This window comes from Variovorax sp. GW821-FHT10B04, from assembly GCF_059415645.1.
In genome coordinates, this window is the sequence record NZ_JBWKNQ010000006.1 from 111,694 (window position 1) to 223,481 (window position 111,788).

At 67.2% G+C, this 111,788-nt stretch carries 106 protein-coding genes and 1 pseudogene (2 of these 107 only partly in view); 43 read left to right on the top strand and 64 right to left on the bottom strand.

The genetic code is table 11. The annotated features are described in order from the left end of the window. The 18 genes from AC07PZ_RS16725 to AC07PZ_RS16810 all read right to left on the bottom strand — a co-directional run. Positions 1 to 39, bottom strand: the start of a protein-coding gene (locus AC07PZ_RS16725; protein ID WP_495296241.1) for a hypothetical protein. The gene continues 510 nt to the left of window position 1, outside the view; the window shows 39 of its 549 coding nt (coding positions 1–39); it begins with the start codon at positions 37 to 39; its stop codon lies off the left edge, out of view. After that, a complete protein-coding gene (sctN, locus tag AC07PZ_RS16730) occupies positions 36 to 1,340 on the bottom strand; it encodes a type III secretion system ATPase SctN (protein WP_495296242.1) in 1,305 nt (434 codons plus the stop codon). Before sctN ends, AC07PZ_RS16725 begins: the two co-directional genes overlap by 4 nt. After that, the gene (locus tag AC07PZ_RS16735) at positions 1,319 to 2,047 is read right to left on the bottom strand and encodes a FliH/SctL family protein (RefSeq protein WP_495296243.1); all 729 of its coding nucleotides are present in this window, start codon (positions 2,045 to 2,047) and stop codon (positions 1,319 to 1,321) included. Before AC07PZ_RS16735 ends, sctN begins: the two co-directional genes overlap by 22 nt. Continuing rightward, a complete protein-coding gene (locus AC07PZ_RS16740) occupies positions 2,002 to 2,742 on the bottom strand; it encodes a type III secretion protein HrpB4 (protein ID WP_495296244.1) in 741 nt (246 codons plus the stop codon). Before AC07PZ_RS16740 ends, AC07PZ_RS16735 begins: the two co-directional genes overlap by 46 nt. Beyond that, entirely contained in the window at positions 2,739 to 3,590 is an 852-nt protein-coding gene (sctJ, locus tag AC07PZ_RS16745; RefSeq protein WP_495296245.1) for a type III secretion system inner membrane ring lipoprotein SctJ, read from the bottom strand. Before sctJ ends, AC07PZ_RS16740 begins: the two co-directional genes overlap by 4 nt. Then, the gene (locus AC07PZ_RS16750) at positions 3,587 to 3,976 is read right to left on the bottom strand and encodes a hypothetical protein (RefSeq protein WP_495296246.1); all 390 of its coding nucleotides are present in this window, start codon (positions 3,974 to 3,976) and stop codon (positions 3,587 to 3,589) included. The genes sctJ and AC07PZ_RS16750 overlap by 4 nt, the downstream gene beginning before the upstream one ends. Continuing rightward, the gene (locus AC07PZ_RS16755; RefSeq protein ID WP_495296247.1) at positions 3,973 to 4,461 is read right to left on the bottom strand and encodes an HrpB1 family type III secretion system apparatus protein; all 489 of its coding nucleotides are present in this window, start codon (positions 4,459 to 4,461) and stop codon (positions 3,973 to 3,975) included. Before AC07PZ_RS16755 ends, AC07PZ_RS16750 begins: the two co-directional genes overlap by 4 nt. Continuing rightward, a complete protein-coding gene (locus AC07PZ_RS16760; protein ID WP_495296248.1) occupies positions 4,458 to 4,898 on the bottom strand; it encodes a CesT family type III secretion system chaperone in 441 nt (146 codons plus the stop codon). The genes AC07PZ_RS16755 and AC07PZ_RS16760 overlap by 4 nt, the downstream gene beginning before the upstream one ends. A gap of 44 nt (positions 4,899 to 4,942) precedes the next feature. Beyond that, a complete protein-coding gene (locus AC07PZ_RS16765) occupies positions 4,943 to 5,173 on the bottom strand; it encodes a hypothetical protein (protein WP_495296249.1) in 231 nt (76 codons plus the stop codon). Between the two features lie 72 nt (positions 5,174 to 5,245). Continuing rightward, positions 5,246 to 5,494: a hypothetical protein gene (locus AC07PZ_RS16770; protein ID WP_495296250.1), complete on the bottom strand. Its 249-nt coding sequence runs from the start codon at positions 5,492 to 5,494 to the stop codon at positions 5,246 to 5,248. An 18-nt stretch (positions 5,495 to 5,512) separates the two neighbouring features. After that, on the bottom strand, positions 5,513 to 6,502 hold the full coding sequence (locus AC07PZ_RS16775; protein ID WP_495296251.1) for a hypothetical protein: 990 nt from the start codon (positions 6,500 to 6,502) through the stop codon (positions 5,513 to 5,515). After that, entirely contained in the window at positions 6,499 to 7,284 is a 786-nt protein-coding gene (locus AC07PZ_RS16780) for a hypothetical protein (protein WP_495296252.1), read from the bottom strand. Before AC07PZ_RS16780 ends, AC07PZ_RS16775 begins: the two co-directional genes overlap by 4 nt. Continuing rightward, entirely contained in the window at positions 7,281 to 7,544 is a 264-nt protein-coding gene (gene sctS, locus AC07PZ_RS16785) for a type III secretion system export apparatus subunit SctS (protein ID WP_495296253.1), read from the bottom strand. Before sctS ends, AC07PZ_RS16780 begins: the two co-directional genes overlap by 4 nt. Positions 7,545 to 7,553: 9 nt before the next feature. Then, a complete protein-coding gene (gene sctR / locus AC07PZ_RS16790) occupies positions 7,554 to 8,201 on the bottom strand; it encodes a type III secretion system export apparatus subunit SctR (RefSeq protein WP_495296254.1) in 648 nt (215 codons plus the stop codon). After that, complete coding sequence (locus AC07PZ_RS16795) at positions 8,189 to 9,268, bottom strand: FliM/FliN family flagellar motor switch protein (protein ID WP_495296255.1); 1,080 nt, start codon at positions 9,266 to 9,268, stop codon at positions 8,189 to 8,191. The genes sctR and AC07PZ_RS16795 overlap by 13 nt, the downstream gene beginning before the upstream one ends. A gap of 696 nt (positions 9,269 to 9,964) precedes the next feature. Further along, positions 9,965 to 11,923 (bottom strand): hypothetical protein, encoded by a 1,959-nt coding sequence (locus AC07PZ_RS16800; protein WP_495296256.1) that lies wholly within the window; start codon positions 11,921 to 11,923, stop codon positions 9,965 to 9,967. Positions 11,924 to 11,937: 14 nt separating this feature from the next. After that, entirely contained in the window at positions 11,938 to 15,051 is a 3,114-nt protein-coding gene (locus tag AC07PZ_RS16805) for a hypothetical protein (protein WP_495296257.1), read from the bottom strand. Positions 15,052 to 15,221: 170 nt separating this feature from the next. Then, positions 15,222 to 16,139: a LysR family transcriptional regulator gene (locus AC07PZ_RS16810; RefSeq protein ID WP_495296258.1), complete on the bottom strand. Its 918-nt coding sequence runs from the start codon at positions 16,137 to 16,139 to the stop codon at positions 15,222 to 15,224. A 158-nt stretch (positions 16,140 to 16,297) separates the two neighbouring features. On the opposite strand from AC07PZ_RS16810, the gene AC07PZ_RS16815 reads away from it, so the two are divergent. The 8 genes from AC07PZ_RS16815 to AC07PZ_RS16850 all read left to right on the top strand — a co-directional run bounded on the left by AC07PZ_RS16815 (position 16,298) and on the right by AC07PZ_RS16850 (position 23,343). Further along, positions 16,298 to 17,017: a pirin family protein gene (locus AC07PZ_RS16815; protein WP_495296259.1), complete on the top strand. Its 720-nt coding sequence runs from the start codon at positions 16,298 to 16,300 to the stop codon at positions 17,015 to 17,017. A 143-nt stretch (positions 17,018 to 17,160) separates the two neighbouring features. Then, the gene (locus AC07PZ_RS16820) at positions 17,161 to 17,814 is read left to right on the top strand and encodes a hydrolase (protein ID WP_495296260.1); all 654 of its coding nucleotides are present in this window, start codon (positions 17,161 to 17,163) and stop codon (positions 17,812 to 17,814) included. 17 nt (positions 17,815 to 17,831) lie between these two features. Next, positions 17,832 to 18,134: a DUF1427 family protein gene (locus AC07PZ_RS16825; RefSeq protein WP_495296261.1), complete on the top strand. Its 303-nt coding sequence runs from the start codon at positions 17,832 to 17,834 to the stop codon at positions 18,132 to 18,134. Positions 18,135 to 18,238: 104 nt separating this feature from the next. Then, positions 18,239 to 20,128 carry an amidohydrolase gene (locus tag AC07PZ_RS16830; RefSeq protein WP_495296464.1) on the top strand — a complete coding sequence of 630 codons (1,890 nt, stop codon included), beginning with the start codon at positions 18,239 to 18,241 and terminating at the stop codon, positions 20,126 to 20,128. Beyond that, positions 20,128 to 20,535 carry a DoxX family protein gene (locus tag AC07PZ_RS16835; RefSeq protein ID WP_495296262.1) on the top strand — a complete coding sequence of 136 codons (408 nt, stop codon included), beginning with the start codon at positions 20,128 to 20,130 and terminating at the stop codon, positions 20,533 to 20,535. Before AC07PZ_RS16830 ends, AC07PZ_RS16835 begins: the two co-directional genes overlap by 1 nt. After that, the gene (locus tag AC07PZ_RS16840; protein ID WP_495296263.1) at positions 20,528 to 22,117 is read left to right on the top strand and encodes an MFS transporter; all 1,590 of its coding nucleotides are present in this window, start codon (positions 20,528 to 20,530) and stop codon (positions 22,115 to 22,117) included. The genes AC07PZ_RS16835 and AC07PZ_RS16840 overlap by 8 nt, the downstream gene beginning before the upstream one ends. A gap of 65 nt (positions 22,118 to 22,182) precedes the next feature. Beyond that, complete coding sequence (locus AC07PZ_RS16845) at positions 22,183 to 23,004, top strand: alpha/beta fold hydrolase (RefSeq protein WP_495296264.1); 822 nt, start codon at positions 22,183 to 22,185, stop codon at positions 23,002 to 23,004. A gap of 24 nt (positions 23,005 to 23,028) precedes the next feature. Beyond that, the gene (locus AC07PZ_RS16850; protein ID WP_495296265.1) at positions 23,029 to 23,343 is read left to right on the top strand and encodes a GNAT family N-acetyltransferase; all 315 of its coding nucleotides are present in this window, start codon (positions 23,029 to 23,031) and stop codon (positions 23,341 to 23,343) included. Positions 23,344 to 23,386: 43 nt separating this feature from the next. Here AC07PZ_RS16850 and AC07PZ_RS16855 read toward each other — a convergent pair whose 3' ends face one another. Beyond that, positions 23,387 to 24,322, bottom strand: a complete 936-nt coding sequence (locus AC07PZ_RS16855; protein ID WP_495296266.1) for an AraC family transcriptional regulator — start codon at positions 24,320 to 24,322, stop codon at positions 23,387 to 23,389. Positions 24,323 to 24,413: 91 nt separating this feature from the next. Continuing rightward, entirely contained in the window at positions 24,414 to 24,773 is a 360-nt protein-coding gene (locus tag AC07PZ_RS16860) for a copper-binding protein (RefSeq protein WP_495296267.1), read from the bottom strand. Positions 24,774 to 25,044: 271 nt separating this feature from the next. On the opposite strand from AC07PZ_RS16860, the gene AC07PZ_RS16865 reads away from it, so the two are divergent. Further along, complete coding sequence (locus AC07PZ_RS16865; RefSeq protein ID WP_495296268.1) at positions 25,045 to 28,755, top strand: hypothetical protein; 3,711 nt, start codon at positions 25,045 to 25,047, stop codon at positions 28,753 to 28,755. A 46-nt stretch (positions 28,756 to 28,801) separates the two neighbouring features. Here AC07PZ_RS16865 and AC07PZ_RS16870 read toward each other — a convergent pair whose 3' ends face one another. The 6 genes from AC07PZ_RS16870 to AC07PZ_RS16895 all read right to left on the bottom strand — a co-directional run bounded on the left by AC07PZ_RS16870 (position 28,802) and on the right by AC07PZ_RS16895 (position 35,563). Then, positions 28,802 to 29,233, bottom strand: a complete 432-nt coding sequence (locus AC07PZ_RS16870; protein WP_495296269.1) for a hotdog fold thioesterase — start codon at positions 29,231 to 29,233, stop codon at positions 28,802 to 28,804. Positions 29,234 to 29,320: 87 nt separating this feature from the next. Further along, a complete protein-coding gene (locus AC07PZ_RS16875) occupies positions 29,321 to 29,773 on the bottom strand; it encodes a MaoC family dehydratase (protein WP_495296270.1) in 453 nt (150 codons plus the stop codon). 78 nt (positions 29,774 to 29,851) lie between these two features. Then, positions 29,852 to 31,132: a benzoyl-CoA 2,3-epoxidase subunit BoxA gene (gene boxA, locus AC07PZ_RS16880; protein WP_495296271.1), complete on the bottom strand. Its 1,281-nt coding sequence runs from the start codon at positions 31,130 to 31,132 to the stop codon at positions 29,852 to 29,854. 150 nt (positions 31,133 to 31,282) lie between these two features. Further along, positions 31,283 to 32,710, bottom strand: a complete 1,428-nt coding sequence (boxB, locus tag AC07PZ_RS16885) for a benzoyl-CoA 2,3-epoxidase subunit BoxB (RefSeq protein WP_495296272.1) — start codon at positions 32,708 to 32,710, stop codon at positions 31,283 to 31,285. A gap of 141 nt (positions 32,711 to 32,851) precedes the next feature. Then, positions 32,852 to 34,522, bottom strand: coding sequence for a 2,3-epoxybenzoyl-CoA dihydrolase (boxC, locus tag AC07PZ_RS16890; protein ID WP_495296273.1), 1,671 nt, complete (start codon positions 34,520 to 34,522; stop codon positions 32,852 to 32,854). 129 nt (positions 34,523 to 34,651) lie between these two features. After that, positions 34,652 to 35,563: a helix-turn-helix transcriptional regulator gene (locus tag AC07PZ_RS16895; protein WP_495296274.1), complete on the bottom strand. Its 912-nt coding sequence runs from the start codon at positions 35,561 to 35,563 to the stop codon at positions 34,652 to 34,654. 197 nt (positions 35,564 to 35,760) lie between these two features. Between AC07PZ_RS16895 and AC07PZ_RS16900 the strand changes: the two genes are divergently transcribed. From AC07PZ_RS16900 to AC07PZ_RS16945, 10 genes are all read left to right on the top strand, one after another. Next, positions 35,761 to 36,228, top strand: a complete 468-nt coding sequence (locus AC07PZ_RS16900; RefSeq protein WP_495296275.1) for a 4-hydroxylaminobenzoate lyase — start codon at positions 35,761 to 35,763, stop codon at positions 36,226 to 36,228. A 34-nt stretch (positions 36,229 to 36,262) separates the two neighbouring features. Further along, positions 36,263 to 37,831, top strand: coding sequence for a 3,4-dehydroadipyl-CoA semialdehyde dehydrogenase (locus AC07PZ_RS16905; RefSeq protein ID WP_495296276.1), 1,569 nt, complete (start codon positions 36,263 to 36,265; stop codon positions 37,829 to 37,831). A 72-nt stretch (positions 37,832 to 37,903) separates the two neighbouring features. Next, positions 37,904 to 39,478 carry a benzoate-CoA ligase family protein gene (locus tag AC07PZ_RS16910; RefSeq protein WP_495296277.1) on the top strand — a complete coding sequence of 525 codons (1,575 nt, stop codon included), beginning with the start codon at positions 37,904 to 37,906 and terminating at the stop codon, positions 39,476 to 39,478. Next, on the top strand, positions 39,475 to 40,278 hold the full coding sequence (locus tag AC07PZ_RS16915) for an alpha/beta fold hydrolase (RefSeq protein ID WP_495296278.1): 804 nt from the start codon (positions 39,475 to 39,477) through the stop codon (positions 40,276 to 40,278). Before AC07PZ_RS16910 ends, AC07PZ_RS16915 begins: the two co-directional genes overlap by 4 nt. Beyond that, positions 40,275 to 41,453 carry an ABC transporter substrate-binding protein gene (locus AC07PZ_RS16920; RefSeq protein ID WP_495296279.1) on the top strand — a complete coding sequence of 393 codons (1,179 nt, stop codon included), beginning with the start codon at positions 40,275 to 40,277 and terminating at the stop codon, positions 41,451 to 41,453. Before AC07PZ_RS16915 ends, AC07PZ_RS16920 begins: the two co-directional genes overlap by 4 nt. Before the next feature lie 225 nt (positions 41,454 to 41,678). After that, entirely contained in the window at positions 41,679 to 42,551 is an 873-nt protein-coding gene (locus AC07PZ_RS16925; protein WP_495296280.1) for a branched-chain amino acid ABC transporter permease, read from the top strand. Beyond that, positions 42,551 to 43,594 (top strand): branched-chain amino acid ABC transporter permease, encoded by a 1,044-nt coding sequence (locus tag AC07PZ_RS16930; RefSeq protein WP_495296281.1) that lies wholly within the window; start codon positions 42,551 to 42,553, stop codon positions 43,592 to 43,594. The genes AC07PZ_RS16925 and AC07PZ_RS16930 overlap by 1 nt, the downstream gene beginning before the upstream one ends. Beyond that, complete coding sequence (locus AC07PZ_RS16935; RefSeq protein WP_495296282.1) at positions 43,591 to 44,337, top strand: ABC transporter ATP-binding protein; 747 nt, start codon at positions 43,591 to 43,593, stop codon at positions 44,335 to 44,337. Before AC07PZ_RS16930 ends, AC07PZ_RS16935 begins: the two co-directional genes overlap by 4 nt. Beyond that, positions 44,337 to 45,038: an ABC transporter ATP-binding protein gene (locus tag AC07PZ_RS16940; RefSeq protein WP_495296283.1), complete on the top strand. Its 702-nt coding sequence runs from the start codon at positions 44,337 to 44,339 to the stop codon at positions 45,036 to 45,038. The genes AC07PZ_RS16935 and AC07PZ_RS16940 overlap by 1 nt, the downstream gene beginning before the upstream one ends. A gap of 117 nt (positions 45,039 to 45,155) precedes the next feature. Next, positions 45,156 to 46,922, top strand: coding sequence for an EAL domain-containing protein (locus AC07PZ_RS16945; RefSeq protein WP_495296284.1), 1,767 nt, complete (start codon positions 45,156 to 45,158; stop codon positions 46,920 to 46,922). Here the strand turns inward: AC07PZ_RS16945 and AC07PZ_RS16950 are convergent. Genes AC07PZ_RS16950 through AC07PZ_RS16965 form a run of 4 tightly spaced genes read right to left on the bottom strand, consistent with a single transcriptional unit; the run spans position 46,916 to position 50,171 of the window. Next, the gene (locus AC07PZ_RS16950; RefSeq protein ID WP_495296285.1) at positions 46,916 to 48,193 is read right to left on the bottom strand and encodes a TRAP transporter large permease subunit; all 1,278 of its coding nucleotides are present in this window, start codon (positions 48,191 to 48,193) and stop codon (positions 46,916 to 46,918) included. The genes AC07PZ_RS16945 and AC07PZ_RS16950 overlap by 7 nt on opposite strands. Next, on the bottom strand, positions 48,190 to 48,702 hold the full coding sequence (locus tag AC07PZ_RS16955) for a TRAP transporter small permease (protein WP_495296286.1): 513 nt from the start codon (positions 48,700 to 48,702) through the stop codon (positions 48,190 to 48,192). The genes AC07PZ_RS16950 and AC07PZ_RS16955 overlap by 4 nt, the downstream gene beginning before the upstream one ends. After that, the gene (locus tag AC07PZ_RS16960) at positions 48,703 to 49,149 is read right to left on the bottom strand and encodes a type II 3-dehydroquinate dehydratase (RefSeq protein WP_495296287.1); all 447 of its coding nucleotides are present in this window, start codon (positions 49,147 to 49,149) and stop codon (positions 48,703 to 48,705) included. 5 nt (positions 49,150 to 49,154) lie between these two features. After that, a complete protein-coding gene (locus AC07PZ_RS16965) occupies positions 49,155 to 50,171 on the bottom strand; it encodes a TRAP transporter substrate-binding protein (RefSeq protein WP_495296288.1) in 1,017 nt (338 codons plus the stop codon). Between the two features lie 124 nt (positions 50,172 to 50,295). Here AC07PZ_RS16965 and AC07PZ_RS16970 point away from each other — a divergent pair, with 124 nt between their 5' ends. From AC07PZ_RS16970 to AC07PZ_RS16990, 5 genes are all read left to right on the top strand, one after another. Next, complete coding sequence (locus AC07PZ_RS16970) at positions 50,296 to 51,075, top strand: IclR family transcriptional regulator (protein ID WP_495296289.1); 780 nt, start codon at positions 50,296 to 50,298, stop codon at positions 51,073 to 51,075. 136 nt (positions 51,076 to 51,211) lie between these two features. Continuing rightward, positions 51,212 to 51,862 carry a hypothetical protein gene (locus AC07PZ_RS16975; RefSeq protein ID WP_495296290.1) on the top strand — a complete coding sequence of 217 codons (651 nt, stop codon included), beginning with the start codon at positions 51,212 to 51,214 and terminating at the stop codon, positions 51,860 to 51,862. A gap of 79 nt (positions 51,863 to 51,941) precedes the next feature. After that, complete coding sequence (locus AC07PZ_RS16980; RefSeq protein ID WP_495296291.1) at positions 51,942 to 52,190, top strand: hypothetical protein; 249 nt, start codon at positions 51,942 to 51,944, stop codon at positions 52,188 to 52,190. Between the two features lie 120 nt (positions 52,191 to 52,310). Beyond that, complete coding sequence (locus tag AC07PZ_RS16985; protein WP_495296292.1) at positions 52,311 to 54,377, top strand: alpha/beta hydrolase family protein; 2,067 nt, start codon at positions 52,311 to 52,313, stop codon at positions 54,375 to 54,377. A 295-nt stretch (positions 54,378 to 54,672) separates the two neighbouring features. Next, the gene (locus AC07PZ_RS16990; RefSeq protein WP_495296293.1) at positions 54,673 to 55,851 is read left to right on the top strand and encodes a putative Ig domain-containing protein; all 1,179 of its coding nucleotides are present in this window, start codon (positions 54,673 to 54,675) and stop codon (positions 55,849 to 55,851) included. 79 nt (positions 55,852 to 55,930) lie between these two features. Here the strand turns inward: AC07PZ_RS16990 and msrB are convergent, their stop codons facing one another. Continuing rightward, positions 55,931 to 56,434, bottom strand: coding sequence for a peptide-methionine (R)-S-oxide reductase MsrB (msrB, locus tag AC07PZ_RS16995; protein WP_495296465.1), 504 nt, complete (start codon positions 56,432 to 56,434; stop codon positions 55,931 to 55,933). Between the two features lie 238 nt (positions 56,435 to 56,672). Here msrB and AC07PZ_RS17000 point away from each other — a divergent pair, with 238 nt between their 5' ends. Then, on the top strand, positions 56,673 to 58,004 hold the full coding sequence (locus AC07PZ_RS17000; RefSeq protein WP_495296294.1) for a DUF2325 domain-containing protein: 1,332 nt from the start codon (positions 56,673 to 56,675) through the stop codon (positions 58,002 to 58,004). Here AC07PZ_RS17000 and AC07PZ_RS17005 read toward each other — a convergent pair whose 3' ends face one another. Beyond that, positions 58,005 to 58,352, bottom strand: coding sequence for a winged helix-turn-helix domain-containing protein (locus AC07PZ_RS17005; RefSeq protein WP_495296295.1), 348 nt, complete (start codon positions 58,350 to 58,352; stop codon positions 58,005 to 58,007). A gap of 18 nt (positions 58,353 to 58,370) precedes the next feature. After that, on the bottom strand, positions 58,371 to 58,913 hold the full coding sequence (locus AC07PZ_RS17010) for a molybdopterin-dependent oxidoreductase (protein WP_495296296.1): 543 nt from the start codon (positions 58,911 to 58,913) through the stop codon (positions 58,371 to 58,373). Positions 58,914 to 59,022: 109 nt separating this feature from the next. Between AC07PZ_RS17010 and AC07PZ_RS17015 the strand changes: the two genes are divergently transcribed. After that, complete coding sequence (locus AC07PZ_RS17015) at positions 59,023 to 60,567, top strand: CapA family protein (RefSeq protein ID WP_495296297.1); 1,545 nt, start codon at positions 59,023 to 59,025, stop codon at positions 60,565 to 60,567. 9 nt (positions 60,568 to 60,576) lie between these two features. Here the strand turns inward: AC07PZ_RS17015 and AC07PZ_RS17020 are convergent, their stop codons facing one another. The 17 genes from AC07PZ_RS17020 to AC07PZ_RS17100 all read right to left on the bottom strand — a co-directional run bounded on the left by AC07PZ_RS17020 (position 60,577) and on the right by AC07PZ_RS17100 (position 75,431). Beyond that, positions 60,577 to 61,446 carry an ABC transporter permease gene (locus tag AC07PZ_RS17020; protein WP_495296298.1) on the bottom strand — a complete coding sequence of 290 codons (870 nt, stop codon included), beginning with the start codon at positions 61,444 to 61,446 and terminating at the stop codon, positions 60,577 to 60,579. A 40-nt stretch (positions 61,447 to 61,486) separates the two neighbouring features. Then, a complete protein-coding gene (locus AC07PZ_RS17025) occupies positions 61,487 to 62,251 on the bottom strand; it encodes an ABC transporter ATP-binding protein (RefSeq protein WP_495296299.1) in 765 nt (254 codons plus the stop codon). Between the two features lie 158 nt (positions 62,252 to 62,409). After that, positions 62,410 to 63,414: an ABC transporter substrate-binding protein gene (locus AC07PZ_RS17030; protein ID WP_495296300.1), complete on the bottom strand. Its 1,005-nt coding sequence runs from the start codon at positions 63,412 to 63,414 to the stop codon at positions 62,410 to 62,412. Between the two features lies 1 nt (position 63,415). After that, positions 63,416 to 64,426 (bottom strand): ABC transporter substrate-binding protein, encoded by a 1,011-nt coding sequence (locus AC07PZ_RS17035; protein ID WP_495296301.1) that lies wholly within the window; start codon positions 64,424 to 64,426, stop codon positions 63,416 to 63,418. A 48-nt stretch (positions 64,427 to 64,474) separates the two neighbouring features. Further along, positions 64,475 to 65,374, bottom strand: coding sequence for a TauD/TfdA dioxygenase family protein (locus AC07PZ_RS17040; protein WP_495296302.1), 900 nt, complete (start codon positions 65,372 to 65,374; stop codon positions 64,475 to 64,477). Between the two features lie 171 nt (positions 65,375 to 65,545). After that, complete coding sequence (locus AC07PZ_RS17045) at positions 65,546 to 65,986, bottom strand: acyl-CoA thioesterase (protein WP_495296303.1); 441 nt, start codon at positions 65,984 to 65,986, stop codon at positions 65,546 to 65,548. 8 nt (positions 65,987 to 65,994) lie between these two features. After that, positions 65,995 to 67,524 (bottom strand): acyl-CoA carboxylase subunit beta, encoded by a 1,530-nt coding sequence (locus AC07PZ_RS17050; protein ID WP_495296304.1) that lies wholly within the window; start codon positions 67,522 to 67,524, stop codon positions 65,995 to 65,997. A gap of 27 nt (positions 67,525 to 67,551) precedes the next feature. Further along, a complete protein-coding gene (locus tag AC07PZ_RS17055; protein ID WP_495296305.1) occupies positions 67,552 to 67,773 on the bottom strand; it encodes an acyl-CoA carboxylase biotin carboxyl carrier protein subunit in 222 nt (73 codons plus the stop codon). Positions 67,774 to 67,819: 46 nt separating this feature from the next. After that, positions 67,820 to 68,542, bottom strand: coding sequence for an amino acid ABC transporter ATP-binding protein (locus AC07PZ_RS17060; RefSeq protein ID WP_495296466.1), 723 nt, complete (start codon positions 68,540 to 68,542; stop codon positions 67,820 to 67,822). Between the two features lie 39 nt (positions 68,543 to 68,581). After that, the gene (locus AC07PZ_RS17065; RefSeq protein ID WP_495296306.1) at positions 68,582 to 69,415 is read right to left on the bottom strand and encodes an amino acid ABC transporter permease; all 834 of its coding nucleotides are present in this window, start codon (positions 69,413 to 69,415) and stop codon (positions 68,582 to 68,584) included. 19 nt (positions 69,416 to 69,434) lie between these two features. Then, on the bottom strand, positions 69,435 to 70,187 hold the full coding sequence (locus AC07PZ_RS17070; RefSeq protein WP_495296307.1) for an amino acid ABC transporter permease: 753 nt from the start codon (positions 70,185 to 70,187) through the stop codon (positions 69,435 to 69,437). Between the two features lie 85 nt (positions 70,188 to 70,272). Then, positions 70,273 to 71,094: a transporter substrate-binding domain-containing protein gene (locus AC07PZ_RS17075; protein ID WP_495296308.1), complete on the bottom strand. Its 822-nt coding sequence runs from the start codon at positions 71,092 to 71,094 to the stop codon at positions 70,273 to 70,275. Between the two features lie 46 nt (positions 71,095 to 71,140). Next, complete coding sequence (locus AC07PZ_RS17080) at positions 71,141 to 72,052, bottom strand: HpcH/HpaI aldolase/citrate lyase family protein (protein ID WP_495296309.1); 912 nt, start codon at positions 72,050 to 72,052, stop codon at positions 71,141 to 71,143. Beyond that, entirely contained in the window at positions 72,049 to 73,314 is a 1,266-nt protein-coding gene (locus tag AC07PZ_RS17085; RefSeq protein ID WP_495296310.1) for a CaiB/BaiF CoA transferase family protein, read from the bottom strand. Before AC07PZ_RS17085 ends, AC07PZ_RS17080 begins: the two co-directional genes overlap by 4 nt. Then, entirely contained in the window at positions 73,311 to 73,790 is a 480-nt protein-coding gene (locus tag AC07PZ_RS17090; RefSeq protein ID WP_495296311.1) for a MaoC family dehydratase, read from the bottom strand. Before AC07PZ_RS17090 ends, AC07PZ_RS17085 begins: the two co-directional genes overlap by 4 nt. A gap of 1 nt (position 73,791) precedes the next feature. Further along, positions 73,792 to 74,946: an acyl-CoA dehydrogenase family protein gene (locus AC07PZ_RS17095; RefSeq protein ID WP_495296312.1), complete on the bottom strand. Its 1,155-nt coding sequence runs from the start codon at positions 74,944 to 74,946 to the stop codon at positions 73,792 to 73,794. Continuing rightward, positions 74,943 to 75,431, bottom strand: a complete 489-nt coding sequence (locus AC07PZ_RS17100) for a MaoC family dehydratase (protein ID WP_495296313.1) — start codon at positions 75,429 to 75,431, stop codon at positions 74,943 to 74,945. Before AC07PZ_RS17100 ends, AC07PZ_RS17095 begins: the two co-directional genes overlap by 4 nt. A 275-nt stretch (positions 75,432 to 75,706) precedes the next feature. On the opposite strand from AC07PZ_RS17100, the gene AC07PZ_RS17105 reads away from it, so the two are divergent. The 4 genes from AC07PZ_RS17105 (at position 75,707) to AC07PZ_RS17120 (ending at position 79,774) form a co-directional block, all read left to right on the top strand. Beyond that, entirely contained in the window at positions 75,707 to 76,438 is a 732-nt protein-coding gene (locus tag AC07PZ_RS17105) for a helix-turn-helix domain-containing protein (RefSeq protein WP_495296314.1), read from the top strand. 61 nt (positions 76,439 to 76,499) lie between these two features. Further along, complete coding sequence (locus AC07PZ_RS17110) at positions 76,500 to 77,855, top strand: acetyl-CoA carboxylase biotin carboxylase subunit (protein WP_495296315.1); 1,356 nt, start codon at positions 76,500 to 76,502, stop codon at positions 77,853 to 77,855. Between the two features lie 103 nt (positions 77,856 to 77,958). After that, on the top strand, positions 77,959 to 78,309 hold the full coding sequence (locus AC07PZ_RS17115; RefSeq protein ID WP_495296316.1) for a RidA family protein: 351 nt from the start codon (positions 77,959 to 77,961) through the stop codon (positions 78,307 to 78,309). Between the two features lie 19 nt (positions 78,310 to 78,328). Next, positions 78,329 to 79,774 (top strand): aldehyde dehydrogenase family protein, encoded by a 1,446-nt coding sequence (locus tag AC07PZ_RS17120; RefSeq protein WP_495296317.1) that lies wholly within the window; start codon positions 78,329 to 78,331, stop codon positions 79,772 to 79,774. A 14-nt stretch (positions 79,775 to 79,788) separates the two neighbouring features. Here AC07PZ_RS17120 and AC07PZ_RS17125 read toward each other — a convergent pair whose 3' ends face one another. The 3 genes from AC07PZ_RS17125 to AC07PZ_RS17135 form a co-directional block, all read right to left on the bottom strand. After that, positions 79,789 to 81,771 (bottom strand): site-specific integrase, encoded by a 1,983-nt coding sequence (locus tag AC07PZ_RS17125; RefSeq protein ID WP_495296318.1) that lies wholly within the window; start codon positions 81,769 to 81,771, stop codon positions 79,789 to 79,791. Positions 81,772 to 82,785: 1,014 nt separating this feature from the next. Next, positions 82,786 to 83,838 carry a ParB/RepB/Spo0J family partition protein gene (locus tag AC07PZ_RS17130; RefSeq protein ID WP_495296319.1) on the bottom strand — a complete coding sequence of 351 codons (1,053 nt, stop codon included), beginning with the start codon at positions 83,836 to 83,838 and terminating at the stop codon, positions 82,786 to 82,788. A 1-nt stretch (position 83,839) separates the two neighbouring features. Beyond that, a complete protein-coding gene (locus tag AC07PZ_RS17135; RefSeq protein ID WP_495296320.1) occupies positions 83,840 to 85,036 on the bottom strand; it encodes a ParA family protein in 1,197 nt (398 codons plus the stop codon). 577 nt (positions 85,037 to 85,613) lie between these two features. Between AC07PZ_RS17135 and AC07PZ_RS17140 the strand changes: the two genes are divergently transcribed. The 8 genes from AC07PZ_RS17140 (at position 85,614) to AC07PZ_RS17175 (ending at position 95,537) form a co-directional block, all read left to right on the top strand. After that, positions 85,614 to 86,999: a replication initiation protein gene (locus AC07PZ_RS17140; protein WP_495296321.1), complete on the top strand. Its 1,386-nt coding sequence runs from the start codon at positions 85,614 to 85,616 to the stop codon at positions 86,997 to 86,999. A 172-nt stretch (positions 87,000 to 87,171) separates the two neighbouring features. Continuing rightward, entirely contained in the window at positions 87,172 to 88,020 is an 849-nt protein-coding gene (locus AC07PZ_RS17145; RefSeq protein WP_495296322.1) for a crotonase/enoyl-CoA hydratase family protein, read from the top strand. A 75-nt stretch (positions 88,021 to 88,095) separates the two neighbouring features. After that, the gene (locus AC07PZ_RS17150; RefSeq protein WP_495296323.1) at positions 88,096 to 88,938 is read left to right on the top strand and encodes an amidohydrolase family protein; all 843 of its coding nucleotides are present in this window, start codon (positions 88,096 to 88,098) and stop codon (positions 88,936 to 88,938) included. Positions 88,939 to 89,199: 261 nt separating this feature from the next. Continuing rightward, on the top strand, positions 89,200 to 90,081 hold the full coding sequence (locus tag AC07PZ_RS17155; RefSeq protein WP_495296324.1) for an H-NS family nucleoid-associated regulatory protein: 882 nt from the start codon (positions 89,200 to 89,202) through the stop codon (positions 90,079 to 90,081). Between the two features lie 483 nt (positions 90,082 to 90,564). Continuing rightward, on the top strand, positions 90,565 to 91,233 hold the full coding sequence (paoA, locus tag AC07PZ_RS17160) for an aldehyde dehydrogenase iron-sulfur subunit PaoA (RefSeq protein WP_495296325.1): 669 nt from the start codon (positions 90,565 to 90,567) through the stop codon (positions 91,231 to 91,233). Continuing rightward, positions 91,230 to 92,174, top strand: a complete 945-nt coding sequence (locus AC07PZ_RS17165; protein WP_495296326.1) for an FAD binding domain-containing protein — start codon at positions 91,230 to 91,232, stop codon at positions 92,172 to 92,174. The genes paoA and AC07PZ_RS17165 overlap by 4 nt, the downstream gene beginning before the upstream one ends. Before the next feature lie 4 nt (positions 92,175 to 92,178). Further along, positions 92,179 to 94,365, top strand: coding sequence for an aldehyde oxidoreductase molybdenum-binding subunit PaoC (gene paoC / locus AC07PZ_RS17170; protein WP_495296327.1), 2,187 nt, complete (start codon positions 92,179 to 92,181; stop codon positions 94,363 to 94,365). A gap of 83 nt (positions 94,366 to 94,448) precedes the next feature. Further along, positions 94,449 to 95,537, top strand: a complete 1,089-nt coding sequence (locus tag AC07PZ_RS17175; RefSeq protein ID WP_495296467.1) for a MerR family transcriptional regulator — start codon at positions 94,449 to 94,451, stop codon at positions 95,535 to 95,537. On the opposite strand, the gene AC07PZ_RS17180 is transcribed toward AC07PZ_RS17175, so the two are convergent. The 9 genes and pseudogenes from AC07PZ_RS17180 to atpD all read right to left on the bottom strand — a co-directional run bounded on the left by AC07PZ_RS17180 (position 95,491) and on the right by atpD (position 102,200). Further along, positions 95,491 to 96,360 (bottom strand): F0F1 ATP synthase subunit gamma, encoded by an 870-nt coding sequence (locus AC07PZ_RS17180; protein WP_495296328.1) that lies wholly within the window; start codon positions 96,358 to 96,360, stop codon positions 95,491 to 95,493. The two genes, AC07PZ_RS17175 and AC07PZ_RS17180, sit on opposite strands and share 47 nt — an antisense overlap. Before the next feature lie 5 nt (positions 96,361 to 96,365). Beyond that, positions 96,366 to 97,925: pseudogene (locus AC07PZ_RS17185) on the bottom strand (F0F1 ATP synthase subunit alpha); the annotation flags it as partial. After that, positions 97,912 to 98,652, bottom strand: a complete 741-nt coding sequence (locus AC07PZ_RS17190; protein ID WP_495296329.1) for a F0F1 ATP synthase subunit delta — start codon at positions 98,650 to 98,652, stop codon at positions 97,912 to 97,914. The pseudogene AC07PZ_RS17185 and the gene AC07PZ_RS17190, both read right to left, overlap by 14 nt. A 121-nt stretch (positions 98,653 to 98,773) precedes the next feature. After that, positions 98,774 to 99,019 carry a F0F1 ATP synthase subunit C gene (locus AC07PZ_RS17195; RefSeq protein ID WP_012494624.1) on the bottom strand — a complete coding sequence of 82 codons (246 nt, stop codon included), beginning with the start codon at positions 99,017 to 99,019 and terminating at the stop codon, positions 98,774 to 98,776. Next, on the bottom strand, positions 99,016 to 99,729 hold the full coding sequence (locus AC07PZ_RS17200; RefSeq protein WP_495296330.1) for a F0F1 ATP synthase subunit A: 714 nt from the start codon (positions 99,727 to 99,729) through the stop codon (positions 99,016 to 99,018). The genes AC07PZ_RS17195 and AC07PZ_RS17200 overlap by 4 nt, the downstream gene beginning before the upstream one ends. Continuing rightward, entirely contained in the window at positions 99,726 to 100,058 is a 333-nt protein-coding gene (locus AC07PZ_RS17205; protein WP_495296331.1) for an N-ATPase subunit AtpR, read from the bottom strand. Before AC07PZ_RS17205 ends, AC07PZ_RS17200 begins: the two co-directional genes overlap by 4 nt. Further along, a complete protein-coding gene (locus tag AC07PZ_RS17210) occupies positions 100,055 to 100,339 on the bottom strand; it encodes an AtpZ/AtpI family protein (protein WP_495296332.1) in 285 nt (94 codons plus the stop codon). The genes AC07PZ_RS17205 and AC07PZ_RS17210 overlap by 4 nt, the downstream gene beginning before the upstream one ends. Continuing rightward, positions 100,336 to 100,758 (bottom strand): F0F1 ATP synthase subunit epsilon, encoded by a 423-nt coding sequence (locus AC07PZ_RS17215; RefSeq protein WP_495296333.1) that lies wholly within the window; start codon positions 100,756 to 100,758, stop codon positions 100,336 to 100,338. The genes AC07PZ_RS17210 and AC07PZ_RS17215 overlap by 4 nt, the downstream gene beginning before the upstream one ends. Beyond that, on the bottom strand, positions 100,755 to 102,200 hold the full coding sequence (atpD, locus tag AC07PZ_RS17220) for a F0F1 ATP synthase subunit beta (RefSeq protein WP_495296334.1): 1,446 nt from the start codon (positions 102,198 to 102,200) through the stop codon (positions 100,755 to 100,757). The genes AC07PZ_RS17215 and atpD overlap by 4 nt, the downstream gene beginning before the upstream one ends. A 121-nt stretch (positions 102,201 to 102,321) precedes the next feature. On the opposite strand from atpD, the gene AC07PZ_RS17225 reads away from it, so the two are divergent. Next, positions 102,322 to 103,911, top strand: coding sequence for an oleate hydratase (locus AC07PZ_RS17225; RefSeq protein WP_495296335.1), 1,590 nt, complete (start codon positions 102,322 to 102,324; stop codon positions 103,909 to 103,911). 98 nt (positions 103,912 to 104,009) lie between these two features. Then, entirely contained in the window at positions 104,010 to 106,397 is a 2,388-nt protein-coding gene (locus AC07PZ_RS17230) for a phosphoketolase family protein (protein WP_495296336.1), read from the top strand. Positions 106,398 to 106,429: 32 nt separating this feature from the next. Here AC07PZ_RS17230 and AC07PZ_RS17235 read toward each other — a convergent pair whose 3' ends face one another. Beyond that, positions 106,430 to 107,395 (bottom strand): LysR family transcriptional regulator, encoded by a 966-nt coding sequence (locus AC07PZ_RS17235; RefSeq protein WP_495296337.1) that lies wholly within the window; start codon positions 107,393 to 107,395, stop codon positions 106,430 to 106,432. An 87-nt stretch (positions 107,396 to 107,482) separates the two neighbouring features. Here AC07PZ_RS17235 and AC07PZ_RS17240 point away from each other — a divergent pair, with 87 nt between their 5' ends. Next, entirely contained in the window at positions 107,483 to 108,970 is a 1,488-nt protein-coding gene (locus AC07PZ_RS17240; protein WP_495296338.1) for an MFS transporter, read from the top strand. Positions 108,971 to 109,016: 46 nt separating this feature from the next. Here AC07PZ_RS17240 and AC07PZ_RS17245 read toward each other — a convergent pair whose 3' ends face one another. Then, positions 109,017 to 109,961, bottom strand: a complete 945-nt coding sequence (locus AC07PZ_RS17245) for a helix-turn-helix domain-containing protein (protein WP_495296339.1) — start codon at positions 109,959 to 109,961, stop codon at positions 109,017 to 109,019. 129 nt (positions 109,962 to 110,090) lie between these two features. On the opposite strand from AC07PZ_RS17245, the gene AC07PZ_RS17250 reads away from it, so the two are divergent. Together AC07PZ_RS17250 and AC07PZ_RS17255 are read left to right on the top strand one after the other, a co-directional pair. Beyond that, positions 110,091 to 111,083 (top strand): Bug family tripartite tricarboxylate transporter substrate binding protein, encoded by a 993-nt coding sequence (locus AC07PZ_RS17250; protein WP_495296340.1) that lies wholly within the window; start codon positions 110,091 to 110,093, stop codon positions 111,081 to 111,083. A gap of 4 nt (positions 111,084 to 111,087) precedes the next feature. Beyond that, positions 111,088 to 111,788, top strand: the start of a protein-coding gene (locus AC07PZ_RS17255) for a thiamine pyrophosphate-binding protein (protein WP_495296341.1). The gene runs 1,051 nt beyond the window's last position; the window shows 701 of its 1,752 coding nt (coding positions 1–701); its start codon is at positions 111,088 to 111,090; its stop codon lies off the right edge, out of view.

A 111,788-nucleotide genomic window follows, 5' to 3' on the forward strand; every position in this document is an offset into this window, starting at 1 on the left:
GCCATAGGTCCGGGCCTGAACCTTGGGCTTGGCGCTCATCGCACCAGCGCCTCGAGCGCGTCCAGTGTGTCGTCGTAGTCTTCCACCGTGCCGATTTCCTGCCCCAGGAAAGCGTTGATCGCATCGTTCTTGGCGATCGCCTCGTCGGCCAGCGGGTCGGAGCCCTGCTTGTATTCGCCGATGCGCAGCAGCGTCTCGACCTCCTGGTAGCGTGACATCAGCCGACGCAGCCGGCCCGCGTCGCCGATATGGTCCTTTTCCACGATGTCGTTCATCACCCGCGACAGGCTGCCGAGCACATCGATGGCCGGATAGCGATTGCTGGCGGCCACGGTGCGCGACAGGATCAGGTGGCCGTCCAGAATGCTTCGCACCTCTTCGGCAATCGGGTCGGCATTGGTCTCGTCTTCGGCCAGGATGGTGTAGAGCCCGGTGATGGAGCCGTGCGGCGACTTGCCCGCACGTTCCAACAGGCGTGGCAACTCTGCAAACACCGACGGCGGAAAGCCGCGCCGGGTCGGCGGTTCTCCGGCGGCCAGGCCGATCTCGCGCTGCGCCCGGGCAAAGCGGGTGAGCGAATCCATCATGAGCAACACACGGTTGCCGCGGTCGCGAAAGTACTCCGCGATGGCGGTGCCCACATGGGCCGCCTTGGCACGCTCCACCGCGGAGCGGTCGGACGTCGCGCACACGACGACGCTCTTGGCCATGCCTTCGGGCCCGAGCACGCGCTCGATGAACTCGCGCACCTCGCGGCCACGTTCGCCGATCAGCGTGATGACGTTGACGTCGCAGCTGGCGCCACGCGCGAACATCGACAGCAGCGTGCTTTTGCCCGTGCCGGCCGGCGCGAACACGCCCATGCGCTGGCCCTCGCCCAATGTCATGAGCGCATCCACGCAGCGCACGCCGGTCGGCAGCGGCACATCGATCAGCGGCCGGTCCATCGGCTCGGGCGGCATGCGCATGATGTCGATGGTTTCCTCGAAGTCCACCGGCCCCTTTCCGTCCACCGGCTCGCCCAAGACGTTGACCACACGGCCCAGCAGGCCCGGTCCCACGCGTACCTGCAACGGCCTGCCCGTGCCCACGACCAGGGTGGCGCGCGAGAGGCCTGCCGTGCCGGACAGCGGCACCAGCACCGCCTGGTCGCGCGAGAAGCCCACGACCTCGGCGTACTGCAACAGCGTGCCGTCGCGGGCGCGCAGCTCGCACAGCTCGCCGCAGAGCGCCTCCAGCCCGCTCGCGCGCACCAGCGTGCCAACCACTTCCGTGACCTTGCCAGCCTGGAAGTGGAGCACCCTCGGCTCGACCCGGCTCAATATCGCGGTGTCGCGCATGGCGCCTCCGAAGCGTCGGGGTCGAAGAAGGTCCGGTCCTCCCGCAGGCAGCGCGCCAGGGCCGCCAGCTGCGTGTCGAGCCCCGCATCGACGTAGCCCATGTCGCTCTCCACCCGGCAGCTGCGGCGCGTGGATTGCGGGTCGACCTCGACGCGTGCGGACGCGCCTGCGGGCCATCGGGCACGGTGCGCCTGCAAGGCGGCTTCGGCGTGCGCCTGGTCGTCCGGATGCACGTGGAACACCATGCGGCCGGCGTCCTCGGCCTCCTTGTCCAGCAAGGTCAGGGCGGCGGCGTAGAAGTCCTGCGGTGCCTGGGACAGCACGAGCCCGCGCACGGTGGCAACCACCACATCGATCATCCGTTCTCGCTGCCGGGCGACCATCGACGCCATGTCGCGTTGCGCGTCGAACGACTGGTCGTGCCAATCGGCCACGGCTTGCCGGTGACCCTGCCAGTAGCCCAGCTTCGCGGACGCGCGCCGCTGGGTCTCGCCGGCGGCCACCAGGCGCTCCGCCTCGGCGTGCGCATCGGCGAGGACACGCTCGGCCTCCTCGTGCGCCGCGTCTTGGCGGGCCCGCGCCGCAGCCAGGAGGTCTACGGCCGCCTGGTCGATCGAGACCAGGCGCGCGAGCTCTTCGCGAGCGACGACGCCGTCGGCGCTCAGGCCCAGTTCAGCGCCCAGTTCGGTCCAGCGCAGGTACACCATGAAGGCGGCTCCCTTAGGTCGGCGGTCAGGCGGCGCAGCACCCATTGCTGCGCCTCGGAATCGGATCGTCCGGCAGCGGCGGGCGCGCTCGCTTTCGGCTGCTCAGGCACCTCGGGCACGTTGAGCACCTCCGGCATCAGCGGCGAAATCTGGAGCGGCGACTGCGGCGGCAACTGCGGCGGCAACTGCAGGCGCCACAGGCGGGCCAGGGCGCCTTCGGGCGGCCAATGCGGTGCGGCAGCAAATGCATGCCAGCCTTCCAAGGCCAGCGCTTCCGCGTCCGGCAAGGCGGCTCCTGCGTCTGCGGACCGCTCCGACGCGGCGCCATCCATCTCGAGCGTCAACGCCCGCCAGGCCGGGTGCCCAACTTCCGCGATCAGTGCCGCGCGCGTGACCGGTTCGATGCAACGGCGCACCTGCGCACTGCGTGCCCACAGCCCGCGCAGCAGCAACGCGCGCCGTGCCTGCGCCGGTGGCAACAGCGCGAGCCGCAGCACCGCATCGCCCAGCTCCGCCAACGTGACCGGGCCGAGCCCGAGGAATGCGGCCCAGTCCTGCCAGCGCCCGGCATGCGGCAGCGAGCCCAGCGGTGCCAGCCAGCCCGGGTGAACGGTCTCCGGCAACGCACGAAGCCGCGCACCCCAGGCCGCCAGCAACTCGGCCCAGAGCGATGGACCGGCGGTGATCCGGATCATGGCGAAACGCCGTTTCGCGCCGCGTCGGTATCGGCGTCGGTCGCACCGCCGGCCGGCGCATCTGCGGCCTCCCCCGACGGCTTGCGCGCGGCCATGAGCCAGCGGCCCAGGCGGCTGTTGCGCAGTCCGGCCGATTGTCGCCAACCCAGCCAGGCGCCCAGGCCCGCCAGCGCCGCCACGATGGCGGCCCACAGGAGCGGCAGGCGCCAGGCCGGCGGCGCCGGGGGCGGCGGCAGCGGCGGTGGCTCCGCCTCGACGAAAACCACGCTGACGGCGTCGTACGACAGGCCTTCGACGCTGTGCGCCACGAGATTCTTCACCGGCGCGGTGTAAGCGGCGGGCGACATCCCCGGCCGGTGCTTGATGAACACCGACGCGCTGGCCGGCTTGGGCACGGTGGCGAGCGGGTCGGACTGCGGCATCACGATATGCACCCGCGCCGCGACCACGCCATCCATGCGCTGCAGCGTTTCCGACAGCTCCTGCGATACGCCGTAGACGAAGCGCACCCGCTCCTCCACCGGCGTGGACACCAGGCCGTCCTTCTTGAACATCTCCCCCAGATTGGCATAGCGAAGGCGCGGCAGGCCATTGGCACGAAGCAGCTCGAGCGACTGCACCACGCTGTCCTGCGGCACCTGGATGGTCCAGGTCTTGCCGGCGTCAGGCGTTTCCTTGCTGGCCTGCACGCCGGCACGCAGCAGCACGGCGAGTACTTCGTTGCTGTCGCGTTCGGTGAGGCTGGCGAGAAGCTGGGTGTCGCATCCGGCCAGTGCGGCAGCGATGGCAACCGATGCCAACAGCCGCAATGCGCGGATGAGTCGCGAAGGAATGGATGTCGAGATCATTTGCTGTTCATCACCGTGTCAACGGACTGCCTGGCGCTTTTCAACGCACCCCAGCTCAGATCCATCAGCGTCTTGGCATAACTGAGATCGATCTGATGCTGCGTCATATACGCGATGGCCTGCACGGCAGACATGCCGTGTATGGCATTGAAATCCAGGGACGAGACCGCATGCGCGAATATTTCGGAAGAGCGTTGAGCCATTCCTGAAAGCACCGATGGCTCTCCCGCAGCGACCGGTGCGGGCAAGACGTCGTCCGCAAAATCCAGGGCGGCGTCATCCCAGGCGGCCTCGAAGTCCGACACCCTGGCAGCAGGCGGAGCAGGGGCTGGCGATGACGCCGAACTGTCCGTGAGTTCGACCGCGATCTGCGTCTGCGCAGTCATGCGCGCATCCTTGAAAGCGTGAGCAGAGGCAGCATCTCATCGCGCTGCCTGGAAGCATCATCGATCGCATCCATCTCGGGGACCGGACGGTCGGCCATGGAAAACAACGAGCGTACGAACTCACTCGCGCGTGCGGAGTCGTTGCGCAGCAAGACTTCCCTGGCAGCCTGCTCCCACGACAGTTCGCCCGACCAGTACATGCAATGCGCGCGTACCGCGACACTCACGGTGTCACTGCGACCGGCAACTGAACACAGTGCATCGAAATGCCGACCGGCCGCGATGAGGACGAAGGGCTCCAGCGACTGGAGAAAGTCCCAGTCGGGCCAGAGTCGCCGTGCCGCGGCACATAACATCTCCGCTTCCTCGAAGCGTCTTTTCCAGAGGGCATAGGAAACCATCGATCCGAGCGAGAGCGCCAGAAGTTTTTCTGGATTCGTCGGATCGGTCGACTCAATTGCGGTTGGATGCGCAGGATCTTTCATACTCTGATCCATTGGTATTCGCGTGATGCGACGCCATTGAACTGTTCATCAGGACAGTCGAGGATGTTGTTTCGCCAATACATCCCGTGCTCGCCGTAGTGGGCCAACGTATCGGCAAGCCATTGACCCGTGGTCTGCGGCCCGAATGCAGCCCGCAGCATGAGCACCGATTCACCCGTGTCCGGATCCAGGGCGAAGCGACCGTTGTCCTTGGCATAGACAAGGAGGTTGGCCTCCAGCATGAGCCGGAGCACGCGCAGCACGCGCCCGGCCATGATGGCGCCGAACCTGAAGTACATCTGGAAATGGCCCGTGTCGCCTTCAAGCGTTTCGAATGTCACATCCATGCCTTTGACGTAGACCATCCGCCGCGCCACGACAGAGAGTGCATCCGGCAGGCCGACGGTCCGGCAGAAATCCGTGAGGAGATCGCGCAAGTCATCCGTTTCCATTGCCCGCCCATCGGTTGCCACTCAAAGACTCATTGCGCCATCTTGTTGGTAATTTTCTCGACCTCGTCCGGCCCCATGGTCGAGGCTTTGCATCCTGCTTTGAAGGTCTCTACCTTGTTCTGGATGGCTGTCTGGTATGCGGTACTCTGCATGGTTTGCTCTGCCATGTGCGACTGCACGATCATTCCGTCCTGGGTGTTCTTCGTGGCCTGCGCCATGATGGCTGCATTGGTTGCAGCCGAGTTGTCTACTGTTGTCATGCCTGACTCCTCATCTTGATTCCTCGTACTGCGAGGCCAGTCGTGTTGCCTTCAACACAGATCGATGGATTGCTAAGAAACTTGGACTTCGCGCTCCAGTAGTTGGAGCAATTGGGAGATGCCAACGTAGATGCAATGAAGATCCGCCTTTCGAGAACTGAGGCTCGTGAGCCCGATCTCTTTCACGGTCTCGGCAAGACATGTCTCCAGCGCAACCATTGCGCCGGTCGTATCGACGAACAACGTGTCCGGCATCGCCTCATGGGATCGTGAAAATGTCGCGATGCTCTCCGCCATCTGTACGGTGAGTCGTTCATACATGGACTTGTCCTTCGCGGCTCATGGGCCGAAAGTCTTCGTGCCGTCCGGCTGGATCGCGTACCGCGTTTCACCAGCTTCCAGGCGGGTTGCAGGGCGCGACCGCGTCGCGGGCGGCGTCACGTCGACCTGTACCGATCGAACGCCCGGTGCCAGGTCCTGCGCCAGCCGCGCGGCCATGTCGCGAACGAGGGCTGGACGCGTCGTCGTGCCTTCGACGACGTAATGGCCATCTCCCGCATAGCGCACGACCACACCTTGCCCGTGCAGCGCGCTGCGGAGTGTGTCGAGCAGCTCGGGCATCAGCTGCCAGTCGGAGGCCACCGCGTTCCTGAAGGGCAGCAGCGCAATCCGCGCACGTGCGTCGTCCTGCGGGCTGTCGAGCATGCCGGTGACTTTGACCTGGAAGCCGTCGATCGCCACGTCCAGGCCGGTGACATGTGCCGCGGCCAGAGCCATCCGCACGCGGTCCGCCGTGTGCGACGCCAGAATGCCCGCGGACGTAGCGATGGGCAGTCGTTCCGACGGCGCGTCGTGCGGTATCTGCGACGGACTGGCAATGACCAGCGCAAGGGTGCCGGCTGAAGCCAGCGCCACGGCCGCACCGCGCCAACGCCAGCCGCGACGGCCCACAATCGTGCGCATCGAAGACGGCGACGCCGATGCAGGAACCATCTGCGGCACGGGCTCGGCATACCGGACCAGCGGCGCGAGCAGCAACATGTCCGCCGGCCATTCGACATCGTCGCCGCCAACGCACAGCACGACGTCACCGAAGCGCTGCGCGGTGAGATCGGGCCACATGACCCACTGGCCTGACGAGTCCTGTACGTGCACGGCCCCGGCGGCCAGACGCAGCAGTACGGGTGTACCTTGCCAGTCCTCCAGCGTGATGGCGGAAGCGACTTGCGCAGGCGCATCGGCAACCGGTGCAGCGATGCACCAATCGCCGTCGGCGAGCGCGAGTCGAGCGCCAGCGTGCGAGCCGGTAAGTACGCGCAGAAGCTTCATGCGCTGACCCTCGCGTTCTGCCCGGCACTGAAGAGCCGCCCGTAGTCCGCCGGCTCGACGGGGCGCATCTTCACGGCGACGGACAGCTCATTGGCATCCGGTGTCAGCAAGGCCGGGATGACCAGCATCGAGGTACCTGTCGACGCACCTCCGATGGACCGCCCCATCCCTCCACCCGCGGCCTTGACCAACGATGCCATCTCCATCAGGCTGGTGGGCAATTCGACCCCGATCCCGGTGAGCGTTCGCTTGATCTGCGACACGGTTCCCGAGAATTCGCCGCGGGGCACGAGACCCGCATCCACGTCCGCCACGAAGTGCAGCACGCATCGAATTCCCTTGAGGGATATCTCATAGGGATCGGCGCCTCTGCTCCTGCATGCCTCCAGGAACTCGGCCTGTGCTTGCCGGCTCGCCGAAGACGCGAGCGCGGCTGCAGCTTGCTTGTCGCTCCCTCCGCGCCCCGAATCGTCGGAGTTGCCCTGCTCGCCCATCTGCCGCACGGCGACGGCACCAGGTGCGGCGAAATCGAACTGACTCCCTTCCTCCTTTTCAGAGGCTGAAGTCTTCTCCGTGTGACGCTCCAGAAGGGCGTGATGCCCCGCACCGCTGCTGGTCAATCGCTTGCCGCCGCCGTCCGACGAAGGGGGAGGAGGTGCTCGGTAGGGGCTGTTGTTGTCGCCGACAGGCGCCGCCGACCTGCCCGCGGGCGCGCCTCCGACGGGCGACTGATGTACCGCCGGGCTCGGAGCCGTGCTGGTGGTGGGCGCCGAGATGTTCATGCGAAGAACGCGGCCGCAACCAGCGCCTGTGCAAACGTCAGCACCTGGGTGCCGGCCCAGCCGGCCGTCAACACCAGCACCACGGACACGCCGAGCAGTTTGATACCGTACGCGATGCTCTGGTCCTGCAGCGACATGACCGACTGGATGAAGGCCACCACCAGGCCGATGAGCGCCGACGCAGCTACCGTCGGCAGCGACACCAGCAGGCACACCAGGAGTGCCTGGGACGTGAAGCGGACGAGATCGTCGGCGTTCATTCGACTACCTCACTTGTAGGTGGCCACGAGGCCGTTGAGAAGGATCGACCAGCCGTCCAGGACCACGAACAGCAGCAGCTTGAACGGGATCGCGATGTTGGTGGGCGACGCCTGTTGCAGGCCCAGCGCGACCAAGACGTTGGCGACGATCAGGTCGACGATCACGAAGGCCAGATACAGCAGGAAGCCGATGCGGAATGCTTCGGTGAGCTCGCTCACGACGAAGGCTGGCGCCAACACGAGAAGATCGTCGCTCTTGAGCTTCTCGGCTTGTTCCTTCGGCCATAGCGTCGCGGCGGACTGCATGAAGAACTTGCGCTCGCGCTGATGTGCGTGTTTTGCCAGGAAGCTGCGGAATGGTTCGCGGCCTGCATCGATGGCAGCGGTCATTCGGTCGGTGAAATTATCGGCCCGGCGTGCGTTCACCGCGTCCGACACGACAACGCCCAGTGGTGCGAGGATGTAGATCGTGAGCACCAGCGCGAGTCCGTTGATGACCATGGTGGAAGGCACTTGTTGCACGCCCAGTGCATTGCGGACCAGCGTGAGCACGACGACGATCTTCGTGAAGGAAGTGAGCGTCATCAGCGCGATCGGAGCGAGTCCGAGCGCGCTGATGAGAAGCATCGTCCCGACGACGTCGTTCAAGCCGACCATGTGCTCTCCCCGGCTTCGGTGATTCGCACGCCGAGCTGCCCGCCGATGTTCACGAGCTCTCCCTGTGCGATGGTCCGGCCCTGGCAGCGCAGATGCACGACGGCACCGTCGGTCGGAACAGGCAAGGTCAGTACATCGCCGGCCATCAGTTCCGCGGCTTGTGCAACCGTGAGATCCGGCCCGTCGATCTCGTAGCGGATGTCCATCGGAAGCCTCGACAGCGAAGACAGCGCATGCAGGCTGTCATGTCCTTCCAGCGCGGATTGGGTGCGGGCATGCTCCCGATGGTCATCCATCGCCTGCGCGCCCGCCGCTTCGAACGTGTAATCGGCCTCTTCGCCGAAGGGCTCGGTGATCATGATCTTTTCCTGGTTTTCGATGCGTGCACTTGCCGCCCATGCGCGGCCTCCGGCCGAGGCGATGCGCAGGTGCAGATGGCCGTTCAACCCGCCAAACACCGCATCACCTGGCCGAAGTGCGGCCAGGCGCGCCGCCGGCAACCGGCGGGCACCAAGGACGACACAGGTTCGCAGCGGCCAGCGCATCAGGCGCTCCGACGCAACGGGCAGGCGCGATGCCTGTGCAATTTCCAATGTGCGTGCGAGCGGCTCCGACGCCTGCGTGGGAAGCAGATCGACGTTGAATTCCCCCAAGCGAATCGACACCTGCCTGCAAGCCCGGAGCGGGTTTCCCGCTTCATCTGGCCGGATATCCAGCGGGCCTTCGACGCGGTCTGGCATCCAGCCCGTCGCCCGCAGGTCGGCCAGCATGCCCGCGAGCAGCAGACCCGAAGCGGCATAGCGCCGAACGGCATCGGAGAGTGACTGCAATGGAGAGATGGCCGGCCATTGCGCCGCATCGAGTGCAATGGCCAGTGCGCCTTGCCTGCCATGCAATACAAAGTTCAGGGGCCGGGCGATGGGCGTATCGACGCGCAAGTCCAATCCGCCAGCCACATGTGCCAAGGTGCACCAACCGCGGACGATCTTCAGCCAGCGCAACTGAACGGAGTCCAATGACTCCAGCAGCGGCGAGAGTGCCAAGGTCGAATGCATGGTGATGTCCATGCCCCCACTCTAGGCAGCCGCTCGGTGCATTGCGCCGGATAGGCGAAGACGCGTTCTCGGCTCCGAAGCAATGGACGTCATTGAAGTAACCGACTTGCAATCCACGAATGAATCATCGGAGCTTCGGCAGGGCGGGACTTTCTTCGCATTGCAGGCTGAGGCGCAATGCATCGACACCTACGATTCAGCCATCGTGGTAGGAGAGCCTTGATTGTTCTGCGAAAGCAGGCGTTCGTCGTCAAGGCTCTTGAAAAGCCGAAGTGAATGGATGGAAGACGCCGGTTCGATTCCGGCCAGCTCCACCAACAGGGCCTTGGAAAAGCAGGGCCCTGTTGGTGGGGCTGAAAAGGTTATCGATTCCGTCAGCTGGCCGAGGTTACTGCGCGTCAAATGCCAACATGACGTCAAACATGAGGCAAACAAAGTAACTGCCAACGAGCCGTTCCTTACGATGGTGGCCTAAATCCACCATCGGGGCCCAACCTCCTCACCCGCAGCCGCAAGGCGCCTGGCAACAGAAGCGGGAGAGGTCTTATTTCCCCGCATGCAATCTCGATCTCCGGGTCCGTTCCAAGGGACCGGGATCTCGGACACCTCCCACTTCCATCTCCTCATCGCCAAAGAAAAGCCGCCTGGCAGGTCATGCGAAGCGGCTTTTCAACAGGGATACAGCCGGCCTGCGTGCCGGCTTGGGACTCAAGAGGCGCTGACCCGTCTCTTCTTTGCCATGTCCTCGCCGCCCTCGATCGCAGCCTGGGTGGATTCTTGGTCGCCGGGTGCACTTCGCTTCAAACGACTTCCGGTCGTTGCAGGCATCGGCGTCGATTCATCGACGTGCTTGGTCGTGGTCGTCGCCACTGCGGTCGTCGCGGCATTGGCACCGCTGCTTGCGTTGCCAGGCATTGCTGGCCAATTGTTGGGCACCCGGCGCTTTGGATGACTGTCGATATGCGCCTGGAATGCCTCCAGGTCCTTGTCCATCACATGGCGCTCGTAATAGTCCCCGTCCGCCTTGGCCTTTTTCATGAGTGCTTCGAAATTCTTGTACTCGATCATGTCGAGAACATCAGACGAAAGGCGATCGAAAAGTCCGGCCCTTTTTCCGCTTCGCCCACCTTCTTCTTCAGTCTTCTCCACTGGATCGTTCCCCCAGTTCCGCAAGATTGCATACGTCTCGAGAATCGAATCCCTGGAGCGTGATCCGAGCGTATCGCTACCTACATAGAATCTATCTGGATAGTCCATCATCAAGGCCGCCATCTTGTTGATGTGAACTTCACGATTGGCTATGTCTTCTTGCATGTCGTACGACTCGGCGCCCGGATCGCCCGGCTTGGGAATCAGAGGATTCGGCGAATATTGGCGGGCGGCGACAGTCCATGATGTGTCGAGGCCAAAATTCTTGCGTCTCTCGAGCATGCCGCGAAGCTTGTCTTCATGATCGGGACCAAAGATGGAGAATTTCCCCAGCCCTCCCAAATGCGCCCAAATGAACATCGTTTCGGGGCAGAGTTCGAAGATGAGCTCGATCGCACTGAAATATTCGCCTCCCCCCGGCGAGTTGTTGAGAAGGCAGTTCCGGACGTTGCTCGAATCGCAATGAAAGACGGTGGGTACCCCGGCCCTGCCCATATATTTGAAGATCTTGACGATCGCAGATTCTTCGAACTTCTTCACGCGCGCGGCCAGTTCGTCTCCTGTCAGCGAATCGATCGGCGGACCTGAGAAAAGCTCGTCAAGCATCGCCTGCAGTATCGCGTTCTGCAATTCGACGATTTCCTTCATCCCCGTTAACTCTCCGGCGATATAGAACATTCCTGGAAATGCCTTCTTCAGTTTGATGAACTGAAAGATTGAATTTTCATCGCTCAAGACCAACCCCGTGATGGAAGGCCAGATCCTCGCAGCGAGCTCCGGATCCGTTTGCCGAAGCTCGAGCATTGCAAAGCCCAATTCCCAATCGACGCCTGTGTCCGGATACTGCGCGGTCTTTCCCAGTTCGTCGTAGTCCGCCAATGTCATGGGTCTGAGCCCATCTCGAAGATCGTCGGGCACGTAGTACGTCTTGCCAAGAGGCAACCCCGTGTTGCCGCAGCACAGGATCATCATGGGATCGGGCCGATGTTTATCCTCATCCTCACGCCTCTTGCCACCAATCACCTTCGTCGGAATACCCATCAGTACGAAAGGACCGATGCCGGCATCATCCAGAAATTTTGCCTGCTCTCGCAGGTTTCCCGCCAAGGTCAGCGTCGGCTTGTAGACTTGTTGCGCCGCGTAGCCGCTCGCCATATGGTTGTGTATGTCGGTCCCGCCCTGTGTCTGCGTCGCGATTTCGTTGGTCTCCACTCTCCGTTCGACATCCGGCTTTTTCTCGCCTCGCAGTGCCGGCACTTCGTCGACCGTCGGATTCATGCCTGTCTGGGTGATCTTCCCCACGGGCGCGCCGAATATCGGTTGGCTCGCCGAGGCGTATCCGCCCGGTCCACCAGGACTGCCGGTGGCGGTTCCGCCGGCCTGGGTCAGTTGCTGGAAGTGCGCGTTCCCCTGAACACTTCGCTTCTCGCTGCTCTTCGGTTTCTCATCCTGCTTCGGTGGATTGACTTCGACGGACGAGGCGTCGGACTTCGCCTTCGGGATCGGGCTGATGGACATGGTTTCCTTCCTGGTTAGAGATATGTGTGAACGACATTCCTGGCCGGCGCCTCCTGAGCGATCAGCGCCGCGCGCTGCCTCGAAGCCTCGACACGTTCGGTGTGCTGGATGGCCAGCACCAGCCTCGGACCCTTGGTCCGGGATTCCTGGTTCAGGTCCAGCGCCCACAACGACCGCGGATCCCAATTGGCTGGAAGGTTCAGCACCCGGGTGACCTCGCCCTCGAGCCGTCTGATCTGCGCGGCCTCGCGGTCCGTCGGCGGGCGGTCGGGCGGCGTGAATGTCGCCTTCAGCGCGCGGTAGTAGTCGATCGACTTCGCGGCCTCGGTGGTGAGCCGGCGCCGCTCGCCGTAGGTCACGTTGCCACGCTTGTCGTCGCGCAGGAGCTGGGTCAGAAACTCGTCCAGACGGCGCTGCGCCTCCGGCCCGCCGCCCAGCGCGGCCACCCATTCGGCCCTGCCCGCATTGATGTGCCGGGCAAAGTCTTTCGCCTTGGCGAACTCCGTGTCCTTGACCGAGTAGTCGGCATCGACGCATCCAGCGTCGGTGACCATCCTGAACGTCACGCCGTTGCCGCCACGCAAGACCGACGCGTTGACGGTACCCAGGTTGGCCGACGGAAGGCTGATCCCCTGCACCTTTCCGAAGTCGCCCGCGTTTCGGCCCAGTTGCCCGGCCTTGACGCCGGGAGCGACGCCAGTCAGGCCGGCGGACGCGGACAGGCTGTGCCCGGCGCTGTTCACGTTCAGCTGCACCTTGCGCGCACCGGACTCGTCATGGCGGCGCGTCTCGCTCTGGATGTTCTTGCCGAACCCCAAGGACGCGCCCGGCCCCGCCATGAGGCCGCCGCCGTCGCCCACGCGCGCCATGGCGCCGAGCTGGCCGGAAGCACCCAACCCCTTCTGACCAAGGTCATGGTCTCCGACGCTGACGTTCGGATCCTTGTAGAAACTGGCGGCCATGGCGTTCCACATCGACCGCGCATCCGGCGGCGCATTTCCGTCGGCACCCACGGTCATGACGTCGTAGACGTGCAGCAGCTTTTCACGCCATGCATTCGGATCGGTCGACCCGATGGTGTCCATGCGCGTGCGCACCACCGCCGCATTCCAATGCGTGGCGTCGCCCTGGACCCCCAGTCCCGCCGACAAGCCGGCGTTCGCATAGTCGGCCAGCTTGTAGCCCAGGGACGCGCTGAGCGCCGCACTGGCGCCGATGCCCGGGCCGGCGCCGACGAATATCTCCCCGCCATGCACGTTGGACCCACCACCGATCTGCACGGTCTTGGTACCGGCCAGACTGACCGAAGGGCCGATGCCCACCCCTGGCAGGCCGAGCGCGTTCAGCGCCCCCACCGCGATGCCCGGCACCGACGCATCGACGCCGGTATTGGACATCGTCGTGAAGCGAACGTTGTAGGTCGCCCGCGTGTCGTTGATGGCCTGCCGAAACGTGCTGCGAACTTGCGCCACCGTGGGATGCCGAACCGTCGTGTCGCCCCGGTTGCGCAGCCCATGGAAGTCGACCATTGCCGTTGCCAGCGTCTTCCCGCCCGGGCCCGTCGACGCATTCGCATCGATACCTTCCTGACGGACGAGGTGGTCGAGCAGATCCACATCGAGTTCACGCAAGCGCTTGAGTTCAGGTCGCTCCATCACCACCGACGCGGGCACGTTCAATTGGACCGCCACATCGTGGGCAATCCGCTTTCGCATCTCGCGATGAACGTGCAGCGGTCCTTTCCAGCCCTCACGCACGATCGCCATCTTCCAATGGCGCACAGTTGCGGCGGCGATCGATTTACGGATGGTCGTATCGTCCGGGCGCCGATGGGCGGGGAGCGCACCGAGTTGCGCATTCAATTGATCGATGACTGCGTCCATTGCCAAGGTTCGCAGTGCCAGGTCGTCTTCCGGATGCCTGGTCTTGGAGCCCGCTGTGCCCAGCTTCATCAAGGGGTTGAACGGCGACTTGTCCATGCCGAAGCCGCGCTTGATGCTCCCGCCGACACGGTCCAGCCCTCGCTCGGTCGCCCGTTCCATGTAGGTGTTGAGCTTGTAGAGACGCTCCGAAGTCGCCTGAAGCTGATGCTCAGTGACGATGCCGTTGCGGAAGGCGAAATAGGCCTGCCGTTGGGCGGGCGCCAATGCCGTTTCCGCGTCGTTCAACAAGGCATTCGCAGCGAGCAGTGCATCGGGCACGATCGGATCGCTCCTCAGGATCGCCGCGGGAATGGATGCACCCAGCCGATCTTCCGGCGCCTCCTGCCTGGCAGCGGCGATCTCGCGGGCGACGGCCATGCAATCGCCCAGCGTAGAAGGCCTCAAGTGCGGCGGCAGCGCATTGCAGAGCATGTCGGCCGCCAGCATCCGTTGACGGAAGGCATCCTTGCGCACGGCTTCCAGTGTGGGATCCGTATGCACCGCGCCGCGCAGTTGCGAAGATTGCAGTTGCCACAGGCAGGAGATGCCCGGACCGAGGCATCTGGCCAGCGTCCGTTCCACCTCGAAAGCCACCCCGGACGCGTGTCCGGCTTGCAGCTCGGCGAGTATCGAGGCCGCCTGAACGGGATTGCGGCGACTGAAGCGCGACAGGATCTCCGCCATCAACATCGGCCGCTCGAATGGCAACGAGTCATTGGTGCCGAAGACATCGACGAGTGCATGCCAGAGTGCGGCTCCGGCCGCACGCTCTGCCGGCGTATGGGCGCCGGCGAAGAGTTCGTGGAATCTCGCAAGCGCAGTCTCGTGGGATTCCCCGGTCCGGTCCGCCGCCGGGGATGTCGGCTTCGCACCGCCCGTTGCGGCTGCGGCGCGCGCCTCTCGTCGCAGCGCACGCCGACTGACTTTCGCCTCCTCATCGGGAAGCCGCAGCGAGTCGGGATCGAGCGCCGGCTTCCCTTTCGCAACCTCTGCGCGTTGCGACGCACCGCCAAAGATGAGGGTGTTGGCCGACGTCACGGTGGGCCGCAGTTTTCCTTTGACCCATCCGAGAACACCCTGGGACTCCTCGGGTCGGACATTGGACACCGGCGGCTGCGGCGGTATCCGAGGGCCGGACTGCGGTGATATCGGCTGCGCGTCAACCACTGGTGGTGTCCGCTCGGCGCGCCCGTTGACCATGACCATGCATACCTTTCGCCATCTCCCGGCATGGAGACCACGAAACGAAGATTAGGAGTTGCCTCGCGCGCCAGCAGCCATGTGCGCGAACGGATGTCGCGATTCCCGAATTCGTGCGGGACTCAGGGAAACGGCAAGGCTTCGACGCCGGCTGTCCGCTCGCCGAGCGCTACCGTTCAAGGCATCCAGATCGACCGTGGCAGCAATGCCGGAATCAACGGCCGGCTCAGCTGCTGCTGCCACCACTTGAGTGCCTGACCTGCCGAGCCGGTCTTCCATGCCAGCCAGAAAGGCTCCGGCAGGCGCGGCTCCTCGGTGGCCAGCTCGACCAGCGTGCCGCGCGCGAGTTCGAGCTCGATGCAGGCGCGCGGCAGGTAGCCATGGCCGAGGCCGCCGACCTGGCAGGCGATCTTCGCGGCCATCGACGGCACCGTGATGCGCTGCTGCCCAGCGAGCAGGCCGACCGTGCGGTCCGACAGCGTGCGCGCGCTGTCGCCCACCACGATCGCGTTGTGGCCCAGCAGGTCGCCGCGCTGCAGCGGGCGCTTCAGTTGCGCCAGCGGATGCAGCGGCGCCACGCAGAAGGCGAACTCGAGGCTGCCGACCGTCACGGCCTGATACCCGCCGCCGGCCGGACCTTCGCCCGCCGCGATGACGATGTCGGCACGCCCTTCGCGCAGCGCTTCCCAGCTGCCGGTCAGCGCCTCGCAGCCGATGCGCAGGCGGGTGCCGCAGCGCAGGTCCTCGAAGGCACGGATGTCGTCGATCAGCGCCTGCGTGGGAATCAGCGAGTCGTGCACCAGCCGCAGTTCCGACTCGAAGCCGGTCGCGATCTGCCGCATGCGCGATTCGAGGTCCCCCGCAGCGCCCAGCAGCCAGCGGCCCTCGCGCAGCATCTCTTCGCCTGCGGGCGTCAGGCTCACGCGCGGCCCGTTGCGCTCGAAGAGCAGCATGCCGAGCTGTTCCTCCAGCTTGCCGACGGCATAGGAAATGGTGGACGGCACCTTGTTCAGGCGCGACGCGGCAGCGGCAAAGGAACCGTGCCGTGCAATGGCATCGACGACCTCGATGGCCTCCAGGCTGAGCTTGAGCATGGTCGAAACGCCTCCGAATGAAGAATCGAAAAATTCGATCATAAGCCTGCAAACGTTTCGTCAACGAGCCCTCTCTGGCCGCCGATGATTCATACATGCATTGGAGATCTTCTCCGATGTCGATCATGAATTCAATCGAACCTCAGAAAGGACCCATCATGTTGGAACTTCGCAGCGCAGACGCCCGTGGACGTGCAGACTTCGGCTGGCTCAAGTCGGCGCACACCTTCTCCTTCGGCCATTACCACGACGTCAAGCAGCAGGGCTTTTCCGACCTGCTGGTCATCAACGACGACCGCGTGAGTCCGGGCCGCGGCTTCGGCACGCATCCGCACCGTGACATGGAGATCTTCTCGTACGTGCTGGAAGGCGCGCTCGAGCACAAGGACTCGATGGGCACCGGCTCGGTGATCCGCCCCGGCGACGTGCAGATGATGAGCGCCGGCACCGGCGTGCGCCACAGCGAGTTCAATTCGTCCGCCAGCGACCCGCTGCACTTCCTGCAGATCTGGATCGTGCCGAATGCCCGCGGCGTGGCGCCGCGCTACCAGCAGGTTCACTTCTCGGCCGAAGAAAAGCGCGGCCAGCTGCGGCTGATCATCTCGCCCGAAGGCACCGATGGATCGCTCGCGGTGCACCAGGACGCCCGTGTCTACGCCGGCCTGTTCGATGGCGAAGAGAGCGCTGAACTGCCGCTCGGCAACGACCGCAACGGCTATGTGCACGTGGCGCGCGGCAGCGTCGAGGTCAATGGCCGCCGGCTGTCCGAAGGCGACGGCGCCCGCGTGCGCGGCGAGCAGCGCGTGCGCTTCTCCAACGGCGAGGACGCCGAAGTGCTGCTGTTCGACCTGCGGCCGAACGAACAGCCCGCGCTCTGAGCACCAAGGCCCGGGCGACAAATGTCCAAAGGGCCTCCCGAATCGACAAGACAGGCGGACGCATCGCCATGACGATGCGGTCCGCGCCCGCATCCCCCGTTTCCTTTTCATTTTTTCCCTGTTCATTTCAACGGAGCTTTTCCATGTCCATCCAAGCCACCCCGACCGCCGGCGCCAAGCTGCTCACGCCCAAGGACCACACGCTGGTCATGATCGACTTCCAGTCGCAGATGGCCTTTGCCACGCACTCGATCGAGGCCATCACGCTGCGCAACAACGCCGCGCTCGTGGCCAACGCGGCGGCCGGCTTCGGCGTGCCGACCATCCTCACGACCGTGGCCGAGAAGAGCTTCTCCGGCCCGATGTTCAGCGAGATCACCGACGCATTCCCGGGCCAGAAGATGCTCGACCGCACCTCGATGAACACCTGGGAAGACGCGGCCGTGATCGACCGCGTCAACGAGATCGGCAAGAAGCGCATCGTGCTGTCGGGCCTGTGGACCGGCGTGTGCATCGTCGGCCCGGCCCTGTCGGCGATCGACCAGGGCTTCGAGGTGTACGTGCTGGCCGACGCCTGCGGCGACGTGTCCGCCGAAGCCCACAACCGCGCGATGGACCGCATGGTGCAGGCCGGCGCGCAGCCGATGACGTCGCTGCAGTACCTGCTCGAACTGCAACGCGACTGGGCGCGCACCGACACCTACGAAATGACCACCGGCATCGCGAAGAAGTTCGGCGGCGCCTATGGCCTGGGCGTGACCTACGCCAAGACCATGTTCGGCGCGCACGAAGGCTGAACCCGGCGGTGCGCAAGATGAAGCCCTACGTCCTGTCGCTTGCGCTCGGCCTGCTGGTCGGCGTGATCTACGCACTCTTCCAGGTGCGCTCGCCGGCGCCGCCGGTCATCGCCCTGGTGGGGCTTCTGGGCATCCTGCTCGGCGAGCAGATCCCGCCGCTCCTCAAGAGCCTCGTGCGCCCGCAGGCCGCTGCGACCTCCTGGCTGCACCATCAGGTGAAGCCGCACATGTTCGGCGAGTTGCCGCAGTGCACGCCCACGGCGAAGATCGCGCAGCCCGAGGCCGCGGCCCCCGCCTCCAGGCCCCGGGAGGACGCATGAACGACGACTTCGACGCCCAGCGTCGCCGACTGTGCCTGGGCACGCTCGGCGCCGCCCTCGCCGGCCCTGCGCTGGCCCAACCCAACGCTTCAAGGAAACCCGGCATGGCCGACACCTCTCCTCCCGACCTGATCCTCCACCACGGCCGCTTCACCACGCTGGACCGCGCCAACCCGATCGCCAGCGCCGTGGCCATCAAGGACGGCCGCTTCGTGCGCGTCGGCCGTGACGACGAAGTGCTGCCGCTGGCCGGCGCCGGCACGCGCGTCGTCGACCTGCTGGGCAAGCCGGTGCTGCCGGGCCTGATCGACAACCACCTGCACATCATCCGCGGCGGCCTCAACTACAACCTCGAACTGCGCTGGGACGGCGTGCGCAGCCTGGCCGATGCCATGGGCATGCTCAAGCGCCAGGTCGCGATCACGCCCGCACCGCAGTGGGTGCGCGTGGTCGGCGGCTTCACCGAGCACCAGTTCGCGGAGAAGCGGCTGCCGACCATTGCCGAGCTGAACGCGGTCGCACCCGACACGCCGGTCTTCCTGCTGCATCTGTATGACCGCGCCCTGCTCAACGGCGCCGCGCTGCGCGCCGTCGGCTACACCAGGGACACGCCCGCGCCGCCCGGCGGCGAGATCGTGCGCGACGCCGCGGGCAACCCGACCGGCCTGCTGCTGGCCAAGCCCAATGCGTCGATCCTGTACGCCACGCTGGCCAAGGGGCCGAAGCTGCCGCTCGACTACCAGGTCAACTCGACACGCCACTTCATGCGCGACCTGAACCGCCTGGGCGTGACCGGCGCCATCGACGCGGGCGGCGGCTTCCAGAACTACCCCGAGGACTACCAGGTGATCCAGCAGCTGGCCGATGCCGGCCAGCTCACCATCCGCCTGGCCTACAACCTGTTCACGCAGAAGCCCAAGCAGGAGAAGCAGGACTTCCTGAACTGGACGTCGACCTCGAAATACAAGCAGGGCGACGACTACTTCCGCCACAACGGCGCCGGCGAGATGCTGGTGTTCTCCGCGGCCGACTTCGAGGACTTCCGCCAGCCGCGCCCCGACATGGCGCCGGAGATGGAAGGCGAGCTGGAAGAAGTCGTGCGGGTGCTGGTACAGAACAAGTGGCCGTGGCGCCTGCATGCGACCTACGACGAGACGATCGAGCGCGCGCTCGACGTGTTCGAGAAGGTGAACCGCGACACGCCACTGGCCGGCCTGAACTGGTTCTTCGACCACTGCGAGACGATCTCCGAGAAATCGATCGACCGCATCGCGGCACTCGGCGGCGGCATCGCGGTGCAGCACCGCATGGCCTACCAGGGCGAGTACTTCGTCGAGCGCTACGGCGCCGGCGCGGCCGAGGCCACGCCACCGGTCAAGCGCATGCTCGAGAAGGGCGTGAAGGTTTCGGCCGGCACCGACGCGACGCGCGTCGCCTCGTACAACCCGTGGGTGTCGCTGTCGTGGCTGGTCACCGGCCGGACCGTGGGCGGACTGCAGCTCTACCCGCAGCGCAACTGCCTGGACCGCGAAGCCGCGCTGCGCATGTGGACCGAGAACGTGACCTGGTTCTCCAACGAGGTCGGCAAGAAGGGCCGCATCGAGGCCGGCCAGCTGGCCGACCTGGTCGTGCCCGACCGCGACTTCTTCAGCTGCCCCGAGTCCGACATCGCCGACACCACCGCGCTGCTGACGATGGTCGGCGGCAAGGTGGTCTATGGCGCCGGCCCGTTCCAGCCGCTCGACGAGGGCACGCCGCCGCCGGCCATGCCGGACTGGTCGCCCGCGCGCACCTTCGGCGGCTACGGCGCCTGGGCCGATACCGAAGGCCGGCCGCTGCAGTCCAGCCTGAAGCGCATGGCGGCGGACTGCGCCTGCGCCAACGACTGCAACGTGCACGGCCACCAGCATGCGACGGCATGGAGCAGCAAGCTGCCGATCGCCGACCTGAAGAGCTTTTGGGGCGCATTGGGTTGCGCCTGCTGGGCCGTCTGATGAACGCCATCACACGTCTCTTCACCGCCAACGTGGTGCGCTGGTTCGCTCTGCTGTTCCTGTGCGCGGCCTACCTGCAGGGCGGCTTCAACAAGGCGACCGACTTCGGTTCGGCCATCGCCGAGATGAACCACTTCGGCCTGTCGCCTGCCGCGCCGATGGCCGCGGCCGTGATCGTCTTCGAGTTCGGTGCCGCGCTGATGATCCTCACCGGCTTCTACCGCTGGCTCGGCGCGCTCGGGCTGGCCGGCTTCACGCTGATGGCGACCTTCGTAGCCAACCGCTTCTGGGAGATACCCATGCCCGACCGCTTCATGGTTGCCAACGCCTTCTTCGAACACTGGGGGCTGGTCGGCGGCTTCCTGCTGGTCGCCTGGCACGACCTGCGGGAGCGTTCGCATGACTGACGCCGTGCAGAAACCCGCGGCGACCGGCGCCTTCGCGCCGCTGCGCCAGCCCGTGTTCGCGGTGCTGTGGGCAGCGACCGTGCTCGGCAACATCGGCAGCTTCATGCGCGACGTCGCCAGCTCCTGGCTGGTGACCGACCTGTCGGCCAGCCCGACCGCCGTGGCGCTGATCCAGACGGCGGCCACGCTGCCGATCTTCCTGCTCGCCATACCGGCCGGCGTGCTGTCGGACATCCTCGACCGGCGGCGCTTCCTGATCTTCGTGCAGCTGGTGCTCGCCGGCGTGAGCGGCACGCTGCTCGTGCTGTCGCACACCGGCGCGCTGACGGTCGAATACCTGATCGCCCTGACCTTCGTCGGCGGCATCGGCGCCGCGTTGATGGGGCCGACCTGGCAGTCGATCGTGCCGGAGCTGGTGCCGCGCTCGGACCTGAAGAGCGCGGTCGCGCTGAACTCGCTGGGCATCAACATCGCGCGCTCGATCGGCCCGGCCGCGGGCGGCCTGATCCTCGCGAGCTTCGGCGCGGCCATGACCTATGGCGCGGACGTGCTGAGCTACGTGTTCGTGATCGCCGCGCTGCTGTGGTGGCGCCGGCCGGCACCGGTCGACAGCAACCTGTCGGAGAACTTCCTCGGAGCCTTCCGCGCCGGCCTGCGCTACACGCGCGCCAGCAAGGAGCTGCACGTGGTGCTGCTGCGCGCGGCGGTGTTCTTCCTGTTCGCGAGTTCGGTCTGGGCGCTGCTGCCGCTGGTCGCACGCCAGATGCTCGGCGGCACGGCGGGCTTCTACGGCGTGCTGCTCGGCGCGGTCGGCGCCGGCGCGATCGGTGGTGCACTGGTGATGCCGCGGCTGCGCGCCAGGCTCGATGCCGACGGCATGATGCTGCTGGCATCGGTGCTCACCGCCGCCGTCATGGGTGCGCTGGTGTTCGCGCCGCCGAAGTGGCTGGCGGTGCTGCTGCTGCTGGTGCTCGGCCTGGGCTGGATCGTCGCGCTGACCACGCTCAACGGCGTGGCCCAGTCGATCCTGCCGAACTGGGTGCGCGGCCGCGGACTGGCCGTGTACCTCACCGTGTTCAACGGCGCGATGGCGGCGGGCAGCCTCGGCTGGGGTCTGGTCGCGCAGGAGATCGGCGTGCCCGCCACGCTGGTCGTCGGCGCCATCGGCCTGGTGGTGGTCGGCCTGCTGTTCCACCGCGTGAAGCTGCCGAGCGGCGAGTCCGACCTGCAGGCGTCCAACCACTGGCCCGAACCGCTGCTGACCGAGCCGGTCGCACACGACCGTGGCCCCGTGATGATCCAGGTCGAATACCGCATCCGCAAGCTCGACCGGCCGGCCTTCATCCAGGCGATGCAGCGCCTGTCGCACGAGCGGCGCCGCGACGGCGCCTATGCCTGGGGCCTGCAGGAACACACCGGCGATCCGGAGCGCGTGATGGAGTGGTTCCTGGTCGAGTCCTGGGCCGAGCACCTGCGCCAGCATCACCGCGTGTCGAACGCCGACGCCGATCTGCAGAGCGAAGCCCTGCGCTTCCACATCGGGCCCGACAAGCCCGAGGTGCATCACTTCCTGGCGCTCTGAGCCACGGGCGCCCGACTTTCGTCATCCGCTTTCTTCACCGTTTTCATCCACCACCTGGAATCACCATGACCACACTCACCCTCCGCGACGGCACCGAGCTCTACTACAAGGACTGGGGATCGGGCCAGCCCATCGTCTTCAGCCATGGCTGGCCGCTCAGCGCCGACATGTGGGACGCCCAGATGCTGTTCTTCGCGCAGCGCGGCTACCGCACGATCGCGTTCGACCGCCGCGGCTTCGGCCGTTCGAGCCAGCCCTGGACCGGCTACGACTACGACACCTTCGCCGACGACCTCGCCGAACTGATCGAGACACTCGACCTGAAGGACGTCGTGCTCGCCGGCTTCTCGATGGGCGGTGGCGATGTCACGCGCTACATCGCACGCAAGGGCTCGGCGCGTGTTGCCAAGCTCGCACTGATCAGCGCCGTCACGCCGCTGTTCGTGAAGACCGCCGACCATCAAGCCGGCCCCGACGCGTCGCTGTTCGCCGGCATCCGCGCCGGCCTGGAGGCCGACCGCCCGCAGTTCCTCGACGACTTCAGCACGCTCTTCTACGGCACCAACCGGCCCGGCGCGAAGGTGTCGCAGGGCGTCTTCAAGCAGACGCTGCAGATCGCACTGCAGGCTTCGATCAAGGCCACGATCGATTGCGTGACGGCGTTCTCGGAAACCGACTTCCGCCCCGACATGGCCAAGATCGACGTGCCGACCCTGGTGATCCACGGCGACGACGACCAGGTGGTTCCGTTCGAGGCCACCGGCAAGCTCGCAGCCGAGATGATCAAGGACAGCCGTCTCGAGGTCTATGCGGGCGCACCGCACGCGACCTGCATGACGCACAAGGACCAGGTGAACGCCGACCTGCTCGCGTTCATCCAGGGCTGAGATCCCGCGAGGCACCTTGAAACCATGACCGACGAACTCCCGATCGCCGTTCACGACAACCCGGCCCGGCACCGCTTCGAGGCCGAGTACCAGGGTGAGGTGGCCGTCGCGGTCTACGCGCTGGAAGGCGCGCAGATCACCTTCATCCACACGATCGTGCCGGAGGCCCTGCGCGGCCACGGCATCGCGACGCTGCTGGTGCTGGCGGGCCTTGCGTCCGCGCGCGAACGCGGGCTGCAGGTGATCCCGCGCTGCCCGGTGTTCGCGGCGTACATGCGCGGCCACGCCGAAACGCACGACCTGCTGGCGCCCGAGGGCCGCGTGCTGCTCGGGCTCTGAGCTTCGACACGGCCGACGCCCCGGGCGCCGGCCGTTTGCCGCGTCAGCGCCCGACGCGCATCGTGCGCCGCCAGGTTCCCGGCGGCGTGCCCGTGCACTTCGAGAAGGCGCGCGTGAAATGGCTCTGGTCGGAGAAGCCGCACTCGGCCGCGATCTGGGCCAGCGGGCGCTTGAAATCCATGAGCAGCGTGCGCGCACGCTCCATGCGCTGCGCGGTCAGCCACTGGTGCGGCGTCTGGCCGGTCGTTTCGCGGAAGGCATGGATGAAGTAGCTGCGCGAGAGCGCACAGGCATCGGCGATCTCGGCGACCGAGATGCTGCCGTCCATCCTGCTGCGCAGCATCTCCTTGGCCCGCGCCTCGTGCGCGCGCGACAGCAGCCGCCTGGCCTTCGGTGGCGACTTCGGCCCCTCCGCGTAGCTCGACACCAGGTAGCTGCCCATCGCAACGCTCATCTGGTCGACGAAGAGCATGCTGGCGTCGCCCGGGTTCTCCAGCGCGGGCGTGAGCGCCCAGGCCAGATTGGCCAGCACCTCGTCCTTCTGGCCGGCGACCCGCGCCAGCCCGCAGGCGCGCGCACCGCCCTCTTCGATGGCGCGCTCGACCGCTGCAGGCGACAGCTCGACGAGCACGAAATCGAACGCACTCTGGATGTCGGCACGGTAGCGCTCGGAGAAGTCGCGGATGTAGATCGAGCCGCGACCGAACTGATGTGCCGAGGCATGGTGCGCATGAAGAATGCGCCGGCTGTGCCCGTCGCCGAGCGAGATGCCCACCAGCACGCCGCGCCCGCTCGCGGCCGTCTCGACCTGATGGAGCTGCGCGCTCTCGGATGTCTTGCGGTAGATCTTCACGCCGTCGACCGACAGGGTCTGGTCGCGGCGCAACTGCTGCGCCTGGCAGCCCAGGCTGTCTGCTGCGGCGCCGACCTGCGGAAGGGATGCGTGACGGGCGGGGATGGCACGGGCTTCGGCGCGCATGGATGTCGGCAGCAACTCGGTTTTGAATGGAACACGACGACGGTCTTGCCGTCAGGGAATGCGGTCGGCGTTCCGTGATCCGCAGAACGCCTCAATCGCAAGGCTGGAAGCGCTGGCACGCCGCCACGACCTGCAGCGACGTTACCGTGTTCTCGCCGTCGATGCGCTGCATCGCGAACTTGACCCAATCGCCCTCCGAGATTCCCGCGAGCAGCGTGCGGTCGACGACGGTGAAGGTCTGGGTGGTGAAGGGAAGCTTGGCGCGGGGCATCAGCTTGAGGCGCAAATGGAACTTGCCGCCCGGCGCCTTCGAGAGCGAACTCACGCGTGCACGCGTGAGGACCGGCGGCGCGTCGGACGGCTCGCCGGCAGCGGGTTGCGTGCAGAGGCTGCCCATCGCCAGGGCAAGGCCGGCGACTGCGCTGGCGATCTTCGACGACACGTTGGACATGCACTTTCCCTCCAGCATCGATATGGCGAATCCACCCGACATCCCCCAGGGGCCCGGGAGCGCTGAAGGTTAGCCGAAGTGGTGGCGGGCCGAGCGCCGGCATGTCGGGATCGGATCGGCCAGCGCGTCGATTGCGGGAGTGCATCGACGGCCCTCTGTGCCAGCGCCAAGCGCTTCGCACGAGTGCCACTCACTTCGGATGACGAAGACGGTACGAATGTCGCGGCTTCAAGAATGAACTTGCAGTCCAACCGCTTTCACTTTGCCCCTTATGACGTCACCATCTCGCTCCCCTTCTTCTTGCGCAGGCGCATCTTCCGCGTCATCGGCCTTTCTGAAGGAGTTGCAACAAGAGCCGACCGACGGCTCATCTGCCGCGAGGGATGGTGCAGGAAATGACGCGCCGGTCGACCTGCGATCCAATTCACTCGGCCACCTGCTCGGCAATGTACCCACTGGTGCAAGCGGTAGCGATATCTCGCAATTCGATGGACCCGAGGATTTGCCGAGCGACCTCGACGCCGCCTTGGAAGAGTTGAAGAAGGCATATGCGGAAATGATGCGGCGCACCGCATCGTCCAACGAAGAGACAGGCGTGCTCGAGCTGGACTCTTCTGACGACATGGACATTGAGGAGATCAGCCGTGGTCAGTTGCCTGACTCCGCTGCCAGTGGCCTGAGCGTTGATACTGTCTACCGCTTTGTTCAACGGGAAATGAAACTGCTCGATGCATGCTGGCATCGGTTACTCCACCGGGATTTCTCCATTCCGTTACTCACTCAAACAGAGCAACTGGAGAGAGCACGGCAAGCGCTTGACGCGCACGTGCTTCGAGCACAAAAGGCGGAAAGCGAGAGAAAGGCGGGCCAATTGAACGCCTTCGTATCACGCATCACCGACAGAAGTCCTATGGGGTCTTCCAACTGGGACGAGAGTAATTCAAAGCCATCCTTCGATGACGTGCACACCAATTTTCTGGAAGGAAATGCAAATCTTCCTTCATTGAAAGCTGCTCATGCCTGCTTGATGGACTACGTGCGCGCCAGGCTCAAATTGTTGAAAATCCTCGTGAACGATCTGACGCTCCAAATGAGCCATGTTCAACAACAATGTCCATCGAACACTGCTGAACTCGTACCAGGTACCTTGGAGAATTTGGAGGATGCGGCACGGCGGTTGCCGCGTGGTATGCAGCCCCAAGGCGCACGGAAGGAACTTCGCACGGAACTTGCCAAGGTCGGCAAGCATGTCGCGCCTCGAAGGCTGGCTGGATGGCTCATGCTCGTCCGCCCGGACATCTATCTCAGGTATTGCCCTGATCTCGACCGCTTCAAAAAAGGCCTGCTCGATGCTTTTTCGCAGCAATCCTCGGGTACCGTAACCCGAGAGAGTTTTTCTCTACTGTATACGCAGGTCGCTACAGACATGGGGATCGGCAGGCAAACGCTTACGGCTTTGGGCAACAACCTCGACCTTGTGCACCAATATCTTGCGCTAGCAACAAAAGACAGAACAATTGCCAGCGAGACCGAATTACCGTCTGACAAGAATCCCGTTGATCATCGCGCACCCATAGTGCGATGCGCGCCCGTCGCACGGAACATTCGCGCAGCAGAAGAGCTGGAGTCAGCAATTCTCTCCAATGCGCCCGCAATCGTTGGCTACATTGCGAGCTGGAGAGACAAAGGATTTCCGGTGCATTTTTCGGAATTGTCCGCCCTCTTGACAGGCATGGGGATCACACTATCCGAGAAGAAATTGCGTGTGATCACAAAGTGGGTGGCCGGCATCGAAAGAAGGGGCAGCTGGTATTGCATGACGGGTGAACATCCCAGCCTGCTGATCGACGTTTCCTTGAAAAGCGAGTCGACGGAATTGTTCCGCGGCAAATTGACTTCGAGCAGCGCAAAAACTGATTCAGAGAAGGGTTGGTGCAAGATCATGCGGGATGATTATCCCAAGGGATTCACCCTCGAGCAGGGCCTTGAGGTCATTGCACGGATGAAGCCGAAGAAAAGTCGTGTCAGCCTTCACAACGTATGGGATCATTGGTGCACGCGACGGCTCTTGCTGGAATCGAAAAACGGGTTGTGGAAAATAAATCCCGGCATTCTTTGCGGCAGTGCAAGAAGACCCACTACCGACAACTCGGAAGGTGAACCGACCAACAAACTGGCAACCACGACCAGAAGTCGAAAACGGACTTTGCGCCAATCGGCATGCGACGACCTTGTCTTTGAAAAGCTTCTTGAGATGCAATTGAATGGTGATCTTGAAGATTACCATGTTCGAGATGCAGCTGGTTTGGCGTTCAATAAGCCGAGATTGATCGACCTGCTATGTAGAGAGTCCGGGGCATCTGCACAACGCGTGACTTTGGCGCTGAGCGACCTCAGACCCAGGGATCTGACGGAAATGGCATTGAACAAGCAATGGAAAAAGGATCGATGGAAGCAGGATGCAGTTCCGGACATACTCAGGCACCTGCACAAAAGTTTTCCTTTTTTCGTATTCTTGAGCCATGGCCGAATTGCAGCCGAAATCAATCGGCTGTGGCCCGACAAATACATGGCCGCCGATTGCATTGAAGCCTTCCTTGAAAACCGCTCAAAGCAGGAGACTTCCGCAGAGGAGGAGATAAAAAATCTCGTCCGCACGAAGAGTATTGGATTCTTCTATGCAGGTCCCGCTGCGAAATTTGTCTCTCCTACCGCGATCCGCAATCACCTGGCAGCAACGAAAGGCATCCAGATTGGAACGAGCGAGTTGGCCGCCATATTGAAAAAATATTCCTCGGAAATCCTCCAGCAAAAGCCCGCTCTTGGATTGAAGTTCGAGCCCAGACACGTGCAGAAGCAACTGGAAGGCACTATCAAGCATTTCAAACTGCAGAAGGGGGACTCACTACCCCAATGGAAGTTGTTCTCGGAACATTACGAAAAATCGATCTGCAAGGGAAAATTTCCTTTCTATGGAAAAAAGGCCGTCGAGCTTTACCTCCTTCTTCGGGACTGGCTGGCTGATGAGTCATACGAGACGAGTGCGCCACCAAAGAAACAAAAAAGACGCCCCCTGTCCAACTCTGATATCGGGAACACGCCTGCGCCGATCAAACAGAAGCGTCTCCAGTCCAGCACGCCGTCCGCTGCCGTTTCCGCCAGCGTGACCACCACCGAGACAACGGTGCCGACCGCCTCGAACACCGCGCCGACGCTGCCCGGCATGCCGAGGGATTTCGACGAATTTCTGCAGGTGTATGAAGCACTGCGCCCGATGGCCGAACCGGTACGGTTCGCGGCGACGTCCGGTGGCACCGCGACCGCAACACAAGTTGAGGCGTCGGCCTCGGCCGCCGCATCATTGGCATCTCTGCAAGCCGGCTTCGGCGACGTCCCGCGGAGCCACGTCGTCGATGTCCGAAGCGAGCTGGGGGCGGCCGGACTCGTCGTGCGCGAGAGCCCCAAGGATGGCGACTGCCTTTTCACGGCATTGTTGGCGGATCACGATCTCTCCGCAGCCAATGCAAAGGCGCTTCGCGGCAGGATCGCATTGCTTCTTCAGGGTATCCCCGACACAGCGGAAAGCAACGCGCGCAATGCGAACAGCGTCGCCAACTACCTGTTCCAACGCGACGAGCAGAACGGACTGGCGCAAAGTGCCGGCATCCACAGCGTTCCCAATCGCGTGCGTGCACTTCTCGAGTCCCTTGACGGCGTGCTCAGCGATCCGGATCTGACACTCCCGCTCGTCTGCCGGCTGATGGACGGGGCCGCGGTGCCGGGCGATGCGCCCGTGTACGTGACGCTCCTGTCCGAAGACGACGGCCATGCGGTGATCTACACGGCATCGGAGCGCACGGCAATCTCCTTGCGCGGACTGGCACCGATCGAATTGCAGCAGACCACCCGCCAGTTGTGCGCCGCGTCCGCAGTCACCGTCATCCTGAAGAACGACCATTTCGACCGCGTCCAGCCGGCCTGACCTGTTGAGCTATCGCGCGCCTCGACAAGCGCGACGCGCGCGCCCACTACCGCGCGTTCAACAACGCCATCGTGATCTTCGACACGCACACCAGCGCACCGTCGTCGTCGGTGATGTCGATCTGCCAGGTCTGGCCGGTGTCGTCGTTGCGCAGCGGCCGGGTGATGCCGGTGACCCAGCCCGAGGTCGCCTTCTTCAGGTGGTTGGCGCTGATGCTGAGCCCGACCGCGCGCAGGTTGGCCGGTGTGGCGTAGTGGGCGCCGCAGGAGCCGAGCGTCTCGGCCAGCACGACGTTGACGCCGTTGTGCAGGCCACTCTCCTGTCCGATTCCCCATCGCGTGCGCGCGTCCACGGGCGCCCGGGCGCGGATGAAGTCGTCGCCCACCTCCACGAACTCGATGCCGAGCGTGGTCGTGGCCGAGCGGCTGTGCGCCGCTTCCAGGATCTCGATGGATATCTCTTTCTGCCAGATGCTCACCGTTTGTCTCCGATATCTTTATGGGCCGGATCATAGGACCTCGACCGCGGTCCGGTGGCTCGCGCAACGTGCGCGGCGACGGCCCCGCTAGCTGTGTTCCGCCGGCTCGCCGAGCCTGAACAGGCTGGTTGCCTCCAGGTCGAGCACCGGCGCGCCGTGCTGGTTGAAGAGCTCCCAGCGCCAGTCCAGGATGCCGAGCCATTTCTTCTTTTCCGATCGGCGCGTGGCGACCACCGTCGCCTTGAGGTTCAGCGTGTCGCCGGGGCGCACCGGGTTCGGCCACTTCACGTACTTGAGGCCCGGCGACGCAAAGGATTCGGAGCCGGCCAATGCCTTGTCGGCCACCAGCCGCATCGCGATGCCGCAGGTGTGCCAGCCGCTCGCGATCAGCCCGGCGAATGGCCCGGTGGCAGCGGCTTCGGGGTCGGTGTGGAACCACTGCGGGTCGTAGGCCGTGGCGAAGGCGAGCAGCTCCTGCTCGGTGAGCTGGTAAGGGCCGGCCTCGATGACCTGGCCCACCTCGAATTCGGCGAACTTCATGCGGCGCCTCGCGAGGCAGCGGACGCGGGCGTTGCCGGGCAGGCAGGGACGAAACGGGATGGCATGGCGCTCCTTGGATCAGTAGGTTTCCAGGTGCAGCCGGCCCTCTTTCTGCAACGCATGGCCGACCGCATCCCAGTCCAGGCCCGCCTCCATGGCGATGTCGCGCAGTGCCAGCACCACGCCTTCTTCCATGCTCTTGAGCCCGCAGACGTAGAAGTGTGCCTGAGGGTCCTTGAGCAGCTCGGCCAGGTCGGCCGCGCGCTCGCGCATGGCGTGCTGCACATAGCGCTTGGGCTGGCCGGGCGTGCGCGAGAACGCGAGGTTGATGTCGATGAAGTCCTTGGGCAGCGTCTGCAGCGGGCCGAAGTAGGGCAGCTCCTGCTGGGTGCGCGCGCCGAAGAACAGCATCAGCTTGCCGCCTTCGAACTTGCCGCTCTTGCGCAAGCGGCGGCGCCATTCGGTCATCGCGCGCATCGGTGCGCTGCCGGTGCCGGTGCAGATCATCACGACATGCGACTTCGGATGGTTCGGCATCAGGAAGGACGCGCCGAACGGCCCGACCACCTGCACGGTGTCGCCCACCTTCAGGTCGCACACGTAGTTGCTCGCGACGCCACGCATCGGCTTGCCCTGGTGGTCTTCGGTCACGCGCTTCACGGTCAGCGACAGGTTGTTGTAGCCCGGCCGCTCGCCGTTGCGCGGGCTCGCGATCGAGTACTGCCGCGCGAAGTGCGGCTTGCCCTTGGCGTCGGTGCCCGGCGGAACGATGCCGATCGACTGGCCCTCGAGCACCGGGAACGGCATGGCGCCGAAGTCCAGCACGATGTGGTGCGTCTGGCTGTCGAAGCCAGCCTCGGTGCAGTTGAAATTGCCGACCACCGTGGCCGTCGTCGGCTTCTTCGGCGGATGCAGGTTGGTGTAGGCGTGCGCGGCCGACCAGGGCGGCATCGTCGCGCCGTACTGGCCCGAGTTGAAGACCGGCTCGCCCTTCTCCGATGGCGCTTGCGGCGCCGCCGCGGCGGGCTCGCCCAGGGCCGGCGCGTCGGTGCTCGACAGCCCTTCGGCCTCCAGTTGCTCGGGCGTGAGTTCGGCCGGCAGCTCGTCCCAGGTCAGTTGCTCGTCGATCGAATAGGCGCGCTTCAGCGGCATGGTTCGCCAGTTGTCGATCGAGCCCGTCGGGCACGGCGAGATGCAGGCCATGCAGCCGTTGCACACGTCGGCACGGACCACGTAGTTGCGGTCGTCGTGCGTGATCGCATTGACCGGACAGGTGGCCTCGCAGGTGTTGCAGCGGATGCAGATCTCGGGGTCGATCAGGTGCTGGTTGATCACCCCCACTTCAACAACCATTTCCATCGTGTGTCTCCTTTTTCATGCTCCCCGCCATCTCAAGCGTCTTCGCGAGACACCGCGGCGCCGGCTTTGCCGGGCCGCTGGTGTCGCCCCCTGCAAGGGGGTTGGCGAAGCGACACGCAGTGCGCGCAGCCTGGAGGCGTACCTGGTTCTTCAGCCGAAGCGGACGTATTCGAAATCCACCGGCTGGCGGTTGATGCCCATCACCGGCGGCGCGATCCAGCCGGCGAACTTGCCCGGGTCGACGACGCGGCCCATCAGCGACGCGACGAACGCGAAGTCTTCCGGCGTCGGCAGCCACTCGTTCTTCTTCGCGGCCCATTCGACCTCGTTCACCACGCGGCCTTCGGGCGACATCTTGATGCCGGCCAGCGCGCCGATCTGGCGGTTGAAGGCCTTGTGCGGCACGGTCAGGCGCGTCGGGATGCCGGCCTTCTCCAGCACCTTGTTCCAGCGGCCGACACCGGCCACCGAGTCCTTGATGAAGTCGTCGCGCAGCACTTCGTTCAGTGCGTTGAGCATCGGCACGTCCTTCTCGACGAGCTGGCCGTCGCGGACCTCCAGCACCTTGTAGGTCTGGCCCTTGAGGATGTGGTCGTCGGTGCGCTTGCCTTCCTCGTAGCGGCCCTTCAGGCCCGAGCTGTAGAAGGTGGCGGCATTGCTCGACTGGTCGGCGCCGAACAGGTCGATGGTCACGCTGTAGTGGAAGTTCAGGTAGCGCTGCACCGTGCCCAGGTCGATCGCGCCGGCCGCGCGCACCTTCTGCGGATCGTCGGTCTTCAGCTCGTTCATCACCTGCGCCGTGCGCGCCAGCACGCGCGACACGCCGCTCTCGCCCACGAACATGTGGTGCGCTTCCTCGGTCAGCATGAACTTGGTGGTGCGTGCCAGCGGGTCGAAAGCGCTCTCGGCCAGCGCCGACAGCTGGAACTTGCCGTCGCGGTCGGTGAAGTACGTGAACATGAAGAAGGCCAGCCAGTCCGGCGTCTTCTCGTTGAAGGCACCCAGGATGCGCGGGTTGTTCTCGTCGCCCGAGGTGCGCTGCAGCAGCGCTTCCGCTTCTTCGCGGCCGTCACGGCCGAAGTGCTTGTGCAGCAGGTAGACCATCGCCCACAGGTGGCGGCCTTCCTCGACGTTGATCTGGAACAGGTTGCGCAGGTCGTACATCGACGGCGCGGTCAGCCCCAGGTGGCGCTGCTGCTCGACCGATGCGGGCTCGGTGTCGCCCTGCGTCACGATGATGCGGCGCAGGTTGGCGCGGTGCTCGCCGGGGATGTCCTGCCAGGCCTTCTCGCCCTTGTGGTCGCCGAAGTGGATCTCGCGGTTGGCGTCGCCCGGGTTCAGGAAGATGCCCCAGCGGTAGTCGCGCATCTTCACGTGGCCGAACTGCGCCCAGCCGCTCGGGTCGACGCTGACCGCGGTGCGCAGGTACACGTCGTAATTGGTCGAGCCGTCCGGCCCGACGTCGTCCCACCAGTTGATGAAGTTGGGCTGCCAGCCTTCGAGCGCGCGCTGCAGCGTGCGGTCTTCGCCGAGGTTGACGTTGTTGGGGATCTTCTCGCTGTAGTTGACGGTGCTCATGGCTGGCTCTTTCTTTGGCGGGTACTCAAGGTATGAAGGGGCTCTGTTCGGGAAGCACCGCGGAACCGGCTTTGCCCGGCCGCTGGTGCTGCCCCCTGCAAGGGGGTTGGCGTTGCGACGCGAAGTGCGCAAGCCTGGGGGTTAGACACGTCCCATGTCGAAGCCGGCTTTTTCGCCGGTGCCATACACCTTGAGCGCGCCCTTCTCGCCGACCGCATTCGGCCGGTTGAAGATCCAGTTCTGCCAGGCGGTGAGCCGGCCGAAGATGCGGGTGTTCATGTTCTCCTTGCTCGCGAAGCGCAGGTTCGCTTCGAGGCCGGTCAGCGAGTCGGGCGACATGGCCGCGCGCTCTTCGATCGCGATGCGGATCTCGTCGGCCCAGTCGATGTCGTCCGGCGCGGCCGTCACGAGGCCCAGCTTCAGTGCCTCGTCGGCATCGAGCTCGGTGCCGATGCTGGCGCGCGCGGCGGCCAGCGGCGCCTCTTCTTCATAGAAGCGGCGTTCCAGCCGGCTCTGGCCGTTGACCATCGGCAGCGGGCCGAAGTTGAAGGCGCTCAGGCTCAGGCGCGGTGCGTGTTCCGGGTCGTCCGGCAGCGCCAGCATGTAGGCGCGGTCGGCCGCGAAGGCCAGTTCGGCCAGCGTGCCGGCAAAGCAGGAGTCGGAGTCGACCAGCGCGAACAGGCTGCGCGACGACACGTCCAGCCGCGCCAGCGTGCGGCGCAGCATGCCGAGCGTCTCGCGCACGAACCAGTGGCCTTCGTTCGCCTGCATCAGCGCATCGTTCGCCAGCACCGCGGCCGGATCGCCCTGCGTCTTGAGCAGCCAGGTGCCGGTGTCGAGTTCGTTGGTGCGCATCGAGAGGATCGCGTCGTCCAGTTCGCGCGCCATGGCCAGCGGCCACCACGCCGCGCCCGCGGCCTCGATGCCGGCGATGTCGGTCGGCTGCGCGCCGACCGGCGCATGCACGGTGAAGGTGGCGGTGCGGGCGGCGCGGTCGATCGCCACCGTCACGTGGCGGTAGCGCAGGCCGTTGGCGCTGTCTTCGCGCTCGATCCTGGCCAGGCTCACGCCCTTGGCGTCCGCGGGGCGGTCGCTTTGCTGGCCGAGTTCGGCGGCGCGCTGCTGCACGGTCGCCGCGAACTGCGCGGGCTTGACCACCGCATCGACCAGGCGCCAGTCGACCGCGCGCTGGCCGCGCACGCCTTCGACGCTGGTGCAGAAGATGTCGGCGAGGTCGTGGCGCACGCGGCGCTTGTCGGTCACGCGCGTCAGGCCGCCGGTGCCGGGCAGCACGCCGAGCAGTGGCACTTCGGGCAGCGACACGGCGGACGATCGGTCGTCGACCAGGTAGATCTCGTCGCAGGCCAGCGCCAGCTCGTAGCCGCCGCCGGCGCAGGCACCGTTCACGGCCGCGAGGAACTTGATGCCCGAATGCTTCGAGGTGTCCTCGATGCCGTTGCGCGTCTCGTTGGTGAACTTGCAGAAGTTCACCTTCCACGGGTGGCTCGAGACGCCGAGCATGAAGATGTTCGCGCCCGAACAGAAGATGCGGTCCTTGCCGCTGGTCACGATGACCGAGCGGACCTGCGGATGTTCGAAGCGCACGCGGTTGAGCGCGTCGTTGAGTTCGATGTCGACCCCGAGGTCGTAGCTGTTGAGCTTGAGCTTGTAGCCCGGACGGATGCCGCCGTCCTCGGCGATGTCGAGCGACAGGCGGGCGACGGCGCCGTCCACGCTCAGCGTCCAGTGGCGGTATTTCGTGGGGTCGGTGCGGTAGTCGACGGTGGCCGGCGCGGTGGCAGTCTCAGTCATGTTCGGGGTCTCCTTGTTGAAGTAGAAGAACAATATTGCATTGTTCTGGCTGAACTCGTCTCGTTGACATGCATCATCATGCATGTCTTGAAACGCGTCAACCCCCGGATTCGATTTTTTACAGCCGGCTCAGACGGTCTCGCCGAGGCGCGTGCGCACGGCGCTGCGCAGCGTCTGGAAACTCTGGGCGAGCGTGGCGCCCGCGGTGTCGACCGACAGGTCGGCCTTCGAATAGAAAGCGGTGCGTCCGGCCAGGATGCGGCGCAGGTCGTCCATCGCCTCCTTGCTCTCGGCCATCGGGCGGGTGTCGCCCTGCGCCGCGACACGGCCCATGTGCTCTTCCGGCGCGGCCTGCAGCCAGACGGTGGTGCAGTGCGCCAGCAGTTCGTTGAAGGTGGCCGGGTCGGACACGATGCCGCCCGGCGTGGCGATCACGACGTCGCCGTAGATCTGCACCGTTTCCTCCAGCGCGCGCCGCTCGTAGCGGCGGTAGGCGTTGGTGCCGTAGAGATCGTGGATCTCGCGCACGCTGCAGCCGGCGTGCTTCTCGATCTCGCGGCTCAGCTCGACGAAGGGCATCTCCAGGTCGTCGGCCAGCATGCGGCCGAGCGTCGATTTGCCCGCGCCGCGCAGGCCGATCAGCGCGATGCGCCGCTGGCGACCCGGATCGCTCGACGAGGCGTCCAGCAGTTCGCCGAGCGCGACGCGCGCGCGCCGCAGCTCGGCCTCGTTGCGGTGCTCCAGCATCTCGCGGATCAGCAGCCACTCGGGCGAGCTGGTCGTGACGTCGCCCAGCAGCTCGGCCAGCGAGCAGTGCAGCGCCGTCGCCACCTGTTGCAGCACCAGGATCGACGCGTTGCCGGTGCCGTATTCCAGGTTGGCCAGGTGCCGCTCCGACACGTCGGCCGCCAGCGCCAGCGTCTTGCGCGTGAGCCCGCGCCGCGCGCGCAGGGTGCGCACGCGTTCGCCCAGCGCCGACAGCAGCGGGTTCTTCTCCTCAACCTCCGCGCCGCTCACTGCGGCGTCGGCTCGATCGTTCATATCCGTTCCCTCACACCCGAGGCCTGGCCTCAGGGAAAACACCAAGATGCACTATATTGCTTGACACTCGTAAAGTGCATGCGTATTGTCCGCGACAGGCAAGATACTGCAGACAAGTCGATGCCGCAAGCGCGGCGACCAAGCTTCTTCTCTTTCTCTTCTGTTCGTCTCTCACCCACGCAACAAACGGTCCCGCGATGTCCAAGGAATCCTTTCACCAACAGCTCGCCGGCCTCGCCGCGGACATCGCCGGCCGGCCGCTCGACGGCGAGCTCGACCAGTGGCTCAACCAGCACCACGGCGCCGGATCGCCGCTGTTCGAGCAGCTGAAGCAGTCGTGCGTCGAGGGCGTGGCCGAGGGCTGGCTCTGCGAGCGCGAAGGCGGCGGCATCCGCTACGGACGCGTCTTCAAGGCCGACGACGCGCTCCGGCGATTCTCGGTGGACGTGGTCGACATGCAGGACATCGCCGGTCCGCACCACGTCCATCCGCAGGGCGAGATCGACCTGATCATGCCGATCGCCTCCGAAGCCACCTTCGACACGCGGCCCGCCGGCTGGTGCGTCTACCCGCCGGGCAGCGCGCACCGGCCCACCGTGGCCGCCGGCCGCGCACTCGTTCTCTATCTGCTGCCTGAAGGCCAGATCCAGTTCACCCGCGCCTGACCGCCAGTCGCCAGCCTTTCATCTCATCTTCCACATGACCGAACTCCTCCCCAATTTCGTGGCCGGCCGCTGGCAAGCCGGCAACGGCGCCGGCACGCCGCTGTTCGACCCGGTGCTCGGCACCGAGCTGGTCCGCGTCGACGCCACCGGCCTCGATCTGGCCGCCGCCTTCGGCCATGCCCGCGAAACCGGCCGAACCGCACTCCAGGCCCTGACCTACCGCGAGCGCGCCGCCCTGCTCGGCGCCATCGTGAAGGTGCTGCAGACCCACCGCGACACGTATTACGAGATAGCGACCGCCAACTCCGGCACGGTCAGGAACGACTCGGCGGTCGACATCGACGGCGCGATCTTCACGCTCGGCCAGTACGCGAAATGGGGCGACGCGCTCGGCGACGTGCGCGCGCTGCGCGACGGCGACGCCGTCAAGCTCGGCAAGGAACCGGTGTTCCAGTCGCAGCATCTGCAGGTGCCGACGCAGGGCGTGGCGCTGCTGATCAACGCCTTCAACTTCCCGAGCTGGGGCCTGTGGGAGAAGGCGGCGCCGGCGCTGCTGTCGGGCGTGCCGGTGATCGTCAAGCCCGGCACCTCGACCGCCTGGCTCACGCAGCGCATGGTGCGCGACGTGGTCGACGCGGGCGTGCTGCCGAGCGGTGCGCTGTCGGTCATCTGCGGCAGCTCGGCCGGGCTGATGGACCAGCTGCGCCCGTTCGACGTCGTGTCGTTCACCGGCTCGGCCGACACCGGCGCGGTGATCCGCTCGCACCCGGCCGTGGCCCGGCTGTCAGTGCGCGCCAACATCGAGGCCGACAGCCTGAACTCGGCCATCCTGCTGCCCGACGGCACGCCGGGCACCGAGGCCTTCGACCTGCTGGTGCGCGAGGTGGTGCGCGAGATGACGGTCAAGTCGGGCCAGAAGTGCACGGCGATCCGCCGCGTCCTCGTGCCCGAGGCGGTCTATGACGCGGCGGCCGAGGCCATCGGCGCCAAGCTCGCGGGCATCACGGTCGGCAATCCGCGCAACGAATCGGTCCGCATGGGCTCGCTGGTCAGCCGCGCGCAACTCGCCGCCGTGCGCGAGGGGCTTGCGCAGCTGCAGCGCGAGGCCGGCGTGCTGTACGACGGCAATGGCCCGCAAGGCCGGACGCTGGTCGATGCCGATCCGGCCATCGCCTGCTGCGTGGCGCCGGTGCTGCTCGGCACGCGCGACGCCGACGGCGCGGCGCTGGTGCACGACGTGGAGGTCTTCGGGCCGGTGGCGACGCTGCTGCCCTACCGCGACCTGGCCCATGCCGCGGCGCTCGCGCATCGCGGCCAGGGCTCGCTGGTCACCTCGCTGTATGGCGCGGACGACGCGGCGCTGGGCCGGACGGCGGTCGAGCTCGCGGCCAGCCACGGCCGGGTCCACGTGATCACGCCCGCCGTCGCCAAGGCCCAGACCGGCCACGGCAACGTGATGCCGATGTCGCTGCACGGCGGGCCGGGCCGGGCCGGCGGCGGTGCCGAACTCGGCGGCCTGCGCGCGCTGGACTTCTATCACCGCCGCAGCGCGGTCCAGGCCAGCCCGGACGTGCTGACACAGCTGGGGCTCGCCGTGGCCTGAGACCCGGACCCCATCGGCGGCAACCGACGCCACCCCACAGATCGAACGCGACAGAGCGCGACAGGAGACACGATGAACCCGACAGACCCCTTCAATTTCGCCGAGCACCTGTTCGCGCTGAACCGCGGACGCGCCGCCAAGATCGCCTACGTCGACGACCGCGGCATGTTGAGCTACGGCCAGCTCGACGACCGCGCGCGCCGGCTGGCCGCTGCCCTGCTGGACGCCGGCGTGGCCCGCGGCGATCGCGTGCTGCTGCTGCAGCTCGACAGCAGCGACTGGCCGGTGAGCTTCCTCGGCTGCCTGTACGCGGGCATCGTGCCGGTCGCAGTGAACACGCTGCTCACGGCCGACGACTACGCCTACATGCTGGAACACAGCGGCGTGACCGCAGCGCTGGTCTGCGGCGTGCTGGTGCCGGTGCTGTCCGAAGCGATGACCCGCAGCCGCCATGCGCTGCGCACGCTGGTGGTGTCGCAACCGACCGGCGCGCTGGCCGAGCTGTCGGTGCATGCCCAGCCTTTCGATGCGATGGTCGCCGCGGCGCGCCCGCTGGCCGCGCCGGCCGGCACGCTGGCCGGCGACCATGCGTTCTGGCTGTATTCGTCCGGCTCGACCGGCCGGCCCAAGGGCACCGTGCACACGCACGCCAACCCGTGGTGGACCGCCGAGCTGTTCGGCAAGCCGGTGCTCGGGCTGACCGAAGACGACGTGTGCTTCTCCGCGGCCAAGCTCTACTTCGCCTATGGACTGGGCAACGGCCTGACCTTTCCGCTGTCGGTCGGCGCCACCGTGGTGCTGATGGCCGAGCGGCCGACGCCGGCCGCGACCTTCCGGCGCTGGACCGGCACGCCGGGCACGCCGAAACCCACGGTGTTCTTCGGCGCGCCCACCGGCTTCGCCGGCATGCTGGCATCGCCCGCGCTGCCGGCGCGCGAGGACGTCGCGTTGCGCATGTGTTCGTCGGCCGGCGAGGCGCTGCCGGCCGAGATCGCCCAACGCTTCAAGGCGCACTTCGGCTGCGAGATCGTCGACGGCATCGGCTCCACCGAGATGCTGCACGTCTTCATCTCGAACCGGCCCGACGACATCCGCTACGGCACCACCGGCAAACCGGTCGGCGGCTACGACATCGAGCTGCGCGGCGAGGACGGCAGCGCCGTGCCCGTCGGCGAGGTCGGCGACCTCTACATCCGCGGCCCGAGCACCGCGCTCATGTACTGGGGCAATCCGGAGAAGTCGGCCGAGACCTTCCGCGACGGCTGGACCAAGAGCGGCGACAAGTACTCCTGCGACGCCGACGGCTACTACACCTACGCCGGCCGCAGCGACGACATGCTCAAGGTCAGCGGCATCTACGTGTCGCCCTTCGAGGTCGAGTCGACGCTGATGCAGCACCCCGCGGTGCTCGAGGCGGCGGTCATCGGCAAGGAAGACGCCGACGGCCTGACCAAGACCAAGGCCTACGTGGTGCTGCACGACGGCCGCTCGGCCACGGCCGACGAGCTCAAGGCCTTCGTCAAGGAGCGCCTGGCTGCCTACAAATACCCGCGCTTCATCGAGTTCGTCGACGAGCTGCCCAAGACCGCCACCGGCAAGATCCAGCGCTTCCGCCTGCGCGAACGCGAGCGGGAGCAGGTCGCATGACGGACGGCGAAGTCCGATTCGCCGAGATCCTCTGGCGCGAGCGCCCGGTGCGCATCGAGTACGCGTGGATCGGCTCGGCGAGCCCAGACGCACCGCAGGTCGTCTTCCTGCACGAGGGCCTGGGCTCGCTGGCGATGTGGAAGGATTTCCCCCAGCAGCTGTGCGCGGCAGGCGGCTTTCGCGGCCTGGTGTTCTCGCGCCCGGCCTATGGCCGCTCGACGCCGCGCGACGCCGACGAGCGCTGGGACGTCGACTTCATGCACCGCCAGGCGCACGAGGTGCTGCCCGCCTTCTTCGACGCGATCGGGCTGCAGGGCAAACCCTGGCTGCTCGGCCACAGCGACGGCGGTTCGATCGCGCTGCTGCACGCGGCGCGCTTCCCCGACAGCGTGGCCGGGCTGGTCGTGATGGCGCCGCACATCCTGGTGGAGGACGTGACGATCGCCAGCATCGAACAGGCGCGCGAGGCCTACCTGCACACCGACCTGCCGCAGAAGCTCGGCCGCTACCACGACAGTGCCGACTCGGCCTTCTGGGGCTGGAACCGCATCTGGCTGCATCCGCCCTTCCGCCAATGGAACATCGCGCAGGAACTCGACGCCATCACCTGCCCGCTGCTGGCGGTCCAGGGGCTCGACGACGTGTACGGCACGCTCGAGCAGATTCGCGGCATCGCGCGGCGGGTGCGGCAAACCCGACTGCTCGAACTGCCCGAATGCGGGCATTCTCCGCATCGCGATCGGCCCGAAGAGGTCGTCGCCCAGATCGTTTCGTTCATCAATAACAGGAGACAACCATGACCCACTTCCCTTCGCGCGCCACGCGCATCGTCCTGGCCGCGGCCGCACTGGCCTGCATCGGCGGCCTGGCGCAGGCGCAGCAAGCCAAGCTCAAGGTCGGCCTGATGCTGCCCTACAGCGGCACCTACACCGCGCTGGGCGTGGCGATCGAGAACGGCTTCAGGCTCAACGTCGAGGAACAGGGCGGCAAGCTCGGCGGCCGCGAGATCGAGTACGTGAAGGTCGACGACGAATCCGATCCGGCCAAGGCGACCGACAACGTCAACAAGCTCATCAAGCGCGACAACGTCGACGTGATCGTCGGCACCGTGCATTCGGGCGTGGCGATGGCGATGGCCAAGGCCGCCAAGGAAAGCGGCACCGTGCTGATCGTGCCGAACGCGGGCGCCGATGCCGTGACCGGCCCGATGTGCGCGCCGAACATCTTCCGCAGCTCCTTCTCGAACTGGCAGCCGGCCTACGCGATGGGCGAGGTCGCGGCCAAGCAGGAAAAGAAGAAGAAGGCGATCACCATCACCTGGAAGTACGCGGCCGGCGACGAGTCGGTCAATGGCTTCAAGGAAGGCTTCGAGAAGTCGGGCGGACAGGTCGTGAAGCAGTTGAGCGTGCCCTTCCCGAACGTCGAGTTCCAGGCGCTGCTGACCGAGATCGCGGCCGCCAAGCCGGACGCGGTGTACGCCTTCTTCGCGGGCGGCGGCGCGGTCAAGTTCGTCAAGGACTACGCGGCAGCCGGCCTCGACAAGACCATCCCGCTGTACGGCCCGGGCTTCCTCACCGACGGCACGCTCGACGCGCAGGGCGCGTCGGCACAGGGCATGCTGACCACGCTGCACTACGCCGATGGCCTGAACACGCCGCGCGACAACGCGTTCCGCATCGCCTACGCCAAGTCCTTCAAGCTGCAGCCCGACGTGTATGCGGTGCAGGGCTACGACGCGGCGCAGATGCTCGGCATCGGCCTGGCCGCGGTCAAAGGCGACATCGGCAAGAAGGCCGAGTTCGCCGCTGCGATCGAGAAGGCGAAGATCGACAGCCCGCGCGGCCCGTTCTCGGTCGGCAAGTCGCACAACCCGATCCAGGACATCTACCTGCGCAAGGTCGACGGCAAGGAGAACAAGCTGGTGAGCATCGCAACCAAGTCCCTCGCGGACCCGGCGCGCGGTTGCCGGATGTGAACTTGGCTCTCCCCCAGGCTTCGGCGCACTGCGTGTCGCCTTTCGCCAACCCCCTTCCGGGGGCAACACCAGCGGCCCGGCAAAGCCGGTTCCGCGGTGAGTACTTGGCTCTCCCCCAGGCTCGCTCGCTTCGCGTAGCCGCCACCCCCCTTCCGGGGGCAACACCAGCGGCCCGGCAAAGCCGGTTCCGCGGTGTTTCACGAACAGAAAGTTGAACGGCGGGTCATGGATATCGGAACCTTTCTTGTCCAGTGCCTGAACGCGGTCCAGTACGGCTTGCTGCTGTTCCTGGTCGCGTCGGGCCTCACGCTGATCTTCGGGATCATGGGCGTGATCAACCTTGCGCATGGCAGCTTCTACATGCTGGGCGCCTACATGGCGTTCGCGCTGTCGCCGCTGTTCGGCGACAACTTCATCGTGATGCTGCTGGCCGGCGTGGTGCTGGCGGCCGTGTTCGGCTACGTGCTGGAATGGGCTTTCTTCAGCTACCTCTACCAGCGCGACCATCTGCAGCAGGTGCTGATGACCTACGGCCTGATCCTGGTCTTCGAGGAACTGCGCTCGATCCTCGTGGGCAACGACGTGCACGGCGTTCAGGCGCCGCCCTGGCTCGACGGCAGCTTCGCGCTGGGCTCGCTGATGACCTACCCGTGGTACCGGCTCTTCGCATCGGCGGCCTGCATCGTGCTGGCGGTGGCGCTGTACCTGGTGGTCAACCGCACGCGGCTCGGCATGATGATCCGCGCCGGCGCCAGCAACCGCGACATGGTGCGCGGCCTGGGCATCGACATCCGCAAGCTCTACCGCATCGTGTTCGCGGCCGGCGTCGCACTCGCCGCACTGGCCGGCATGATCGCCGCGCCGATGTCCTCGGTGTACCCGAACATGGGCGCGAGCGTGCTGATCGTCTGCTTCGTGGTGGTCGTGATCGGCGGCATCGGCTCGATCAGCGGCGCGCTCGTGGCGTCGCTGCTGGTGGGCTTCGTCGACACCTTCGGCAAGGTCTTCCTGGCCGAACTCAGCGGCATGGGCATCTACGTGCTCATGGCCGCCGTGCTGATCTGGCGGCCCGAAGGCCTCATGGGAAGAAAGACCTGATGCGCCGCTTCAACGTTCTCAACGTTCTCGTCCCGGTGCTGTGCGCGCTCGCGCTGGCCCTGCTCGGCCCGTGGCTGAGCCCCTATGCGTCGGACTTCGTCGTCAAGGTGATGATCCTGTCGATCTTCGCGCTGAGCCTCGAACTGCTGGTCGGTATGACCGGGCTCGTCAGCCTCGGGCACGCGGCCTTCTACGGCATCGGCGCCTATGCGACGGTGCTCGGCTCCGGCGCCGACGGCGGCTCGATCGCGTGGCTGCTGCCGCTCGCGCTCGGCTCGGCCGCGGCCTATGCGCTGGTGGTCGGCGCGCTGAGCCTGCGCACCCGCGGCGTCTACTTCATCATGGTCACGCTGGCCTTCGCGCAGATGGCCTACTTCGTGTTCCACGACACCAAGGTCGGCGGCGGCAGCGACGGCATCTACATGTACGTTCGGCCTGCGCTCGGCGCACTCGACATGGAGAACCGCCGCGTGCAGTTCTATGTGGTGCTCGCGGCGCTGGCCAGCACCTACGGCCTGCTCGCGCTGATCGGCCGCTCGCGCTTCGGCGCGGCGCTGGCCGGCATCCGCGTGAACGAGCAGCGCATGCGCGCGGCCGGCTTTCCGGTGTACGGCTACAAGCTGGCGGCCTTCGTGCTCGCCGGCGCGCTGGCCGGCCTGGCGGGCTTCCTGGTGGCGGCGCGCGACGGCGTGGTCAACCCCGAACTGCTGGCCTGGCACAACTCCGGCGAGGTGCTGCTCATGATCATCCTGGGTGGCCTGGGTCGCCTGCGCGGCGCGGTGATCGGCGCGGTCGCCTTCACGCTGCTGAAGGAAGTGCTGTCGACGCACGCGCTGGTCGGACCGCTCGCGGACCATTGGCAGCTGACGCTCGGCCTGGCGATCATCGCCTTCGTCGCGCTGCTCCCCAAGGGAATCATCGGCATCGCCGCGCGGCTGTCGCCGGCGGGCAGCGAACGCGTCGCGGCGCCAGTGGCCGTGCCGCCGACGTCGCCCGCGCCGCAGGTGCGCACCGCGGCACGCGGGGCGGAGGTCGCTCGATGAACGCACTGCTGTCCGTCAACAAGCTCACGCGGCGCTTCGGCGGCCTGGTCGCGGTGAATGCGGTCGACATCGACCTGCACCGCGGCGAGGTGCATGCGGTGATCGGCACCAACGGCGCCGGCAAGTCGACGCTGATCAACATGCTGTCGGGCGAGATCGAGGCGTCGGACGGGCGCATCGCGCTCGACGGCGACGACATCACGACCCGCGCCCAGTCGCGCCGCGCGCGCGAAGGCGTGGGCCGCAGCTACCAGCGCACGACGATCTTCCCGGAGTTCAGCGTGCACGAGAACTGCCGGCTCGCGGCGCAGGCCGCCACGCCGCGCCCCTGGGCCATCTGGGAGAGCGCGCGACGCTGCGGCGACAGCAACGCCGCAGCCGCCGAGGCGCTGCAGGCCGCGGGGCTCGCCGACCAGGCGCAACGCATCGCCAGCACGCTGAGCCACGGCGCCAAGCGCCAGCTCGAGGTCGCGATGTGCCTGGCGACCCGGCCACGCGTGCTGCTGCTCGACGAGCCGCTGGCCGGCATGGGCGCGGAAGAAACCGACCGCATGCTGGGCCTGCTCGCACGGCTCAAGGCCACGCACGCGATCCTGCTGGTGGAACACGACATGGACGCGGTCTTCCGCATCGCCGACCGCATCACGGTGATGGTCAACGGCACCGTGATCGCGACCGGCGACCCGGCGTCGATCCGCACCAATCCCGCGGTGCGCGAGGCCTATCTCGGGGAAGGCCACTGATGCTCCAGATCGAATCCATCCACACCTACTACGGCGACAGCCACATCCTGCACGGCGTCGACGCCGAGCAGGCCGCGGCCACGTCGCTCGGCCTGCTCGGACGCAACGGCATGGGCAAGACCACGCTGATCCGCACGCTGATGGGCTACGTGCGGCCGGCCTCGGGCCGCGTGCTGCTCGACGGACGCGACGTGACCGGCTGGACGCCGGAGAAGATGGCGCGCCAGGGCATCGGCTACGTGCCCGAAGGCCGCGGCATCTTCCCGAACCTGTCGGTGCGCGAGAACCTGCTGATGAGCGCGCGCGCCGGCATCGACGGCCGACGCGCCTGGACCTTCGACCGCGTGATGGCGACCTTTCCGCGGCTCACCGAGCGGCTGTCGCACGGCGGCCAGCAGTTGTCGGGCGGCGAGCAGCAGATGCTGTCGATCGGCCGCGCGCTGATGACCAACCCGCGGCTGCTGATCCTCGACGAGGCGACCGAGGGCCTGGCGCCGCTGATCGTGATCGAGATCTGGCGCGTGATCGCCGACATCCGCAGCACCGGCATCGCCACGCTGATCGTGGACCGCGACTGGCGCAAGGTGCTCGCGCACACCGACCGCGCGATGGTCATGGAAAAAGGCCGCGCCGTGCTCGCGGCGCCGTCGGCGCAGCTGATCGCCGCGCCCGGCCAGCTGGAGCAGTTGCTGGGGGTCTGAGGCGCAGCCGGGTACGCCGGCCGGGCGTGGGGCCTTCTGTCACAAAGGCCTGCCATGCTGCATCATGGACACGGTCCGCGCCTCGCGGACCATGCCAACGATGACACCCTTTCCAGCATGCGCCGACCACCCGGGCAGAGCCTCTCCCGCCTCGCGTTCCCTTCGCTCTTCGCGCTGTTCCAGCCCATCGTCGACCTGCGGCAGGGCACCGTCTCCGGCCATGAGGCGCTGATCCGCGGGCCGGTCGGCACGCCGCTGCACAGTCCGCTCGAACTGCTGGCGCTGGCATCGAGCGAAGACCGGCTGCTGCCTTTCGAACTGCACTGCGTCGACGTGATCCTCGCGCGCTGGGGCGCGCTGCACGAGCCGGGCCGGCTCTTCGTGAACATGAGCGCGGACGCGCTGGTCGCCGCGATGGACGGCTGGCTCGAGCGGCAACTGGCCAGGCACCGCGTACCGGCACGCACCGTGACGGTCGAGATCACCGAAGGCGCGGCGGCCGGCGACGCCGCGGCGCTGCGCGCGGCCGTGAAGGCGCTGCACGCGCTGGGCGCACGGGTGGCGCTCGACGACTTCGGCGAAGGCCATTCGAACCTGCGGCGCTGGACCGAGCTGCAGCCCGACTTCGTGAAGATCGACAAGTTCTTCACGCAGGGCATCGCGAACAGCCCGCAGAGCGTGGAACTGGTGCGCACCATCGTCGGCTTCGGCAATGCGCTCGGCGCCACGCTGGTCGCGGAAGGCGTGGAAGACGCGAAGGACCTGCGCGTGCTGCGCGACCTGGGCGTCGGGCACGGCCAGGGCTATCTGCTCGGGCGACCGGCGCGACAATTGCAGCAGGCGGCACCGGCCGCCGTCGCGGCCGTCATCGGCGACAGCCGGATCGCGGTGATCCCGCACGCGCTGCAACAGGCGCAGCCGGGCGTGCTGCGCAGCATCGCCGTCATCCAGGCGCCAGCGCTGGACCCGCGCACGCCGAACGACGAGGTGTCGACGATCTTCCAGCGCCACCCCGACCTGCACGCGCTGGCGGTGGTCGACGACGGAAAGCCGATCGCCCTGATCAACCGCCAGTCCTTCATGAACGACTACGCGCGGCTCTATTTCCGCGAGGTGCATGGCCGGCGCGCCTGCCTGGACTACGGCAATGCGACACCGCGCATCGTGGAACTGGAGGACAACGTCGAGCATCTGCTGGGCATCCTGATGTCGGACGACCAGCGCTACCTGCGCGAGGGCTTCATCCTCACCGAAGGCAAGCGCTACATCGGCCTGGGCACCGGCGACCAGCTGGTGCGCGCGGTGACCGAGGCGCGCATCGAAGCCGCGCGGCATGCCAATCCGCTGACCTTCCTGCCCGGCAACATCCCGATCAGCATCCACATCGAGCGCCTGCTGGCCAGCCATGCGGAGTTCGCGGCCTGCTACGCGGACCTCGACAACTTCAAGGCCTTCAACGACCGCTACGGCTACTGGCGCGGCGACGAGATGATCCGCCTGCTGGCCCGGCTCGCCACGCAGCATGCCGACGCGCACCGCGACTTCGTCGGCCACATCGGCGGCGACGACTTCCTGCTGCTGTTCCAGAGTGCCGACTGGCGCGCGCGATGCGTACGGATGATCGAGGCGTTCAACGCCGAGGCGCAGGCGCTCTACGACGACAGCGCCCGGCAGGCCGGCGGCATCGAGGGCGAGGACCGGCACGGCGTGATGCGCTTCTCGCCGTTCACCACGCTGTCGATCGGCGCGGTGCACGTCGCGCCCGGCGCGTTCGGGCATGCGGAAGACGTGGCGGCCGAGGCGGCCGTCGCCAAGCACGAGGCCAAGCACGCCGCGGCGGGCCTGACCGTGCGGGTCGCCGGGCCTCGGCCTTCGGCTCAGTAGAACCAGCGCGCCGGCACCGTCACCAGCTTGGGGAACAGCACCATCAGGAACATCAGGACGAACTGCGCGATCATGAAGGGAATGACGCCCTTGGTGACCGCGTCCATGCTGACCTTGCCGACGCCCGCCACCGTGTTGAGCACCACGCCCACCGGCGGCGTGATCAGTCCGATCGCGTTGTTGATCATGAACAGCACGCCGAAGTAGACCGGGTCGATGCCGGCGGCATTGACCAGCGGCATCAGCACCGGCGTGAGGATCAGGATGGTCGGCGTCATGTCGAGCGCGGTGCCCACCACCATCACCAGCGCCATGATCGCGACCATCAGCAGCGTCGGGCTCGACAGCAGCGGCTGCAGCAGCGCGACGACCTGCGCCGGGATGTTGGCGACGGTGATGAGCCAGGCGCTGACCGCCGACGCGGCCACCAGGAACATCACCACCGAGCTGGTCCGTGCGGCGGACACGAACACGCGGTAGAGCTGGTTCCACTTGAGCTCGCGGTAGATGGAGGTCGACACGAACAGCGCATACACCGCGGCCACCACGCCGGCCTCGGTCGGCGTGAAGACGCCCATCTTCAGGCCCACGATGATGATCAGCGGCAGCACCAGCGCCCAGCCCGCGTCGCGGATCGCACCGATGATCTCGCGCGCGCTCTTGCGCGGCGGCGACGGGATGTTCTCGCGCCGGCACAGCCACCACCAGGTGAACCACAGCGCGGCGCCGAGCATGATGCCCGGGAAGATGCCGGCGAAGAACAGCTTGGAGATCGACACGTTGGCCGCCACGCCGAACACCACGTAGCCGATGCTCGGCGGCACCACCGGCGCGATGATGCCGGCCGATGCGATCAGCCCCGCGGAGCGCGCCTTGTCGTGGCCGGCCGCCACCATCATCGGCAGCAGCAGCGTGGACAGTGCCGCCGCGTCGGCCACCGCCGAGCCCGACAGCGCCGCCAGCAGGCAGGCCGCGACGATGGTCACGTAGCCGAGTCCGCCGCGCACGTGGCCGACCAGCATCAGCGCCACGTTGACGATGCGCCGCGACAGCCCGCCGGCGTTCATGACCTCGCCCGCCAGCAGGAAGAAGGGCACGGCCAGCAGCGGGTAGCTGTCGGCGCCGTTGATCAGGTTCTGCGCGAGGATTTGGGTGTCGAGCATGCCCAGGTTCCACATCAGCGCCGCACCGCAGACGAGCAGCGCGAACGAGATGGGAATGCCGATCGCCATCGCGGCGAGCAGCGAGCCGACGAAGATGATGATGGTCATATCTGGTCCTCGGATTCCTTGATCATCACCAGCTCTTCATCGGACACGCGGCCCGTGACGACCTTGTAGAGGTCGTTCAGCAGGATGCCCGCCGCGGAGACGCCGAACACCAGCCCGACCGCGTAGAACCAGGCCATCGACGCGCCGCTCGACGGCGCCGAGACGTCCCAGTTGATCCTGGTCTGCTCGAGCGAGCCGCTGAAGAGCATCCAGCACATCAGCAGCATCAGGCCGTAGGCGCCGACCAGGCAGATCTTCTTGCCGGCCGGGCCGAGCTTGCTCACCAGGATTTCGGTGCCCAGGTGCGCGTGCTCGCGCAGCGCGACGATCCCGCCCATGAAGGTCAGCCAGACGAAGAGCCAGCGCGACATCTCTTCCGACACGGTGATGCCGGAGTTGAAGATGTAGCGCAGCACGACGTTGCCGAACACCAGCACCACCATCACCGCGAGGCAGGCGGCAATGACGAACTCCAGCAGCCTGCAGTAGTTGTGAAGGAGCTTGTCCATTCAGGCCGCCTGTGTGTCCCGCACCGTCTCGACCAGCGCGCGAAGGCCGGCCGTGTACGAGCGCCAGCCCAGGCCCTGGATCGTGCCCTTGACTGCCGGCGAGATGATCGAGTGGGCGCGCCAGGTTTCGCGCGCGGCGATGTTGCTCATGTGGATCTCGAAGATCGGGAACGGCATCGCCTTGATCGCATCGTGCAGCGGCACGCCGTATTGCGTGAGGCCGGCCGGGTTCAGCAACGCGCCCTTCGCCACGTCGATGTTCTCGTGCATCCGGTCGATCAGCGCGCCTTCATGGTTGGACTGCAGGATGTCGAGTTCGACCTGCAGTTCCTCGGCGAGCTTCAGCAGGCGCTCGTTGATCTGCGCGAGCGTCGTCGTGCCGTAGATGTGGGGCTCGCGCCGGCCGAACAGGCTCAGGTTCGGGCCGTGCAGGACAAGGATCTTCATGGGGTTCACTTCCGGATGCGGGCCAGCTCGTCGGTGTAGAGCTTGGCGATGGTGGGGTCGTAGGTGGCGAGGAACTTCTCGGTCACGGGCTTGACGGCATCGCGCATGCGGGCCTGTTCGGCGGCGCTCAGCTCGTTGTATTGCATGCCCTTGGACTGCAGTTCGGCCACGGCCTTCTGCGCGGCCGTGCGGCTCACTTCGCGCTGGTAGGCGCGCGACTCGTTGGCGGCGTCATGCATGATCTTCTGCTCGGCCGGCGACAGCTTGTCCCAGAAGCGCTTGCTGACCAGCACGATGTTGGCGGCGTAGACATGGTTGGTCGCCGTCACGTACTTCTGCACTTCGTAGAACTTGTTCGACAGGATCACGGCGAACGGGTTTTCCTGGCCGTCGACCGCCTTCGATTCCAGCGCGCCATACAGCTCGGCGAAAGGCATCGGCAACGGATTCGCCTTGAGCGTCTTGAAGGTGTCGAGGAACACCGGGTTCGGGATCACGCGGATCTTCAGGCCGTCGAGGTCCTCGGGCCTGGTGATCGGGCGCTTGCTGTTCGTCACGTTGCGGAAGCCCAGGTCCCAGTAGCCCAGCGCGACGAGGCCTTTCTCGGGCAGCCTGGCGATCAGCGCCTGGCCCAGCGGGCCGTCGAGCAATGCATCGGCCTGCGCGAAGCTGCTCACCGCGAAGGGGAAGTCGACCAGACCCATCTCCTTCACGATGCCGGCCAGCGAACTGGTCGCGGGTGCCGACATCTCCTGCACGCCGCCCTGCAGCGCGGACTGCTGCTGCAGCTCGTTGCCGAGCGCCGAGGCCGGGAATTCCTGCACCTTCATCTTGCCGCCGCTCTTGGCGGACACCAGCTCGGCAAAGCGCTTGACGCCGAAGCTCACCGCATGGTCGGGGTTGTTGATGTGGCCGAACTTGATGACCCGCTCCTGGATGTCCTGGGCGAACGCGGGTGCGGCGGGAATGGCAAAGGCGGCAAGCAGGCTGGCCGCTGCCAGCGCAAGGCGAAATGATTTCAAGGCTGTCTCCGTTGTTGATCGATGCGATGGATGCGGTCGTGGACCGTTCGCGAAAGCAATACTAACTGTAAGTGGAAAATATTTCCACATCGGAAACACCTTCCCGCTTTGGTAGAGTCCGGGCATGAGCGGAATCCTCGAACGCAGCTTCAAAGTCCTCGAACACCTGGCGGCCCATCCGGAAGGACAGCCGCTGTCCACGCTGGCGAACGACCTCGAGATGCCGCTGAGCGCCACGCATCGGCTGCTCACCGAACTGACCCGTTGTGGCTACGTGCGGCAGGCGCGCGACCAGGGCGACTACATCCTCACCATCAAGCTGGTGTCGATGGGGCTCAGCTTCCTGAGCGCATCGGGCGTGGTCGACGTGGCGCAGCCGTCGCTCGATCGCCTGGCGGAAGAGTCGGGCGAGCTGGTGCGGCTCGCGGTGATCGACGGCGACGACCTGACCTTCGTCGCCAAGGCGCAAGGCGCCAAGCGCGGCCTGCGCTACGACCCCGACATGGGGCTGTCGGTGCAGCTGTCGTGCAGCGCCGCCGGCCATGCCTGGCTGGCCGCCATGACCGACGAGGAGGCGCTCGCGCGGGTCGGCAAGCAGGGCTTCGGCGCACCGGAGAAGTTCGGCCCCAAGGCGCCGACCACGGTGAAGGCATTGCTCGCGCACTTGCGCACCACGCGCAAGCGCGGCTTCAGCATGATCTCGGACATGTTCGCGCCTGCGATGGCGTCGATGTCTGCCGTGGTCCAGGCGCGCGGCGTGGCGCTGGGCGTGGTGACGATCGCGGGCCCGATGGTGCGGCTGACCGACGAGCGCATGGAAAGCCTGGCCGACGGCCTGCTGCGCACGGCGGAGGAGATCGCGAGCGCGAGCCCGGCGTCGACGCTGTTCAAGCGGCGCGAATAGCGGCCCTTGCACCACGGGCGCTCCCTGCCTTCCGGGTGCTCGAGACCGGGCGCTTCGTAGAATCCGCGCGGCTCGCGCCCTCCCGGCCTCCCGTCTGCGGACCGGTTGCCGGCGCCCTTCTTCTTGCCACCGTCCGATGCTGCCCACTCCCTACCTGCTTCTCTCTCCTGCGGACGCCACGCCCGGCGCCTTGTCATCCACGCCGGTCGGCGGACCGTCCGCCGCGTATGCGCGCGTGCTCAATGTCGCGGGCCGGTGGGCCGTGCATGGCAGCGCGCCGTTGCCGCTTCTGGTGTGGCCGTCGACGGAAGCCGTTGCGGCGCAGGCTGCGGCAGACAGGGCCGCCCGGTCGCGGGGCCATCTCGTCCAGGTGGTCTCGCGCGCAGATGCCGCGTGGGTGGAAGGGCACGGCATCCAGCCATTCGGCGATGCCTTCGAATCCGCGCTCCACGGCGCTGCCGCGCAGAGTGCCGCCAAGGCAAGACGCCTGCGCACCGAGGCCGACAAGCTCGAGGCGTTCTGCCTCGTGGTGCGGGCCGCATCGGTCGCCGCTGACCAGGCCGCCTTCGCCGAAGTCGGCCGTGCCGCGTCGAAGGCGCTGCGGGCCAAGTTCGGCGGCGGGTCGATCACTTCTGCGTTCGCCTGGCTGGCCGGCCAGGCGGGGCAGCAGGCACTGGAGAGCGTGCTGACCGGCGAGGTGGAACTCGCCGGCACGCTGTCGACACAGCAGGTTGCCGAAGCCATGCAGTTGGCACGGCAGGCAGAGGCGCTTCGCGAGAAGGGCTGATCGCGGCGACGGCTGACACGGCCGGCCTTGCCGATCGGGCCATCATCCAGATTGATCGAATGAAACTCTGGAGAAGACCATGAACAAGATCCTGATCGCGCTCGTCGCATCCCTCACCGTGCTGACCGCCGGCGCCCAGATCGGCAAGGCAGCCTCCGAAGCCACCGACTCGGCCAAGCACAAGATCGACGAGAAGCGCGCGGACAGCGAGGCCAAGAAGAGCGGGCCGGTCGGCAAGGCCGTCAACAACGTCAAGTCGGGCTACCACAAGAACCGTTCGAAGGCCTCGGCCGACAAGGCCAAGAAGGCACTGAAGAACGCCGGCTGAACGCTTCGATTGCGAACGAGACCGGCCTGAAGCGCACGCCGGCGAGGAAAGCCAGGGACACGTGCTGACATGGTCGGCCGATAGACTTTCCCGGGTCGTTTTCTTGGCTCCGGGGAATCCATGCTGGTCAGCTCTTCGCGTCTCGCTTCGTGCATCCGTGTCCTGGGGCCGGTGTGGTTTGCCACGCTCGGCGTCGCCTTCGCCGCCGAGACCGCCGAGCCGGCGCCCGTGGCCGCGCAGGCGAAGGCACCCACCATCCCGTTGACGGCGTTCGCGGCCCTGCCGTCGATCCAGTTGCCGCGCCTGTCGCCCGACGGTCGCGGCGCGGTGATGATCCAGAACGTCAATGGCAAGAGCTATGTCGTGGTGAGCGGCTTCGGCGCCGAACCGAAGGTCCTGCTGCAGACCGACAACGACAAGTACAGCTTCATGTCGGTGCGATGGGCCGGCAATCAGCGCGTGCTGATCGGCGCCTCGTTTCCCGAGGAGCGACGTGGCATCCGCACGATCGAGACGCGGCTGATCGGCATCGATCGCGACGGCACCAACCTGAAGGCCGACCTGACCCGCGCGATCCAGGGCGATGGCGTCTTCGAGCCGCAGCAGCGCACGGCGCAGTTGCAGGACCGCATCGTTGCCAGCGTGCCGGGCGAGCCCGAGGTCGTGTTGCTGGCCCTCGACACCAAGGTGCCCGCGCAACCGGACATCTACCGCCTCGACGTGCGCAGCGGGCAGGCGCGCCTCGTGCAGCGCAATCTCGGCGGCATCCAGAACTGGATGGCCGACACCCAGGGCGAGGTACGGCTCGCGCAAGGCACGAGCGGCACCACCCGCCGCGTGATGGTCAAGCCGCCGGCCTCGCCGGAACGGCCATCCAGCTGGGTCGCGCTGGCACGCTACGACGCGAGCGATCCGGTGGCGGCGCGAACGCAGGCGCTGGCGCCGCTGGGCTTCGACGCCGATCCCCGCTTCCTGTATGCGCTCGCGCCCGTGGACGGCCGCAATGCGCTGGTGCGCATCGACCTGCAGGACCCGGCGTTCCCGCGCGAAACGCTGCTGGCCGACCCGCAGTTCGACGTGCGCGCCAGCCTGATACGCGATCCGGCGTCGCGTCGCATCGTCGGCGTCAACGCCACCACGAACGCCTCGCGCACGCTGTTCTGGGACGACGACGCGCGGCGGCGCCGCGAGTCGCTGGAAAGGGCGCTTCCGGGGCGCCTCAACCGCGTCGTCAGCAACGACGCGACCGGCCAGCGCGGCATCGTGCTGTCCATCCAAGGCGCACGTCCGCCGGACTATTTCATGATGGACTGGGCGAGCGGGCGGGCCGAGATCATCGGCAGTGCGCAGCCGGAGCTGGTGAAGCAGCCGCTCGCCACGCCTCGGCGCATTGCGCTGCGCAGCCGCGACGGCCTGGCGCTGGAGGGCTATCTGACGCTGCCGCCACGGCGCGCCGCCGGACCGATGGACAACTCCGGCGGGCGCCCCGCGCGCCCCATGCCGGCCATTCTTCTGCCGCACGGCGGCCCGGCCGCGGCCGACACCGGCGGCTATGACTACTGGTCGCAATTCCTGGCGAGCCGCGGTTGGGCCGTCCTGCAGATCAACTTCCGGGGATCGACCGGCTATGGCCAGGAATTTCGGGAGGCCGGCCGCCGCCGCTGGGGCCTGGAGATGCAGGACGACCTCGCCGACGGCATGCGCTGGCTCGTCGACCAGGGCATTGCCGATGCCGCGCGCGTGTGCATCGTCGGCGGCAGCTACGGGGGCTATGCGGCCCTGATGGGCGCCGTGAAGGACCCGGCGCTCTACCGGTGCGTCGTCAGCTTCGCCGGCCCGACCGACCTGCGCGACCTGCTGAGCCATTCCCAGAATTTCGTGGGCTACGAACTCGGCGCCGAAGCCGAGATCGGCACCTGGTGGGGCGACCGTGAAAAGCTCCGCCAGACCTCCCCGGCACTGCGGGCCGCCGAGATCCGGGTGCCGGTGCTGCTGATGCACGGCGTGAACGATCTCACGGTACCCGTCGAACAGTCACGCGACATGGCCGAAGCGCTGCAGAAGGCCGGACACACGGACACCCGCTACGTCGAACTGCCGCTGGGCAACCACACCCTCGCCCGGCAACAGGACCGGGTGCGCGTGCTGACCGAGATGGAACGGTTCCTCCAGCAGAACCTCGACTGAGCCGCCAGCCGTCGCCGGGCCTGGCGGCCGGCACCTCGAACGCGCCCGACGCGATCGGTCCAAGTACAGCATCAATGTAAACGGCAGTTTCATCATGTATCGTTGACATCGGAGGGGTCGATGGTCGGCTCTCGCAATGGCACGCCTCGGCACGGACCGACGGATGACGCCGCGCCGAGCGTGCTCACATACATAAAAGATGAGAACTTTCAAACTACTTGGCGTCCTGTTGGCTGCGGCCGTTTCTGCATGCGGCGGTGGAGGGGGAGGCGACAGCGGCGGTGGCGGCGAGACGTTGACCGTCACGCTGTCCTGGTCGAGCTCCGAGGCTCAGCTCTTCAAGGCCACGACCCTCTCGCCCGTTTTCTCCGGGTTCAACGGCCACACGCCGTCCTGCACGCTGACCTCCGGACGGGTGCCGCCGGGCATGAGCCTCGCGCAGAACTGCGCCATCACGGGTCGCCCGACCGAAGCCGGCTCCTTCAACCTGGGCATCCGGGTCAGCGCGTCGGGCGTCTCCAACACGGTGGACAGCGGCGCCACGGTTCGCGTCGTGGGCCCTTCGGTCTTCTACACCGGCCACGCTGGCTATCTGGACCACCTGGCCGTCGGCGACACGGTCAGCGATCTCCCATCGTTCGGCAGCTGGACTGCGCCGACCGACACCACCGTCGGCTGGAACTTCTCGGTGCGCGCAGGCGCCCTGCCCAACGGACTGGTGCTGGATCCGGCCACGGGCAGGATCAGCGGAACGTTCACGGCGCAAGGCGCGTTCTCGGCGACCATTCAGGCGGTGCTGACGACGCCCTATGGCAGCTATGAGACACAGCCCGCCGTCTACAGCGCCAACGTGAGCATCCCGTCGATCGCCTATGTGAACGTGGGTGGAACCGGCCAGTCGACCTATTACCAGTCGGGCTACGTATCCCAGCCCTTCGACCTGACCGCCTCGCCCATGTCCACGCCGCCCGGCAGCACCTTCTCCAATTTCCGGCTGGTCAGCGGCGCCCTGCCGCCAGGGCTGACGCTGGACAACGCGACGGGGCGCATCTCCGGCGTGCCGACCCAGCCGTCCGACCGGACGAACCTCGACAGCCTGTACTTCGGGATCGAGGCCAGCTACACCGTCGGCGCATTCGTCGGCACGGCATCCGGCCGGCCGGGCGTGGAGATCTCGTACCCGGCATACGTCGGATACGGCATGCCGAGCCCACGCGGCACCGTGGGAACGCCGTTGACCGTGATTCCGAAGCTCACGCAGATCAGCCCGATCGCGCTGGTCGCGCCGAGCTTCACCTACACCCCTCGGGCCGGTGCCTGCGATCTGCCGCCCGGCGTCACCATGGACGGCAACGGCGTCGCATCCGGGACGCCGACCGCGGCAGGATCGTTCAGCTGCATGGTGGACGCCGTCGTCACGAACAACGGCACGAGCTGGGACTCCCCCAGCCAGCTCTTCATCGTGATCGAGTAAGCGTCCAGCGGCCGAGGCCCCCATCGACAAGCCGCCACGTCGCTCAGGCCGTGGCGTTTCGGGGGCTTCGGGGCTTCGATCAGGCCGGCCCGGGATTGAACTTCATCGCCAGGCCGTTCATGCAGTAGCGCAGGCCCGTCGGCTTCGGGCCATCGTCGAACACATGGCCGAGATGACCGCCGCATCGCCGGCAATGCACCTCCGTGCGCGTCATGCCGATGGATCTGTCCACCGTCTCGCCCACCGCATCCGGCAGCGGTTGCCAGAAGCTCGGCCAGCCGGTCTTGCTGTCGAACTTGGCCATGGACGAAAAGGCGTCCAGGCTGCAGCCGGCGCAGGCGAACCGGCCTTCGCGATGCTCATCGTTCAAGGGGCTGGAGTAGGGCCGCTCCGTGCCCTGCTGCCGCAGGACGGCGTACTGGTTCGGACTGAGCAGCCTGCGCCATTCCTCATCGGTGCGGGTCACCTCGAATTTCGCGAGTTCGGCCGCCTGCGCGGTGCAGCCGCCCCAGCCGAAAGCCGAGCCGAAGGCCCAGCCGATCGTGGAGGCTCCGGCAGCGAGAACAAGACGGCGTCCATGCATGGTCATTCGGTTTCCTTCGGTTCGCGGAAGGCGCCCCCCGCGACCGATCCGTCGGCAGGGTCCGGCTCTTCTCTATGTCCATGCAGGTATTACGCGGCCGACCGGCATCTGGTTTCAGGTGATTGGCGCCGCGCATGTTCGAACGCCGTGATTTGGCCTTCGCTATGTTAGGCCGTATATTGCGTACGTTGGCTCCGGGCTTTCGCGACCCTGGCGCACGCCCCGCATGGACCTCACGATGCTCAATCCACCCTTCAGGCTCTCCGTTCCCGCCAACGCCGCCGATTCCCTGCACCAGGACGGCCCCAGGCAGCTCCGGTCCGCGTGCTGCAATGAAGCGCACGACGACGACATCGCGACGAACGGCCGCACACGGCTGTCCCAGCTGGACATGCATTTCCATTGCTCGGTGATCGGCACGTGCATGACGACGGCCGAGCTGAGAAAGCTGATGGGCCGCTTCATCGATGTCCATGGCGCCAGCGACCTGGACATCCATCACGAGACGGTCGGGCTCTCGTCACGGAATGCGCCGGTAACGAAGGCATTGCAGAAGGCGCTGGACCAGCGCCATGCGCCATCCATCCAGCGGTATGCGAAGGCCCCCGACGCCGCGGCGCTGCAGGCGCATTGGGAAGAAGCGCTGCGCCAGGGCGAGGTTCCCGGCGCGTACTGGGCCGTGCTGACGCACCGAAAGGCCACGACGGAACTGCGGCAGCGAGTCTTCGGCGACGTGCACATGCTGTCGCACCTGGTCGGCGCGGCGAACCGTGCCGACATCCGGCGCCTCGTCGCGCTCGAGCGCGAGAACGCCGAGCTGCACGAGCGGCTGGACCGCCAGCAGACCAGGTCGCAGGAAGTGTTCGAGGAGAAGGAAAGGCGGATTTCCTCGCTCGAGCAGGACGCCGTTCAGGCCGCGAGCCTGCGGGCCAGGCTGGCCGAGCTCGAATCCCGCATGGCGCCGGGTGCATCGGCGCCGAACTCGCCTGTCGAGACTTCAGCGCTGGTCGCCCTGCAGACCGAGCGGCGCGAGCGCGCCGAGCAGGCATCCGCGGCGGCGGCCGCCGAGGTCGCGAGGCTGAACGACGAGCTGGCGCACCTGCGGCAACACGCCGTGGCGCTGACCAGGGAACTCGGCGCCATGGAAGGCCAGTTCCGCAGCATGAGCGACGGCGACCCCGGCGCAGCGTCCTTCATCGACAGCCAGCTCCGGGGGCGGCGCATCCTGTACGTGGGTGGGCGCCCGAGCACCGCGCCGGCCATCCGCGACCTGGTGCTGCGGCATGGCGGACAGCTCCAGCGCCACGGTGGCGGGCTGGAAGATCGCAAGGGGCTGCTGGCTTCGGCCGTCGCATGGGCCGAGGTCGTCGTGTTTCCGGTCGACTGCATCGACCACGATTCCGCAGGCAATCTCAAGCGCCTGTGCCAGCGTCAGCAGGTGCCGTTCATTCCCTTGCGCGGCGCCGGCGTCGGCTGCTTTGCCGCGGCGTTTTCCACCGCCCCGACCGAAGAGGATGCAGGAACGCCGCCAGAAGCCGGACCGTCCTGGTGTGCCCGGCCGATGCCCTGATCAAGGCGCGAGCAGCCGGGTCAGCGCAGCGATGTCGGACGCCGCGGCCAGGCGGGCGGTGCTCTCGATGGCGCGGTAGTGCTTGATCATCTTCCGGCCGGTATCGGTCAGCTGCGTGCCGCCGCCATGTGCGCCGCCAGCCGCGGTGCTGACGGCCGGCGAGCTCAGTGCGCGGTTCATCTCGTCGATCAGCATCCAGGCGCGCCGGTACGACATGCCCAGCTGCCGGCCGGCCGCCGAGATCGAGCCGGTCTCCGCGATCGCCTCGAGCAGCGCGATCTTGCCCGGGCCGACCGCGACGTCGTCGTCACGGTGGATGCGCAAACGAAACTGGACCTTGGGTTTCATGTCCCTGCGATCCTGGCGTCAGTCGAGGGACCGGACTTCGATGCGCGCGAGATTGCGCACATAGCGCGGTCCTGCACGGCGATCGGCGTTCGAGATGAGCGCGATGCGCCCCTCGTGGTCGTCCAGGGATCGGCCGTCGCGCTCGAACAGCACCAGCACGCCGTCGCCGACGGCCGTGTTCGTCAGCTCCGGCCACGAGAACACGGCGCGGTAGCCATCGGTGGCGGTCGCGATCACCACCAGGGTCTTCCACTCGTTGCGGTCGGCTGACAAGAGGCCGGCCCGCTCGATCAGCGAAGCAAGCCGGACGCCCCGCACGGTCGACGACGTGGCAACGCCCTGGACGGTTCGAGGCTGCTGGAACTGGACGACGTCGGCGGCGGGCGAAGTCGCCAATGCCTCCGCATCGACCGTCAATGCCGACTTGACCAGGCCCTCGATGACGACGGCCTGCGAACTCGGCTGAGCCCCGGCGGCAAGGCCGTGCAACGTCACGACGGCGGCGACGATGAAGGCACGGAGCAGCGGCGCATGAACCCAGGATTTGAAAGCAGCTGTCATGACCGGCCCGGTATGAGTTTCATCGCCGATGAGTGTATGACGGCCCCGGTCGCGCAGCACGCCGCCTGCGTATCATCGATCGAAGCATGCGACTTCCCATCCAGATCCGATGACGTCCTCCCCTGCCCTGCCCGTGGTCGCCTGGGGTGGCGACGTCAATCTCGGCCGGCGCCAGCACTACCGCACGCAGGCGATGGGCGCCGCCGACGCGCTCGCGGGCGTGCCCATGCTGGCCCATGCGGACCTGGCGATCGTCAATCTCGAATGCGTGGTCGCGACCGCGGGCCGGCACGGCGTGGCCAAGGGCGAGTCGGCCCCCTATTACTACCGTGCGCGGCCCGAGATGCTGAAGGTGCTCGCAGCGGCCGGCATCGACGTCGTGACGACGGCCAACAACCACAGCGGCGACTACGGCCCCGAGGCGCTGGCCGAGCAGGCCGCGCTGCTCGATGCCGCGGGCATCGGCCACGCGGGCTCCGGCCCGACGGTCGATGCGGCCTTCGCGCCGGTGCTTCGGCGTGCCGGCGACGTGCGCGTGGCCATCTTCTCCATCGACGCGACCCAGCCGCACTTCACGGCCGGGCCGGCACGCTTCGGCCATGCCCACCTGTCGCTGGCATCGCCATCCGCCTGGACCGAGTGCCTCGCACCGCGGATCGAGCAGGCACGACGCGAGGCCGACGTCGTGCTCGTCGCGCTGCACTGGGGACCGAACGGCGAGGCCGCGCCGGGCGCCGACGAGATCGCGGTCGGCCATGCGGTGATCGATGCCGGTGCGGACGCGATCCTCGGTGCGTCCGCGCATCTGCTGCAGGGCGTGGAGATCTACAGGGAGCGGCCGATCGTCCACGACGCCGGCGACCTGCTGTTCGATGCAATCACCCGCGACGATGACGAAGCGGGCGTGTTCTCGTTGTCGCTGGACGCGACGGGCGTGCGCCGCGTGGTGTTCACGCCGATCCAGGTCGGCTTCGGCCGCACGGTGCAGCGCGGAGGCGTTCAGGCACAGGCGGCAGCGCAACGCTTCATCGACAAGAGCGCCGCATTGGGCGCGCAGTTCCAGCGGACGGACAACGGGCAATGCGTGATCGATCTGCATCCGCCGCAGCGCGCACCGGCGCCGGCCGAGGCGCGCGCCGTGCCGATTCCCGCCAAGGCCGCGCACCACCTTCCTGCGATGCGTGCCGCCGTGGTGGCGCGGCCGGAGTGGGAGGCCCGCGACATACCGCCCGAGGCACGGCTCGCCACGCCGGTGCAGATCGGCCCGTTGCGCCTGCTCGGCGTGCGTGCCGGCCCGACCGAACTCACGCGCCGCTGCATGCTGTTCATCGAGACGTTCTGGACGTTGGCCGAACCCACGCCCCACGACTGGCGGCTCGACGTGTGTGCGGTGCCCGTCCCGCCGGCCACGATGCCCGCGTGGGGCCGCTCCATGGACCATGACCCGTGCGACTGGATGTGGCCCACCAGCCGCTGGCAGGCCGGCACGATCTACCGCGACCTCCATGGGCTGCGGCCGCCGTCCGCGTCGGCGCTGCACGATGCCCTGCTGCGCCTGGAGATCGGCCTGGTGCGCAGCGAGCAGCGGTTGCCGCGCATCGCCCTGCCCCTCGGCCTGCGGCTTGCGCTCGGCAAGCCACCATCCACATCCTGAGACAGGGTTCTAGCGCTGCTGGCCCCAGCGACGGATGGTCAGGCGTTCGAGTGTCGCGAAGCCCAGGGTCTCGACGGCCAGGCCGATCAGCACCACCATCGCGAGCCCGGCGAACACCCGGTCGGTGTAGAGCTCGTTGCGGTTCTGGAAGATGTACCAGCCGAGTCCGCCTTTGCCGGACGAGGCGCCGAACACGAGTTCGGCCGCGATCAGCGTGCGCCACGCGAAGGCCCAGCCGATCTTGAGGCCCGAGAGGATCGCCGGCAGCGCCGCCGGCACGAGGATCTGCAGCACGTAGCGCAGGCCGCGCAGCCCATAGTTGCGCCCGGCCATGCGCAGTGTCTCGGGCACGGCCTGGAAGCCGGCATAGGTGTTGAGCGCCAGCGGCCACAGCACCGAATGGATCAGCACGAACACCAGGCTGCCACGGCCCAGCCCGAACCACAGCAGCGCCAGTGGCAGCAGTGCGATGGCGGGCAGCGGATTGAACATCGAGGTCAGCGTGGCCAGCAGGTCGCGGCCGAGCTGGGTCGACACCGCCAGCGTGGTCAGCACGAAGGCCAGCAGCACGCCGCCGATGTAGCCCTGCAGCAGCACCGACAAGGAGATGCCGACCTTCTGCACCAGCTCGCCGCTGGCCAGGCCGTCGACCAGCGCGCGGGCGGTGGCGCTGAAGGTCGGCAGCAGCAGGTCGTTGTCCTGCCAGCGTGCCGCCAGCTCCCACAGCACGGCGAGCACGACCAGGATGATCCCCTTGCGCAGCCAGCCCTGCGCCCAGACGCGCGTGGCCAGCGGCAGCGGACGCTCGACAGGCAGCGCGTTGAAGGGCTCGAGCCGAAGCTCGTACTCGGGGCGGATCGGCGGGGTCGATGCAGTCATCGGTATACCTTCGGGCGAGCTTGCCGGGGCGGCGCGACACTCATGGCGCGACAGTGTCCTGTTCGTCGAACAGCATGTGATGGATGCGTTGCGCGGTGGCCTGGAATTCGGCGCCGCCCAGGCTGTCGAGCCCGTAGGCATGGCTGTTGATCTCGGCACGCATGCGCCCCGGATGCGGCGACAGCAGCGCGATGCGGCTGCCGACCACCATCGCCTCCTCGATCGAATGCGTGACGAACAGCAGCGTGAAGCGCACCTCGTCCCACAGCTGCAGCAACTCTTCCTGCATCTTGCGGCGCGTCAGCGCGTCGAGCGCGGCGAAGGGCTCGTCCATCAACAGCACGCGAGGCTGCATGGCGAGCGCGCGTGCGATGGCCACGCGCTGCTTCATGCCGCCCGAGAGCTGGTGCGGATGCACGTCCGCGAACTTCGCGAGGCCGACCTTGTCGAGGTAGTGCAGTGCGCGCTCGGCGGCCTCCTTGCGGCCGAGCGTGCGCGAGGCCAGCAGCGGAAACATCACGTTCTGCTTCACCGTCTTCCACGGCGGCAGCTGGTCGAACTCCTGGAACACGACGATGCGGTCCGGCCCCGGCGCGGTGACCACGCGGCCATCGAGGCGGATCTCGCCCTCCACCGGCGCGATGAAGCCACCGATCGCCTTCAGCAAGGTCGACTTGCCGCAGCCCGACGGGCCCAGCAGCACGAAGCGATCGGCTTCGTGCATGTCGAAGCTCACCCGGTGCGTCGCACGCACCACGCGTTCCGGCGTGCGGTATTCGAGACTCACGCCATCGACCTGGAGCAAGGCGCCGGCGTCAACGTCGGTGCGAGCATCGGAACCGGCGTCCGAGACGCGCTCTTCACCAGAAACACCACGGAACCGGCTTCGCCGGGCCGTCGGTGTTGCCCCCGGAAGGGGGTTGGCGGCTACGCGAAGCGAGCTAGCCTGGGGGAGAGCCAATTTCACGACCCCGGCTGCGCGTAGGCCTCTTCGAAGAAGTAGTCCTTCCACGACGCCGCCTTGTTCTTGATCACGCCGAGCTTGTACAGCTCGTCCGCATAGACGAAGGTGCGATGCGGCGACACGGTGAAGTCGTTCTCCGGGTCCTCCACGATCCGGCGCACCAGCTCCGGTGCGAGCTTGGACTTCTGCACGCGAATGAAGATGTCCGCCGCCTTCGCCTTGTCGGCCTGGATCAGTTGCGCGGCCTCCACCAGTGCGGCGTAGAAGGCCTTGTAGGTCTTCGGGTTCTCGTCGTGGAACTTCTGCGTGGTGTAGAGCACGTTGAAGGTCGCGGGCCCGCCGAGGATCTCGTACGAACCGATGACCTTGTGGATGTTCCTGTTCGCGGCCAGCGCCTGGTAGTAGAACGGTGCGCTCGAGAAATGGGTATTGATCTCCGAACCGCCAGCGATCAGTGCGGCCGTCGCCTCGGGATGCGGCAGGCTCACCGAGATGTTGTCGAAGCGCTTGAAGTCGTCCTTGCCGAACAGGCGCGCGGTCTCGATCTGCAGCGTGCGCGACTGGAAGCCGACGCCTGCGGCCGGCACCGCGATGCGGTCCTTCTCGCTCAGGTCCTTCAGCGTCTTCACGGCGGGGTTGTTCGACAGCAGGTAGTTGGGCAGCGAGCCGAGTGCGGCCACCGCCTTCACGTTCTGCCGTCCCCTGGTGCGGTCCCACAGCGTGAGCATCGGCGGCACACCGGCCGACACCACGTCGAGCGCGCCCGCCAGCAGCGCTTCGTTCATGCCGGTCGAGCCCGAGATGCTCGCCCAGTCGACCGCGATGTCGAGCCCTTGCTGCTTGCCGTGCTTCTCGATCAGCTGCTGGTCGCGCACCACGTCGAGGATCAGGTAGCCGATGCCGAACTGCTGCGCAATGCTGATCTTGCCCTCGGCGTGCGCCGCGCCCTGCAGCGCAAGCAGCGCGGCCACGCCCGCCAGGATGGTCTTTTTCAAGCTGCGCATGTCAGTTCCCGGCCGCGTTCTGTGCATCGTCGAAGAAGTAGTCCTTCACCGATGCCGGCTTGTTCTTGATCGCGCCCACGCGGTGCATGAATTCGGCCAGCGCATAGGTGTTCTGGGGTGCGGTCTTGAATTGCACTTCGGGGTTCTGGATGATCTTCAGCAGCAGGCCGCGATCGATCTTCGCGTTGCTCACCTTGATGTAGATGTCGGCCGCCTTCTCGGGGTTGGCCGTGACGAACTGCGCCGCATCGTTCAGCGCATCGACGAAGGCCTGGTAGGTCTTCGGGTTCTCGCTGCGGAACTTCTCCGTCGCGTACAGCACGGTGGCCGAAGACGGACCACCGAGCACCTGGTAGGAGTTCAGCACGATGTGCGCCGCCGGATTGCCCGCCAGCTCCTGCTCCTGGAACGGCGGATTGCCGAAGTGCCCGGTGATCTCGGTGCCGCCCTTGATGATCGCGGCGGCCGCGTCGGGGTGCGGCAGCGCGACGCTGATCGCGTCGAGCTTCGCGTAGTCCTTGTCGCCCCACAGCTTGGCCGACGCCAGCTGCAGCACGCGCGACTGCACCGACACGCCGACCGCAGGCACCGCGATGCGGTCCTTGTCGGTGAAGTCCGCGATGGACTTCACGTTCGGATTGTTGCTCACCAGGTAATACGGGAAGTTGCCGAGCGAGGCCACGCCCTTCACGTTCTGCTTGCCCTTGGTGCGGTCCCACAACGTGAGCAGCGGGCCGACGCCCGCGCCGGCGATCTCGATGTTGCCGGACAGCAGCGCGTCATTGACGGCCGAGCCGCCGGACAGCTTGACCCATTCGACCTTCGCGTCGACGCCCAGGGCCTTCGCGTGCTTCTCGATCAGCTTCTGGTCCTGCGCCACGTTGAGCAGCAGGTAGACGATGCCGAATTGCTCCGCGATGCGGATCTGCCCCTCGGCGTGCGCGGCGATGCTGCCGAGCGTGAGGCCCAGGCCGGCCACGATGGCCGCCGCCTTGCGCGTGAATGAGTTCATGTCCAGTCGACCTTGAGAGAGTGAAAGTGGCGCGGTGCGCGAAGTGGCTCAGCGCGGCGTGTCGCCGACGACGGTGGTGCGGTTGAGCCTGCGGCGCAGGTGGTCGGGCGTGCCGGCGGCCAGGTGCATCAGCGACCGGTTGTCCCAGAACACCAGGTCGTATGGCTGCCACGCGTGGCGGTAGATGAACTCGGGCCTGACGCTGTGCGCGAACAGTTCGGCGAGCAGCGCGTCGCCCTCGTCCTTCGGCAGATCGACGATCCGGGTCGTGAAGTGCTCGCTGACGAAGAGCGCCTTGCGCCCGGTCTCGGGATGCGTGCGGACGACCGGATGCACGGCCGGCGCCACCTGGTCGATCTGCGCTTGCGAGAGCTTGGGCCGCCACGGGTTCCTGGCACGCAGTTCCTCGTACTTCGCAAGGTAGCTGTGCTCCGCCTGCAGCGGCAGGATGCGCTGTTGGAGTTCGGGGCTGAGTGCCTCCCACGCCAGGTGCTGGTCGGCGAACAGCGTGTCGCCGCCTTCGCTCGGCAGCTCCTGCGCGTGCAGCAGGGAGCCGAGGCTGGGCTTCGGCTTGTACGAGATGTCGGAATGCCAGTAGACGCCGGCATCGCCGAGCCCGATGGGCTCGCCGTTCTCCTTGATGTTCGAGACGATCAGGATCTCCGGGTGGTTGGCCAGCTGGAACTGGTGCAGCACGTGGATCTCGAGCGGCCCGAAGCGGCGGCTGAAATCGATGTGCGCCTGGGGCGACACGCGCTGGTCGCGGAACACCAGCACGTGGTGGTCGAGGTGGGCGCGATGGATGCGCGCGAAGTCGCTCTCGCTGATCGGCTTCGAGATGTCGAGCCCGACGATCTCTGCGCCGACGGGCGCGTCGAAGCGGCGGACTTCGAAGGCCTGGGCGGTCTGGCTTGTCGGGGCGGAAACTTCGGGGGCGAGAACGGTCATCGCGCAGGAACTCGTAGAGGTCGGAAGTCCGCGACTCTAGAACCCGGGCACCGTCTCAGGAACGACGGATTTATTGCTTGCTTATGAGCAAACTGTCTGTGCACGGCAGGCGGGCGACACGCACGCACGCCGTACGGGCACGTGCAGGTCGCGCGTGCCGTCCGGCAACGCCTACCGGAAGCGCAGCTTCATCTCTTCGGTGAAGGGCAGCCCGCGCTTGCTGGCCCGGTCCACCGCCACCACGATCGCATGGCCTACCGCCGCCACGCGGTCGCCGGAAAACACCGCCTGCCCGAAGAGGACGGAGGTGCGACGCACCTCCAGCACGGTGCAGGCGGCGTCGACCACGCCAGGATAGTGGAGTTCGGATTTGTAGTCGACGTCCAGGTGAACCAGCATGTAGGTCGTCCGGTCGTCCCGCACGAGCGGCGTGCGCTCCTGGATGTAGCGGTTGCGCACGTTCTCGAACAGGCTGAGGATCGCCACGTTGTTGACGTGCAGGTTGACGTCGAGATCGGCAATGCGCAGGTGCTCGTGGGTGAAGAAGTCGAAGGACGCGCGCAGGCCCAGGTCGCGCTGCGGCGGCACCGCCTCGGTGGAAGTCGTGGACATCGCCATGCTCAGTAGGTGGTGGGCCAGTTCGCCATCCGCTTCAATCCGAGCCCGCCGCCTTTCTTGCGCGCATGGAAGGACAGCATGCGGATGAGCCAGTCGCGGGTCTCGCGCGGGTCCAGCACGGTCTGCGCCATGAAGGCCTCGGCCAGCGCGTACGCCGAGGTGTCGCGTGCCAGCTCGGCCTCGAGCTGCGCATAGGCCTCGGGCGTCTCGCCGGGCTTGAGGCGGTGCAGCACGTTCATCGCGGGTTCGCGGCCCATCAGGCTGACCTCGGCCGTGAACCAGCCCGCCAGCTCGTCCGCATAGCCCGCGCCCATGTTCAGGTGGGCCTGCCCATAGGACTTGCGCATCACCACGGTGAGCTTGGGCACGGTGCTCGCGCCCAGCGCCTGCAGGTAGTTCATGATCTTGCCGGGCATCTTCTGCCGCTCGCCCGCCGCACCCACCATGAAGCCGGGCGTGTCGGCCAGCGTGACGATCGGGATGTTGAAGCTGTCGCACAGCACGATCAGGCTCACGATCTTGTCGCAGGCGTCGGCGTCGAGCGCGCCGCCCTTGTGCAGCGGGTTGATCGCGATGATGCCGACGGTCTCGCCGTCGAGCCGTGCCAGCCCGGTGCAGGCCACCCGCGCAAAACGTTCCTTCAGCGGAAAGAAGCTGCCCGGGTCGACGATCACCTCGACGATGCGGCGCACGTCGTAGGCCCGCTTCGGGCTTTCGGGCAGCAGTTCGAGCAGGCGCTCCTGGTTCGCACCCGCACCGGCCGGCACCGGCACGCGCGGCGCGCGCTCGTTGCAGTGCGAGGGCAGGTACGACAGGAAGCGGCGGATCTGCGCGAGCGCCTCTTCGTCGGTGTCGACGGCGCAATCGACCAGGCCGGTGACGGCGGTCTGCACTTCCCAGCCACCGAACTCGCGCGGGTCGTTCGACTCGGCCATCGCGACCGAGGTCACGTGCTCGCTCGACACCGCCATGACCGCGCCCTTGCGCATCACGACGAAGTCGGACATCGCGGCGTAGAAGGACCCGTCGCCGTACGTCAACCCGAGGATGGCGGCGGCCCACGGCGACGAGCGGTCGCGCCACAGCGCCGAATGCTCGCCCGCATGGTGCAGCCCCTGCGCCCCCATGATGTCCGGGATGCGCGAGCCCGCGCATTCGTTGAGGAGCACCAGCGGCATGCCGTTCTCCGCCGCGTTGCGCCGCGCATGGCGGAACTTCTTGTCGCCGATCGCCGAGGTCGAGGCGCCGAGCGTGGTGAAGTCGGCGGCATGGACCACCACCTCGCGGCCGTCCACGCGGGCGAAGCCGCTGACGTAGCCATCGGCGGCTGAACGGTCGAGGTCTTCGCGGCGCGACGACACCGCCAGTTGCCCCCATTCAGCGAAGCTGTCGGCGTCGACCAGGCCGGCGACGCGCTCGCGTGCGTTCAGGATGCCGTGGGACTTCCGCTCGTCGAGCCGCTTCTGCGAGCCCATGGCCTGCGCCTTCCGGCGGCGGGCCTGCAATTCCTGGATCTGGTTCTCGAATGCCATGGTGTGGGTGCTTTCGGGTCTCGGTGGTCAGCTGTTCAGCACGACGACCACGAGGTCTTCGCCGACCACGGCGCCCTCGGTGGTCAGGATCTCGGCGACCACGCCGCGGCCCGGCGACAGCACCGGGATTTCCATCTTCATCGACTCGATGATCATCAGGGACTCGTCTTCCTGCACGGTCTGGCCCAGGGCCACTTCGATCTTCCAGACGGTGCCGGATATGCCGGCGTTGACTTCGGTTCTGCTCATACGGACTCCAGTGTTTGTGGGGGTGGTGGTGTTCGGCCTGGCCGGGCTACATCACGTGATCGAGGAAGGCGCGCGTGCGCGCATGCTGCGGGTCGTCCAGCAGCTGCGCGGGCGGCCCCTGTTCGACGATGCGTCCGCCGTCGGTGAAGCAGATGCGGTCGGCCACTTCGCGCGCGAAGCCCATCTCGTGGGTGACCAGGATGCAGGTCATGCCTTCGGCGGCCAGGTCGCGGATGGCGGTCAGCACTTCCTTCTTGGTCTCGGGGTCCAGCGCGGCGGTCACCTCGTCGAACAGCATGACCTTCGGGTTCATCGCCAGCGAGCGCGCGATCGCCACGCGCTGCTGCTGGCCGCCCGAGAGCTCGCCCGGAAAGCTCTTTTCCTTGGCCGACAGGCCGACCTTGCGCAGCAGCTCGCGCGCATGCGCTTCGGCCTGGCCCTTGTCCTGCCGGAGGACATGCACCGGCGCCATCATCACGTTCTGCAATGCGGTCTTGTGCGGGAACAGGTTGTACTGCTGAAACACGATGCCGACCTTGCGGCGCAACGCGAGCTTGTCGAGCCGCGGGTCGTTCACCTCCTGGCCGTCGACGCGGATCGAACCGCTGTCGACCACGGCCAGGCCATTGATGCAGCGCAGGAAGGTCGACTTGCCGGAGCCCGACGGCCCGATGATGCAGACGGTCTCGCCGCGCGCCACGGTGAGGTCCACGTCCTGCAGCACCACGTGCGTGCCGAAGCGCTTGGTGATGCCGCTCGCCTCGACGATCGGGGCGGCCAGCTGGTGGTGGGTCATGGGAAGAGGCTTTCAGTTCTTGACGGCATAGCGGCGCTCGAGCCACAGCGTCGACCGCGCAATCGGATAGCAATAGACGAAGAACATCGTCAGCAGCATCAGGTACATCGGCATGAGCAGGTCGCCGCGACTCTCCGCCGACAGCGCGGACTGCACCATCGTGAGTCCCTCCTGGATGCCGACGATGGAGATGATGGTGGTGTTCATCGTCAGCAGCGCGTACTGGTTCATCCACGGCGGGATCATTCGCTTGACGGCCTGCGGCAGCACGATCATCCAGAGCGCCTGGCGACGCGAGAAGGCGAGCGAATCGGCCGACTCCCACTGCGCGGTCGGAATGGTCTGGATGCCGCCGCGCACGATCTCCGCGACGTTGGCCATCACCGGCAACGCCAGGCCGACGACCGCCTTCATCCACGGCGCGAAGCGCAACTCGACACCGAACACCTGGGTCTGGAATGGCACGAGCAGCATGACGCCGAAGAGCACGACCAGCCACGGCGCATTGCGGAAGAAGTGCACGACGGGCCAGCACAGCGCGCGCACCCAGCGGCGCGGCGACATCGTGCCGAGCCCGAGCATCGCGCCGGTCACGGTGCCGATCGCCATCGACAGCAGGCTCACCTGCAGGTTGAAGAGGAAGCCGCTGAACACCAGCGGCGTCCACTTGATCAGGAGCTGCCAGACCTCGGGCCGGCCCGGTGCGGCCTGGCCCTGCGCCCAGGCCAGCGAGAACGCGAAGCCCAGCGCCAGCAGCATCAGCGTGCGCAGCGAAGCGCAGCCGGCCACCCAATCGATGCGCCCGGCCATCCGCAGCGACGCAGGCGACGACTTCAGCACCGCCATGGCGTGCGGGGAACCACGCTCACCCATGGCCGAACCCCGGCACGCGCAACGCACGCTCCAGCCGCTCCATCGCCGCCGCGAGCACCGCGACGAGGGCCACGTAGACGACCAGCATCACCAACATCATTTCCCGCACGTTCATGGCCTCGGTCCAGATCTGCGAGGAGATGCTCAGGATGTCCGACACGCCGATCGCATAGGCCAGGCTGGTGAGCTTCACCAGCGCGATCAGGTTGTTGGTCAGCGCCGGCAGGCACACGCGCAGCGCCAGCGGCAGGATCACGTGGACATAGGCGCCGATGCGGCTGTAGCCCAGCGACTCGGCCGCCTCGACCGTGGTGGACGGCACCGCCTCGATGCCGGCGCGGAAGATCTCGGCATTGAAGGCGCCCGAGAACAGCGACAGCGAGATCACGGCCCAGCCGAAGTTGTTGATCAGCGGCACCGCCTGGCCCGACGCATTGGTGATGGTCGGCAGCAGCGTGCTGACGCCGAAATAGAAGAACGCGAGCTGCACGAGCTGCGGCGTGTTGCGGAACACCTGCACGTAGCCCGCGACCAGTGCCCGCACCACGCGGGACGGCGCCTGCTGGAGCCAGGCCGCCAGCACGCCGAGCACCACGCTCAACACGATGCTGCAGCCGGACAGCGCGAGCGTCGTCCACACGCCGCGCAGGAACCGGCCCCGGTCGTAGGCGTCATAGAAGATCGAGAAGTTGATCGAATGGGCCTCGTTCAACCAATGGAAGAAGTCGGCCGGGTTCCATGTCATGTCGCCACCATTGCGCTTTCATTCCCGATGAGCGCCCGCTGCCACGGCGCGTGGCTGGCGGGCATGTCGTTCATTCGACGGCGGATCAAGGCGTTGCGGCGAACTTCTTCTGCATGTCGACGAGGTAGGGGTTCACCTGGATGCCCCACTTCTTCTCGTAAGCAAGCAGCGCGCCGGACTTGTGCCAGTCCTTCGACGTGGCCACCAGCATCTGTCCCCACGGGCCCGGCAGGTCGGCCAGGCGCACGCCCATGGCCCACGGCTCCTCGTCCTCGGTCTTCAGCGGCATCTCGTAGCCGGCCCATTCGGGCGAGCCTTCCTTCAGCATCGACTCGATGAGCGAGCTGTCGAAGATGAAGCCCACGCAGTTGCCGCCCTGCAGCGCCTTCTTCGCGTCGGGAATGGCCGGGAACACCACCAGCTCGGCGCCGTAGTGCTGGGCCGCCACGCGGTTGTAGTACGCGCCCTGGATCGCGCAGACCTTCTTGCCGCGCAGTTGCTCCCAGCTGGTGAGCTTGGCCGCCTTCGGCGCGAGCAGGTTGCCGCCGCTGGCGTAGTACTGCGGCTCGATCATGCCGACCACCTTGCGGCGATCGGGCTTGTCGGCCATGGTCGCGAGGACCAGGTCGATGCGCCCCTGGTTCAGGAACTCCATGCGGTTGGCCGCCGTGACCGGCACCATCTCCAGCTTCACGCCGAGGCGCCTGGCCAGGTCGTTGGCCATGTCGATCTCCATGCCGACGATCGCGCCCGAAGCGTCCAGGTAGGCCCAGGGCTTGTAGTCGGTCTTGACGCCGACGGCGAGCACGCCCGACGACTTGATCTTGGCCAGGGTGTCCTGGGCATGGGACGGAAGCGCGGCGCATGCCAGGACGACGCTCCAGACAACGGATGCGAACTTGATCACGATTCTTTCCTTCAGGGGTTGGGGCAGTTGGAGAAAGCGGGTGGACTCACATGCCGATCAGGTCGGCCTTGTGCAACATGGCGCTGAACATGCGGATCGACGCGACGTCGACCACGGTGCCGTCGACCTGGATCGCGCCCTCGCCGCGGGCCTGCGCCTCGGCATAGGCGGCAGCCAGCCGGCGCGCACGGTCGACGTGTTGCTGGTCGGGCGTGAAGACATCGAGCGCCCACGGGATCTGGGCCGGGTGCAGCGCCCACTTGCCGACGCAGCCGAGCGTCATCGCGCGGCGGCAGTCTTCCTTGTAGAGGTCTTCGTTGCGGAAGTCGGCGAACGGGCCGTCGACCGCGTCGATGCCGGCCGCGCGGCAGGCCATGACGAGCCGGAAGCGCGCGTAGTGCCAGATGTCGCCGGGATAGGCGCCGACCTTGCCGTCGGGCGTGATGTGCGTGCCCATGGACGCCGAGAAGTCGCCCATGCCGAACACCAGGGCCTCGAGCCGATCGCACGAACGCGCGATGCTGTCGACGTTCTGCAGCGCCTCGACTTCCTCGATCAGCGCTTCCAGGCCGATGCGCCGGGTCAGCCCGAGCTTGAGTTCGAGCTGGCGCAGCAGCGTGTCGGCGAACAGGATGTCCGAGGCGCTGCGCACCTTGGTCATCATGATGGTGTCGAGGTTGCCGTGGGCGGCCTCCACCACGTGGATGATGTCCTCGAACGCGTAGGGCGTGCCCAGGTCGTTGATGCGAACGCAGCGCGTCTTCCTGCCCCAGTCGAGCGTGTTGAGCGCGTGGATGACCTTCTTGCGCGCCTCGGCCTTCTGGCTCGGCGCGACGGCGTCCTCGAGGTCGAGGAACACGTGGTCGGCCGCGGACGCTGCCGCCTTGGCCATCATCTTCTCGGAGGAGCCGGGCACGGCGAGCTGGACGCGGCGCAGCCGCTGGGGACGTGAAGTCATGTCGTGATCTCTTTGCTGATGGAAGGTGGGCGCGGACCGATGGCCTGTTCGTCGCGCCAGCGCTCGATGTCGTGCGCGGCGTAGCCGGCCTCGGCCAGGATCTCGTCGGTGTGTTCGCCCAGGAGCGGCGCACGGCGCCGGATGCGGCCCTGGGTCGCACTCATCTTGACCGGCACCCCGGCCAAGCGGACCGGTTGCCGCATGCCCGGCTGCTCGACCTCGACGATCATTTCGCGCGCCGCGAAATGCGGGTCGGCCACGATCTCGTCGACGTTGTAGACCGGGCCGAAAGGCACCACGCCACCCAGCACGCCGAGCAGTTCCTGCTTGGTATGGCGCACGGTGAATTCGGTGACCAGCGCGATCAGTGGCACCCGGTTCTCATAGCGCAGCTGCCAGGTCGCGAAGCGCGGATCGGCCGGGAGCTCCGGCCGACCGATGAGGCCGCTCAGCGCGGCGAACATCGGGTCGTCGTGCGCGGCGATCGTGCACCAGCCGTCGCGTGTCTCGAAGGTGCCGAAGGGGCAGAGGAACGGATGGTGATTGCCCTGCGGCCCGGGAACGAGGCCGCCGTAGGCATGCTGGTGAATCACGCGCTCGCACAGCGCGAGCATCGAGTCGACCATGCTCACGTCGACGAACTGGCCCTGGCCGGTACGACGCGCGTGGTGCACCGCGCAGACGATGCCGAAGGCGCACATCATGGCCGGCACCAGGTCGCCCACGCCGGGGCCGACCTTGGTGGGCTGGCCGTCGACTTCGCCGGTGATGGCCATGATGCCGCCGACCGCCTGGGCCACCACGTCGTAGGCGGGCCAGTCGCCATAGGGGCTGGGCAGCGTGCGCGCATCGCCGAAGCCACGGATGGCGGCGTAGACCAGGCGCGGGTTGAGCTCGCGCAGCGTCTCGTACGACAGGCCGAAGCGTTCCATCACGCCCGAGCGGTAGTTCTCGACGATGACGTCGGCGCCCTCCACCAGCTTGAGCAGCGCGTCGCGCGCCTCCGCATGCTTGAGGTTGATGGCGATCGAGCGCTTGTTGCGATTGACCGACGCGAAGTAGCCGGCGTAGGCATGCAGCGTGTCGTCCGCATGGAAGGGGCCGAAGGCGCGCGTGCTGTCGCCGCCCAGCGGCTCGACCTTGATCACGTCGGCGCCCTGATCGGCCAGCATCTGCGTGCAGTACGGGCCGGCCAGGAAGTGCGTCATGTCGATGACGCGAAGGTCATCGAGCGCGCCGGTCGAAACGGGTGGAGGCGTCAACGCTGGCCCCAATGGCTCTCGCGCTTGACGAGGGCCGTACGCACGCATTCGAAGACCAGCACGTCGTCCTGGTTCACGCCCCAGTGCTTGAAGGTCACGACACCGGCATCGGGGCGGTCGCCGTCTTCCTTGGCAACGACCTCCGAATAGGCATAGAGCGTGTCGCCCAGGAACACCGAGGCCTTCAGGCGCAGGCCCGTGAGACCGATCTCCGCGAGCACGTTCTCGGCCGTGTCCTGGCTGGCCAGCCCGATCACCAGCGCGGCGGTGATGCCGCCGTAGGTGACGCGCCGGCCGAAGGGCGAGCTCTTCATCGCATGCTCGTCGAAGTGGCCGGGCGCCGAATTCATCACCAGGTTGGTGAGCATGACGCTCTCGATGGCCTCGACGGTCTTGCCGCGCGCATGGCGCATGACCCGGCCGACGGCGAGGGCCTCGAAGTAGCTGTGGCGCGAAGTGAGTGTGGCGATCTTCATCTCAGCTCCGCCCGAGGATGCTGTCGGAGATCACGCGCAGCTGGATCTCCGAGGTGCCTTCGAACACCTTGGTCAACCGTGCGTCGCGCCAGTAGCGCTCGACCGCATGCATCTTGGTGTAGCCGGCGCCGCCGTGGATCTGCAGCGCTTCGGAAGTGACGCGCTCGCACATCTCGCTGGCGAGGTACTTGGCCATCGCGGCTTCGCGGTCGCAGCGCTGGCCGGAATCGATCTGGTCCGCCACGAAGTGCGTGAGCTGACGGCTGGCCTCGACCTCGGCCGCCATCTGCGCGATCTTGAAGCGCGTGACCTGGAAGTCGCTGATGCGCTTGCCGAACTGTTCGCGCTGCTGCGAATACTCGATGGCATCCTCGAGCCCGGCACGTGCCACGCCGACGGCGCGTGCGGCCGTCTGGGCACGGGCGCATTCGAGGCCCTGCGTGGCGTAGTAGAAGCCGCGGCCTTCCTCGCCGATCATGTTCTCGGCCGGGATGCGGAAGCTGTCGAAGGCCAGCTCGTAGGTCTTCATGCCGAAGTAGCCGATCTTCGGAATCGACGAGCCGCTGATGCCTTCGGGAAACTCGCCGCGCTTCTTGTCGATGATGAACATCGACAGCCCCAGGTGACGGCGCTCCGGCGGCGCCTTGGACGTGCGCGCGACCAGGATCATGAAGTCGGCTTCCCTGGCGAAGGTGCACCAGTACTTGTTGCCCGTCACCAGCCACGACTCGCCGTCCTTGACGGCGCGGCATGCAACGCTCGCCACGTCGGAGCCGGCGTTGGGCTCGGACATCGCGAAGGCGCCGACCATCTCGCCGGTCGCCATCTTCGTGAGGTAACGCTTGCGCTGCGTCTCGCTCATCATGTGGCTGCCGATCAGCAGGTTGCCGCGCACGATGATCGAGCCGACCGACATCCACCCACGCGCCAGTTCCTCGGACACCAGGCAGTACTCGAAACAGCCCATGCCCTGGCCGCCGTATTCCTCGGGGATCAGGATGCCGAAGTAGCCCATCTCGCCGAGCTTGTCGCGCAGCGCCATCGGGATGTCGGCCTGCTCGGCGTCGAGCTTGTTGGCCAGCGGCGTGACCTCGCGACGCGTGAACTCGCGCGCATGCTCCTGGATCATGCGGCGCTCTTCGGTCATGTAGCTCATGTCGTCTTCCTTCGCGGAACCATGTTGGTACGGACGAACGAGATGACCCGCTCCTCGCGTTGATTGAAGCCTTCGGTGTGCCAGCTCGCGATGCCCATGCCGGGGTTGGAGGCGGAGTCGCGCAGCTTCACGACGGTGCTGCGCGCCGTCAGCGTGTCGTCGGGATAGACCGGAGCGCCGTAGACGAGGTCGTCGACGCCGAGGAAGGCGCCGCCGATCTCCGACAGGTCTTCCACCGACAGGCCGAAGACGACCGAGAACACCAGCATCGGGTTGATCGGCGTTTCAGGGTGGCCCAGGGCGCGGGCGTATTCCAGGTTGAAGTGCAGCGGGTTGAAGTGCAGCGTCAAGGTCGAGAACAGCGTGCCCTCGGTCTGGCGCAGGGTGCGGCCCCAGTGGTGGTCGAACACGCGGCCGAGTTCGAAGGCTTCGAACACGTTGCCCTTCTCCATCAGGACCGCGGATTGCGCGAACGCATGTGCCATGGCAGTCACCGCTTTCCGTTGGCCGGCTCGGCAGCCATCGCGGTGGAATCACCTGAAAACATGGAACTTCCTTTTCATCACATCGAAAATGTTGATGAAATTTAACTTCCATGAAAATCAGTGTCAAGGATTTTTTAAACCACAGTTGAACTTGATAGTTCATTTTTCGTGTGGTTAAAATCCGGCCACTCAGGCGGCGTGTGCATGCGAACACGACCGCCACCCCTCGGCCCGCCGTCTCGAACGGCCGAAGAATCAATCAGGAGCAGATGTCGATGTCCGAGAACACGGTCCCCAAGAAGGGGCGCACCAAGGTGGCAAGAGCAATAACCAAGCCCGCTGCGCCAGGTCCGGCGCCGGAAGCGGCCACGCTGCCGGCGCCACGGCCGCAGGTGGAGGACGGCGAGGAGCTGGTGGCCGACGAGGACGCGCAGATCGGCACCGTCGTGCGCAGCGAGCGCCACAAGCGGAGCTGGTCGCTCGGGCAGCTGTCGGAGGCCGCGAACATCTCGATCGGCATGCTCAGCCAGATCGAACGGGGCCTGGCCACGCCGTCGCTGAAGACGCTGCGGCTGCTGGCCGCTGCGCTCGAGGTGCCGATCATCCATTTCTTCGATGCTTCGGCGCCGGACAAGCAGGTCTCGCCCTTCATCGTGCGTGCCAACGAACGGCATTGCATGGACATGATGAAGTCGACCGGCATCAACAAGATGTTCCTGATGCCACCAGGCACCGGCCTGCTGGAGATGTGGGAATTCCGCTTCGCGCCGGGCGGCAGCTCGGGCGGCGCGCTCTACAACCACCAGGGCGAGAAGGCGGGGCTCGTGCTGTCGGGCCGGATCCGGCTCTGGCTCGGCGAGGAGTCCTTCGTGCTCGAACAGGGTGACAGCTTCCGCTTCGCCAGCATGATGAAACACCGCATCGAGAACGACTTTCCGGAGGAGGCGCGGGTGGTGTGGGTCATCACGCCGCCGACGTCCGGCTCCCACGCGCCGGCCCGCCAATAGGGCCAGGCAGGCCGCGCCTTTCACCCCCGCGGCGCAAGGCCGCAACCGACTGGAGAAGACGTTGAAGAAACTACTGGTGGCCAACCGCGGCGAGATCGCGCGCCGCATCTTCAGGGCATGCCGCCTGCGCGGCATCGCGACGGTGGCCGTGTATTCGGAGGCCGACCGCGAAGCGGCGCACGTCGCGGAAGCGGACGAGGCCCATCCGATCGGTCCGGCGCCGGCACGCGAGAGCTATCTCGTCGCCGAACGGATTCTCGACGTGGCCCGGCGCACCGGTGCCGACGCCGTCCATCCCGGCTACGGCTTCCTGTCGGAGAACGCGGCCTTCGCGCAACAGGTGACGGCCCAGGGCCTGACCTGGGTCGGCCCCGCGGCATCGAGCATCGTGCAAATGGGCGACAAGCAGAAGGCGCGCGAGATCGCACAGGCGGCCGGCGTGCCCGTGGTGCCGGGCAGCCACGCATCGGGTGACCTTGCGGCCGAGGCCGGCAAGGTCGGCTTTCCCTTGCTCGTCAAGGCGGCCGCGGGCGGTGGCGGCATCGGCATGCGGCGGGTGGACCGCGCCGACCAGCTGGCCGGCGTACTGGAAAGCACCCGGTCGATGGCCGGCAAGGCCTTCGGCAACGACACCGTCTATCTCGAGCGCTATGTGGCGCAGGCCCGCCATGTCGAAGTGCAGGTGTTCGGCTTCGGCAACGGCGAGGCGGTGCACCTGATGGAGCGGGACTGTTCCCTCCAGCGCCGCTTCCAGAAGGTGATCGAGGAAAGCCCCGCACCGAACCTGCCCGCGGCGGTGCGCAACCGGATGGCGGAGGCCGCCGTGAACCTCTGCCGCGCCACGCGCTATGCGGGCGCCGGCACGGTGGAGTTCATCGTCGATGCGCTGACGCACGAGTTCTTCTTCCTGGAGATGAACACGCGCATCCAGGTCGAACATCCGGTGACGGAAGCGGTCACCGGGCGCGACCTGGTCGGCATGCAGCTGGACTTCGCGGCCGGCCTGCTCGCGCCGCTGCGGCAGGACGAGATCACGACGCGCGGCCATGCGATCGAATGCCGGCTCTATGCGGAGAATCCGGCGCGGATGTTCATGCCCTCGCCGGGGCGGCTGGAGCGCTACCGCGAGCCCGTTGCGAGCGCGCATCTGCGCATCGATGGCGCGTACCGCGAAGGCGACACCATCACGCCCTACTACGACCCGATGCTGGCCAAGCTGATCGCCTGGGGCGAGACGCGCGACGATGCCCGTCGGCACGCTGTCGACGCGTTGCGGCAATTCGAGATCGCGGGCATCCAGACCAATCGCGACTTCCTGATCGCCTGCCTGCGCGATCCCGCCTATGCCAAGGGGCAGGTCGACACCGGCTTCATCGACCGCCGGCGCACCGAGCTGCTGGCCGCACCCACCGCGTAAGCACCGCGGCGGCCCCGTTGCGGGTGCCGTCGCTCCCTCCGGCAGGCCGCGCGCGCCGCGCATGCCTTTTCATCCACTCGTCCCCCCACCCTCCTCCCTACCCATGTCAGTTCAACGCATCGGCACCGCCGCACGGATGTCGCAGGTCAACATCCACGCCAACACCATCTACCTCGCGGGCCAGGTCGCCAAGACCACGGCCGGCGAGTCCATCGGCGCCCAGACGCGGGAGATCCTCGAGCGCATCGACGGCCATCTCGCCTCGGCCGGCAGCAGCAAGGAGAAGATCCTCAGCGCCACCATCCTGCTGACCGACATGGCCGACTTCGAGGAGATGAACGCCGTCTGGGACGCGTGGGTTCCGGTCGGCCAGGCGCCCGGCCGCGCGTGCTACGAGACACGGCTGAACCGCGAGGCGCTCGGCGTCGAGATCATCGTGGTGGCCGCGCAGTAGGCCGCCGGACGGAATCGCCATGAACAAGCACGCGCTGGAGTTCTACATCGGCGGGCGCTGGGTGCAACCCGCGTCCGACCGCCGCTGCGCCGTGATCTCGCCCGCGAGCGAGCTCCCGGTGGCCGAGATTGCGCTTGGCAACGCGGCGGACGTCGACAGCGCCGTCGCCGCTGCACGCGCCGCCTTCGAACGTCATGCGGCGACCACGCGGGCCGAGCGGCTGTCGATGTTCGAGTCGATCATCGGCGTCTACACCCGGCGGCTGGACGAGATGGCGCAGGCCATCTCGACGGAGATGGGCGCGCCGATCAAGCTGGCTCGCCGCGCCCAGGCCATGGCCGGGCTGGGGCACCTGAAGGAAGTCGCGCGCGTGCTCAAGGACTATGCGTTCGACGAGCAGGTCGGCGGCACGCTGGTCGCGCGCGAGCCGATCGGCGTCTGCGGACTCATCACGCCCTGGAACTGGCCGATGAACCAGATCGCCTGCAAGGTCGCGCCCGCGTTGGCTGCCGGCTGCACCGTGGTGCTGAAGCCGAGCGAGCTGGCACCGCTGTCGGCCCTGTTGTTCGCGGAGATCCTGGACGAGGCCGGCGTGCCCGCCGGCGTCTTCAATCTGGTCAACGGCGACGGTGCCACGGTCGGTGATGCGCTGTCGCGGCATCCCGGCATCGACATGGTGTCCTTCACCGGGTCGAACGCGGCCGGCGTGGCCGTGGCCAAGGCCGCGGCCGACAGCGTGAAGCGCGTGCACCAGGAACTGGGCGGCAAGTCGCCGAACATCGTGCTGGACGACGCGGACCTGGCCAAGGTCATTCCCGCGGCGGTCCGCGCCTGCTTCCTGAACAGCGGGCAGAGCTGCGATGCGCCGACGCGGCTGCTGGTGCCGGCGCAACGCCTCGACGAAGTGCTGGCCCTTGCAGCACAGGCGGCGGACGGCATCGCGGTGGGCGATCCTGCCGCCGAAGGCACGTCCATGGGTCCTGTGGTCAGTGCACGCCAGTTTGCGCGGATCCAGGGGCTGATCGAGATGGCGCTGGCCGAAGGCGCAACGGCGCTGCGTGGCGGGCCGGGGCGGCCGGACGGCCTGGCACGTGGTTTCTACGTGAGGCCGACAGTGCTCTCCGATGTCCGCAACGACATGCGGATCGCCCAGGAGGAGGTCTTCGGGCCGGTGCTCTGCGTGATCGGCTACGACTCCGAGGACGAGGCGGTGCGCATGGCGAACGACACGATCTATGGGCTGTCGAGCTACGTGTCGTCCGGCGATCCGGCCCGCGCGCGCGGTGTTGCGCGCCGGCTTCGGGCCGGCATGGTGCACATCAATGGCGCGCCCTCGGACTTCGCCGCACCATTCGGCGGCTACAAGGCCTCCGGCAACGGTCGCGAATGGGGTCGCCACGGGCTCGACGACTTCACCGAGCTGAAGTCGATTTTCGGCTACGCGCCAACGCCGGCCCGATCGTGAAGGCGCCGCCGCCGTCAGTCGCCTGACGGTGGTTCCAGCGCCCGCGCCGGTGCCATCGGCGCGGGCGCCTGCGATGGGACCCGCGCCGCCCCCCGCAGATAAGCGGAGGTCGTCGTGACGGACGCATGTCCCAGCTGTCGCCGCACATCCTGAATCGGTCGCGGCGCGTCGCCGGCGCGGCCCGTCAGCGCATGCGCGCCATGCGAATGGCGCAGCCAATGGGTGCTGGCCCGACGCAATTGCGAGGCCTGCACCGGGTCGATCGCGTTCAGGTCTCGCGCTGCGGCGTCGACGAGCACCTTGATCGCCTGGTAGATGCCGGAGGCCGACCACACCGGCTGCACCGCGTCGCCCGCGCCGAAGCGCGCCATCACGCCGATAGGCGCGTTGCCGGCCGACCGCACATCGGGCTCGAAACCGTGGCGGCCAAGCTCGCTTTCGAATTCGCGCACCAGCCGATCCGGCAGTGACACCGTGCGGTGCTGCGCGCCCTCGCCATGTACGGTCAACCGCCAGCCTGCGTCGGGCCGTGCGATGTCGGCGCAACGCACGCGCGCGAGTTCCGACAGGCGCAAGCCGGTCGCGTAGAGCCATCGCACCGCGCGCCGCAGACGGCGGCCTCGTTCGTCGTCATGCAGGCCATCGAGCCAGGCGTCCAGATGGTCCCATTGCGCGAAGCTCAGCACGCGATTCGTGCTGAACGGCGCCGGCGACGGGCGCTGCGGCGCGACGTCGGCAAAGGGATTGGTTCGAACGTAGCCGCGCTTGACCCAGAACCCATAGAGGCTCTGCAGCACCTTCATCGCATGGCGCAGTGCAGGCGGTGCCAGTGCGCGTTCCAGCGGCCGCCAAAGGGGTGACCAGCGTTGATGGTGCCGCGGCCCGCACCAGTGCTCTGGCGGCGCTGCGAGGAAGACCTGATAGGCCTGAACGTCGTCCGGCCCGAGTGCCGACATCGCCCGGCCGCGTTCCAGCACGGACCACAGCTGAAGACGCTCCGCTTCCTTGCGGTAGGCGCGCTGGGTCGCCGACAGCGCAACGCCGCCAGCGGCCGTGCGCTGGGCCGCAAGCCAGACCTGGATGGCTTCGTAGTCGGTGGCTGCCGGGATGCGGCAAGCACCGGCGTCGGCACGGCCGCCGCCCTGGCGCCCTTCCAAAGCTGGCGGCACGATGAATTTCTCGAACGGCAGCAGTGCCGTGCCGGTGGGAACGACCGCCGCCAGCACGGCGTTTGGCAGCTGTGCGCGTGGCACGCCGACGTGTGCGCCCGGGCCGCTGCCGAGGGCGCTCTCATGCACGCGCAGCCAGTCGACGATGCGCCGAGCCTTGGTGGCGCCGATGCCCGGCACATGCAACCACCAGCGCGCGCCCACGCCGTTCACGCGCGCCAGGAGCAACTGAAGCGTCGACAGGCCGGCGCGCTCCAGGCGCAGCGCCAACGCCGGATTCAACCAGGCCGCGACGCCGTCAGCGAGTTTCGGCTCCTGCGCGACAAGGTCCTCGAGCCAGCGCAGCGCGTCGAGTTGCCGCTCGATGAGCCGGGCACGGCGCGAGGCCCGCTGGGCGGCAGCGCGCGCGGCAATGGGCGCGCGACCGCTCTGCGACGCGGGATACGCCGCCGTGTAGGCCTCGATCTGCTCTTCCTCGGAGAAGTCTTCCATGCCGCTCGCCGCGGCGAATTCGGCCAGCGTCGGGGGCGTGCTCGCATGCGGCGTCACGCCAGAACGATCACGGCGGTCGGGACTTGGCGTGGATGGCAGCCGCTTCGGGTCGAGAAGAATCAGGCGAGCGGTTCCGGGCCGTGCTTCGCGTCGGGCCGCAGCGGCGAAGGCGTCCCGGATCCACGCGATGGTGCGCCGCACTGTCCGCATGTCGGCATGGTCGCCTTCGATCTGCAGGTAACGGTCCCAGCTCGTTCGCTCGTCCAGGCCTTGCGCGATCGCCCGCATGAAAGCGAAATGCCCGCGTTCGAGCTGCCGTGGCGGGCGCGTGGTCATGTGCCGTCTTTCGCGGCAACTGGCCGGTCGGCGTGCCTGCTTGCAGTCCTGCCACTTGCGGAGGGGGGAACTCGGGCGTCGTGACGCATTGCGTGCGGCATTGAATTCGGGTTAGTTATCATCAATCTCATATTTCGACGGCACTCTAGCACAGTGGCTGAGATCTCGAGCACAAAGTCTTTCGAATCAAGGACTTAGCGCATACATATCCTGCGCGGGTGAATTCGAGGCCTGTTGGCCGAGATCACTTGAGATGCAAGGGCCAAGTGATGAGGAGCAACGGTCTTTTTTCTTGTTTGGCTGGCACCCGGCCTGCGAGGCAATGGCGGTGGGCGTGTGACCTTTGGACTGGGAGCGTCTTTGCTTCTAGCAATGCAGGACTTAGTTTGCCGAAAATTGACGCAAGCCATTCAGATCAGGCGCTCGAGCAGAGAGACAGTATTTCGGGATCGGCAGCAGCGAAGTCTTATCACTCTCCTTCGGCCAGGGTCGATGAAAGGCGGGACGGGAGGAGCTTCGGGGCACCCAAGACCCTGTTATGCCGAGACGTGTCCAATGCTATTGAATCTACAAGCATCAGGTTCATCCTGCACAACTTGCTGTTGCTCGGTTACGCACAAAGGGCCATTGGCGACGACAGATGAAGAGAAACGCGTGCCGGTTTTGGAACCGTACGATTGGCACAGAAGAAGCCAAACTTGCCGCCGCACACGCACTCGTGACAGCGAGTGAGATCACAGTGTCGTAGGCATGATGGCACCCGCTACTTTTTGGCGAGACGGAGCGCCGCTCTGCATCCCACCGGTCGCGGGCTCACAAGCGTCTGTAAGAGCCCGATGGAATCGTGAGTTCGACCGGGCTTAGAGCCCCATTCATTTATCGTCGTGGGCACTCCAACTCACAGAATCAGCCGTGCGCAGGGCGATAAGAGAGCTCGTTCGCAAGATGCGCCGCACAAAAAAATAGGGGGGGTGGTACGGTACCACCCCCCCTATCTCTGCTCTCGCCTCCCGATTACGAGCCGGTGAGGAAATCGCGCATCCATGACAACAGCCTGGTCTGCCGATCGGCTGAAAGTCCGGTATCCACTCGTACCGATGCTCGCCCGCGCGCATCGAATTTGACGCTCCCGACCACGCGCCCATCCAGCTCGATGACATGTGAGTCGGCAGGGGGTGGTACCGTACCACCCCCCTTTTCAGGGGGCTTCACCAAAGTCTCGAAAACCTGCTTTGCAGTCATCGCGCCGCGAGCAGCTGCGATGGCCGACGCCCGGGTCTCGAGCAATGCACGGTCCGTCTCCAGCGCCTGGTTCAGCGCGGGCACCCACCGAAACTGAAGATCCAGCGGCGACGCGAATGCGCCGATCACCACCGAAGGCAGACGCGCCAGCGCGATTGCCTTGCCAAGATTGCTGGGGTCCACCCCGAGTGCGGCGGCCATCTGTCGTGCCGAAGGGAAAAGCCCGCCGTCCAGCGCACGCAGGTACATCACGCCCTGCTCCCAGGCGGAGAGGTCCTCACGCGCCCGGTTCTCGCGATCCATCTCGACGAACAGCGCGCGATCGTCCAGGTTGTCCACCACCGCAAGAACGGGCAAGCCCAGCTGCAAGCAGGCTTCATGTCTCCGATGCCCGAACACGATTTCGTACTTCGGGCCGTCGCCTGCCTGCGCAATCGCGCGAACCTTGATCGGCTGCACATTGCCGCCCGCTTCCTGGATCTCCTGCTTCAGCTGCGCAAACTCGGCGCTCTCGAAACTGGACGCGTGGCGGTTTGCGAAATTGCTGCGGGCGATCTGCCCCGCAGGAATCAAACGCGTCGGCTTCGCACCGTCCCATTCGCGTATCTCTTCGACGGCCTCTTCCAACCTGGCTTGCAGCACGCCGGCTTCGTCAGCACGTTGCTTGAGTTGCTCGTTTTCCTTGAGCAGCTCCGAGCGTTGATCGTTCGCGAAGGCCATCATGGCGCCCGGCGCCGTCTTCGGCTGCTTGGTATCCGGCGCGGGCACCGGCGGTGCCACGAGCGCACCGAAATCAATCTTGGATGCCTTGTCTCTCAAACCCATCTCAGCCTCCTGTTTCCAACAGTTGACGCTCCGCGATCTGACGTGCCCAGACCGCTTCGATCTGCTGCTCCACCAACTCGCACATCCGGTCGTAGGCGTCGCGTGCACGCGTGAATGTCTTGGCACCTACCGAACCGCGCGGCAGGTCGTAGACCGTGCCGAACTCGGCGCTCGCCGTCGCAGCGACCGCGGTCTTGGGAATCTCGATCGGCAAGACCTTGTCGCCATATCCTTCCAGCACCCATTGCCTGACAACGGAACTGGCGGTGTCCGACGCCTCCACCCGTGACAACAGCACATCGATGAACTCGAAGCTCTTGTTCTTCCCCCGACTCCTGACGAGCTGATTGCACAGGTCGGAGAACAGGTCCCAGAACTGCGCCGAGCTGGCGAAGTCGAGCGCCGATGGCGGCAACGGCATGATGACACCGTCCGCGGCCATCAGCGCATTGATCGTCACGTAACTCAGAGAAGGCGGCGTGTCGATCACGATGACGTCGTACGCTTCGCGCGTCAAATCCAGACCACGATCGAGTACCCGCCAGAACTCGAAGCCCGGGTCTTTCGCTTGCCGCGCCGGCAACGCGAACTCCGCGCCGTAAAGCAATGGCGCTGCACAGACCAGATCGATGTTCGGCCAATACGTCTTCCTGATCGCGTATTGCAGGTTGTCCTCATCACCGGCGAACAGCAGCATCGCGGTGTGCTCGGTGTCGACTTCCGCATCAGGCAAAACGCCGAACAGCGTCGTGGCCGAGCCTTGCGGGTCGAGGTCGAGCAGAAGTACCTTATGGCCGCGCATCGAAAGTCCTTGGGCCAGGGTCACGGCCGACGTGGTCTTGGCAACGCCGCCCTTGAAATTGGCCACCGTCAAGGTGATGCCGGCGGCGCCGTCCGGCCGAAGATGCTGGGCGCGAAGGTCGCGTGCCCACACCTGGGCCTCTTCCATCGTCCATTCGCGCCGGTTGCCATGCATCGTGCCTTCGGGGAGCTCGCCGCGTGTCAGCCGATAGGCAATCTTCGCCTTGTCGACGTTGCACAGTTCAGCGAGTTGCGCTGCGCTCAGGAGAGGTGCCGTCTTGGTCGCCGTCGGCGCCAACATGGCCGTGCGAATCCGGTCCATCATGCCGGCTATCTTTTGCGCCTGGAGTTCGATGTCCTCCAAAGTTTGCCGTTTGATCGTCTGTTTGATGTCCACGTGTCTGCCTTCGAAGTTTCAATGTCATGCGATTATGCACAGCACATGCGAAAAAACGATTGCTATCGTGGACAACGACTCCGCGGCGGCGCATGTTGGCTTGCGGATGTCCGATTTCTATTCATTTTCCCTCTCGATCGTCCCGAGATTAAGAGAAATCTTAGATTTCTTAAGAAGATTAGAGAATCGCCAAAATCAGATTTTCTCTATATTTATCAATAACTTAAAAGAAAAATCTCGCGCAAAACGTCCGCAACGTAACCGGAACTGTCCGCGGTCTACTCGAACATGTCCGTGATTTACGCGGCAGTCGTCCGCATCCTACGCGCCCATCCTGGCGAGTTATCCCCAGGCCCGAAAGCACCGAATTCGAGACAAAAATCCTCACATTGGTGCTTGTGTCCGTGGTCTACGCGGGCTTCTGGCACCTCTCCAGCGCCCGCCTTCCCTCATTTGTCCGTGATTTAACCGAGGTGCCAGACGTCCAAAAAGAGGAAATGTCCGCGATTTACGCGTGCCGGACACACGATCCAGATGTCGCGTTGTGTCCAAACTGCGCCGGACATATGATCGACGCATGAACAAAACCATCGGTGATGCCGTTTTTGCCGCCGCGGAGGGGACGCCGGACAACGTCGAGCTCCGCAAACCGCACGAGATGATCGTGATGGTTCCGCGCTCGGCGCGGGTCACGCTCACCGCGAGACGTATCTATACAGTGCTCCTGCAGGTGTCCCAGGCGCGCCTCGACGCGCTTGACGCCATGCCACCGGCGGACTTTCTCTTCGAAGCCCCGCTGGCGGCGATCCTGCGAACCACCGGATCGGCCGGCAACGACCGCACTGCCGCCAAGCGCTATCTCAGCGAAATGCGGAGCCTGGAGGTCGACTGGGAGTCCACGGCACCGGGCGATGGCGTCAAGTGGCGGGGCTTCTCGATGCTGTCGGAAGTGGTCCTCGAGGTGCGGCGGGGCGAGAACTGGGTGGGCTGGTCGTTTCCGCCGTCGATCATGGCCGTGCTGCGCGACCCATCGCGCTGGGCGCGCATCGATCTGGAGATCCTGGCCAAGCTCGGGACCTACGCAGGCATCGCGCTGTATGAAATCTGCGTGCGCTACCGCGACAACCCGGGCGGCGTGACCAGCCGCAAGCCGATCGCCTGGTGGACCGATGCGTTGAGCAACATGCCGGGCGGCGACCGGCGTGAATGGCGCAAGTTCAAGAACGAGCGCATCAAGGAGGCCGTCGCCGAGATCAATCTCGAAACGGATCTCGAAATCGAGCTCATCGAGCACAAGCGTGGGCGTGTCGTCCATGAAGTCCAGTTCGCGGTTCGGAAGAAGATCAAGGCGCCCTCGCGCGGCGGCGCACGCGATCCGGTCGATGCGAACCTCGCGCTGCGCGCCGAGACGCTCGGCATTCGCGAAATCAAGCTCGATGCACTCGTCAAGGAGTTCGGCGAATCCTCGGTGCGGGAAAAGCTCGATGCGCTGGAGCGGCGTGCCGCCAACGGCAACCTGCGCCGCGTGGACAACGCCTATTCCTATCTGCGCTCCCTGCTGCGCAATGCCGATGCGTCGGATGAAGCGCCCGGCACCGATCGCGAAGACATGGCACCGGAATCCGTCGTGACCGTGTCGACCGTGACGGTGCCTGCCCAGGTCGTCGGCGCACGCGTCGCGCCCGTGCCCGAGGACAGCTGGATGACGCAGCGCATCCGGGCGATCCGGGCCGAAGTCGACAGCCTCGACTCGGCGCGGCGCCAGGTCTGGGTCGACCGTGCACTGCAGGATCTCGCGGCCAAGGGGTTGCTGAGTCCGGTCATCAGCCGCCGCGCCGCGCAGGGCGACGTGCTGCACGGATTGCTGGGCTCGAAGGTCGTTCAGGCCTATGCCGAAGCCACCTACGGGCTGGCCTGGAATGTGCAGCCGATCGAGACGGACGTGCAGCACCAGCTCGTCTGACGCGGCGGCCCCGGGAGCGGCCTTGCAGGGCAACACGGTCTCCCGCAGCCAACGGAACCTCTCGCTCGGCGCGGCGGGAAAACGCGTGTCGCGAGTGAGATGCCTCGCGCGGCACGCGGCGCGGCCTGCATGAGAACATCGCGCGCAAAGCACCACCAACGGAGACATTGCCATGCAAGCGACAGAGACAGCCTCGACCTCGGAAACCTTCCGCGATCGGGTCACCGTGCAGATCGACGCCGACGGCGTCGCCCAGGTTCGCCTTTCGCGGCCCGACAAGATGAATGCGATCGACGCCGCGATGTTCGCGGGGATCGTCGCGGCGGGCGAGCGGCTGCAGGGCATGCGCGGCCTGCGTGCCGTGGTCCTGCACGGCGAAGGGCGCGCCTTCTGTGCCGGCCTGGACATGGCGAGCTTCGGACGCATGAGCGAAGGCGGCGTGGTCGCCGAAGGTCTGGTCGACCTGCTGCCGCGAACGCACGGCCTGGCGAATCAGGCGCAGCAGGTCGCCTGGCTCTGGCGCGAGCTGCCCGTCCCCGTCATCGCCGCCGTGCACGGCGTGGCCTATGGCGGCGGTCTGCAGATCGCATTGGGTGCGGACGTACGGCTGATGGCGGAAGACGCCCGGATGTCGGTGATGGAGATGCAATGGGGGCTGGTTCCCGACATGGCGGGCATTCCGCTCATGCGCGAACTGCTGCGCGCGGATGTGGCGCGCGATCTCGTGTTCAGCGCACGCGTGGTCGGTGCCGCGGAGGCGTGCAGCATCGGTCTGGGAACCCGTGTCTGCGCGGACCCGCTGGCGGACGCGTTGGCGATGGCGCGCGGCATCGCAGCCCGCAACCCCGATGCGGTGCGCGCAGCAAAGCGGCTGCTGAACCAGTCGCACGACGGCGACTCGGCGGCGCTGTTGGTGGCCGAATCGGTGGAGCAGCAATTGCTGATCGGCAGCCCGAACCAGCGCGAGGCGGTGCGTGCCGGCATGGAAAAGCGTGCAGGGCGCTTCGTGGATCCGAACTGATGTGACCCTGGGCGGCCAGGTCGGTGTCCTGCGTCAGAATCTCCGGCGAATTTCGCTTTGAACTGAACGCCATCCATGGACACCGCCATCTTCTCGCTCCCCAAGATCGACTGCCACTGCCACCTTTTTGACCCGGCCGCATTTCTCTATGTGCCGGGCGTGTTCTATGAGCCGGCCGGTGGTGAGATCGCCACGGCCGCCTATTTCAAGGAGGTCATGCAGGCCTACGGCGTGCAGCATGCATTGCTGGTCGGACCGAACTCCGGCTATGGCACCGACAACCGCTGCATGCTCGACGCGATCCGCCATGGCGACGGCCGCTTCAAGGGCATCGCCGTAGTCGAGAACGATGCGTCGACCGCGCAACTGCAGGACCTCCAGGCGCAGGGTGTCGTAGGCATCGCGTTCAACATGGCGCTGCTGGGCCTCGCGCACTATGCCGATGCAGATGCGCTCTGGCGTCGCATTGCAGCGCTCGGCATGCATGTGCAGGTGCAGGTCCAGGGCGATCAGATGGCCGAACTGGCGCCACGGCTGCGTGATTGCGGCGCACGGATATTGGTCGATCACCATGGTCGGCCGGACCTTGCCCATGGCCTGGAGAGCCCCGGTTTCCAGGCGCTGCTGGGACTGGCCGACAGCGGGCGCTGTGTCGTCAAGCTGTCGGGTTACGACAAGTTCTCGCAGCACGCTTTGCCCTGTGCCGATGCGTTGCCTTTCACTCACAAGCTGCTGGAGACCTTCGGTGCAGACCACTGCATCTGGGGCTCGGACTGGCCCCACGTGCGCGCCACGCGCCGCATCGACTACGGTGTGTTGCTGAGCGTGTTCGTGCGCAGCGTGCCATCGTCGGATGACCGGCGAAAAATCATGTTCGATACCCCGGCGCGCCTGTTCGGTTTCGGCTCCGCGAGCTGATCGGCGCATTGGCCTGCATCGTGGACGTCTGGCGACGCGATGCGCATACCGGCCTCATTGCACGCAATGTGCAGACTGAAATACATCCGCCTTCTTGAATTCGATATCCGAATTCGCATGGCTTCTCTGGTGAGGGTCCGTCGTTTGTCGTTGAGTCGTTCGAGCCGCAAATAAGTGTCCAATTACCCAATGCCGCGAATCTGAAATAGACATTGGCGCGGGCCAATTAGAATTGCGCTTTTCATCCTTCGAGACCCATTCATGACGAAGACTTACGCCCAGATCGCACGCGAGATCGCCGCCTTGCAAGCCACTGCCAGCAAGCTCTATGCAGTTGAGGTCAAGAGTGCCGTGGCCAAAGTCAACGAGTTGGTTGCCAAATACGGTCTGTCCGCAAGCGACCTGGCGTTTTCCGCTGCATCTGGCGGAAGCGGGGCGGATGCATCGGCACCGGCTGCAAAGGCTGCTGCTGCACCCGCAGCGGCGGGCGCCAAATACAGCGATGGTCAGGGCCGCGTCTGGGGTGGCCGTGGTCCGCGTCCGGCCTGGTTGCGCAGTGCCATTGCCGCGGGACGTTCGCTGGAAAGCTTCCTGATCGCCGGTGCGGCCGATGTCGTGGCCGCATTGACCCGTTCGACCGGCGGCACCGCCAAGAAGGCAGTGGCAAAGAAGCCGGCCGCTACCGGCATTGCCAAATACGTGAATCCCAAGACCGGCGCAGGCTGGAGCGGCCGTGGCCCGCGTCCGCAATGGCTGAAGGACGCGCTGAAGAAGCGTGGAAGCAAGATCGAGGATTTTCTCGGTGACAAGCCGGCGTCGGTCGATGCAGCGGTTGCAGCACCCGTTGCGCCCGCGCCTGCAAAGAAGGCTGTGGCACCCGTGAAGAAGGTCGCCGCCAAAAAGGTTGCAACCAAGAAGGTCGTTGCCAAGAAGGCGGCGGTCAAGGTTGCAGCCAAGAAGGCCGTCAAGGCACCGGCGAAGAGCGTGCCCGTTGTGCCCGCCAAGAAGGCTGCGGCAAAGAAGGCTGTCGCCAAGGCACCGGCCAAGAAGGTGCCTGCCAAGAAGGCGGCGGTGCCAAGCGCCGCCCCTGCAGCGCCGGCCGCCGCAGCACCGGTCGCCGAGGCATCGGGTTCCGCGGCCTGATCGACCACCCCGGCCGGTCTGGGCCGGGGCTCCATGCCTTCATTCAGCGCAGGGCCTGCGCTGAAGGCCGCATCTCCGATGGGCCGCTTGCCGTGAATACGTCCCGTATTCGACCGGGCGCCTGTTCAGGCTCAATTCCCCAATTCCCATGTGCGATCTCCCGCGGCCATTCGGTGCGGGAGGCGCCCGACGCCTTCCGCACCGCGTCTGACGCACCGCGCCTGCCCCGCCGCCGCCGGGTAACACTCTCGGGTCGGCCGCTGTCGCCGCGGTCGGTCTTGTCCTGCGCGCGCTCGGCGGCACGCACCTACGGACCCGCTCGAATCGCCATCGTTTACTGATTCCCAGACCTTGCCGGAACAACGCAGCAGCCGTTGACGCAACGAGGTTGGGAGGCGCTCATGCCTGCACACCGATGCATGCGTGGGACAGCCGATGCCACGAACGAACGCCCCCCAACAGGGCCGTGCTGGGAAATCCACGATGTCACACCCACAGATCGATGAGAGCAATGCCTTCGAGGTCCGCCGCCGCGGACTTCTGGCCGGCAGTCTTGCCACCGCGGCCGGCGCCTGGATGCACGCCACGGACAGCCAGGCGCAGACTGCGTCCGACCCGCTGCCCGCCGTCGCGGACCGGTCGACCATGCAGGTCACGCTGACCGTCAACCGACGCGCCTACGCACTGGAACTCGACACGCGCACGACCTTGCTGGACACGCTGCGCGAACACCTTCATCTCACCGGCTCCAAGAAAGGCTGTGACCACGGCCAGTGCGGCGCCTGCACCGTGCTGGTCAACGGCCGGCGCATCAACAGCTGCCTGACGCTCGCCGCCATGCACGAGGGTGACCGGATCACGACGATCGAAGGGCTCGGCGTGCCGGGTACGTTGCATCCGATGCAGGCGGCCTTCGTCAAGCACGACGGTTTTCAGTGCGGCTACTGCACGCCGGGCCAGATCTGTTCGGCAGTGGGTACGCTGGACGAAATCCGGGCCGGTGTGCCAAGCCATGTCAGCGCCGACGTGGCCGCCGCACCGCAGCCCACGCCCGACGAGATCCGCGAGCGCATGAGCGGCAACCTGTGCCGCTGCGGCGCCTACGCGAACATGCTCGAAGCCATTCAGGAAGTCGCCGGGGTGAAGGCATGAAAGCGTTCACCTACGAGCGCGCCGCATCGCCCGCAGGTGCAGCCGCGGCACTGGCGACCCACCCCGGCGCCAAGCTGATCGCGGGCGGCACCAACCTGCTCGACCTGATGAAACTGCAGATCGAGACGCCCACCCATCTGATCGACATCAACCGTATCCAGCTCGACCAGGTCGAGACCGCGACGGATGGCGGCCTGCGCATCGGCGCGCTGGTGCGCAACACCGATCTCGCCGCGCATCCACGGGTGCGCCAGGACTACGCCGTGCTCAGCCGCGCCTTGCTGGCCGGTGCGTCCGGCCAGTTGCGCAACAAGGCCACCACCGCCGGCAACCTGCTGCAGCGCACCCGCTGCCCGTATTTCTACGACACCGCGCAGCCTTGCAACAAACGGCGACCCGGCTCGGGCTGCTCGGCCATCGGCGGCTTCGATCGCAACCTCGCCGTCCTGGCGACCAGCGACCAATGCATCGCCACGCATCCGAGCGACATGGCGGTCGCGATGCGTCTGCTGGACGCCACCGTCGAAACCGTGCGGGCCGACGGTGCGCGGCGCACCATTCCGATCGCCGACTTCCATCGGCCGCCGGGCAGCACGCCCGATGTCGAGACGGCATTGGCTCGCGACGAAATGATCACGTCGGTGCTGCTGCCCGCGCCACTCGGCGGCAAGCACTTCTATCGCAAGGTGCGCGACCGCGCGTCGTACGCTTTCGCGCTGGTCTCGGTCGCCGCCGTGGTCCAGCCCGATGGCCGAGGGCGCTTCGCCTATGGCGGGCTTGCGCCGAAGCCATGGCGCGTCGAAGCGGCCGAGTCACAGCCGGACGCCGCGACCATCGCGCGCATGACGCTGGCCGGTGCGCGCATCGGCAGCCACAACGCCTTCAAGCCGTTGCTGGTCGAACGCACGCTCGCGTCCGTGCTGGCCGAATCGAGGAGCTGAGACCATGAAGTTCGATCAACCCGCCAGCCGCAACCCGATCGACCGCCTGCGGGTCGTCGGCAAACCGCATGACCGCGTCGACGGACCGTTGAAGGTCACCGGCACCGCACCGTATGCCTACGAACGGCACGACGTGGTGCCGAACCAGGCCTATGGCGTGATCCTCGGGTCGTCGATCGCGAAGGGCCGCATCCGCCGCATCGACACGACAGCCGCACGTGCAGCACCCGGCGTGATCGCGGTCGTCACGCACGAGAACGCCGGCGAAGTCGCCAAGGCCAAGGCCATCACCGCGAAGCTGCTCGCCGGGCCGGACGTGGACCACTTCGGCCAGGCCGTGGCGATCGTGGTGGCCGACAGTTTCGAGCGGGCGCGTGCGGCGACGCACCTCGTCGAGATCGAATACGACCGCGCCGCAGGGCGCTTCGATCTCGCCAGGGAGCGCGGCTCGGCGGTGAAGCCGAAGATGGACGGAGACGAACCCGACACCGCGGTCGGCGACTTCGATGCCGCCTTCGCCGATGCGGCCGTCAAGATCGACCAGACCTACACGACGCCCGATCAGAGCCACATGGCGATGGAGCCGTTCGCGACCATCGCGTCATGGCAAGGCAAGCGCCTCACGGTCTGGACTTCCAACCAGATGATCGCCTGGGCACGGCGCGATCTTTCGGAAGTGCTGGGCATCGCGCGCGACGACATCCGGGTCGTTTCGAGCTATGTGGGTGGAGGCTTCGGTTCCAAGCTCTGGATACGCAGCGACGCGGTCATGGCCGCGGTCGCCGCGCGCGTGGTGGGGCGGCCGGTCAAGGTGGCGCTGGCACGCCCGCAGATCGCCAACAACACGACGCACCGGCCCGCGACGATCCAGCGCATCCGCCTCGGCGCAGCGCCGGACGGCAAGTTGCTGGCGATCGCGCACGAGAGCTGGTCGGGCGACCTGGCCGGCGGCCAGCCCGAGACCGCCGCCATGCAGACGCGGCTGCTCTACGCCGCAGCCAACCGCCGTACCGCACACCGCCTGGCCACGCTGGACCTGCCGGAAGGCAATGCGATGCGGGCGCCGGGCGAGGCGCCCGGCCTGATGGCGCTGGAGATCGCGATGGACGAGCTGGCCGAGGCCCTGAAGATCGACCCGGTGGCCCTGCGCATCGCCAACGACACGCAGGTCGACCCGGAGAAGGCCGGCCGTGCTTTCTCGCAGCGCGACTTCATCGGTTGCCTGCGCGTCGGGGCGCAGCGCTTTGGCTGGGAGCGCCGCGTGGCGGCGCCGGGCCAGGTGCGCGAGGGGCGCTGGCGCATCGGGATGGGCATGGCGAGCGCCTTCCGCGGCAACCTGGCGATGCGTTCCGCAGCGCGCGTCGCGATCGATGGCAGCGGCGTGGTCACGGTCTCGACCGACATGACGGACATCGGCACCGGCAGCTACACGGTCATCGCCCAGACGGCGGCCGAATTGCTGGGTGTGCCGCTGGCGCAGGTCCGCGTGCGGCTCGGCGACTCGGACTTTCCGGTGTCCGCGGGGTCGGGCGGGCAGTGGGGTGGCAACAGCGCGACCGCCGGCGTCTACGCGGCCTGCATGAAGCTGCGCGAGGCGCTGGCCCGCAAGGCCGGCTTCCTGGCCGGCGACGCGCGCTTCGACGGCGGCCGGATCATCTCGGGCAGCCGCAGCGTCGCGTTGGCGGAACTGGCCGGCCGCGCCGGCCTGGTCGAGGAAGACGGCATCGAGTTCGGCGACCTCACGAAGACCTATGCGCAAGGCACTTTCGGCGCGCATTTCGCGGAGGTTGCGGTCGATGTCGACACGGGCGAGGTGCGCGTGCGGCGAATGAGCGGCGCCTTCGCGGCCGGCCGCATCCTGAACCCGAAGACCGCGCGCAGCCAGGTCATCGGCGCGATGACCATGGGGCTGGGCGCCGCCCTCATGGAAGAAGCCGTTGTCGACGCGCGGTTGGGCTGCTTCATCAATCACGACCTGGCGGAATACCACGTGCCGGTCCATGCCGACGTGCCGGTGCAGGACGTCTTCTTCCTCGACGAGGTGGACGACAAGTCCTCGCCGATGAAGGCCAAGGGCGTGGGCGAACTGGGGCTGTGCGGCAGCGCCGCCGCCATCGCGAACGCGGTCTACAACGCATCGGGCGTGCGGGTCAGGGACTATCCGCTGACGCTCGACAAGATCATGCGTTGACCGGCAAAAAGCAGGCCGCACTTGACCCGGCCCCGGCGGCCGGCTTTAAAAAGGCGCCCATGGTCAACACATGCGAGGCGATCTTGAGCTCTTCCGTTCGATTCCTGGGCCCGGCCGAAGCCGCCCACCGGCTCGGTATCTCCGCCAAGGCGCTGCGCCTCTATGAGGCGCATGGCCTGGTCGCCCCGATCCGCAATGCGGCCGGATGGCGGTCCTACGGCCCCGCCGACATGCAGCGCGCCGAGGACATCGTGGCGCTCCGCGCGCTCGGCCTCGGCCTCGCGCAGGTGGCGGGCATGCTCCAGGGCGGGGCTGAAGGCCCGAAGCAGGTACTGGCGGCACACCAGGCCGCGCTGGAAGGCCGGGTTCGTCAACTGGCGGGCGCGATCGAGAAGGTCCATGGGCTGCGGGCCGGGCTCAGCGATGGCCATGGCCACGCGCCGACCGCCGAAGCGGGCGCGGGCTTGCCGGATTCGATGCAAGGACCTGTTGTCGAATTCGAGCTGCCCTGGCCGTGGGGCGGGGAGCGGTTCGCGTTGCGCGGCATCCGCCGGCTGAACTACATCGTCGGCCCGCTGGGCAGCGGCAAGACGCGGCTGGCCCAGCGTCTGGCGGAGGTTCTGCCGTCGGCGACTTTTCTGGGCCTGGAACGCGCGACGGATGGCGTGGCGACAGCGCGGCTGGCCGCGGATCGCGGGCTGAGCGCGCGCGTGGAATGGACGCTGGCACGGCTCGTCGCCGATGGCGCCATTGCGTCCGATGCGCTGGTCGCCTTGGTTGCAGCGCTGGAGGCCGAAGCTTCGGCCGCCCTGGTCGTCGACCTGGTGGAACAGGGGCTGGACACCGCCACGCAGCGGGCACTGGCGGCCCACCTGCGTCACCGCAGAACGGATATCGGGGGAACGACAGACACGGCCGCCGCGACCGACGTCGGCCCGCTGTTCCTGCTCACGCGATCGAGCGTCATCCTGGATCTGGCCGCGGTGGGCGCCGACGAGTCCATCATCTTCTGCCCGGCGAATCACAGCCCGCCCATGTGGGTTGCGCCATGCCCGGGCGCGGCCGGCTACGAGGCCGTCGCGAGCTGCCTGGCAACGCCCGAGGTGCGCGCGCGGACCGAGGGCGTCATCGCGTGGCGTCGCCGGCCTGTTCGCCCGCCGCGAGCTCGATGATCTCCGCCGTGATCTCGGCCTGCCGCACCATGCGCTGGGTCGCCTGCATCGTGTCGAGCTGCCGCTCGATCTGGCTGCAGGCCGCGGCCATCGCCTCCATGCGCGCCTCGTTCTCCGCCGCGAAGGCATGCAGCGCAGCGTGGCACAGCTGCGCGTGCAGATAGTCCTCGCTCAGCGCGGCGACCAGCGTGGCCGGCGGCAGGTTGATCAGCGGCTTGTCGCCGTTGCGGGGCGGCTGCGGAAAGGCGTCCGCATCGACCGGGAGCAGCCTGCGCCGCTCGACGTGCAGGCCATGGCCCGGACGCCACGCGCTGAACACGACATCCAGCCGGTCGACCGCGCCCGCCGCGATGCGCGCATACAGCGCCTGCGCGATTCGTTCGGCGAGCGCCGGAACGCCGTTCGGGTGCGAAGGCGCCGCGCCCTGCCATGCGATGGCGATGCCGCGCGCCGTGGCGACCGTCGCGCCGCGCGTACCGACCAGAAAGAGCTCGGCCGCGGCCGCGCCGGAGCTGGCGGCGCCGAGCGGTGCCGCGTCGAGCACGCGCTCGCTGAAGGCGCCCGCGAATCCCTGCTCCGCGACGAACACCAGCAACGCCGGCCGTGCGGGGCGTGCCGTGTCGCTCGCCGCGTCCGATGGCACCAGGTCGAGCGCCCGACCGATCGCGATGGCCAGGGTCTGCGCATGGGCGTCCACTGCCGCGAGCTGGTTGCGCGCCTGCTGCGCCCGCGCCGCGGCGATGCCGCGCATCGCGTTCACCACGGCGCCCAGTTGCCGGACACCGCGGATGCGTGCGTCGATGTCGGCCAGGCGTTCGGTCATGGGCGGGCCGGTGCCGCCGCCGTTGCGGCGGGCACGTCCGCCGGCGTGTCCGGCACGAGCGACCGCGCGTGCGCACGCATCGCGTCGAGCAATGCCTGTCGCTGCGCGTCGTCCAGCTTGCCGGTGTCCTGAATGGCGCGCACCGCATCCGGCGCGCTGCGGTCGATCGCTTCGCCCAGGCGCTCGCGAAAGTGTTCGATGGCGGGCAAGGCCATCGCATCGAGCAGCCCGGCCTGCACCGCCAGCACCAGCGCGACCTCGTCCGCGAGCCGCAGGGGCGCGTGCTGCGGCTGGTTCAGGATCGCGCGGATGCGGGCGCCGCGCGTCAGCTGGTCGCGCACGCGGCCATCCGGCATGCCGCCGAAGCGGGTGAACATCTCCAGCTCCAGGAACTGCGCATAGTCCAGCCGCAGCGTGTCGGCAGCCTTGCGCAAGGCCGGCGCCTGCGTCTTGCCGCCGACGCGGCTCACGCTGGTGCCCACGTCCACGGCGGGCTTCTGTCCTTCGTGGAACAGCTTGGCGTCGAGCACCACCTGGCCGTCGGTGATCGAGATCAGATTGGTGGGAATGAACGCGCTCAGGTTGCCGGCATCGGTCTCGGCGATCGGCAGCGCCGTCAGCGAGCCGCCGCCTTTCTCCGCCGACAACTTGGCCGCCCGTTCCAGCAGCCGCGCATGCACGTAGAACACGTCGCCCGGGTAGGCCTCGCGGCCGGGCGACTGGCGCGTCAGCAGGGCGATCTCGCGGTGGCTCGCGGCATGCTTGCTCAGGTCGTCGATCACGATCAGCGCGTGCTGGCCACGGTCGCGGAAATACTCGGCCATCGTGAAGCCGGCGAAGGGCGCGATCCATTGCAGGCCGGCCGAACTCGACGCGCCGGCCACCACCACGATGCAGCGCTCGGGCGCGCCGTGCGTGCGGATCGCATCGATGGCGCGCCGCACCGCCGAGCTCTTCTGCCCCACCGCCACATAGACGCAGACGATGTCGCTGTGCTTCTGGTTGAGGATGGTGTCGATGGCCACCGCGGTCTTGCCGGTGGCCCGGTCGCCCACGATCAGCTCGCGCTGGCCGCGGCCGAGTGCGAACAGCGTGTCGACCACCAGCAGGCCGGTCTGCACCGGCTGCGTCACCAGGTCGCGGTCGATGATGGACGGCGCCGGGCGCTCGATGGGCGCCAGGCTGTCGGAGACGATCGGCCCCTTGCCGTCGAGCGGGCGCCCGAGCGAATCGACCACCCGGCCGAGCAGCGCCGGGCCGACCGGCACACGCACCACGTCGCCGCTGCCGCGGACGGCATCGCCGGCCTCGATGGCATCGACCGCGTCCAGCAGCACGCAGCCGATGCGCTCGCGCTCCAGCACCTGCGCGAAGCCGAACTGGCCCTTGTCGAAGCGCAGCAGTTCGTCCAGGCGGACGTCCGGCAGGCCCGAGACGAAGGCGATGCCGTCGGCCACCTCCTCGACGCGCCCGATGGCATCGGTGCGGGCGCCGAGCGCCAGCGCATCGAGCCGGCCGCGTGCCTGGTCGAGCCAGGCGTCGGCCTGCAGGTCAGGTGCCGTCATGGGCCACCTCGGTCTGGATGCGTTGCAGGTCGGCGCGCCAGCTGTTGCTGACGACCAGGTGGGCGCCATGCAGCTCGATGCCGGCGACCAGCGCCGCGTCGGTGCGGAAGGCGAGATCCGGTGTCGCACCGAAGGCCTCCGCCAGGCGCGCCTGCAGGCGGCGCTGGTCGTCGGGCGTGAGCGGCGACGCGCTGATGACCTCGAGCGCCGTGCCGGACGCGGCCAGCGTGCGGCGCTGGGGCTCGGGCAGACCGTGGATCTGCGCGACCAGCCGGTCGATGAAGACCGCCTGCACCGCCGCGCCGCCCAGTGGCGCGCACAGCCGCGTGGCGATGTCGACGGCAAGCCGGGCCGCACGCTCGCGCCAGGCGTCGTCGGCCGCTGCCTTCTGCTTGTCGATGGCCGCCAGCGCGTCCGCCGCGACCGTGGCTGCCGCCTTCGTCGCGGCTTCCATTGCGGCGGCGCGGGCACGATCGGCCGCGGTGTGCGCCTCTGCCAGGATCGCCTCGCGCTCCTGCGCAAAGCCGGCCCGCGTGCGTTCGATCTCGGCGAGCGCGGCCGCAGCCTGGGCGCGCTGGGCATCGGCGTCGGCCAGCGTCTGCTGCGCCACCGCATTGCGCTGGGCGATCATGGCCGCCACGGGTTTCCAGAAGAAGTGCCCGAGCAGCCAGACCAGCACCAGCACGTTGACCGCCTGGAAGGCGAGGGTCCACCAGTCGATGGTCATGTCACTGGCACCACGTGAAGCGATGAGCGCGGGGGCTTCATGTCAGAGCCGCCCGGCCGCCCGAAGGCACTGGCGCCCCCCTCGGGGGGCAGCGATACGCGAAGCGATGAGCGTGGGGGCTTCATTTCAGCAGCGGGTTCGCGAACAGCAGCAGCAGCGCGATCACCAGGCAATAGATCGCCATGGTCTCGATCATCGCGAGCCCGACGAACAGCGTGCGCGAGATGGTGTTCGCCGCCTCGGGCTGGCGCGCGATGGCGTCCATCGCGGCGGCCACGGCGCGGCCTTCCGCCAGGGCCGGGCCGATGGCCCCGAACGAGACCGCGAGCGCGGCCGAGACGATGCTGATGAATGCCAGCCAGTTCATGGAGGAGTCCTTGGGGTGGAAGGTGAAGGTGTGGAGGGGGGCGCTGCCGTGGCTTCGTCGCTGACGGCGCTGGCGATGAAGACCATCGCCAGCACCGCGAAGATGTAGGCCTGCACGGCGCCGGTCAGCAGGTCGAGCGCCATCAGCGGAATCGGCACCAGCAGGCCGGCCAGCGAGCCGACGATGCCGATCACGAACACGCCGCTCATCACGTTGCCGAACAGGCGCACCAGCAGCGAGAAGGCGCGCGTGAGGCTCTCGATGAAGTTCAGCGGAATCATCACCGGGCTCGGCGATGCGAAGGTCCGGAGGTAGCCGCGCAGTCCGACCGCCCGCACGCCGAACCCGATGATCGCGAGGAAGACCAGCAGGGCCAGCGCGGCATCGGTTTCGAGGTGCGCGGTCGGCGGTTCGACGCCCGGTACCAGCGACGACCAGTTGGCCAGGAAGATGTAGACGAACAGCGTGCCGATGAAGGCGCGGTAGGGCCCGGGCTCGACCCGCATCGTGTCGCGGATCTGGCTGTCGAGCACCTCGACGAGCATTTCGCAGGCGGCCTGCGTGGCCGAGGGCTGCAGTTTCAGCCGGCGCCGCAGCAGGACCGCGCCGGCGACCAGCACCGCCATGAGCACCCAGGTGACGACCACGCTGGCACCAATGGGCACCGGGCCGACGTGGAACAGCGCGACGCTGTCGAGCGGGGACTTCATGGGGTGCGCTCCGGCTCGCTCGTCGCGGTGTGTTCGTCGCGTACCTGGCGCATCACGAAGAAGCGTGCGATGAAGATGCCCAGCGCCGTCATCAGCAGCGGCATCGCGCCTTCGAAGCTCACGCCCACCAGCACGGCGGCCAGCAGCGCGAAGCGCCCGACCATCCATGCGATCGACGTGGCCACGTGCGACCCGCCGCCGAAGCGCCTTGCGTTCCACCAGAGCAATCGAAAGTACAGCGCGCCGAGCGCCATGCCGCCCGCCAGGTATGCGGCCAGCAGCAGGCCGATCGCCCATGCGGAGTCGGCGGGGAAGACGGGCAGCATCATGCGGATTTCATCCATTTCCAGCCCGACCAGCAGCCGATGCCGAGACCGGCCAGCAGCAGCGGCGCGGTGCAGAAGATGCCCGAGCCGAACCTGCCGTCGAGCCAGCGGCCGAGGAACAGTCCGAGCATCGCGGGCGTCACGATCATCCAGCCGAGCACGCCGATCTGCGCCAGCCGGCGCGCGACCGAAGGCTCGCCCTCGGCCACCGACGCGCGATGGCGTTCGCTGCGCAACCGGGTCTCGCGCAGCAGCGGGTCGTCCTCGTCGGGCTGCTGCGTCATTGGAAGTTCCCGGTGCCGACCGGCCCGTGCGGACGCAGGTGCCGCATCAGCTGGCGCACCGCATTCAGCTGCAGGCGGGCGCTTTCGACATGTTCGATGCGCTGGGCGTCGATGTCGGTACGAAAGCGCTGCAGCACGTCCTGGTCCAGTGTGGCGAGGTCGTCGCCGCAGACGGCTTCGCGCGTGGCGATGGCTATGGACTGGCCGCCCAGCACCGTGAGCACGCCACGGCGAACGGCGCAATAGCGTGGCTTGCCGTCGGCCGCCACCCAGCGCACCACCGACACGGCCAGGCTGGTGAGGAAGTCGGCATGGCCCGGCATCACACCGAAGCTCCCGCTGGCGTCTTCGGCGCGCAGCGAGCGCACCCGGTCGTCGTCGACCACGACGCTCAGCGGTGTCGTGATGCGCAGCCTCATGGTGTTGCCGCCGCAGCGGTCGCGCCGGCGCCGGCCGCCGTCGCACGGGCCGCGGCTTCCTTTTGCCGCGCCTCGTCCAGCGTGCCGACCATGTAGAGCGAGCTCTCGGCCCAGCCGTCGGCTTCGCCGTCCAGGATGCCGCGCACGCCGGCCAGCGTGTCGGCCAGGGCGACGCTGCGCCCCGGTGTGCCCGTGAAGGCCTCGGTCACGGTGAAGGGCTGGGTCAGAAAGCGCTGCAGCCGCCGTGCGCGCTGCACCGTCAGCCGGTCGTCGGCGCCCAGCTCCTCGACGCCGAGCAGCGAGATGATGTCCTGCAGGTCCTTGAAGCGGGCGAGCGCCTCGCGGGCCCGCTCCGCCAGCCGGTAGTGCGCCTCGCCGACAACCAGCGGATCGAGCAGCACCGACGACGACGCGAGCGGATCGATGGCCGGATAGAAGCCCTGCGCCGCCGCTTCGCGCGACAGCATCACGATGCTGTCCATGTGGCTCGAGAGGGTGGTCACCGCCGGATCGGTGAAGTCGTCGGCCGGCACGTAGACCGCCTGGATCGCGGTGACCGATGCGCCCGCGACCGAGGCGATGCGTTCCTGCAGCGCGGCGACCTCGGTGGCCAGCGTGGGCTGGTAGCCGACCCGCGACGGCAGGCGGCCGAGCAGGCTCGACACCTCGCTGCCGGCCTGCACGAAGCGGAACACGTTGTCCATCAGCAGCAGCACGTTCTGGTGCTTGCCGTCGCGGAAGTGCTCCGCGATGGTCAGCGCCGTGAGGGGTACGCGCCAGCGCGCACCCGGCGGCTCGTTCATCTGGCCGTAGACCAGCACCGTGCGCGGCAGCACGCCCGAGCCGCGCATGTCGTTGAGCAGTTCGTGGCCTTCGCGCGAGCGTTCGCCGACCCCGGCGAAGACCGAGATGCCCTGATACTTCTCGACCATGGCGTGGATGAGCTCCATCACCAGCACGGTCTTGCCGACCCCGGCGCCGCCGAACATCGCCGCCTTGCCGCCCTGCGCCAGCGGCGTCAGCAGGTCGATCACCTTGATGCCGGTTTCGAACACCTCGGTGCTCGACGTGCCCTGGTCCAGCGCCGGCGGCAGCCCATGGATGCCGCGGCGCGGCGTGTCGGCCGGCAATGCCGCGCCGCGGTCGCGCACGTTGCCGACCACGTCGAGCAGCCGGCCCAGCACCGCGTCGCCGACCGGGATCGCGATCGACTCGCCGGTGGCGCGCACCGCCGTGTGGCGGGCCAGCCCGGCCGTGGCCTGCAGCGCGATCGTGCGCACGGTGGTGGTGTCGAGATGGCCGTGCACCTCGAGCAGCAGCGCCTCGGGCCGGTCCCACAGCACCTCGATGGCGGTGTGGATCGGCGGCAGCGACGCGCCCTCGAAGCGCACGTCGACCACCGCGCCGCGCACGGCCACGACGCTGCCGGGGAGCGCTGTCACGAGAGGTGTCCTGGATGCATCGGTCGATCATCGGGCGGCCCGATGGCGCAGGCTTGATCTGCGTCAACCCACGGGCCGGGAGCGATGGCGCGGCGCCGATGCGGGGTCGCAGAATGGGCCGATGTCCAAACCCGACCTCAGCGCCGTCAAGGCCCATCTCATCGGCGGAGGCATTGCCTCGCTGGCCGCCGCCGCCATCCTCATCCGTGACGGCGACCTGCTCGGCCGCAACATCACCATCTACGAAGAGCTCGACCGATTGGGCGGCAGCCTCGACGGCGCGGGCGACGCGCGCAACGGCTACATGGTGCGCGGCGGCCGGATGATCGAGAGCAAGTACCTGTGCACCTACGACCTGTTCTCGTCGGTGCCGACGCTCGACGGCAAGCAGACGGTCACGCAGGAGATCTTCGAGTGGAACGAGATCATCAAGACCGGCTCGAAGTCGCGGCTGGTGCGCGCGGGCCACAAGATCGACGCGCCCGAATTCGGCCTGAGCGAGAAGCACATCCTCACCATCGAGAAGCTGGCGATCGAGCCCGAAGCGCTGTTCGGCGACAGCCGCATCTCGGATCACTTCGACGATGCCTTCTTCCGCACCAACTTCTGGTTCATGTGGTGCACGACCTTCGCGTTCCAGCCATGGCACAGCGCAGTCGAGCTCAAGCGCTACCTGCTGCGCTTCACCCACATGGTGGCCGGCTTCAACGAGCTGCGCGGGATCATGCGCACGGTCTACAACCAGTACGACTCGCTGGTGCTGCCGCTGCGCAAGTGGCTGGACGAGCGCGGCGTGGTCTTCGAACTCGGCACGCGCGTGACCGACGTGGTGTTCATGCCGCGGGGCGACAGGACCGCGGTCACGGCCATCGACGTGCAGAAGGCAGGGCAGGGCGCACGCATCGAGGTCGCCCCGCAGGACGTCGTGATCGCGACGCTCGGCTCGATGACCGAGGGCGCGTCGATCGGCGGCATGGACGCGGCGCCGACGCTCAACGACAAGCGCGAGGGCGGTGCCTGGACGCTGTGGGAGACGATCGCCGCCGGCCGCCCCGAACTCGGTCGGCCGCAGGCCTTCACCGAGCATGTCGACGAGTCGAAGTGGGTGTCCTTCACCACGACGCTGGGCGACCCGGCGCTGTTCACGCTGGTGCGCGACTTCACGGGCAACGTGCCGGGTGAAGGCGGGCTCATCACCTTCACCGATTCGAACTGGCTCATGTCGATCGTGCTGCCGCACCAGCCGCACTTCATCGGCCAGCCGGCGGACGTGCAGGTCTTCTGGGGCTACGGCCTTGCGATGGACAAGCCCGGCAACTTCGTGGCGAAGCCGATGGCCGAATGCACCGGCCGCGAGCTGATGACGGAGCTGCTCGGGCACCTGGGCGCGGGCGATCGCACCGACGTCATCCTGGCGCAATCGATCTGCCTGCCGTGCCTCATGCCCTTCATCACCAGCCAGTTCCTGCGCCGCACGCGAGGCGACCGGCCGGCGGTGCACCCGGAAGGCCACCTCAACTTCGCGGTCATCGGGCAGTTCTGCGAGCAGCCGGACGACGTGGTGTTCACGGTGGAGTATTCGATCCGCTCGGCGATGACGGCGGTCTATGGACTGCTCGGCATCGACCGGCAGCCGCCCGCGGTGTTCAAGGGCCAGTTCGACCCGCGCAATCTCTACAAGGCCTTCCGCGCGTTGCACGACATCGGCTGAGCGGGACGGCTGCGGAGGGCATCGTCCTTTTCCTTGATCCGCGTCAAGCGTCCGGCGGGGCCGGCTTCCACACTGGAAGCCTTCACTGGAGTCTGACCATGCCCGCTTCGATCGCCGCGCCCGCCCAGCCCGGAATCCCCGCCGAATTCACGCTGCTCGACGCCTGGTGGCGCGCGGCCAACTACCTGTCCGTCGGCCAGGTCTACCTGATGGACAACCCGCTGCTGCGGGAGCCGCTGGCGCTTGCGCACATCAAGCCGCGGCTGCTGGGGCACTGGGGAACCACGCCCGGCCTGAACTTCATCTATGCCCACATGAACCGCGTCATCAAGGCGCGCGGTGTCGATGCGATCTTCATCGCCGGCCCGGGCCATGGCGGCCCTGGCGTGGTGGCGAACACCTGGCTCGAGGGCACCTACAGCGAGGTCTATCCGAACGTGCCGCAGGATGCCGAAGGCATCCAGAAGCTGTTCAAGCAGTTCTCGTTTCCCGGCGGCATTCCGAGCCATGTGTCGCCCGAGACGCCGGGTTCGATCCATGAAGGCGGCGAACTCGGCTATTCGCTGCTGCATGCGCACGGTGCGGTGTTCGACAACCCCGACCTGGTCGCCTGCTGCGTGATCGGCGACGGCGAGGCCGAGACCGGTGCGCTGGCGGCGAGCTGGCATTCGAACAAGTTCCTGAACCCGGCGCGCGATGGCGCGGTGCTGCCGATCCTGCATCTCAACGGCTACAAGATCGCCGGGCCGACGGTGCTCGCGCGCATCGGCGACGAGCAGCTGACGCAACTGCTGCGCGGCAACGGCTACGAGCCGCATTTCGTCTCGGGCCATGAGCCCGGCGCGATGCATCAGGCGATGGCGGCGGCGCTCGACAGCGCCTTCGACGTGATCCATGCGATCCAGCTCGAAGCGCGGCTGGACGGCTTCGGCAAGCGGCACCGCTGGCCGATGATCGTGCTGCGCTCGCCCAAGGGCTGGACCGGCCCCGGCGTGGTCGATGGCGTGCAGGTCGAAGGCACCTTCCGCGCGCACCAGGTGCCGCTGACCGGCTTTGCCGACAACCCGGCGCACATCGCGCTGCTCGAATCGTGGATGCGCAGCTACCGGCCGGAGGAGCTCTTCGATGCGGACGGACGCCTGCGTGCCGACATCGCCGCACAGGCGCCGGAGCCCGCGCGCCGCATGAGCGCCAATCCGCATGCCAACGGCGGCCTGCTGCTGAAGGACCTGCGGTTGCCCGACTACCGCGACTATGCCGTCGCGGTCGCCGCACCGGGCAGAACGCTGGCCGAGGCGACCCGCGTGACGGGCTCGTTCCTGCGCGACGTGATGCGCCTGAACGAGCCGGCGCAGAACTTCCGCGTCTTCGGGCCGGACGAGACGGTGTCGAACCGGCTGGGCGCGTTGTTCGACGTGACCACCCGCACCTCCACCGCCGAGATCGAGCCGGGCGACGACCACGTGGGCGCCGATGGCCGGGTGATGGAAGTGCTCAGCGAGCATCTGTGCCAGGGCTGGCTCGAAGGCTACCTGCTGACCGGGCGGCACGGCTTCTTCTCGTGCTACGAGGCCTTCATCCACATCATCGACTCGATGTTCAACCAGCATGCGAAGTGGCTGAAGGTGACGCGCAAGCTGCCGTGGCGGCGCCCCATCGCGTCGTTGAACTACCTGCTGACCAGCCACGTCTGGCAGCAGGACCACAACGGCTTCAGCCACCAGGACCCGGGCTTCATCGACCATGTCGTCAACAAGAAGGCCGAGGTGGTGCGCGTGTACCTGCCGCCGGACGCGAACACGCTGCTGTCGGTGGTCGATCACTGCCTGCGCAGCCGGAACTACGTGAACGTCATCGTCTCTGGCAAGGCGCCCGAGGTGCAGTGGCTCGACATCGATGCCGCCGCGCGGCATTGCGAGAGCGGCCTGGGCATCTGGCGCTGGGCCGGCAACGACGAGGGCGTGAAGCCCGACGTGGTCATGGCCTGTGCCGGCGACGTGCCTACGCTCGAAACGATGGCCGCGGTCGACTTCCTGCGCCAGCATGTGCCCGAGATGAAGGTCCGCGTGGTCAACGTGGTCGACCTGATGGCGCTGCAGTCGCCCACCAGCCATCCGCACGGTGTCGAGGACGCGGTGTTCGACTCGATCTTCACGACCGACGTGCCGGTGATCTTCGCCTTCCATGGCTATCCGGCGCTGATCCACCGGCTGGCGTACAAGCGCGCCAACCACGGCAACTTCCATGTGCACGGCTACCGCGAAGAGGGCACGACCACCACGCCTTTCGACATGACGGTGCTGAACGAGCTCGACCGCTTCCACCTGGCGGCCGACGCGATCGACCGCGTGCCGCGGCTGCGCGATCGGCTCGGCCACGTGCAGCAGGACCTGCGCGACCGGCTGCTCGCGCACCGCGCCTACGTCGGTGTGCATGGCATCGACATGCCGGAGATCGCCGGCTGGAAATGGCCGGGGCCGGTTTGAAGGGCAGGCCGCCGCATCGAGGCTGAGCGATCTCAGACCACGCCCTTGCGCGCCCCCTTCGTCAGCGACACCACCGTGGGTGCGACCCAGTGCGGATCGTTGAGGAGGCGTTGAAAGGCTTCGCGCAGCCAGCGATGCGCCGGGTCGGCGCCGTGCCGCGGGTGCCACGCCATCCGCATGGGTTCTCTCTGGACGGCGAGCGGCAGGTCGAACACCGCCAGTCCCAGTGAAGGCGCCATGGCGCGCGCGGTGCGCTCGGGCGCGCAGGCGACCAGCTCGGTGCGCGAAGCGGCGATGAGCGCGGAGAAGGTGCTGGGCACGAGCAGCGCCACCTGCCGCTGCAGGCCCGACGCTGCCAGGGCGACGTCCACCGCCGAGACCTCGCCGGGGCGCGGCGTGACGTCCACGTGGCGCGCCGCGGCGAAGCGCTCCACCGCGGTCACCTTGGACGACGCGCTTTGCAGCAGCGCATGCCCGCTGTGCACGGCGCCGACGAGCGCCTGTTGCGACAGGACCAGGGCTTCGGTCTCGGGATCCACCGCGCGGAAGCTGCCCACGTCCAGGTCGATGCGGCCGTCGCGCAGCGCGCTGGGATCGTGATGGGTCTCGGGCAGGAACTGCAGGCTCGCGAGCGGCATGTCGGTCCCCAGCGCGAGCGACAGGCCGGCCCCGAAGACCACGGCGATGCCTTCGGGCGCGCGAACCACGAAGCGCCGCCGCACGGCGGCCAGGCCCTGCGCATCGGCCGGCGCGCGCAGCACCTGGGCCTGCGCCAGCAACTGGCGCACCGGCTCGACCAGCGCCAGCGCGCGCGGCGTGGGCACCAGCTTGCGGCCGGCCCGCACGAGGATCGGATCGCCGAAGGTCTCGCGGATGCGCGCCAGCGTGTGGCTCATGGCGGGCGTGCTCAGGTGCATGCGCTCGGCTGCCTGCGTCACGCTGCCGGTGGCAAGAAGGGCATCCAGCGCGGTCAACAGATTGAGATCGTATGTGTTCACGAAATGAAACTGTGGATTGAATAAATTGCACTGTACGGAATTCCCCGCTTTGCCGACACTGCGCCGCTCCAACAGAAATCCGACTCCATGAAGACACCACGCGACGCTGCGCACCGGATCCCGTTCGCCATGCTCATGCTGATCCTTGTGCTCGCCGCACTCGACCAGACCATCCTGTCGACCGCACTGCCCGTGATGGCGCGCGAACTGCCCGGCCACTGGCCGCTGGCATGGGTCTTCTCCGCCTACCTGATGGTGGCGACGGTGGTCATCGCCGTGTATGGCCGGCTGGCCGATCTGATGGGCCGCAAGCCGATGCTGCTGCTGGCGATCGGCCTCTTCCTCATGGGCTCGCTGGCCTGCGGTGCCAGCCAGGACCTGCGCCAGCTCGTTCTCGCCCGCGCGCTGCAGGGGGCGGGCGGCGGCGGGCTGATGACGCTGACCATGCTCAGCGTGGCGGACTGGTTTCCGCCCGAGCAGCGCGGCCGCTATCAGGGACTGCTCGGCGCCGCCTATGGCCTGGCGACGATGTTCGGTCCGCTGGTCGGAGGCACGCTGGTGGAGCACCTGTCATGGCGCTGGGCGTTCGGGATGAACGTGCCGCTGGCATTGCTGGCCTGGGGCGTGCTGGCGTTCGCGTGGCCGGTGCGGAGCGTTCCGGCGCCGGCCACGGAGGCGGCACGCGCGCCCGGCTCGCGCGCGTCCATCGACTGGCTGGGCGCGGGGCTGCTGGCCGGTGCGCTGGTCTGCCTGTTGATGGCCACGCAGCACGAGAAGCTCAACCTGCCCGCCGCCGTCTCGCTGCAATGGCTGCTGGTGTCGGGCGCCGTGCTGACGGCCGCTTTCCTGTGGCGCCAGCATCGGGCCGCCAGCCCCTTGCTCCCGCTGTCGCTCTTCGCGCGCCCGGCCTACGCGGCCGTCAGCGTCATCGCGCTGGTCACGGGGATGGCGTTGTATGCCGTCGTGGTCTTCGTGCCGCAGTACCTGCAGCTGGGCCTGCATCTTTCTCCCACCGGCTCCGCGTGGCACCTGTTGCCCCTGATGGCGGGCGTCACGATCGCGGCGATCGCCAGCGGCAAGCTGCTGCGCGCACAGCGGCCGGCCGCCATGCTGGCGCGGACGGCCTGCGTGCTGATGTTGTCGTCGTTCGGCCTGCTGATCGCGGCCCTGCACTGGCTGCCCGACGTGCCGTTGACGCTGTCGGCCAGCCTGCTTCCGCTGGGGCTCGGCCTGGGCCTGCTGTTCCCCGTGATCACCGTGATCGCGCAGCGCGTTTCTCCGGCGAAGCACATGGGCATCGCCACGGCGGTGACGGTCATGTTGCGAAGCCTGGGCGGGGCCGCCGGCGTCGCTGTGCTGGCGTCGATGCTGACGCAGCGGATGGCGCAAGAGATGCCTCTGGCGGCGCTGGCGCATGCAGCGCCGGACCGTCTTGCCGTCGCGCTGGCGCACAGCCTGCAACCCATGTTCGGTTGCGTTGTCGTCGCCGTGCTGCTGGCCCTCGTGGCCTCGCGGTGGATGCCGCAACGGCAGGGCGTGGCGGCGCTTGCCGAACCGGTGCTGCGCAAGGCATGACGGGTGCCGACGCACGGCGCGCCACCGGGCTTTCGCCCATTTGGTGCTAACGGCCTGCCGCTGGTGTCGAAGCCTTCGTCTTCGACAAGGGTGCGGCCACGAGCCCCATCGCCAGGGCCTCGCGATAGGCCGACGGCGCGGTGCCGGTCGTGGCCTTGAAGAAGCGGCTGAAGTAGCCCACATCGGCGAAGCCGAGCTGCGCGGCGACATCCGCCACGGTCGCCTCGGTATGCACCAGCATGCGCTTGGCTTCCAGCGCGACGCGCTGGTGAAGCAGGTCGAGCGCACTGCTGCGTGTCGCACTGCGGCACACACGGCTCAGGTGATCGGCCGTGACGCCGAGCGCGCCCGCATAGAAGGCCAAGGGCTGGTGCTCGGTGAAGTGCCGTTCGACCAGGCTGCGAAAGCGCTGCACCAGCGTGTCGCGCAGCGCCTGGCGGCGGGCATTGCCATGCGGCGCCTGCGCATGCCGCAGAAACCACAGCGCGAGCAGCACGACGTGGGCCTGCAGCGCGTCGACGCGGCCTTCGCGCCGGGCTGCGAATTCGTCACCCAGCATGGCGAAGCGCTGCGTGCATTCGTCGGCCGCCTCGCCGAGGGCTGCGGTGTCGATCAGGATGTTCTGGGACAGCCGCCGTGCGACGTCGGGTGAGTGCGTCGACAGCGACGCGAGCGCCTCGCTCGGCACCGTGACCTGGCAGCCGACGCTGTCGGTGTCGTACACGAAGCCATGCACCACGCCCGGCGCGATCATCACGGCGGCCGGCGCCTTCAGCACGTGGCGCTCGCCGTCGAGCGTGCCCACCATCGCGCCTTCCGTGAGCAGCTGGAACTGGTGCAGGTCCTGGTGGCGGTGTGCCGGAATCGTCCACTGGTGCAGCGTGGCGCGCACATGGATGGCCTCGTAGTGCAGGCTGTCGTCGGGCCGGTAGTGGCGCACCTCGCTGAAAGGGACGACGAGCAATGGCGCGGAGCGGGCGGCGGTGGACATGGTGGATCGCTGACCTGGCTGGATCTCGAAGGAGGCCGGAAATCTACATGCGGTGGGGCCATTCGTCCATGGCCGCTTTCCCGTGCCTTGCCTAAGCTCCAGCCATTCAAAAAAGACAGGAGACAAGACATGTGGAATCGGCGTGAACTGCTGCGGCGCAGCATGGGCCTCTCGGCGCTCGCACCTCTCGGCTGGCCCAGCCTCGGCCGGGCGCAGACCCTCAACGGCAACGCGTCCATCGTCTCGGGCTTCCCGGCGGGTGGCATGGGCGACAACGTGGCGCGACCCGTGGCCGAACGGCTGCGCGGCCACTACGCGACCAGCCTGATGGTCGACACGCGCACCGGCGCCGGTGGCCGCATCGCGGTCGAATACGCCAGGCGCGCGGCACCGGACGGGCTCACCATCCTGCAGATACCGAGCTCGCCGATGGTGCTGTACCCGCACACCTACAAGAAGCTCAACTACGACCCGCTGGCCGACTTCGCACCGGTGTGCTCGACCGTCACCTATGCGTTCTCGTTCACCGCCGGCCCCGGCCTGCCTGCCGAGATCAGGACGGTCGCCGACTACGTCAAGTGGGCCCGGGCCAACCCCAAGCTCGCCACCTACGGCGTGCCCGCCGCCGGCTCGGCGCTGCACTTCGCCGGCATGCTGCTGCAGAAGGCGGCCGGCATCGAGATGACCAGCGTGCCCTACCGCGGTGGCGCACCGCTGCTCAACGACGTGGTCGGTGGCCAGGTGCCGGTGAGCTTCAACGTGGTCGGCGAGGTCATGCCCTATGTGCGCAGCGGCAAGCTGCGCTCGCTGGCCGTCACCAGCGCCACGCGCTCCCCCTTCCTGCCCGACGTGCCGACGCTCGTGGAGCAGGGCTACAAGGACATCGCGGTGGAGGAATGGCTCGGCTGGTTCCTGCCCGCGAAGACGCCCGCGAACATCGTCGATGCGCTCAACCGCCAGGTGCGCGAAGCCCTCGCCGCGCCCGACTACATCGCCCAGCTCGCGACCTACGGACTGCAACCGGTGCACCAGTCGCCGGAGGAGTTCGCACGCCGCGTCAAGGCCGACTACGACCGATGGGCGCCGATCGTGCGCGCCACCGGCTTCACTGCGGAGGACTGATACCGTGATTCGATTGACAGGCGCGCAGGCGCTGGTGCGTGTGCTGGCGGCCGAGGGCGTGCCCTTCGCCTTCGGCATCGTCGGCGGCAAGCTCGCGCCCTTGATGCATGCGCTGTCGCAGCAGGACGCGGTGCGCTTCGTCGGCGTGCGCCACGAGGCGACCGGCCCGATGATGGCCGCCGCCGTGCATGCCGGCTCCGGCCGCATGGCCGTGGCGTTCGGTGAGATGGGGCCGGGCGGGCTCAACCTCGCGTCGGGCATGGGCGTGGCGCTGAACAACAGCCTGCCGCTGCTGGCCATCACCACCAACCAGCACCGCGCGGCCGCGTATCCGCACAGCGGCATGTTCATGGACCTCGACACGCGTGCCGTGTTCGCGCCGTTGACCAAGTGGAATGCGGTGGTGCACGACCCGCGCCGCATGCCCGAGCTGGCGCGGCGTGCGTTCCGCGAGGCGCTGTCCGGACGGCCGGGCCCGGTGCATCTCGACGTGCCGCAGGACGTGCTGTCCGCGGCGACCGACTACGCAGACGACGAGTTCGACCTGCCGCCGTCGCGCTACCGTGCGACGGCCGGCCCGCGTCCGGCGGCGTCGCTGGTCGGGCAGGCCGTGGCGCTGCTGCGCCATGCGCGCCGGCCATTGATCGTGGCCGGCGGCGGCGTGGTCGCCAGCGGCGCCGCCGACGCGGTACGGCACATCGCGCA

What these genes read in the sequence shown, in the direction of transcription:
- sctN (WP_495296242.1), bottom strand. Translation starts at nt 1,340, where the DNA reads ATGCGCGACACCGCGATATTGAGCCGGGTCGAGCCGAGGGTGCTCCAC.
- AC07PZ_RS16735 (WP_495296243.1), bottom strand. Translation starts at nt 2,047, where the DNA reads ATGGTGTACCTGCGCTGGACCGAACTGGGCGCTGAACTGGGCCTGAGC.
- AC07PZ_RS16740 (WP_495296244.1), bottom strand. Translation starts at nt 2,742, where the DNA reads ATGATCCGGATCACCGCCGGTCCATCGCTCTGGGCCGAGTTGCTGGCG.
- sctJ (WP_495296245.1), bottom strand. Translation starts at nt 3,590, where the DNA reads ATGATCTCGACATCCATTCCTTCGCGACTCATCCGCGCATTGCGGCTG.
- AC07PZ_RS16750 (WP_495296246.1), bottom strand. Translation starts at nt 3,976, where the DNA reads ATGACTGCGCAGACGCAGATCGCGGTCGAACTCACGGACAGTTCGGCG.
- AC07PZ_RS16755 (WP_495296247.1), bottom strand. Translation starts at nt 4,461, where the DNA reads ATGAAAGATCCTGCGCATCCAACCGCAATTGAGTCGACCGATCCGACG.
- AC07PZ_RS16765 (WP_495296249.1), bottom strand. Translation starts at nt 5,173, where the DNA reads ATGACAACAGTAGACAACTCGGCTGCAACCAATGCAGCCATCATGGCG.
- AC07PZ_RS16770 (WP_495296250.1), bottom strand. Translation starts at nt 5,494, where the DNA reads ATGTATGAACGACTCACCGTACAGATGGCGGAGAGCATCGCGACATTT.
- AC07PZ_RS16775 (WP_495296251.1), bottom strand. Translation starts at nt 6,502, where the DNA reads ATGAAGCTTCTGCGCGTACTTACCGGCTCGCACGCTGGCGCTCGACTC.
- AC07PZ_RS16780 (WP_495296252.1), bottom strand. Translation starts at nt 7,284, where the DNA reads ATGAACATCTCGGCGCCCACCACCAGCACGGCTCCGAGCCCGGCGGTA.
- sctS (WP_495296253.1), bottom strand. Translation starts at nt 7,544, where the DNA reads ATGAACGCCGACGATCTCGTCCGCTTCACGTCCCAGGCACTCCTGGTG.
- sctR (WP_495296254.1), bottom strand. Translation starts at nt 8,201, where the DNA reads ATGGTCGGCTTGAACGACGTCGTCGGGACGATGCTTCTCATCAGCGCG.
- AC07PZ_RS16795 (WP_495296255.1), bottom strand. Translation starts at nt 9,268, where the DNA reads ATGGACATCACCATGCATTCGACCTTGGCACTCTCGCCGCTGCTGGAG.
- AC07PZ_RS16800 (WP_495296256.1), bottom strand. Translation starts at nt 11,923, where the DNA reads ATGTCCATCAGCCCGATCCCGAAGGCGAAGTCCGACGCCTCGTCCGTC.
- AC07PZ_RS16805 (WP_495296257.1), bottom strand. Translation starts at nt 15,051, where the DNA reads ATGGTCATGGTCAACGGGCGCGCCGAGCGGACACCACCAGTGGTTGAC.
- AC07PZ_RS16810 (WP_495296258.1), bottom strand. Translation starts at nt 16,139, where the DNA reads ATGCTCAAGCTCAGCCTGGAGGCCATCGAGGTCGTCGATGCCATTGCA.
- AC07PZ_RS16815 (WP_495296259.1), top strand. Translation starts at nt 16,298, where the DNA reads ATGTTGGAACTTCGCAGCGCAGACGCCCGTGGACGTGCAGACTTCGGC.
- AC07PZ_RS16820 (WP_495296260.1), top strand. Translation starts at nt 17,161, where the DNA reads ATGTCCATCCAAGCCACCCCGACCGCCGGCGCCAAGCTGCTCACGCCC.
- AC07PZ_RS16825 (WP_495296261.1), top strand. Translation starts at nt 17,832, where the DNA reads ATGAAGCCCTACGTCCTGTCGCTTGCGCTCGGCCTGCTGGTCGGCGTG.
- AC07PZ_RS16830 (WP_495296464.1), top strand. Translation starts at nt 18,239, where the DNA reads ATGGCCGACACCTCTCCTCCCGACCTGATCCTCCACCACGGCCGCTTC.
- AC07PZ_RS16835 (WP_495296262.1), top strand. Translation starts at nt 20,128, where the DNA reads ATGAACGCCATCACACGTCTCTTCACCGCCAACGTGGTGCGCTGGTTC.
- AC07PZ_RS16840 (WP_495296263.1), top strand. Translation starts at nt 20,528, where the DNA reads ATGACTGACGCCGTGCAGAAACCCGCGGCGACCGGCGCCTTCGCGCCG.
- AC07PZ_RS16845 (WP_495296264.1), top strand. Translation starts at nt 22,183, where the DNA reads ATGACCACACTCACCCTCCGCGACGGCACCGAGCTCTACTACAAGGAC.
- AC07PZ_RS16850 (WP_495296265.1), top strand. Translation starts at nt 23,029, where the DNA reads ATGACCGACGAACTCCCGATCGCCGTTCACGACAACCCGGCCCGGCAC.
- AC07PZ_RS16855 (WP_495296266.1), bottom strand. Translation starts at nt 24,322, where the DNA reads ATGCGCGCCGAAGCCCGTGCCATCCCCGCCCGTCACGCATCCCTTCCG.
- AC07PZ_RS16860 (WP_495296267.1), bottom strand. Translation starts at nt 24,773, where the DNA reads ATGTCCAACGTGTCGTCGAAGATCGCCAGCGCAGTCGCCGGCCTTGCC.
- AC07PZ_RS16865 (WP_495296268.1), top strand. Translation starts at nt 25,045, where the DNA reads ATGACGTCACCATCTCGCTCCCCTTCTTCTTGCGCAGGCGCATCTTCC.
- AC07PZ_RS16875 (WP_495296270.1), bottom strand. Translation starts at nt 29,773, where the DNA reads ATGAAGTTCGCCGAATTCGAGGTGGGCCAGGTCATCGAGGCCGGCCCT.
- boxA (WP_495296271.1), bottom strand. Translation starts at nt 31,132, where the DNA reads ATGGAAATGGTTGTTGAAGTGGGGGTGATCAACCAGCACCTGATCGAC.
- boxB (WP_495296272.1), bottom strand. Translation starts at nt 32,710, where the DNA reads ATGAGCACCGTCAACTACAGCGAGAAGATCCCCAACAACGTCAACCTC.
- boxC (WP_495296273.1), bottom strand. Translation starts at nt 34,522, where the DNA reads ATGACTGAGACTGCCACCGCGCCGGCCACCGTCGACTACCGCACCGAC.
- AC07PZ_RS16895 (WP_495296274.1), bottom strand. Translation starts at nt 35,563, where the DNA reads ATGAACGATCGAGCCGACGCCGCAGTGAGCGGCGCGGAGGTTGAGGAG.
- AC07PZ_RS16900 (WP_495296275.1), top strand. Translation starts at nt 35,761, where the DNA reads ATGTCCAAGGAATCCTTTCACCAACAGCTCGCCGGCCTCGCCGCGGAC.
- AC07PZ_RS16905 (WP_495296276.1), top strand. Translation starts at nt 36,263, where the DNA reads ATGACCGAACTCCTCCCCAATTTCGTGGCCGGCCGCTGGCAAGCCGGC.
- AC07PZ_RS16910 (WP_495296277.1), top strand. Translation starts at nt 37,904, where the DNA reads ATGAACCCGACAGACCCCTTCAATTTCGCCGAGCACCTGTTCGCGCTG.
- AC07PZ_RS16915 (WP_495296278.1), top strand. Translation starts at nt 39,475, where the DNA reads ATGACGGACGGCGAAGTCCGATTCGCCGAGATCCTCTGGCGCGAGCGC.
- AC07PZ_RS16920 (WP_495296279.1), top strand. Translation starts at nt 40,275, where the DNA reads ATGACCCACTTCCCTTCGCGCGCCACGCGCATCGTCCTGGCCGCGGCC.
- AC07PZ_RS16925 (WP_495296280.1), top strand. Translation starts at nt 41,679, where the DNA reads ATGGATATCGGAACCTTTCTTGTCCAGTGCCTGAACGCGGTCCAGTAC.
- AC07PZ_RS16930 (WP_495296281.1), top strand. Translation starts at nt 42,551, where the DNA reads ATGCGCCGCTTCAACGTTCTCAACGTTCTCGTCCCGGTGCTGTGCGCG.
- AC07PZ_RS16935 (WP_495296282.1), top strand. Translation starts at nt 43,591, where the DNA reads ATGAACGCACTGCTGTCCGTCAACAAGCTCACGCGGCGCTTCGGCGGC.
- AC07PZ_RS16940 (WP_495296283.1), top strand. Translation starts at nt 44,337, where the DNA reads ATGCTCCAGATCGAATCCATCCACACCTACTACGGCGACAGCCACATC.
- AC07PZ_RS16945 (WP_495296284.1), top strand. Translation starts at nt 45,156, where the DNA reads ATGCGCCGACCACCCGGGCAGAGCCTCTCCCGCCTCGCGTTCCCTTCG.
- AC07PZ_RS16950 (WP_495296285.1), bottom strand. Translation starts at nt 48,193, where the DNA reads ATGACCATCATCATCTTCGTCGGCTCGCTGCTCGCCGCGATGGCGATC.
- AC07PZ_RS16955 (WP_495296286.1), bottom strand. Translation starts at nt 48,702, where the DNA reads ATGGACAAGCTCCTTCACAACTACTGCAGGCTGCTGGAGTTCGTCATT.
- AC07PZ_RS16960 (WP_495296287.1), bottom strand. Translation starts at nt 49,149, where the DNA reads ATGAAGATCCTTGTCCTGCACGGCCCGAACCTGAGCCTGTTCGGCCGG.
- AC07PZ_RS16970 (WP_495296289.1), top strand. Translation starts at nt 50,296, where the DNA reads ATGAGCGGAATCCTCGAACGCAGCTTCAAAGTCCTCGAACACCTGGCG.
- AC07PZ_RS16975 (WP_495296290.1), top strand. Translation starts at nt 51,212, where the DNA reads ATGCTGCCCACTCCCTACCTGCTTCTCTCTCCTGCGGACGCCACGCCC.
- AC07PZ_RS16980 (WP_495296291.1), top strand. Translation starts at nt 51,942, where the DNA reads ATGAACAAGATCCTGATCGCGCTCGTCGCATCCCTCACCGTGCTGACC.
- AC07PZ_RS16985 (WP_495296292.1), top strand. Translation starts at nt 52,311, where the DNA reads ATGCTGGTCAGCTCTTCGCGTCTCGCTTCGTGCATCCGTGTCCTGGGG.
- msrB (WP_495296465.1), bottom strand. Translation starts at nt 56,434, where the DNA reads ATGCATGGACGCCGTCTTGTTCTCGCTGCCGGAGCCTCCACGATCGGC.
- AC07PZ_RS17000 (WP_495296294.1), top strand. Translation starts at nt 56,673, where the DNA reads ATGCTCAATCCACCCTTCAGGCTCTCCGTTCCCGCCAACGCCGCCGAT.
- AC07PZ_RS17005 (WP_495296295.1), bottom strand. Translation starts at nt 58,352, where the DNA reads ATGAAACCCAAGGTCCAGTTTCGTTTGCGCATCCACCGTGACGACGAC.
- AC07PZ_RS17010 (WP_495296296.1), bottom strand. Translation starts at nt 58,913, where the DNA reads ATGACAGCTGCTTTCAAATCCTGGGTTCATGCGCCGCTGCTCCGTGCC.
- AC07PZ_RS17015 (WP_495296297.1), top strand. Translation starts at nt 59,023, where the DNA reads ATGACGTCCTCCCCTGCCCTGCCCGTGGTCGCCTGGGGTGGCGACGTC.
- AC07PZ_RS17020 (WP_495296298.1), bottom strand. Translation starts at nt 61,446, where the DNA reads ATGACTGCATCGACCCCGCCGATCCGCCCCGAGTACGAGCTTCGGCTC.
- AC07PZ_RS17030 (WP_495296300.1), bottom strand. Translation starts at nt 63,414, where the DNA reads ATGCGCAGCTTGAAAAAGACCATCCTGGCGGGCGTGGCCGCGCTGCTT.
- AC07PZ_RS17035 (WP_495296301.1), bottom strand. Translation starts at nt 64,426, where the DNA reads ATGAACTCATTCACGCGCAAGGCGGCGGCCATCGTGGCCGGCCTGGGC.
- AC07PZ_RS17040 (WP_495296302.1), bottom strand. Translation starts at nt 65,374, where the DNA reads ATGACCGTTCTCGCCCCCGAAGTTTCCGCCCCGACAAGCCAGACCGCC.
- AC07PZ_RS17045 (WP_495296303.1), bottom strand. Translation starts at nt 65,986, where the DNA reads ATGTCCACGACTTCCACCGAGGCGGTGCCGCCGCAGCGCGACCTGGGC.
- AC07PZ_RS17050 (WP_495296304.1), bottom strand. Translation starts at nt 67,524, where the DNA reads ATGGCATTCGAGAACCAGATCCAGGAATTGCAGGCCCGCCGCCGGAAG.
- AC07PZ_RS17055 (WP_495296305.1), bottom strand. Translation starts at nt 67,773, where the DNA reads ATGAGCAGAACCGAAGTCAACGCCGGCATATCCGGCACCGTCTGGAAG.
- AC07PZ_RS17065 (WP_495296306.1), bottom strand. Translation starts at nt 69,415, where the DNA reads ATGGCGGTGCTGAAGTCGTCGCCTGCGTCGCTGCGGATGGCCGGGCGC.
- AC07PZ_RS17070 (WP_495296307.1), bottom strand. Translation starts at nt 70,187, where the DNA reads ATGACATGGAACCCGGCCGACTTCTTCCATTGGTTGAACGAGGCCCAT.
- AC07PZ_RS17080 (WP_495296309.1), bottom strand. Translation starts at nt 72,052, where the DNA reads ATGACTTCACGTCCCCAGCGGCTGCGCCGCGTCCAGCTCGCCGTGCCC.
- AC07PZ_RS17090 (WP_495296311.1), bottom strand. Translation starts at nt 73,790, where the DNA reads ATGAAGATCGCCACACTCACTTCGCGCCACAGCTACTTCGAGGCCCTC.
- AC07PZ_RS17095 (WP_495296312.1), bottom strand. Translation starts at nt 74,946, where the DNA reads ATGAGCTACATGACCGAAGAGCGCCGCATGATCCAGGAGCATGCGCGC.
- AC07PZ_RS17100 (WP_495296313.1), bottom strand. Translation starts at nt 75,431, where the DNA reads ATGGCACATGCGTTCGCGCAATCCGCGGTCCTGATGGAGAAGGGCAAC.
- AC07PZ_RS17105 (WP_495296314.1), top strand. Translation starts at nt 75,707, where the DNA reads ATGTCCGAGAACACGGTCCCCAAGAAGGGGCGCACCAAGGTGGCAAGA.
- AC07PZ_RS17115 (WP_495296316.1), top strand. Translation starts at nt 77,959, where the DNA reads ATGTCAGTTCAACGCATCGGCACCGCCGCACGGATGTCGCAGGTCAAC.
- AC07PZ_RS17120 (WP_495296317.1), top strand. Translation starts at nt 78,329, where the DNA reads ATGAACAAGCACGCGCTGGAGTTCTACATCGGCGGGCGCTGGGTGCAA.
- AC07PZ_RS17125 (WP_495296318.1), bottom strand. Translation starts at nt 81,771, where the DNA reads ATGACCACGCGCCCGCCACGGCAGCTCGAACGCGGGCATTTCGCTTTC.
- AC07PZ_RS17130 (WP_495296319.1), bottom strand. Translation starts at nt 83,838, where the DNA reads ATGGGTTTGAGAGACAAGGCATCCAAGATTGATTTCGGTGCGCTCGTG.
- AC07PZ_RS17140 (WP_495296321.1), top strand. Translation starts at nt 85,614, where the DNA reads ATGAACAAAACCATCGGTGATGCCGTTTTTGCCGCCGCGGAGGGGACG.
- AC07PZ_RS17145 (WP_495296322.1), top strand. Translation starts at nt 87,172, where the DNA reads ATGCAAGCGACAGAGACAGCCTCGACCTCGGAAACCTTCCGCGATCGG.
- AC07PZ_RS17150 (WP_495296323.1), top strand. Translation starts at nt 88,096, where the DNA reads ATGGACACCGCCATCTTCTCGCTCCCCAAGATCGACTGCCACTGCCAC.
- AC07PZ_RS17155 (WP_495296324.1), top strand. Translation starts at nt 89,200, where the DNA reads ATGACGAAGACTTACGCCCAGATCGCACGCGAGATCGCCGCCTTGCAA.
- paoA (WP_495296325.1), top strand. Translation starts at nt 90,565, where the DNA reads ATGTCACACCCACAGATCGATGAGAGCAATGCCTTCGAGGTCCGCCGC.
- AC07PZ_RS17165 (WP_495296326.1), top strand. Translation starts at nt 91,230, where the DNA reads ATGAAAGCGTTCACCTACGAGCGCGCCGCATCGCCCGCAGGTGCAGCC.
- paoC (WP_495296327.1), top strand. Translation starts at nt 92,179, where the DNA reads ATGAAGTTCGATCAACCCGCCAGCCGCAACCCGATCGACCGCCTGCGG.
- AC07PZ_RS17180 (WP_495296328.1), bottom strand. Translation starts at nt 96,360, where the DNA reads ATGACCGAACGCCTGGCCGACATCGACGCACGCATCCGCGGTGTCCGG.
- AC07PZ_RS17190 (WP_495296329.1), bottom strand. Translation starts at nt 98,652, where the DNA reads ATGACCATCGACTGGTGGACCCTCGCCTTCCAGGCGGTCAACGTGCTG.
- AC07PZ_RS17195 (WP_012494624.1), bottom strand. Translation starts at nt 99,019, where the DNA reads ATGAACTGGCTGGCATTCATCAGCATCGTCTCGGCCGCGCTCGCGGTC.
- AC07PZ_RS17200 (WP_495296330.1), bottom strand. Translation starts at nt 99,729, where the DNA reads ATGAAGTCCCCGCTCGACAGCGTCGCGCTGTTCCACGTCGGCCCGGTG.
- AC07PZ_RS17205 (WP_495296331.1), bottom strand. Translation starts at nt 100,058, where the DNA reads ATGATGCTGCCCGTCTTCCCCGCCGACTCCGCATGGGCGATCGGCCTG.
- AC07PZ_RS17210 (WP_495296332.1), bottom strand. Translation starts at nt 100,339, where the DNA reads ATGACGCAGCAGCCCGACGAGGACGACCCGCTGCTGCGCGAGACCCGG.
- AC07PZ_RS17215 (WP_495296333.1), bottom strand. Translation starts at nt 100,758, where the DNA reads ATGAGGCTGCGCATCACGACACCGCTGAGCGTCGTGGTCGACGACGAC.
- AC07PZ_RS17225 (WP_495296335.1), top strand. Translation starts at nt 102,322, where the DNA reads ATGTCCAAACCCGACCTCAGCGCCGTCAAGGCCCATCTCATCGGCGGA.
- AC07PZ_RS17230 (WP_495296336.1), top strand. Translation starts at nt 104,010, where the DNA reads ATGCCCGCTTCGATCGCCGCGCCCGCCCAGCCCGGAATCCCCGCCGAA.
- AC07PZ_RS17240 (WP_495296338.1), top strand. Translation starts at nt 107,483, where the DNA reads ATGAAGACACCACGCGACGCTGCGCACCGGATCCCGTTCGCCATGCTC.
- AC07PZ_RS17245 (WP_495296339.1), bottom strand. Translation starts at nt 109,961, where the DNA reads ATGTCCACCGCCGCCCGCTCCGCGCCATTGCTCGTCGTCCCTTTCAGC.
- AC07PZ_RS17250 (WP_495296340.1), top strand. Translation starts at nt 110,091, where the DNA reads ATGTGGAATCGGCGTGAACTGCTGCGGCGCAGCATGGGCCTCTCGGCG.